This is a genomic window from Tropicimonas sp. S265A (assembly GCF_049800835.1).
Taxonomy (GTDB): Bacteria; Pseudomonadota; Alphaproteobacteria; order Rhodobacterales; family Rhodobacteraceae; genus Dinoroseobacter.
The window spans coordinates 1-83,022 of record NZ_JBNAFU010000010.1 but is presented as its reverse complement, the minus strand read 5'-3'; the positions used below and the strand labels follow the sequence as shown (position 1 = coordinate 83,022).

The 83,022-nt window shown below is 58.0% G+C and carries 89 protein-coding genes and 1 pseudogene; 41 read left to right on the top strand and 49 right to left on the bottom strand.

Features of this window, described 5'->3' with window-relative positions:
* From ACP15N_RS18420 to ACP15N_RS18390, 7 genes are all read right to left on the bottom strand, one after another.
* A partial coding sequence (locus tag ACP15N_RS18420; RefSeq protein WP_425093781.1) for a multicopper oxidase family protein occupies window positions 1-1,090 on the bottom strand: 1,090 nt, incomplete at its 3' end.
* A 26-nt stretch (window positions 1,091-1,116) separates the two neighbouring features.
* Window positions 1,117-1,983 carry a copper resistance D family protein gene (locus ACP15N_RS18415; protein ID WP_424968453.1) on the bottom strand — a complete coding sequence of 289 codons (867 nt, stop codon included), beginning with the start codon at window positions 1,981-1,983 and terminating at the stop codon, window positions 1,117-1,119.
* 3 nt (window positions 1,984-1,986) lie between these two features.
* Window positions 1,987-2,328 carry a copper resistance CopC family protein gene (locus ACP15N_RS18410; RefSeq protein WP_424968451.1) on the bottom strand — a complete coding sequence of 114 codons (342 nt, stop codon included), beginning with the start codon at window positions 2,326-2,328 and terminating at the stop codon, window positions 1,987-1,989.
* 29 nt (window positions 2,329-2,357) lie between these two features.
* A complete protein-coding gene (locus tag ACP15N_RS18405; RefSeq protein ID WP_424968465.1) occupies window positions 2,358-2,672 on the bottom strand; it encodes a c-type cytochrome in 315 nt (104 codons plus the stop codon).
* A 125-nt stretch (window positions 2,673-2,797) separates the two neighbouring features.
* Window positions 2,798-3,367 carry a L,D-transpeptidase gene (locus tag ACP15N_RS18400; RefSeq protein WP_424968450.1) on the bottom strand — a complete coding sequence of 190 codons (570 nt, stop codon included), beginning with the start codon at window positions 3,365-3,367 and terminating at the stop codon, window positions 2,798-2,800.
* Between the two features lie 121 nt (window positions 3,368-3,488).
* On the bottom strand, window positions 3,489-4,940 hold the full coding sequence (locus ACP15N_RS18395; protein ID WP_425093739.1) for an ATP-binding protein: 1,452 nt from the start codon (window positions 4,938-4,940) through the stop codon (window positions 3,489-3,491).
* Window positions 4,940-5,668, bottom strand: coding sequence for a response regulator (locus ACP15N_RS18390; protein WP_424968447.1), 729 nt, complete (start codon window positions 5,666-5,668; stop codon window positions 4,940-4,942). The genes ACP15N_RS18395 and ACP15N_RS18390 overlap by 1 nt, the downstream gene beginning before the upstream one ends.
* A 245-nt stretch (window positions 5,669-5,913) precedes the next feature.
* Between ACP15N_RS18390 and ACP15N_RS18385 the strand changes: the two genes are divergently transcribed.
* The 4 genes from ACP15N_RS18385 to ACP15N_RS18370 are packed head-to-tail and all read left to right on the top strand — an operon-like array spanning window position 5,914 to window position 8,424.
* Window positions 5,914-6,300 carry a DUF6010 family protein gene (locus tag ACP15N_RS18385; protein ID WP_425093738.1) on the top strand — a complete coding sequence of 129 codons (387 nt, stop codon included), beginning with the start codon at window positions 5,914-5,916 and terminating at the stop codon, window positions 6,298-6,300.
* Window positions 6,301-6,303: 3 nt separating this feature from the next.
* Window positions 6,304-6,963, top strand: coding sequence for a TVP38/TMEM64 family protein (locus tag ACP15N_RS18380; RefSeq protein ID WP_425093780.1), 660 nt, complete (start codon window positions 6,304-6,306; stop codon window positions 6,961-6,963).
* A 1-nt stretch (window position 6,964) separates the two neighbouring features.
* Window positions 6,965-7,960, top strand: coding sequence for a cation diffusion facilitator family transporter (locus ACP15N_RS18375; RefSeq protein ID WP_424968444.1), 996 nt, complete (start codon window positions 6,965-6,967; stop codon window positions 7,958-7,960).
* Window positions 7,961-7,974: 14 nt separating this feature from the next.
* Window positions 7,975-8,424, top strand: a complete 450-nt coding sequence (locus tag ACP15N_RS18370; protein WP_424968443.1) for a DUF411 domain-containing protein — start codon at window positions 7,975-7,977, stop codon at window positions 8,422-8,424.
* Here ACP15N_RS18370 and ACP15N_RS18365 read toward each other — a convergent pair.
* On the bottom strand, window positions 8,421-8,984 hold the full coding sequence (locus ACP15N_RS18365; RefSeq protein ID WP_424968442.1) for a Crp/Fnr family transcriptional regulator: 564 nt from the start codon (window positions 8,982-8,984) through the stop codon (window positions 8,421-8,423). The genes ACP15N_RS18370 and ACP15N_RS18365 overlap by 4 nt on opposite strands.
* 76 nt (window positions 8,985-9,060) lie before the next feature.
* Here ACP15N_RS18365 and ACP15N_RS18360 point away from each other — a divergent pair, with 76 nt between their 5' ends.
* Together ACP15N_RS18360 and petA are read left to right on the top strand one after the other, a co-directional pair.
* Window positions 9,061-9,585 (top strand): hypothetical protein, encoded by a 525-nt coding sequence (locus ACP15N_RS18360; protein WP_424968441.1) that lies wholly within the window; start codon window positions 9,061-9,063, stop codon window positions 9,583-9,585.
* A gap of 108 nt (window positions 9,586-9,693) precedes the next feature.
* Window positions 9,694-10,251, top strand: coding sequence for a ubiquinol-cytochrome c reductase iron-sulfur subunit (petA, locus tag ACP15N_RS18355; RefSeq protein WP_425093778.1), 558 nt, complete (start codon window positions 9,694-9,696; stop codon window positions 10,249-10,251).
* A 17-nt stretch (window positions 10,252-10,268) separates the two neighbouring features.
* On the opposite strand, the gene ACP15N_RS18350 is transcribed toward petA, so the two are convergent.
* Entirely contained in the window at window positions 10,269-10,445 is a 177-nt protein-coding gene (locus ACP15N_RS18350; RefSeq protein WP_424968439.1) for a hypothetical protein, read from the bottom strand.
* 430 nt (window positions 10,446-10,875) lie between these two features.
* On the opposite strand from ACP15N_RS18350, the gene ACP15N_RS18345 reads away from it, so the two are divergent.
* The 8 genes from ACP15N_RS18345 to ACP15N_RS18310 all read left to right on the top strand — a co-directional run bounded on the left by ACP15N_RS18345 (window position 10,876) and on the right by ACP15N_RS18310 (window position 18,125).
* Complete coding sequence (locus tag ACP15N_RS18345) at window positions 10,876-11,637, top strand: hypothetical protein (RefSeq protein WP_424968438.1); 762 nt, start codon at window positions 10,876-10,878, stop codon at window positions 11,635-11,637.
* 142 nt (window positions 11,638-11,779) lie between these two features.
* Window positions 11,780-12,826, top strand: a complete 1,047-nt coding sequence (locus ACP15N_RS18340) for a replication initiator protein A (protein WP_424968437.1) — start codon at window positions 11,780-11,782, stop codon at window positions 12,824-12,826.
* A gap of 688 nt (window positions 12,827-13,514) precedes the next feature.
* Window positions 13,515-13,892 (top strand): DUF3768 domain-containing protein, encoded by a 378-nt coding sequence (locus ACP15N_RS18335; protein ID WP_424968436.1) that lies wholly within the window; start codon window positions 13,515-13,517, stop codon window positions 13,890-13,892.
* Window positions 13,893-14,030: 138 nt separating this feature from the next.
* Window positions 14,031-15,881, top strand: a complete 1,851-nt coding sequence (locus ACP15N_RS18330) for a ParB/RepB/Spo0J family partition protein (RefSeq protein ID WP_425093777.1) — start codon at window positions 14,031-14,033, stop codon at window positions 15,879-15,881.
* Window positions 15,882-15,998: 117 nt separating this feature from the next.
* Window positions 15,999-16,514 (top strand): hypothetical protein, encoded by a 516-nt coding sequence (locus tag ACP15N_RS18325; protein WP_424968432.1) that lies wholly within the window; start codon window positions 15,999-16,001, stop codon window positions 16,512-16,514.
* Window positions 16,515-17,088: 574 nt separating this feature from the next.
* Entirely contained in the window at window positions 17,089-17,304 is a 216-nt protein-coding gene (locus ACP15N_RS18320; RefSeq protein ID WP_050532604.1) for a hypothetical protein, read from the top strand.
* A gap of 165 nt (window positions 17,305-17,469) precedes the next feature.
* Entirely contained in the window at window positions 17,470-17,727 is a 258-nt protein-coding gene (locus tag ACP15N_RS18315; protein ID WP_424968430.1) for an AbrB/MazE/SpoVT family DNA-binding domain-containing protein, read from the top strand.
* Complete coding sequence (locus tag ACP15N_RS18310; protein WP_424968429.1) at window positions 17,724-18,125, top strand: type II toxin-antitoxin system VapC family toxin; 402 nt, start codon at window positions 17,724-17,726, stop codon at window positions 18,123-18,125. Before ACP15N_RS18315 ends, ACP15N_RS18310 begins: the two co-directional genes overlap by 4 nt.
* 43 nt (window positions 18,126-18,168) lie before the next feature.
* Here the strand turns inward: ACP15N_RS18310 and ACP15N_RS18305 are convergent, their stop codons facing one another.
* The 3 genes from ACP15N_RS18305 to ACP15N_RS18295 are packed head-to-tail and all read right to left on the bottom strand — an operon-like array spanning window position 18,169 to window position 20,122.
* The gene (locus ACP15N_RS18305; RefSeq protein ID WP_425093776.1) at window positions 18,169-18,717 is read right to left on the bottom strand and encodes a methyltransferase family protein; all 549 of its coding nucleotides are present in this window, start codon (window positions 18,715-18,717) and stop codon (window positions 18,169-18,171) included.
* Entirely contained in the window at window positions 18,717-19,352 is a 636-nt protein-coding gene (locus ACP15N_RS18300; RefSeq protein WP_424968427.1) for a cation transporter, read from the bottom strand. Before ACP15N_RS18300 ends, ACP15N_RS18305 begins: the two co-directional genes overlap by 1 nt.
* A complete protein-coding gene (locus ACP15N_RS18295; RefSeq protein WP_425093775.1) occupies window positions 19,352-20,122 on the bottom strand; it encodes a transglutaminase-like domain-containing protein in 771 nt (256 codons plus the stop codon). The genes ACP15N_RS18300 and ACP15N_RS18295 overlap by 1 nt, the downstream gene beginning before the upstream one ends.
* A 70-nt stretch (window positions 20,123-20,192) precedes the next feature.
* Here ACP15N_RS18295 and ACP15N_RS18290 point away from each other — a divergent pair, with 70 nt between their 5' ends.
* The 4 genes from ACP15N_RS18290 to ACP15N_RS18275 all read left to right on the top strand — a co-directional run bounded on the left by ACP15N_RS18290 (window position 20,193) and on the right by ACP15N_RS18275 (window position 22,741).
* Complete coding sequence (locus tag ACP15N_RS18290; protein WP_424968425.1) at window positions 20,193-20,609, top strand: MerR family transcriptional regulator; 417 nt, start codon at window positions 20,193-20,195, stop codon at window positions 20,607-20,609.
* 184 nt (window positions 20,610-20,793) lie between these two features.
* Entirely contained in the window at window positions 20,794-21,141 is a 348-nt protein-coding gene (locus tag ACP15N_RS18285; protein WP_424968424.1) for a single-stranded DNA-binding protein, read from the top strand.
* A 76-nt stretch (window positions 21,142-21,217) separates the two neighbouring features.
* A complete protein-coding gene (locus tag ACP15N_RS18280) occupies window positions 21,218-21,400 on the top strand; it encodes a hypothetical protein (RefSeq protein ID WP_425093774.1) in 183 nt (60 codons plus the stop codon).
* Between the two features lie 465 nt (window positions 21,401-21,865).
* Window positions 21,866-22,741 carry an ArdC family protein gene (locus ACP15N_RS18275; protein ID WP_424968422.1) on the top strand — a complete coding sequence of 292 codons (876 nt, stop codon included), beginning with the start codon at window positions 21,866-21,868 and terminating at the stop codon, window positions 22,739-22,741.
* 107 nt (window positions 22,742-22,848) lie between these two features.
* On the opposite strand, the gene ACP15N_RS18270 is transcribed toward ACP15N_RS18275, so the two are convergent.
* The 3 genes from ACP15N_RS18270 to ACP15N_RS18260 form a co-directional block, all read right to left on the bottom strand.
* Window positions 22,849-23,031, bottom strand: coding sequence for a hypothetical protein (locus tag ACP15N_RS18270; protein ID WP_425093773.1), 183 nt, complete (start codon window positions 23,029-23,031; stop codon window positions 22,849-22,851).
* Window positions 23,032-23,282: 251 nt separating this feature from the next.
* Window positions 23,283-23,909 (bottom strand): hypothetical protein, encoded by a 627-nt coding sequence (locus tag ACP15N_RS18265; RefSeq protein ID WP_424968419.1) that lies wholly within the window; start codon window positions 23,907-23,909, stop codon window positions 23,283-23,285.
* The gene (locus ACP15N_RS18260) at window positions 23,909-24,643 is read right to left on the bottom strand and encodes a ParA family protein (protein WP_425093772.1); all 735 of its coding nucleotides are present in this window, start codon (window positions 24,641-24,643) and stop codon (window positions 23,909-23,911) included. The genes ACP15N_RS18265 and ACP15N_RS18260 overlap by 1 nt, the downstream gene beginning before the upstream one ends.
* 767 nt (window positions 24,644-25,410) lie before the next feature.
* Between ACP15N_RS18260 and ACP15N_RS18255 the strand changes: the two genes are divergently transcribed.
* The 3 genes from ACP15N_RS18255 to ACP15N_RS18245 are packed head-to-tail and all read left to right on the top strand — an operon-like array spanning window position 25,411 to window position 30,470.
* Entirely contained in the window at window positions 25,411-25,986 is a 576-nt protein-coding gene (locus ACP15N_RS18255) for a ribbon-helix-helix domain-containing protein (RefSeq protein WP_425093771.1), read from the top strand.
* Window positions 25,973-28,237, top strand: a complete 2,265-nt coding sequence (locus tag ACP15N_RS18250) for a relaxase/mobilization nuclease domain-containing protein (RefSeq protein WP_425093770.1) — start codon at window positions 25,973-25,975, stop codon at window positions 28,235-28,237. The genes ACP15N_RS18255 and ACP15N_RS18250 overlap by 14 nt, the downstream gene beginning before the upstream one ends.
* A complete protein-coding gene (locus ACP15N_RS18245; protein WP_425093769.1) occupies window positions 28,230-30,470 on the top strand; it encodes a type IV secretory system conjugative DNA transfer family protein in 2,241 nt (746 codons plus the stop codon). Before ACP15N_RS18250 ends, ACP15N_RS18245 begins: the two co-directional genes overlap by 8 nt.
* Window positions 30,471-30,478: 8 nt before the next feature.
* Here the strand turns inward: ACP15N_RS18245 and ACP15N_RS18240 are convergent, their stop codons facing one another.
* From ACP15N_RS18240 to ACP15N_RS18175, 14 genes are all read right to left on the bottom strand, one after another.
* The gene (locus ACP15N_RS18240; RefSeq protein ID WP_424968413.1) at window positions 30,479-31,576 is read right to left on the bottom strand and encodes a type IV secretion system protein; all 1,098 of its coding nucleotides are present in this window, start codon (window positions 31,574-31,576) and stop codon (window positions 30,479-30,481) included.
* A gap of 9 nt (window positions 31,577-31,585) precedes the next feature.
* On the bottom strand, window positions 31,586-31,990 hold the full coding sequence (locus tag ACP15N_RS18235; RefSeq protein ID WP_424968412.1) for a hypothetical protein: 405 nt from the start codon (window positions 31,988-31,990) through the stop codon (window positions 31,586-31,588).
* Complete coding sequence (locus ACP15N_RS18230; RefSeq protein WP_425093768.1) at window positions 31,987-32,193, bottom strand: hypothetical protein; 207 nt, start codon at window positions 32,191-32,193, stop codon at window positions 31,987-31,989. The genes ACP15N_RS18235 and ACP15N_RS18230 overlap by 4 nt, the downstream gene beginning before the upstream one ends.
* A complete protein-coding gene (locus ACP15N_RS18225; protein ID WP_425093767.1) occupies window positions 32,190-33,173 on the bottom strand; it encodes an ATPase, T2SS/T4P/T4SS family in 984 nt (327 codons plus the stop codon). Before ACP15N_RS18225 ends, ACP15N_RS18230 begins: the two co-directional genes overlap by 4 nt.
* Window positions 33,173-34,534 carry a TrbI/VirB10 family protein gene (locus ACP15N_RS18220; protein ID WP_425093766.1) on the bottom strand — a complete coding sequence of 454 codons (1,362 nt, stop codon included), beginning with the start codon at window positions 34,532-34,534 and terminating at the stop codon, window positions 33,173-33,175. The genes ACP15N_RS18225 and ACP15N_RS18220 overlap by 1 nt, the downstream gene beginning before the upstream one ends.
* Window positions 34,531-35,229 (bottom strand): TrbG/VirB9 family P-type conjugative transfer protein, encoded by a 699-nt coding sequence (locus ACP15N_RS18215; RefSeq protein ID WP_425093765.1) that lies wholly within the window; start codon window positions 35,227-35,229, stop codon window positions 34,531-34,533. Before ACP15N_RS18215 ends, ACP15N_RS18220 begins: the two co-directional genes overlap by 4 nt.
* Before the next feature lie 2 nt (window positions 35,230-35,231).
* Window positions 35,232-35,888 (bottom strand): virB8 family protein, encoded by a 657-nt coding sequence (locus ACP15N_RS18210; protein WP_425093764.1) that lies wholly within the window; start codon window positions 35,886-35,888, stop codon window positions 35,232-35,234.
* Between the two features lie 13 nt (window positions 35,889-35,901).
* Window positions 35,902-36,735, bottom strand: a complete 834-nt coding sequence (locus ACP15N_RS18205; protein WP_424968406.1) for a type IV secretion system protein — start codon at window positions 36,733-36,735, stop codon at window positions 35,902-35,904.
* Complete coding sequence (locus ACP15N_RS18200; RefSeq protein ID WP_424968405.1) at window positions 36,732-37,811, bottom strand: lytic transglycosylase domain-containing protein; 1,080 nt, start codon at window positions 37,809-37,811, stop codon at window positions 36,732-36,734. The genes ACP15N_RS18205 and ACP15N_RS18200 overlap by 4 nt, the downstream gene beginning before the upstream one ends.
* A gap of 65 nt (window positions 37,812-37,876) precedes the next feature.
* Window positions 37,877-38,047: a hypothetical protein gene (locus tag ACP15N_RS18195; protein ID WP_424968404.1), complete on the bottom strand. Its 171-nt coding sequence runs from the start codon at window positions 38,045-38,047 to the stop codon at window positions 37,877-37,879.
* Window positions 38,044-40,407 (bottom strand): type IV secretion system protein B4, encoded by a 2,364-nt coding sequence (locus tag ACP15N_RS18190; protein WP_424968403.1) that lies wholly within the window; start codon window positions 40,405-40,407, stop codon window positions 38,044-38,046. The genes ACP15N_RS18195 and ACP15N_RS18190 overlap by 4 nt, the downstream gene beginning before the upstream one ends.
* Window positions 40,397-40,678, bottom strand: coding sequence for a type IV secretion system protein VirB3 (locus ACP15N_RS18185; protein WP_299882694.1), 282 nt, complete (start codon window positions 40,676-40,678; stop codon window positions 40,397-40,399). Before ACP15N_RS18185 ends, ACP15N_RS18190 begins: the two co-directional genes overlap by 11 nt.
* Before the next feature lie 11 nt (window positions 40,679-40,689).
* Window positions 40,690-40,980 carry a TrbC/VirB2 family protein gene (locus ACP15N_RS18180; protein WP_424968402.1) on the bottom strand — a complete coding sequence of 97 codons (291 nt, stop codon included), beginning with the start codon at window positions 40,978-40,980 and terminating at the stop codon, window positions 40,690-40,692.
* Window positions 40,977-41,594, bottom strand: coding sequence for a lytic transglycosylase domain-containing protein (locus tag ACP15N_RS18175; RefSeq protein WP_425093763.1), 618 nt, complete (start codon window positions 41,592-41,594; stop codon window positions 40,977-40,979). The genes ACP15N_RS18180 and ACP15N_RS18175 overlap by 4 nt, the downstream gene beginning before the upstream one ends.
* 577 nt (window positions 41,595-42,171) lie before the next feature.
* Between ACP15N_RS18175 and ACP15N_RS18170 the strand changes: the two genes are divergently transcribed.
* On the top strand, window positions 42,172-42,468 hold the full coding sequence (locus tag ACP15N_RS18170; protein ID WP_425093762.1) for a hypothetical protein: 297 nt from the start codon (window positions 42,172-42,174) through the stop codon (window positions 42,466-42,468).
* Between the two features lie 6 nt (window positions 42,469-42,474).
* Here the strand turns inward: ACP15N_RS18170 and ACP15N_RS18165 are convergent, their stop codons facing one another.
* A complete protein-coding gene (locus ACP15N_RS18165) occupies window positions 42,475-42,828 on the bottom strand; it encodes a hypothetical protein (protein ID WP_425093761.1) in 354 nt (117 codons plus the stop codon).
* Window positions 42,829-43,221: 393 nt separating this feature from the next.
* Between ACP15N_RS18165 and ACP15N_RS18160 the strand changes: the two genes are divergently transcribed.
* Window positions 43,222-43,638: an antitoxin Xre-like helix-turn-helix domain-containing protein gene (locus ACP15N_RS18160; RefSeq protein ID WP_425093760.1), complete on the top strand. Its 417-nt coding sequence runs from the start codon at window positions 43,222-43,224 to the stop codon at window positions 43,636-43,638.
* Window positions 43,635-44,339: an RES family NAD+ phosphorylase gene (locus ACP15N_RS18155; protein WP_425093759.1), complete on the top strand. Its 705-nt coding sequence runs from the start codon at window positions 43,635-43,637 to the stop codon at window positions 44,337-44,339. The genes ACP15N_RS18160 and ACP15N_RS18155 overlap by 4 nt, the downstream gene beginning before the upstream one ends.
* Before the next feature lie 532 nt (window positions 44,340-44,871).
* Here the strand turns inward: ACP15N_RS18155 and ACP15N_RS18150 are convergent.
* Both ACP15N_RS18150 and ACP15N_RS18145 read right to left on the bottom strand, forming a co-directional pair.
* Entirely contained in the window at window positions 44,872-47,952 is a 3,081-nt protein-coding gene (locus tag ACP15N_RS18150; RefSeq protein ID WP_425093758.1) for an AAA family ATPase, read from the bottom strand.
* The gene (locus tag ACP15N_RS18145) at window positions 47,949-49,085 is read right to left on the bottom strand and encodes an exonuclease SbcCD subunit D (RefSeq protein WP_425093756.1); all 1,137 of its coding nucleotides are present in this window, start codon (window positions 49,083-49,085) and stop codon (window positions 47,949-47,951) included. The genes ACP15N_RS18150 and ACP15N_RS18145 overlap by 4 nt, the downstream gene beginning before the upstream one ends.
* Before the next feature lie 71 nt (window positions 49,086-49,156).
* Between ACP15N_RS18145 and ACP15N_RS18140 the strand changes: the two genes are divergently transcribed.
* The 9 genes from ACP15N_RS18140 to ACP15N_RS18100 all read left to right on the top strand — a co-directional run bounded on the left by ACP15N_RS18140 (window position 49,157) and on the right by ACP15N_RS18100 (window position 59,619).
* The gene (locus ACP15N_RS18140) at window positions 49,157-49,975 is read left to right on the top strand and encodes a WYL domain-containing protein (RefSeq protein ID WP_425093755.1); all 819 of its coding nucleotides are present in this window, start codon (window positions 49,157-49,159) and stop codon (window positions 49,973-49,975) included.
* A complete protein-coding gene (locus tag ACP15N_RS18135) occupies window positions 49,965-50,219 on the top strand; it encodes a WGR domain-containing protein (RefSeq protein WP_425093754.1) in 255 nt (84 codons plus the stop codon). Before ACP15N_RS18140 ends, ACP15N_RS18135 begins: the two co-directional genes overlap by 11 nt.
* A gap of 1 nt (window position 50,220) precedes the next feature.
* Window positions 50,221-50,700 carry a hypothetical protein gene (locus tag ACP15N_RS18130; protein ID WP_425093753.1) on the top strand — a complete coding sequence of 160 codons (480 nt, stop codon included), beginning with the start codon at window positions 50,221-50,223 and terminating at the stop codon, window positions 50,698-50,700.
* Window positions 50,701-51,036: 336 nt separating this feature from the next.
* Entirely contained in the window at window positions 51,037-52,776 is a 1,740-nt protein-coding gene (locus ACP15N_RS18125; RefSeq protein ID WP_425093752.1) for an ATP-dependent nuclease, read from the top strand.
* Window positions 52,773-54,497, top strand: a complete 1,725-nt coding sequence (locus ACP15N_RS18120; protein WP_425093751.1) for a UvrD-helicase domain-containing protein — start codon at window positions 52,773-52,775, stop codon at window positions 54,495-54,497. The genes ACP15N_RS18125 and ACP15N_RS18120 overlap by 4 nt, the downstream gene beginning before the upstream one ends.
* 164 nt (window positions 54,498-54,661) lie before the next feature.
* Window positions 54,662-55,939: a phosphoribosyltransferase-like protein gene (locus tag ACP15N_RS18115; RefSeq protein WP_425093750.1), complete on the top strand. Its 1,278-nt coding sequence runs from the start codon at window positions 54,662-54,664 to the stop codon at window positions 55,937-55,939.
* Between the two features lie 160 nt (window positions 55,940-56,099).
* On the top strand, window positions 56,100-57,236 hold the full coding sequence (locus ACP15N_RS18110; RefSeq protein ID WP_425093749.1) for a reverse transcriptase family protein: 1,137 nt from the start codon (window positions 56,100-56,102) through the stop codon (window positions 57,234-57,236).
* A gap of 252 nt (window positions 57,237-57,488) precedes the next feature.
* Complete coding sequence (locus ACP15N_RS18105; RefSeq protein ID WP_425093748.1) at window positions 57,489-58,610, top strand: hypothetical protein; 1,122 nt, start codon at window positions 57,489-57,491, stop codon at window positions 58,608-58,610.
* A 400-nt stretch (window positions 58,611-59,010) separates the two neighbouring features.
* Window positions 59,011-59,619: a hypothetical protein gene (locus ACP15N_RS18100; protein ID WP_424968381.1), complete on the top strand. Its 609-nt coding sequence runs from the start codon at window positions 59,011-59,013 to the stop codon at window positions 59,617-59,619.
* On the opposite strand, the gene ACP15N_RS18095 is transcribed toward ACP15N_RS18100, so the two are convergent.
* The 5 genes from ACP15N_RS18095 to ACP15N_RS18075 all read right to left on the bottom strand — a co-directional run bounded on the left by ACP15N_RS18095 (window position 59,616) and on the right by ACP15N_RS18075 (window position 66,646).
* A complete protein-coding gene (locus ACP15N_RS18095; RefSeq protein WP_424968464.1) occupies window positions 59,616-60,107 on the bottom strand; it encodes a disulfide bond formation protein B in 492 nt (163 codons plus the stop codon). The genes ACP15N_RS18100 and ACP15N_RS18095 overlap by 4 nt on opposite strands.
* Window positions 60,108-60,207: 100 nt before the next feature.
* Window positions 60,208-60,549, bottom strand: a complete 342-nt coding sequence (locus ACP15N_RS18090; protein ID WP_424968380.1) for a copper-binding protein — start codon at window positions 60,547-60,549, stop codon at window positions 60,208-60,210.
* 33 nt (window positions 60,550-60,582) lie between these two features.
* The gene (locus tag ACP15N_RS18085) at window positions 60,583-63,762 is read right to left on the bottom strand and encodes an efflux RND transporter permease subunit (protein ID WP_425093747.1); all 3,180 of its coding nucleotides are present in this window, start codon (window positions 63,760-63,762) and stop codon (window positions 60,583-60,585) included.
* The gene (locus tag ACP15N_RS18080; RefSeq protein WP_425093746.1) at window positions 63,759-66,191 is read right to left on the bottom strand and encodes an efflux RND transporter periplasmic adaptor subunit; all 2,433 of its coding nucleotides are present in this window, start codon (window positions 66,189-66,191) and stop codon (window positions 63,759-63,761) included. The genes ACP15N_RS18085 and ACP15N_RS18080 overlap by 4 nt, the downstream gene beginning before the upstream one ends.
* Before the next feature lie 77 nt (window positions 66,192-66,268).
* Window positions 66,269-66,646 (bottom strand): hypothetical protein, encoded by a 378-nt coding sequence (locus ACP15N_RS18075; RefSeq protein WP_425093745.1) that lies wholly within the window; start codon window positions 66,644-66,646, stop codon window positions 66,269-66,271.
* Between the two features lie 162 nt (window positions 66,647-66,808).
* On the opposite strand from ACP15N_RS18075, the gene ACP15N_RS18070 reads away from it, so the two are divergent.
* The 3 genes from ACP15N_RS18070 to ACP15N_RS18060 are packed head-to-tail and all read left to right on the top strand — an operon-like array spanning window position 66,809 to window position 70,210.
* Window positions 66,809-67,564: a DsbA family protein gene (locus tag ACP15N_RS18070; RefSeq protein ID WP_425093744.1), complete on the top strand. Its 756-nt coding sequence runs from the start codon at window positions 66,809-66,811 to the stop codon at window positions 67,562-67,564.
* A 59-nt stretch (window positions 67,565-67,623) separates the two neighbouring features.
* Window positions 67,624-68,079 (top strand): rhodanese-like domain-containing protein, encoded by a 456-nt coding sequence (locus tag ACP15N_RS18065; RefSeq protein WP_425093742.1) that lies wholly within the window; start codon window positions 67,624-67,626, stop codon window positions 68,077-68,079.
* Window positions 68,080-68,083: 4 nt separating this feature from the next.
* Window positions 68,084-70,210, top strand: a complete 2,127-nt coding sequence (locus tag ACP15N_RS18060; protein WP_424968463.1) for a protein-disulfide reductase DsbD family protein — start codon at window positions 68,084-68,086, stop codon at window positions 70,208-70,210.
* 82 nt (window positions 70,211-70,292) lie between these two features.
* Here the strand turns inward: ACP15N_RS18060 and cueR are convergent, their stop codons facing one another.
* Together cueR and ACP15N_RS18050 are read right to left on the bottom strand one after the other, a co-directional pair.
* Window positions 70,293-70,694, bottom strand: coding sequence for a Cu(I)-responsive transcriptional regulator (gene cueR / locus ACP15N_RS18055; protein WP_424968462.1), 402 nt, complete (start codon window positions 70,692-70,694; stop codon window positions 70,293-70,295).
* Window positions 70,695-70,706: 12 nt separating this feature from the next.
* On the bottom strand, window positions 70,707-73,217 hold the full coding sequence (locus ACP15N_RS18050; protein ID WP_425093741.1) for a heavy metal translocating P-type ATPase: 2,511 nt from the start codon (window positions 73,215-73,217) through the stop codon (window positions 70,707-70,709).
* Window positions 73,218-73,423: 206 nt separating this feature from the next.
* Here ACP15N_RS18050 and ACP15N_RS18045 point away from each other — a divergent pair, with 206 nt between their 5' ends.
* Genes ACP15N_RS18045 through ACP15N_RS18035 form a run of 3 tightly spaced genes read left to right on the top strand, consistent with a single transcriptional unit; the run spans window position 73,424 to window position 74,259 of the window.
* Window positions 73,424-73,717 carry a DUF2933 domain-containing protein gene (locus tag ACP15N_RS18045; RefSeq protein ID WP_424968460.1) on the top strand — a complete coding sequence of 98 codons (294 nt, stop codon included), beginning with the start codon at window positions 73,424-73,426 and terminating at the stop codon, window positions 73,715-73,717.
* A 51-nt stretch (window positions 73,718-73,768) separates the two neighbouring features.
* Window positions 73,769-73,981, top strand: a complete 213-nt coding sequence (locus tag ACP15N_RS18040; protein ID WP_424968459.1) for a heavy-metal-associated domain-containing protein — start codon at window positions 73,769-73,771, stop codon at window positions 73,979-73,981.
* A gap of 8 nt (window positions 73,982-73,989) precedes the next feature.
* The gene (locus ACP15N_RS18035; protein WP_424968458.1) at window positions 73,990-74,259 is read left to right on the top strand and encodes a hypothetical protein; all 270 of its coding nucleotides are present in this window, start codon (window positions 73,990-73,992) and stop codon (window positions 74,257-74,259) included.
* Between the two features lie 34 nt (window positions 74,260-74,293).
* Here the strand turns inward: ACP15N_RS18035 and ACP15N_RS18030 are convergent, their stop codons facing one another.
* The 10 genes from ACP15N_RS18030 to ACP15N_RS17985 all read right to left on the bottom strand — a co-directional run bounded on the left by ACP15N_RS18030 (window position 74,294) and on the right by ACP15N_RS17985 (window position 82,162).
* A complete protein-coding gene (locus ACP15N_RS18030; RefSeq protein ID WP_425093740.1) occupies window positions 74,294-74,962 on the bottom strand; it encodes a L,D-transpeptidase in 669 nt (222 codons plus the stop codon).
* A 54-nt stretch (window positions 74,963-75,016) separates the two neighbouring features.
* The gene (locus ACP15N_RS18025; protein ID WP_424968456.1) at window positions 75,017-75,745 is read right to left on the bottom strand and encodes a DsbA family protein; all 729 of its coding nucleotides are present in this window, start codon (window positions 75,743-75,745) and stop codon (window positions 75,017-75,019) included.
* 10 nt (window positions 75,746-75,755) lie between these two features.
* A complete protein-coding gene (locus ACP15N_RS18020) occupies window positions 75,756-76,232 on the bottom strand; it encodes a c-type cytochrome (RefSeq protein WP_424968455.1) in 477 nt (158 codons plus the stop codon).
* Window positions 76,229-77,614: a multicopper oxidase family protein gene (locus ACP15N_RS18015; protein WP_424968454.1), complete on the bottom strand. Its 1,386-nt coding sequence runs from the start codon at window positions 77,612-77,614 to the stop codon at window positions 76,229-76,231. Before ACP15N_RS18015 ends, ACP15N_RS18020 begins: the two co-directional genes overlap by 4 nt.
* Complete coding sequence (locus ACP15N_RS18010; RefSeq protein ID WP_424968453.1) at window positions 77,611-78,477, bottom strand: copper resistance D family protein; 867 nt, start codon at window positions 78,475-78,477, stop codon at window positions 77,611-77,613. The genes ACP15N_RS18015 and ACP15N_RS18010 overlap by 4 nt, the downstream gene beginning before the upstream one ends.
* A gap of 3 nt (window positions 78,478-78,480) precedes the next feature.
* Window positions 78,481-78,822 (bottom strand): copper resistance CopC family protein, encoded by a 342-nt coding sequence (locus ACP15N_RS18005; protein WP_424968451.1) that lies wholly within the window; start codon window positions 78,820-78,822, stop codon window positions 78,481-78,483.
* Between the two features lie 29 nt (window positions 78,823-78,851).
* The gene (locus ACP15N_RS18000) at window positions 78,852-79,166 is read right to left on the bottom strand and encodes a c-type cytochrome (protein ID WP_424968465.1); all 315 of its coding nucleotides are present in this window, start codon (window positions 79,164-79,166) and stop codon (window positions 78,852-78,854) included.
* A 125-nt stretch (window positions 79,167-79,291) separates the two neighbouring features.
* The gene (locus ACP15N_RS17995; protein ID WP_424968450.1) at window positions 79,292-79,861 is read right to left on the bottom strand and encodes a L,D-transpeptidase; all 570 of its coding nucleotides are present in this window, start codon (window positions 79,859-79,861) and stop codon (window positions 79,292-79,294) included.
* A 121-nt stretch (window positions 79,862-79,982) separates the two neighbouring features.
* Window positions 79,983-81,434 carry an ATP-binding protein gene (locus ACP15N_RS17990; RefSeq protein WP_425093739.1) on the bottom strand — a complete coding sequence of 484 codons (1,452 nt, stop codon included), beginning with the start codon at window positions 81,432-81,434 and terminating at the stop codon, window positions 79,983-79,985.
* Window positions 81,434-82,162: a response regulator gene (locus ACP15N_RS17985; RefSeq protein WP_424968447.1), complete on the bottom strand. Its 729-nt coding sequence runs from the start codon at window positions 82,160-82,162 to the stop codon at window positions 81,434-81,436. Before ACP15N_RS17985 ends, ACP15N_RS17990 begins: the two co-directional genes overlap by 1 nt.
* Window positions 82,163-82,407: 245 nt before the next feature.
* Here ACP15N_RS17985 and ACP15N_RS17980 point away from each other — a divergent pair, with 245 nt between their 5' ends.
* Entirely contained in the window at window positions 82,408-82,794 is a 387-nt protein-coding gene (locus ACP15N_RS17980) for a DUF6010 family protein (protein WP_425093738.1), read from the top strand.
* Between the two features lie 3 nt (window positions 82,795-82,797).
* Window positions 82,798-83,022 (top strand): annotated as a pseudogene (locus ACP15N_RS17975) (TVP38/TMEM64 family protein); the annotation flags it as partial.

Sequence of the window (83,022 nt, the reverse complement as noted above, 5' to 3'; positions counted from 1 at the left end):
GTGCTGGAACATCCATGCCACCCACCGCGCCATTGAAGGCCCAGAAGTTTCCTGTCTCCATCATGTCGCGCATCGAAGACATCCGACCACCCATCATGGCACCGCGCATGCCGCCCATGGCCCCCCCTTCCATCAGCAATGCGATGTCCCTTGCCGATCCCAAATCGGGCATGGCATGGGCATTCGGCGGCAGGGGTTGAGGCGTTCCGCGCCGCGCGCTTGTACCGTCGCCTGTCACCTCGAAGGCCACTTGAGAAAAGCTTTCATCACGGCTCAATTGCACGATATGGCCCGCGCTACCTACCTCTGCGGTCACGTCGACGATCAGGTCCACCCGTTGTGCCGACGAGAGCAGGAATGGGCCTTCCACAGGTTGCGGTGTGGCCAGCGGCATCCCGTCCATGGCCACAATCCAGCCTTCGAGCCCCTCCAGCGCGAGTTGGAAAATCCGGGCGTTCGATGCATTGATCAGCCGCAGGCGCAGTCGCTCATGCCGTTTCACATGCTTCGCGAGATTGTAGACGCCGTTCGTTGTTATGTAGTTTCCAAGGCGCCCGGCATGGCTAAGGTCATGCATCGCACCAAAAGTATCCGCGATCTGGGCAGTCTCTGGATCGATGCGCCAATCGTCGAGGATCAGGACCTCTTCATGGTCGATATCGATCGGCTCCGGCTCTTCGACGATCAGCGCACCCTGAAGACCACGTGCGACCTGCTCGAACGAGCGGTTGTGCGCGTGATACCAATAAGTGCCCGCGTCGGGGACAACGAAATCATAGTCAAAGCTGTCCCCGGGGCGAATGGCGTCCTGCGTCAGACCCGCCACCCCATCCATCGCATTGTCGATGCGGATCCCGTGCCAATGGGTCGATGTCGGATCGGGTAACTCATTGACAATACGTCTCTGTACCCGCGCGCCTTGCGTAACCCGGATTTCAGGGCCCGGCGCGATACCATCGAACCCCCAGATCTGTGTTTTTCCGTAGTCATCAGGCAAAAGCTGTATATCTGCGATCCGGGCTGTCACCGCGCGCATGTCTGTCTGCGCGAGCAGTGAATTCGGCATGCACACCAAACCGGCAGCACTCATGCGAAGGAAGTCGCGTTTTGAAAGTTTCATGATGGCACCGTTAGGATTGAGGTGAAAACAGCCGTGGCAAGCAAGATGACACCGATACAAACCCATTCGAGAGAAATCGATCTTGCAAGGTGCGGCCCAGCTTTGGGATCACCGCTCTGCAAAGCGGGCACAAGCCGTGTTTTGTTGATGGCGGCAAGGGCCAGAAGCAGCGTCACGACGGCAATCTTTGCCAGAAGTGTCAAACCATAGCCAGTGCCGAGGAGCGCGGAAAACGATCCCACCAGTCGCCACGTCATCACCACGCCAGCAAGCAGCAGCAGCGGGACCGCAACAGATGCGACCTGGCCAAAGCGATGTCCAAGCACGGCAGCAACTCGCAATGTGTCCGCAGACCCCGAAAGCTTTTGGAGCGGAAGAAGGACGCCGATCCAGAAGGCGGCAACGATCAGATGACCGAACAAGACGGTCTGAAACCACAGACGATCTTCGCTGGCGACATGACCGATCTCGCAAAAACTCCAGATTGCCAAGAAACTGCCCAAGAGCGCCACCCAGAGCCACCGCCCCCCGATTACCACGCCGGTCAGGAGAGCCCCCAAGCCCAGAAGCCGCAACAGCAAAGCGTCTCCGGGCGGGGTTTCCCAGAGCAACGCAAGGATCGTCAGATCCGTCATGCCCGAAGCCTCATCCATGAGCACTGCGCCCCGCACGGCAAAACCGAGCAATGACATCGCAGCCGCCAGAAGAGCAAAGAAGACGGCCCAGGCACGCAAGAAACGGTCGAGCCCAGCCAACTGCTCGTGAAAGACTTGGCGACTCAGTATCAGCCCGGCACTCGTGAGGATGCCGAGATAGAGCAAAAACTTTGTGGCAATCGCAGCCTGACCCCAGATATCCGGCACCACTCACTTCACTTCAAATGAGAAGACACCGTTCATGGGGTGTCCATCAACACCAAGTCCGCGCCATTCGATTTGATACATGCCCGACCCCATTGGCGTCAGAGGAAGTGTGAACTCTTTGACAAAGCCGGATTGATTGCCGAGGTCGAGAGCCTCGGTGTGCGCCTCTGCATGGGTCATTTCGACTTTCGTCAGTCGCATCCCATCGTTGAAGCGCAATCCAATCGTCTCGGGTACGGCGTCAAGAATGGCCCCGTTTGCAGGCGTCATGCTTTCCTTTTCCGAGTGGGCGAGTGCTTGCGCGCTGGTCAGCGCCAAAAAAATTGTCAGTACGACTCTGTACATCACGGATCGTCCTTCGTCGGTTATTCGGGTTAGTTTATACCATTTGCACGTTGCAACTCACGCACATAGGCCACGATCATCTTCACATCACCATCCGTGACACCTTCGACCGGCGGCATGTTTCCAAAGCGCCAATGATGCGCACGAACACCATTCTTGGCCGCCAGAAGGAAGGCGGCATCCCCATGGTGGCTGGGTTCGTAGATCTTGTGCACCAGAGGAGGCGCCACACCGTCCTGCCCGGCGGCATTTGTGCCGTGGCAGGCCGCACATTTCGCCTCGTAGGCCAATTTGCCGATCTCCGCATTCGCGGACAGCGTTTGCGGTAGAATGACGTCGACCATGGGACTGTAGGTGCGAGACGCGTCATCCTCGCTCGTTGCCACGTCATTATCGGTTGGTCCTGTCCACCAGAAGCCAATGGCAAGAACCACCGCAAGGGCGATGGAAATGATCACGTAACGCCCCATCAGATCAACTTGACCTGCGTTCCGACCGGTGTCCGATTGTAAACCTCAATGATATGTTCGTTGTAGAGGCCGATGCAGCCGCTGGAGGAACGACGACCAATTTTGCGCGTATCGTGTGTTCCGTGAATGCGATAGTATTGCCATGTCAGGTGCAGCGACCGCACCCCGAGCGGATTGTCCGGACCCGGCGGCATGTAGGCTGGCAAGGATGGATCGCGTTCGCGCATAGATGGCGTGGGCGTCCAATCCGGCTCGGGATCTTTGAAGACGATCTCAGTATAGCCTCGCCGCGTCAGCTCATCCGTCATTGGAACAGATGTCGGATAGAGAAACATTTCACCATCAGCGGTCCACTGCTGAAGCGCCCGGGAATTGGTATCCGCAATAATGATGCCTTTGCCCAGACGATCGAAGTGGTCTTGCCAATCGTGGGTTCTGAAGCTTGAAGCGTTACGCCGTACCGGTGCGCGTGTTTCGGCGCGCAGCACCGAAGGCGCGAACAGGAGCGTCGCACCGATGCCGCCGATCAGCTGACGACGTGACCGAAAGGGTCGATTTCTTGCCTGCATGGCTCTGCCTCGTCTCCATGTCGAACGCCTTGTTTTCTATCGAAGATCAGCAAGCGGCGAAACGCAGGGAGAGCCAGAATTTTGTAAGGTTATGTATCAACCCACCGGTTGGACGGCGAGCCTAGGCCTTTTTGATCGGGGCCGAAAATCCGGTTTCGGCCCGCGTCTCGGGATGCTCGTACGAGGATGTCAACGCGGCTTGATCCGCAGTCACGGGCAATACAATCTTTGCACAGAGCCCACCCTCCGCGCGGTTCGACAGAGTGATCGTGCCGCCGTGTTGCAGAACGATGCTGCGAGCGATTGAAAGGCCCAGCCCATGGCCACCGGTTTCTAGGGAGCGCGATCCCTCAAGGCGCAGGAAGGGCTGAAACACATCGCCTAAGCGGTCGTCAGGGATCCCGGGTCCATCGTCTTCGACCAAAATCTCGACGCTGCCGTCAGAAATGCGCCAGGATAGCGTCGGGTTGCACCCGTATCGCCCCGCATTGTCGATGAGATTGCGCAAGGCACGGCGCAGCGCCTTGGGCTTGATCTGCACCATTGCCTCGGGTCCTCGGCGTACGTCCAACGCAGTGTGGGTCGCGTCCCGAATGTCGATCAGAAACGTGCCAATCTCAATTGGCTGCAGGGCTTCGTCCTGACCCACACCGCGTGCATAGGCCAGTGTGGCCTCAACCATATCCTGCATCTCGTCGAGAGAGGCCGTGATGCCGGTCTTGGTCTCCGCATCCTCCACCATCTCGGCATGAACCCTGAGCGCGGTGAGTGGCGATCTCAAGTCGTGGGCCAGGGCGGCCAGCATCTGCGTCCTGTCCGTTACAAAGCGGGCCAAGCGCGTTTGCATGTCATTGAAAGCCGTTGTCAGGTTCCGCACTTCATTTGGGCCAACCGGCGTGAGGGGGCCCTGCCCGCCACCACGCCCGAATTCCTCGGCGGCAGCGGCGAGATCATTCAGGGGCCGCGTCAGGCGCGTGAGCAGAAACCAGAAGATCGCCAGCAGCAACACGGCAGCCGTCAGCACAAAAGACAGCGTGGAAGCCCAGGACCATTGTATCGGCGGCCGCTCGAACCGGGTGGCGACGTTCAACCATTGGCCCCCGGCTATGGCGATTGAGACCTCCATCTCGAGCGCCGCCAGAGTTCCCTGCATCATCTCGGCATGCATTTCCGCCATTTCCGGCGAAAGGTTCGGCAACGGCAACAGCCCCTGTTCAATCTCGTGCACTTCGACCCGGATATCGCGGGTGTAGCCATCGTTCAAAAGCGCTCGAATGCGCGCTTCGATCGCTCCGTTCTCATCATGATGGGAGTGCGTCACAGCAGGGGTGTCGCCGAGATCGAAGCGTACAAGGGGCGAGTTTGCCGCCGCTACGATATCCTCATGCAACGTCGGCGGTGCCTCCTCGATCAGACGGGCGACGTTTGCCGCGCGTCCGGCTGCCTCGCTGCCGATGGCCGCTTGCACGGCAAGCGACCGTTCATCGACGAAAAGCCAGAGCCCCACGACCTGCGCAACGAAGAGGACCACCACCACCAAAAAGGCGATCTGTGAGCGGAACCCCATCTGCATCAGGCCTCGATCTCCACATCACAGCTCAGACAATACCCGCCATTGCGGACCGTCGATATGATCCGAGGGCGAAGCACATCGGGTTCGATTTTCCGGCGCAGGCGCGAAACCTGATTGTCGATGGTACGATCAAATGGTCCGGCGACACGGCCGGCGCTCAACTCCAGAAGTTCATCCCGACCGATCACCGCCCGAGGACGCTCCAGCAAGACCGTCAGCAGCTTGGCTTCCGCTGTGGTCAGTGCATTGACCGTGCCATCGGGGCAAATGACATGACTGGCGTCGTGATCAAAAGTGATCCCGGCAAACACGGCTCGCTTGCCTGCAAATGTTCCGCCATGGGGCGCGTATCCGTCTCCCGCGCGACGCAGGATCGCATTGATCCGGGCCAGAAGCTCGCGCGGATTGAAGGGCTTGGCCAGATAGTCATCTGCGCCGGTGTCGAGCCCTTTGATCCGAGCGTCATCGTCGCCGAGCGCCGTCAGCATGAGGATCGGGGTATGCTGCTGCTCTCGGCGCAACCGTGCGCAGGCCGCGAGCCCGTCTTCTCCCGGCATCATGATATCGAGTACGATCAGATCGAATTTGCCCTCGCCCAATCGTTCATCCATCTCACCCGCGCTTTTGGCTCCCGTCGCGCGCAGCCCATTTTTCTCCAGGTAGCGCGTCACCGAGTGCCGGATCTCTGCATGATCATCGACGACCAGGATATGCGCCGATGACGCCATCAGCGATCAGTCTCCGCAAATCGGCCCGTCTGGCCGTTCGGCCGTCTGTTCCATAGATCAATCTCCATAACACGCAGAATAGATTGTTCTTTCGGGAAAGACCCGCACTTCGTTTGTCGCAATATGTATCAATAGACCTGACATGTCTTGACCCTCCAGCTGCTGGAAGCCCCATCTGACGCGTCATGACCGGCGTAAGACCAGACATATCGGGGCAACATCCCTCCCACTCAGCGCATCGGACCATGGCGGCACCCGCTTGGATCGGATTTGCGCTTTTTGTGGTCACAATGCCCGCCCACCTCCTCCTGGAACAGGCAGACTCGCTTGCCTTGGCAGCGGTCACACTGGCCCTGATCGGCGGGGCCTATATCGGGTTCGGTGCCGCCGATGGCCGTCGCTCCGTGTTCTGGTCTGAGCTGGCGGTTGCTCTCGTCTTTGGGGCGGCGGCCGTAGCGGGTCTCCTTTGGCATTGGGCAGCCTTGCCTCTGGGTCTCGCGCTCCATGCGCTGTGGGATCTTGCCCATCACAATGCGGTCCGCCTTGCCCGGGTCCCACGCTGGTACATCCCGTTTTGCGTCGTCTTTGATCTAATGGCGGCAGCCTTTCTTGTGCTGCTTTATACAAGGTAGGCCATGGTGCGTGTCGTTGTTCTCGTCCTTCTGGGGCTGGTGCTCCTCGTTTTGGCGCGTCCGAACCTGGTGGGCCTCGACATCGATCTGCCGGAGCGCGATGACCTGCGGCGCTGGATCGATGCTGCTGGTTTTCTTGGCCCGGTTCTGGTCGTGGCGCTTATGACGTTGGCAATCGTGGCCAGCCCCCTGCCCTCGGCGCCGATCGCGCTCGCGGCTGGGGCCGCCTACGGTCACACCTTCGGGACCCTGCTCGTCGTGCTCGGCGCAGAAATTGGCGCGCTTGCCGCTTTTTTGCTCGCGCGCGGGCTGGGGCGCCCTTTTGTGGAACGCCATATCGGCGAGACGATCGGACGTGGACTTCTGGGATCACAGAATACTCTGACACTTCTGGTGTTCGGTAGCCGGCTGCTGCCATTCCTGTCTTTCGACATGGTCAGCTACGCCGCAGGGTTGAGCGTCCTGCATCTCTGGCGGTTTGCCCTAGCGACGCTCGCAGGGGTCGTTCCGGCAAGCTTCTTGCTCGCTCATCTCGGCAGCGAGGCCATGAATGGCGACGTGCAAACCGCCACCTGGACGGCCCTTGCGCTCGGCGGGTTCACTGCGCTGTCCGCCCTATTTGCGGTCTGGCGCGGCACCCACACTGCAAAAAAGGAAATCTGATATGGCCGCTCATGGACACGCAGGACATATGCCGTCTTCTGGCAAGGCTCTGGTTATATCTGCCTGGTTGACCGGCATATACTTCCTGATCGAACTTGCAGTTGGGCTCTGGATTGGATCAATCGCGGTTCTGTCGGATGCGTTTCACACGTTGTCGGCCGTAGGCGGTGTGCTTGTCGCCATCATCGCGCAACGGATCGCGCGCCGCCCGGCGGATATGGCGCGCAGTTACGGGTGGTATCGCGCCGAGATCATTGGCGCGCTCGTGAACGGCGGCTTTCTTCTCGGCATGGCGCTTCTGGTAATCTGGATGGGGGCGATGCGGCTCGGAAGTCCGATCCATCTGCCGACGGGACCGATGCTTTGGGTGGCCTTCGGCGGCTTGGTCACCGAGGTGATCTCGCTCGGTCTCATGTGGAAATCCAGCCAGGATGATCTGAACGCCCGCGGGGCCCTCTGGCACATCATCCAGACCTTCGTCGGCAGCCTGTTGATCATCGTGACCGCGCTTGTCATCGAGTTCACCGCCTTTCTGGCGATCGATCCGATCCTTGGTATGGCCTTTGGGGTCGTGCTCCTCTGGGCCTCGGTTGGAGTAATCCGCGAGGCGGTGCATATTCTGTTGGAAGGAACACCTGAGGACACTGATCTCGAGGCCGTGACCGCCGATCTTCGCGCGCAGGACGGCGTTCTTGATGTTCACCATGTCCACGCTTGGACCCTGACCAGTGGCAAGCATGCCTTCTCGGCCCATCTGCGTCACGCAGTCCCTGCCGATGCCGCGCGCATCCTTGAGACCGCATATACGCACCTGACCGAGCATCACCGGTTTCACATGGTGACCCTTCAGCTTGAAACGGATTGCCTCGACGAGCGCCATGCACAGGACCTGGACGTCACGTCGTCGACGGGGCGGGAGGCGCCGCTACATACACCACCAGCGCATCGCGATCACCTCGACAGTGCCGCTCCAGATGCTGGTCACGACCATAATTAAGAAGGAAACGATACATGAAACGACGTAGCTTTTTGTTGACCGGTGCTGCCGCGACCCTCGCGCTTCCGGCGATGGCCGATGCCGGACCCATCGTAAAGGTTGTCAAAACCCCGACCTGCGGATGCTGCACCGCCTGGGTCGATCATGTGAGGCAGGCCGGGTTTCAAATCGAGGCCCAGGATGTCGACCAAGACACCCTTTACGCGCTGAAAGACAGGCTCCAGATCGCCCCGGAGCTGGCCGGGTGCCACACCGCAGTGGTGGGCGATTTTTTCATTGAGGGCCATGTGCCGGCTGAAGACATCGCCCGGCTTCTCTCGGAGCAACCGACGGCGCGTGGGCTGACTGTGCCCGGTATGCCGATGAGTTCCCCTGGCATGGGCGGTCCCGGCGCCGGGGACACCTTCGATACGCTGCTTGTCGGGCTCGATGGCGCGACATCGGTCTTTGCCAGTCACAGCTAGGCCAATCGGTAGGTGCCGCGGGAGGGGTTGTTGACCCGACCCGCATCGACAAGCGCCCGCAGCGCACGGTAGGTCGCCTCATGCGTCAGCTGGAGGCGTGCGGCAAAGTCGACGACGGTGCCATCCAGAAGACCCGCAACGATCCCCGCCATCACCCGATCCTCGGCGCGTCGGATGCCGACAATTTCCATGATCTGCCGGTGCGCCTGAACCTGTTGGGCCGCCTGGCGCCCATAGGCCCGCGCGAAGTCCGGGTTTCCAAAAGCGGCGAGAACCGCGGATTTATCGATCCGGACCAACTCACCTGCATCCATCACGATGGCATCGCAATGATAGCGCTCCGAAAAGACCGAGGCTTCGGCAAAGCTGGTCCCGGATGCCGCCCGGTGAATGATGAGGCGCTCGCCATTCGGACCAACCCGCTCGAGATGCACACGCCCGGTTATTAGCACATAGAGGCCCAGGGTCCTTGCACCCTGTCGAAAGAGCACGTCGCCAGCCGCAATTGTTTGCGACTGACGCGCAGTTGTTGGGAGAAGGTCGTAGGGCTCTGGCAGCATATGATTGAAATCATATTCCAGAGCAGGCCTGCGTGCTACGAAAAACGGGTATCGTGCCGTTCAAAAGGATCCCCCCATGCGCCTTGTTGCTCTCCTGCTTGCCCTGTCATTGTCTGGACCCGTCGCGGCCCAGCACAGCCATTCCGCGACCGGGCATGCGATGCCGGGTCCGCAGGAAACCGGGCAATCTGCCTTTGCCGCCATGGCCGAGATCGTAGCGCTCCTGCGCGCCGATCCCGACACCGATTGGGCAAATGTCGATATCGCGGCTCTCAGGCGACATCTCGTGGACATGGAGCTTTTGACGATGGAGGCCGAGGTTACCCGCAGTGTGCGGCCCGCCGGTCTCCGGTTCGAAATCCGGGGGGCACCGCGCGTCCTCGAAGCCATTCGCACCATGGTGCCTGCCCATGCGCCGTTCCTGGCTGCCGAGACGGGTTGGGAGGTCACGACAGAGGAACTCGGGGATGGTGTTGCCCTCGTCGTCGATGGCGATATCGACCAGATACAAGGTCTTGGATTCTTCGGACTGATGACCATCGGCGCGCATCACCAAGAGCATCATCTGATGATGGCAAAAGGTGCACCGCCCCATCACTGAATCGATGATCGGCCACAGTTTTTCTGCGACAGCCCCTGGTTGGCAGACAAAACGTTACAAAACCCGCGTTGACCTTCCGGCGCAGGAAGGTTGCACAGTCGATATGATATGGATGCGTCTGATGACACTCAACGCAGGGATTTGCTGTATTTTGCCACTGCTGGCGCGGGCCTGGTCGCCTCCGGTGCGGCGCTCTGGCCGCTGATCAATCAGATGAACCCTTCGGCGGATGTGCGCGCCCTGGCGACGATTTCGGTGGATATTTCCGGGCTCGCGGAAGGCACGCAACTGACCGTCAATTGGCGCGGGAAGCCCGTCTTCATCCGCCACCGAACGCAAGCTGAGATGGCCCAGGCGCGTGAAGAGGCGGTCTCTGCCTTGCCAGACACCGATGCGCGCAATCCCAATCTTCCCGGCGAGGCCACAGCCCTGGATGAGAACCGCGCCATTCCGGGCCATGACGCCTATCTCGTGATGATCGGTGTCTGCACGCATTTGGGATGTGTCCCGCTAGGCGATGGTGCAGGTGATTTCGGGGGATGGTTCTGTCCGTGCCACGGGTCGCATTACGATACCGCGGGGCGTATCCGCAAAGGGCCCGCGCCGGAGAACTTGCATATCCCGCCGTTGTCTCTTTCGGAAGACTTGGTCCTGACCCTTGGATAGAAGTCGCCAACAATATTTCATTTGGCAATTTGTTCCGCCAAAACGACGAAGACTACGTCGAGCTTCTGACCATCGAACCATAATGGCTGCTTAACTCCATCACGCCACTCATAAACTAGGCCAACTATTTCTCCCGATTGAGCGTCAACGATACGGTCGGTCGCACGAGCTTCATCCCCATCATCTTCAAGCATGCCATTTCCCAAATCAAAAGACTGGCCTCGGAAACCTCGCCAATGGTTATGCGATGCAGCACGGCCGGTCGTTGTTGTATTTTGATGGTCTTGTGGGTCGTCTGAACAGGCGAGTTATGGCCATTCAAACGCGTGTGGCATCTCACTATGGAGGTGGTCACAAGCGTAAAATCTCATGTCAGTGCCTCCAGTTTTCGCGCTGTGCGCCACGGAATAGTCACGCATGCGTATCGCTGTCGTTCGAAAACTCATAATTACAATCTCGACGTATACGTGACCATACATCTTTGCCCAAGACCCTCCAGTCTCGGGAATCTGAGCGAGATCATGCTCAAGCAGATTTGGCATTTCCGTTAGCGGTAAGTTTTGCTTGCCATTCCAGCCGATGCTGTATCAATATTATAATATTGTATCACACTGTGGATAAGCCATGCCGAATATGATCGCAAGCGCACGCATTGCCACGCTGGCAGGATTATTGACCCTCGGGCCTGGGCTCCAGCCGGTGGCTGCACAAAGCTACCAAATCGATTGTGCGATCCTCCTGTGTCTTTCGGGCGGTTGGCCGGCCTCGACACCTTGCGCGCGTGCCCGTGCCGAGTTCATCCGGCGCATCACGCCCTGGCCCATTGAGCCGCCCCTTCAGATTTGGCGGTGTCCGATGGGTGCAAGCCTTCAGTCTTTTGGCGCGAAAGAGCCCCTGCCCTTTCTCCTCGAGGCACTCGCACCTGACCTACCCCAGAGACAACAATCTGTCCCACAGAGCTCGGTTTCATTGACGTGGCCTTTGGAACTACCCGCCATTCACCGGCGAGGTGGTACTTCTGTTGAGCCGCTCCCCGATGATTTTGCTCTCACGCTGGCTCATTCGGCTCAAAGCGCTGACATCGACATCAGCGGTCCTGAGTTCAACTTCGTGCGTTCCATTCGTGTGTACAACGTCACTTACGCAAGCCAACGCGAAAGCGGACGTGATGGGGATTGCAATCGCTTCTTCTCGATGCGGATTGGCACCTACGGCACCCAAGGCGACTTCAACTGGTCTCGCGGCTCCAGTCCAAGCCAGTTGCCGGAGGCCCACGTGGGACTCGAGCGGTATGGGGACCATTGTCCGGGTATATTCCACCGGTCGGTCTTCGTGGACTGGCGTGATTACGAAGGAAACTATGGCTTTGAGCAGGTGAACTACTGACGCCTCTTGTGGCCAACCGCATAGCGTACCGCAATATCTTGAAAAATTCGGTACATCAGGAACACAAAACTCGGTATAACGGGAACAAGAGAGATTCGGTACTTCAGGAACAATCGTGTCAGAAAAACAGGTAGACCTCTTCTTGGACCAGCTCGCTGACGCCCCGGTCAAAGACGAGCGTGCCCTGATGGAGTTCCCGTTTTTCTCCCTTCAGAAGCGCCCGCGGATGACCCCCTTCGTCTTTGACGACGGCACGGTGAAGATCGAGATTCAGCCAGGGCACAAGGGAATCGCCACGATCTGGGACAAGGATATCCTGATCTATCTCACATCACTTGTGAACGAGAGGATCGAACACGGGCAGTTCGACGCGGATGCCCCGGTCAGCGTGCAGGATCGTACGATCAAGTTCTCCGCCTACGACTTCCTGAAGGTGACGGGCCGCAGTTCCGGTAAGCGCGCCTATGAGCTCTTTCTCGACGCGCTGGATCGGCTGCGCTCCACCAACATCCTGACGAACATCACCGCCGGCGACGAACGCGAGCGGCGCGGTTTCGGCTGGATCGAGGACTGGCGCGTGATCGAACGCACCAATCGCAACGGTCAGCGCGTCATGGGGGCTGTTGAGGTCACGATGAACCGCTGGATGTTCAACGCCATCGTCAAGGATCGCCGGGTCCTGACAATCAATCGGGATTACTTCCGCCTTTCAAAAGGTCTTGAGCGGCGCCTTTACGAGCTGGCCCGCAAGCATGTCGGCCGTCAGCCGGAATGGTATATCGGGATCAAGCGCCTGGCCGAGAAATGCGGGTCGATCGATACCGAGCGCAAGTTCAAGTTCCGGATCAACGAAATCTGCGAAGCCGGCACCATTCCCGATTACCATGTCGAGATCGTGGATCCTGCCGAAGTGTCAACCCCGTTCAAAACGAAGGGAAAACAGGCACTTGTGCGATTTCAGCCGAAATTTGACGACCTCGCTGTTCCCGATGTACCGAATCTGTCGGACCTGACCGTCTCGCACTCCGTTCTGACCGAGATCAAGCATGCGAACCCGGAATACGACATCCAGTATATACTCGATGCCTGGCGGGAATGGGCTGCACGAAAGGACGATCCCGTGAAAAGCGCCAACGCCGCCTTCCGCGCCTTCGCCAAGAAGTACATCGAAGCAAACCCGATCTGGTGACTCGGTACATTGGGAACATACTTTCGGTACATCAGGAACATCCGACTCGGTACAACAGGAACACATCCTCGGTATATCGGGAACGTATGTTCGGTACATCAGGAACGCCAAACGACACCAGAAGACTGATTTCCTTGAGTCTTTTCAGTGCCCTAACCACATAACAAACCTAACCAAATTTCTAACAGAAATAACCAGAGCGGGAGAGACCTCTGACGACAGCTGCTTAGGACTCCCCTCGCAAATGCTAAGAAGCAGGTGCCTGACGCGACCGTTGGTGCCCAAACACCCATACTTTGATGCAAGTTGGCTTGTTTGCCCGTCTTTAGACCATTGGCGGGACCCAAGCCCGTCATGTTCCAGACCACACAACATGTTCCCGATATACCGAATCGCCTTGTTTCCAAGGCTGACACACAGAATGCGTGAACTTTTCCTGGTCCCCTTGGGGTTCGCGCGAGCGCGATACGCCGCTGCGGGGACGTTGCTTTAGAACCCGCTGGGTTCTCGCGCAGGCAACCCAAATAGACAGGACCCGTGTCCTCGCGCCCCAGGCGCTGCGGGCCGCGCCACGTCCCATCGATTGGGGTGTGCCTTTGCTCACTCCGGCACTTCGCCAGTGGGTCAGGTTTTAGAGACGACGCCCCTCAGGGGCTGCTCTCAAAACCAGATACCAAGGAGCAAGCCGATGTGTGCCACACCTGAGACCCCCACACCCGAAGCCATCAAGATCGCAGAGCAGAACGACCGCTTCCGGACAACATGGGGCGCGGACTTCACCGTGCCCGGTCAGATCGTGATGACGCGCGGTGTGGCCGACCTCTCGCCCGAAACCAAGGCGATCATCATGCAGCGGGTGCAAGGCTTCGACAGTTTCACCGAGGACAACGATCCTTACGGCGACCATAGTTTCGGGGCCTTCGATATCGAGATGGCGGGCGACAGCCATCGCATCTTCTGGAAGATCGATCTCTACGACACCGACTACGCCATGGGCAGCGATGATCCGGCCAACCTCACTGTGACCCGCCGCGTCCTGACGATCCTTCACGCCTCCGAATACTGAGCCGCCTGACCCGTCCTCGGAGCAGGCCCCAACATCCCCAGGAAAGGAGGTGATCCACCTCGTTTGACACGGCGGGCGGCGGGCACATGCCCCCTGCCGCGCCACACCCAACATCAATCGAAATCAAAGGATAAAGATATGACCAACCAATTAACCATCCCGTACGACGCGGCGATCATCTATGCATCGCTTGACCAGCTCTACCTGCACGATCTCAATCCCCGCCAAGAGGTAGCGCAGGAAGACGTGGAGACGCTGGCAGACAGCATCAGGACCTGCGGACTGCTGCAAAACCTCGGCGGCATTCAGGACGATGACGGCAAGATCGGCATCGTGTCCGGCGGTCGCCGTCTCAGGGCCTTGGCCTATCTCGCGGAAACAGAGCCCGACTTCGCGGGCGCAACTTCGATCCCCGTCCTTCTGGCACGTGATCTGGAGCAGGCGGAATTCTGGGCCAATGCGGAAAACACGGCCCGTGAAGCGCTCGATCCGGCAGACGAAATCCGGGCTTATGGGCGGATGGCTGCAACCAATGCAGATGCCGAAGCGATTGCCAGCGCCTTCGGTGTGACCGTTGCCCATGTCAAAGGCCGCTTGAAACTCGCCAATCTGCCCGATGCAGCCCTTGATGCGTTGAAAGCCAAGACCATCAATCTCTCGGCGGCGCAGAAGATGACGACCGCTCAAGACGAGAAACTGGTGCACGAGGCGCTGCAGGCCATTGCCGAGGGCCGTCTCTCGAATGTGAGCCAGTTGGACCACTTCCTGCACCCGAAAGCGGCCAAAGCCACGGACCGCCGCGCGGTGTTTGTCGGTGTGGAGGCCTACGAGGCCGGTGGCGGCAAGATCACGCGCGATCTTTTCTCCGAGGATATCTTCTTCGAGGATCAGGACATTCTGGATGAAGCCTTTGCCGCGCAATTGGCCGAAGCCGCAGAACAGGTGCGCGTCACCGATGGCTGGGCATGGGTGGAGACGCACAGCGAGGCCTATCTCGGCTGGAGCTTCATCGAAGACAGTAAGTTCGCCCGCGTCTATCCCGTCGAAGGTGTTCTCTCCGATGATCAGATGGAGCGCTATGAGAACCTCTGCGAGATGGCCGACAATGACGTTCTCAATGCGGAAGGAGAAGAAGAACTGGTGGGCCTCCATGTCATTTTGGAGGGTGCCTTTACCGACGCTCAGAAAGCCCATGCGGGATGCGTGGTCTATGTCGATCAGAGCGGGGGCTTGAAAGTCGAGGCCGGGCTGATCCGGCCCGAAGACAAGAAACCTGCCATTGCGGCGGGCGTGTTGCAGGCGTCTGTGCATGGGAGCGGTGCCGACAAGGCACCGAAATACCCCTATTCGCAAAAGCTGCGGGATGATCTGGACGCGATCAAGCTGGCCGCGTTGCAAAACGCCATGCTGGATCAACCCGATCTCCTGCTTGATCTGCTGACCTTCCAGTTGAGCGGGGCAACCGGGTTTCGTGACGTGTTCGATATCAGCCTCGGGACACCTAGCAACACACCCTCGGTCGAGGCCGGGTTCGAGATCGATAAGCGGCTGAGCAAGCCGGGTGTCAGTCCGTCAGACGCTTGGGGCGTCGATCTCAAGAAAGCCTTCGCCAGCTTCAAGAAGAAAGGGCCGAAGCATCGCGCTGCGGAACTGACCCGACACTTAGCGAAACTGCTGACAGGCGGGGATGACATCTTCCACGGAGTTCTCTCTGAGAAAGCAGGGGCCGATATCCGCAAGGTCTGGACGCCCACGGCGGAGAACCTCTTCAAGCGCGTGTCAGGACCGATGCTGAAGACCATCTATTGCGACCTCCTCGACCTTGCGCCAACGAGTGCGGAGGCCAAAGCCTTCGCCAAGTTGAAGAAGGCTGAGAAAGCAAAGACGCTGGAAGACCTGTTCTCGGACGAGACCAAGCAGAAACTGCTCGGAGTCACACCGGCACAGAAGGCCCGGATTGAGGCTTGGGTGCCGGACTATTACGATTGAAGGTGGACATCCGCGAGGGCCGCCTCCCTGCCCTCGCTTCCCCAAGTCCCTCGGTTTGCGCGGCTCCCGGCTTATTAGAGCCAAGAGCCGCGGATTCGACCCGCTCAGGAGACCACCATGTCAAAGATTGCATCGCAAGCCGCCCGCGTCTGGAAATCGGCGCAGCTGTACATCGGGTTTCACCGGGACCGGGAGGGCCGTCAGCGCAGCGCGCCAAAGGTCTGGCCCCCAAAGGATGCGCGGGCCAGCATCCACGCCGATCCGGACATTCAGGAAACATTCCTGATGCTCAAAAGTGCCGATGGCGATGCCGATCAGGATATGCAGATCAAGTTGCGCCCTGACATGGTGGTGCTGCGCCGGGATTTTGACGGTGCCTGGGAGGGCATTATCGCGGATGCGCATTCCGTTGCCGTCAAGGTCGGCGGTGTGTCGATCCGCATCAATCATGACGGCTCGATCACCCGCGAGGACGGCGACAGCACCACTTGGGTCGAGGCGGATGGCGGTGTTCTGAAGAAGACTGAATTTGTCGAGGCAGCGGTGTCGTCCGATGGCATGGAGATGACGCGGCGGACACCGGACAATCTGACAGCCATTACCCCGCGTGGCCTGTTGTCCAAGGATCGATAGGTCTCTTCCAGTTTCGGTGAAGAATTGGCCCTTCGGCAGAGCCGACCGGGCTCTATGCTGCGCACGAAGCCAGCCAGGCTGTCTTCGCCCATGCGGGTGACGATCCCTAGGGCAGGCCGTTTCCATCGCCTCGGCTGCATGTCGTCGATCGCGTTTGGGCATGCCCTCTGCCCCCCTCATTTAGCCATATTTCGTCTGAGCACGCATCTCCACTCGCCTTGGAGGGCCGATACGCCCATCACGAGCAATGACTCGGGTGTGGCGCAAATGGTGGTGCGTGTCGCGCATCGCGCGGGCCGCTGTCGAAAACCGCGTTTGATATCGGCTGCGGGGTTGGTTCCCCGTCTCTCATGTCTCCGGGATGAGGGCGGTCTGACACCGTTGGGGCGTGTCGATCTGCCTTGTTTCTTTCCGATCTACGGGTTGCGGATCTTGGCCGCTCGCGTGCCCGTCGCTTCGCTCCGGCAAGCAGAAATGCGGTTTCCACCTTTGGGCGGAGCCTCCGAATTTCCACTTGCGCGATCTGCCCTCGTCGATCCGCCGGGTCACCCGCATCGAAACAAGGAGATCGACAATGTCCAACAAGATGTTCACCCTCACCGTTCCCGTCACCTTCAAGAAAGACGGCAAGGACCAAACCAGCTTCCGCCGCGTCGGCGCGGTCTTCGAGAACACCCGCGAGAATGGCGAGACCGTGCTCTCCATCAAGCTCGACTTTCCGGTTGCGGTCACCGAGCTGGTCGCCTTCCCGCCCAAGGCGGATGGCGATGATGGCCAGGTCACGGAATAAGTCCATATCGAGCAGAGGGGCGGCAGAGATGCCGCCCTCACGTTGGTTCGTGACACCAGAGCGAGGCTTCCCGGTTGCGCGCTGCGTACAGTCAGCAAGGGCACGCTGTTGTCCAGCACCGGCATCAGAGCTTGCAAAACGGCCTGCAAAGTAATACCTGGTGGAATGAAGGTATTACTGGAGGCGCAGGTGCCAACGACGCTCACATCCAAAGGTCAGGTCACGATCCCGAAAGCCGTTCGCGACTTTCTGGGGCTCAAGGCAGGCAGCAAGGTGACCTTCAATCGTACGAAGGATGGCCGGGTCGAGATTGTTCCGGAAGACATGACTGCGCCGGTCTCGCGCTTTGGTGCCCTTCGCGGCCATGCGAGAACAGAGCTCAGCACCGATGAGATCATGGCGCTGACGCGGGGCGACGGGTGATCTTCGTCGACACGAATGTCCTTCTTGATGTTGTGACGGATGACGAGACCTTCGCTGAATGGTCCATTGCGCAATTGGAAGCCGCCGCGCTGCGAGGCGATCTTCTCATCAATGACAGTGTCTATGCCGAGCTCTCTGTTGGCTATCGTGAAAAGGAACGGCTCGATGCGTTCATCGAGGCCGCCGGGCTCCGCCACGAAATGATGCCAAGAGATGCCCTGTTCCTGGCTGGAAAAGCCTTCTGCGCCTATCGGCGGTCCAAGGGGACGAAGCAGAACGTCCTGCCTGATTTTTTCATCGGTGCGCATGCGACGGTGCTGTCTTTGCCGCTGCTCACGCGGTATGCGCGGCGGTACCGGATCTATTTTCCGTCCCTGGAGCTGATCTGCCCAGAATAAGGCCGCTGGCTAGGCTGCAAAGAGGTTTCGATGGTCCGGATTTTCAGAGAAACCGTCTCACCTGCGCAACATATTGATCGAAGTCGGAACCATACTGCGAGCGCAGCCACGGTTCTTCGGAAAATGGCGCAGCCGCTAGAACGATGATCGCAGAAGTACCAACTAACATCGCCAAGGGCGCGGCTGTAAGGACCATCCATCCCAGTACCATGGCGATGTCCGCTACATACTGAGGGTTGCGCGAGAAACGATAGAGGCCGCCAGTCTGTAATGTGCCTACGGCACCACCTGTCTTGTGAACGCCAAAACCAGCGACCGCGCTCCAAACCACAATGTTTCCGATCAAGATCAGGGGAATGCCAGCTCCAAAGCGGAACCACCCTGACAAGGCCAAATCGCCCCATCCCAAAACACCGAGCGCGACCAAGGTTCCAAAGAGTACGAAGGTAGGTATCCAGACGAGAAGCGGCGTAAGAGGCGTATACCTGATGGGCGGCCATAACCGTTGCGAGGGTCGTGCTATGGACCACAGGATCGCAGCGAGCGTGGACAACGCGATCCCTAGTCCCACGATTGTGATTCCCGTTTCCATCATGCGTCGGCGTGGTTATGCGTCGTGGCTTCGCGACGTTCAGCCAATGCTTGTCGAACGATCTGGAAGGAAGACGATAGGAACAGAGTCGCCATGACGGATGCGACGATCAGGTCGGGCCAGCCGGTCGCCGTACCCCAGACGCCCAGGGCTGCGAACATCACGGCCACATTTCCGATTGCGTCATTGCGGGAGCAGAGCCAGACCGAGCGGACATTGGCGTCACCGTCCTTGTAACGCACCAGCAAAAGGACACTTGCAAGATTGGTCAGCAGAGCGAAGAAGCCGACGATGCCCATGATCTCCGCTTCGGGCACGCCGACATAGAAAACACGGTAAACGGTCGATCCAAACACCCACAGACCCATCAGGAGCAGGCTCACCCCCTTTGCCAGGGCTGCATTGGTACGCGCCCGGATCGAAGCCCCGATCACCGCAAGCGAAATGCCGTAAGTCAGCGCGTCCCCCAGAAAATCCAAAGCATCGGCCTGAAGCGCTTGCGACTTCGCGTAGTGACCGGCGGTCATCTCAACGACGAACATCGTCGCGTTCAGCGCTATGACGATCCAAAGCCGCCTTTTGTAGTCATCTGATACGCCGTCGAACTTGGCGTCGTGTCCACAACATCCTGACATCACACGGCCTCCTTCAGAATGATCGATGCCTGTTTTGGAAGGAGGTTGTCCCCGCCACCAGGGATGGTTGGCACATGGCCTTGCCTGATCCGCGCCACGCGCCGGTTCATCCAGTGCCGTATGACAGAGCGATAGAATAGCCCGCGCAACCCGGAAAGCTGCCGGTGCTCCGTGTAGAAATCATCCGGAGTGTCAAAGACACCGAAGTCATGGTTGATACCTGTCTTCTGGATGTATGTGCTTTGGCCAGACCACTCGACTGACGGGTCCTGAAGGCAATCCGTCCCCGCGCCATAGGCACAGAGCGACGAACGTTCCGGGAAGGTCTCCTGAAGCGCTCCAAGAACGCCTTGATCGAGGATAAACCCTTCGAGATTTACCCACTTGCCGTCAATCAGAACTTCCACCCACGAATGAATGATGCTTCGGGGGGCAAGCGGGTAGACCACCTCCGGTACGACGCCACGCTGCAAGCCCTTGTCGATGGTAAAGCCATGAAACCGGCACGGAATTTCCAACGCCCTGAGCAGGGCCATCAGAAGTGTCCCCTTGGTGTTGCACTGCCCGTACCCATCCGCCAGAACACTGGAGGCCGGGATCGCATCGTCACTGTTGTACCCAAACAAGATATCGTTTCGGACAAAATCATAGGCGGCACCGATGCGCGCGGCGGGTTCAAGAGAGACCCACCCGCGCTCGGCAATTATTGCTTGGATAGCGCCGGATCGAAAATCGAGGATTGGGGTTTCGGCGAAGTATCTCTGGGACATGGTGTTCTCTAGCTTCTGCGTCCTAACTCATATACGATCTCTAGTGACTAGAGGTTCAAGAGGTATTTTCATGTTTTCCATTGGCGAATTATCGCGGCGCACCAACGTCAAGGTTCCGACGATCCGCTACTACGAAGAGTCCGGGCTTTTGGACGCCCCGGAACGGACGGAAGGCAATCAGCGCCGGTATGATGCGGCAGGACTGGAACGCCTGAGCTTCATCAAACATGCCCGTGATCTCGGCTTCTCGATTGAGGCGATTGCTGCCCTGATCGAATTACAGGGGCACCCGGATCGGTCATGTGCGGAAGCTACCGATATCGCGTCGGCACAGCTTTCGGATGTCCGAGCGAAGATCAAACGCCTCCGTGCACTTGAGAAAGAGTTGGCGCGAATCTCCAAGGGCTGTGATGGCGACAGACTGTCCGAAGACTGCTATGTACTTGCGTCTCTGGCTGACCACGACCTTTGCGAACGTGAGCACTGAGACCCCAGGGTGGATCGCTGTTATATGGCGTCAGGTCGCAGGTTTGTCCTGCATAACTGATACTGTTCTTTCATTGGCGAAGTTCCGCCTTAGCGGAGCCAAAAGATTGCGAGGCTCGCAATATTATAATATTGTGAGATCGATGGCCTTGGTCTGGCCATGACATAGAATAGCGGAGACAGTCATGCGCACATTCGCAGAGTTCCAGATTCTCGGTCGCGTCGGCAAGGTCAAGGAAGTTGGCAAGACCGTGCGGATCACGATTGCTGCCGAGTACGGGCGCAAGGATGATCGGGGCGATTTCCAGGCGAATCCCTACTGGAACGAAGTGACGATCTTCAATCCGAACGTGATGAAATGGGCGCTCGAGAATGTCGCTCCCGGCGATCTGGTGAATGCCCGTGGGACACTTCGCCAGTCGCAATGGGAAAACCAGGATGGCGGGACTGAATACGGTGTGACCATGGCCGCCGAGGACTTCGACAATCTCACGCTCGCTGTGAAGAAGTCGATGGACCGCGCCGCTGCGTAGTCGCCAAGCTCAAGCCTCCAACCCTATCGCAACCTGCGATCTGGATTTTGCAAAGTTCCAAAGCTAGGTTTGAGTCATGCCGGGTGACACAGATAAAGACCGCTTGAGAACGAATGCGGATAGCGAAGACCAGGCCGCGGCTTTCGAAAGCCTGTCCCGGTTCCTCGCTCCGCGCATCCAGCAGGCGCGCGATGGAATACTCTCGACCAAATCCATAACAGATATCAAGAAAGACGCGCGTCGACTGTCCGGGTTGTGAGGGTCTTCTCGCAGTCAGTCGCCTGCCGCTTCGTGTTCCGGGTGACATGACGAGAGCCAGCACCTGATTGAGATTTCTTGGGTTTCGAGGTGCATTTTCGCCAGTAAGCGGATGGTCTAACCGTCTGTTCATTGGCGGGCTCCGGCCCGCCTTTGGATTCTAAGAGACTCAGTTTGCCAGGTTTGACCTGTAGGTCTCCCAGGGCTGCCGAAGGTTTGGCCCCTTCTTACAAATTGACCGATCCAAATAGTTTCAGGGGGAGGCGCGGCCTCCCCCTCGGACCAGACGCAAAAATAGGGTCTCCCCAACATCGGTCCCGGCTCTGCCGCGCTGCGATGCCGGGCGATCCCCCTCCCCATTTTCGATCTGGTCTCGCCCCCTCCGCACTCGCCGTGAGCAGATTTGCAGGACAGCCGCGACGGGCGCGGTGCCTGAAAGCCGCATTCAGGATGAGGAGCGATAGACATGGCCAAGATCGACATCAAGCAGCATGTGACAGACACGATCATCTCCGAAATGGAGAAGGGTACGCCGCCGTGGCGGAAACCGTGGACGGGCGACGCAACTGGAGCCGCCCTGCCTTTGCGACATGATGGCACCGCCTATCGGGGGGTGAATGTCCTGATGCTTTGGGCCACGTCTCACATCAGAGGCTATGCGTCGGCCCGCTGGATGACCTATCGGCAAGCCCTCGCGCTCGGGGCGTGTGTGCGCAAAGGCGAGAAGGCCACGCGATCGGTTTTCTATGGAACCTTCGAGAAAGAGATCGACGGCGAGAATGAGCCGCAAACCGGCCGCTACGCCAAGTGCAACAATGTCTTCAATGCCGATCAGATCGAGGGTTTGCCGGAAGACTACTACGTCCGCCCTGCCCCGCCCCTTGATCTTGGCACCGAACCAGTACCTGAGCTGGAGGCATTCTTTGCCGCAACGGGCGCGACAGTTGTCACCAGCGAGACGCCGAAGGCCTACTACGCACCGGGTCCGGACCATATTCACATGCCCCCGATTGGCACCTTCTTCGATGCGAGCGGGTATTACGGCACTTTGGGACATGAGACCGTTCACTGGACCGGGAGTGCATCGCGGCTCGACCGGATCAAGCGTTTCGAGGACCGCGCCGGATACGCGTTCGAGGAGCTGGTCGCAGAGATCGGCGCGTGTTTTCTGGCTGTTCAGCTGGGGGTCGCGCCCGCCTTCGATCAAAGCGCCGCTTACATCGAAGGATGGTTGCAAGCGCTGAAATCGGACAAAGGGCTGATCTTCAAGGCCGCGGCCGAAGCGCAGAAAGCGGTGGATTTCATCAATGCGCAAGTTGAGAGGTACGGGCAGGCAGCTTAGGCGGCCCCTCGTTTATACGTTTCCCATTGGAGGTGACGCGGCAGCAGGCAGCGCTGCCGCCCCCTGGCCCGCCTGTCGCTTCGCGCCGAGCCCTTTGGGCGATGATCCTACCCATGTGGCATCTCTTCCGGCGGTATGTCCTCGTATCGCACATCGGTTTTGGGACCGTTGCACCACATCGGCTCGAGGTCGCCGGTGTTCCATTCATAGAGCCAGCCGACATGCGCGCCGGTTTCCTGATCGATGATCTTCTTGATGGCCTGCGCTTCAGATCTTCTGCTGTCCGGCATCGCTGTCTCTCAAGGTTCATTGCACAGGTAGTGTTTTCTTTCCCCGCATCACAAATCGTGACAGGGTAAGCTGCTGCTTACCCGCGAGTATGCGCGGAGCTTGAGAGGATGGGGGTGAAACCAAATCGACAAGAGTGGTGCGGGCGGAGGCGCAGCCGACAACACGGTCTTGTCTATTTTGTTTCAGGGGGAAGGAAGCCGAAACTCCTTCCCCCTCTAGACAAAAATCGCGGCGCGGCGATGCCGCGCCTTCAAGAATACTGCTTGCGCAGTTCCTTGATGAGGCTTGTGAGTTCCGACCAGAACACAGGTTCCAACTGGCCCTGGATAACAGCTGCGTCCGAGCGCAGGCGGAGCGGATCGGCCTGATCCCGCAGCTTGTCGAGGACCTGGGCGTCGAGTGTCTTCATGGTCCGAAAGCTCATATTGCTCGGAAGACGCTCGGCGTCATCCGGAGCGACGTATTTCGGTTTGAGTTCGAACTTGTCGATGGCGCGCTTGCCGGCAAGGCGCACAACATCCGAGGCCGGCAGGCCGGCGGCTTCCAGAGCGTCCAATCCTGGGCCATGGTCCTTTTTCGGGGCGGCGCGAACATGTACGGCGCGGGTCTCGGGCTTCTTCGGCGCCTTTGGTTTCGGTGCAGGCTTCGTCTTGGACTTGGTCTTGTTTGCAACGCTTGCTGGTTTGGCTGGCGGCTCCGGGCTTGGGGCCTGTTTCTCGGCAGCTGGTTTTGGGTCTGCGGTTGGAGCAGCTGCAGGCTTCGCCTCCTGAGCTGGTTCTGGTTTGGGAGTGGGTTCGGTGGGTTTCGGCTTGTCTCCGAACTGTTTGCTATACACCGGGTCGTCGCCGAGGAGTGAGGTGATTTTCTTGCGCGCCATTATTCAGCCTCCAGTACCAGTGAGAGGATTTCACGCGCCTCATCGAGAGCCTCGTCGTAGAGGCGGGCATGGGTGCGCATCAGCGGGTTGGGGTCTTCGGTTCGCCATTTCGAAATCTGGTGGAAGAGGCCCTCGCGATCGACATCGGCATGTTGCTTGCGATCCATGAAGAGCTCCTCGATGACCGGGAACTTTGCATTGGCTTCACGCGCCATGGCGCGCATGGCGTTTGATGGGTTCTTGTCGACGCGGGAGAGCACGACCGTGAGTTTCGGGAGGACTGAGGGGTCTTCGGCGCGTTCAAAGAGGCCCTGGTACCAATTGTAGGTGTCGGTGGCGATCCGCATATCGGTGTCCGACAGCATCATCGGCAAGACGATGTGATCGCTGTGGACGGCCAACTCGTCGGCCCATTGGCCCCCTGCCCCCATCGTGTCGATGATTACGAAGTCGGCCGTGTCGTTTTCATAGGCATCGTCGATGATCGCCTCGAGGTCGGAGGGACTTTCGATGCCCATGACCCGAAGGCCTGGGGCGGTCGATGCGACATCCGGGTTCTCGGTGGTGACGCTCTCCCACCAGCGGAAGAGCGCTTGCTGTGGGTCGGCATCGATGGCGATGCACCGTTTTCCGTCAGCGATGATGGCACTCATCAAGGCGCGTGCGAGCGCTGTCTTTCCCGCACCGCCTTTTCGCGTCATGATCGCGATGACCTTCAACTGCTCGTTGGGCATTATCCTGCATCCTCAAGGGTCTTCTTTATGATTTTGGATACGGTATATGCCAGAGAGGATGTTGCATCAAGGATAACTGATGCAGCATGTGCCATTTGCCATAAATGATAGAGGATGTGGCATAATGGATGTTTGAGACATGATGCTTGATAGTGGATTTATGATCTTGAATGGCTGTCTTGGCGTTTCTGAGTGCGCATATCCGATGTTGCAGGGCTGATACTGCATGTATGATTTGCCATGAACCGGAAAAGTGCCGGTTTTGGCGCCACCTGGAGCATCGCGGATGTTCCGGCAGACCGTCATAGATCCACTTCGCACATTTCGGCGAGATATCGCCGCAGCCATTCGCGATATATGATTTGCCATAAATGATAAAGCATATGCGATACCACAGGTTACATGTGCCATTATTTCTGCCTGAATCGTGGCTCAAATGGCCCGGTCCATCTTGTCAGTTCGGTTCAAGCGGCGCGTAGCGGGCACCAGAGAGGGGCTACAGGCTGATGAAGGCTCTCTGGTGGGGTAGGGGTGCCAAATGGCATTTGAGGCGCTCAGCGGACGATTTTGCAAATCTTGTGTTCCGGGAAAGTGAATCCATTGCGACGAAATGGAAGAGCCTCACGCGGGCGCGCTCGGCTTGAAACGGAATACAGGCCATCCTGCCATGTTTCGCTAAAGAGCGTGTATTGACTGCAATACTATAATATCAGACATTCCTGATGGCCTGTATGAGACTGGCAGGAAATAGGGAGTGTATTTGCAGTATGACGTCACGGCGCAGATTGACCCCCGAAGAGCGTCGGGAGATCGTTCGGGAACGCCTGAAGGGTGTGACGCATGCGGCTCTGGCCGCGCAGTTCGGGGTCAGCGAGCGCACCGTCTACTACACGCTTCGGACTGAAACAGACCGACGTCGGGACACGCGCGTTCGCACAAAGCAGGTCAGTGTCACGCTCACACCAGAGGAGTTGCAAGGCTTCGACGAGGTGCTCGCGCGGCACGGTGTGTCCAGTCGGTCGGCAGGTGTTCGCCTTCTCATCCAGTCGGCAAACGGCGTCTTCCAACCGGACCCACACCTCGCCGAAGAGCTCAAGTCGTTTCGCGCGGCGCTCAATCGCGTGGGCAACAACGTCACCCAGATTGCCAAGCGGTTGAACGAAGCGCGCGCCAAAGGCATCGCACCGGTCTTTGGCGACCGCAGCCTCACGCAGCTGCGGCTCCTGTCCGGTTTCGTTCTCGATTTCGCGGACCAGGTCGATGCGCTCGCCCGACGGCGGGTGAGCCATGTGACGCTTGAAGCCCACAGGGCGCTGAAGGACTTCTCAGATGTCCCAGAGTGATGCCGTCACGCTCGTCACCGGCGAAATCTTCCGCGAGGGCTGGAGCCGCATCAGGGGGTCGATGCAAGGTCTGGGGACACGGCGGGCGCAGATGGTGCGTGCGGCCTACGGGCACCGCGCCGCGGTCTTCAAACCGATCCGCACGGGCGGCACACACACCAAGGCCCAACTTCAGAACCAGCTGGCTTATCTGACAACGAAGTCTTCCCACATTGTCGACAGTCGCGGCGTCCATGATGGCAAGACGCGGCTCACGGGTGAGGAGATCACCTCCATGGTCGAGCGGTTCACCTCCCGGTGGGATGAGGGGTTTTATCCCAAGCTCGGACACACCAGCCATCTTTTGATGTCGTTTCCGCGCGGCACCAAGGCGACCCATGTCCGCGACATTGCCAGCGATGTCTGCGAGCGCTTATTCCAGAACGCGGACCGCAATTTCGACTACCTGATCGCGGTTCACCAAGACCGTGACCATCCACATGCCCATGTGGTTCTCAATCGCCGGTCGCAGGAAGGCGAGTTCTTCTATCTCGGACGAGATCATCACTTCAACTACGACGCCTTCCGTCTTGCGATGGTCGAGGAGGCGGAGAAGTACGGGATTCGTCTTGAGGCGACCCGGCGCGTCGACCGCGGTGAAACCCATTATCCGCCCCGCACCCGCGAGGTCTATGCCGCCAAAGAAGAGGGGCGTGCCGTTCGCCAGCGGGAACGGGTCGGAGAGGATCTTGACCGCGCCCTCGGCGAGATCGCGGGCAATGCCCAAGTGTATCGATCTCTCGCTGCCGAGGCGACGCCTGAAAATCGCGAAGACATCGAAGACGCCTTGCTGAAGGCCAGTGCGCTTCTCGCGCGGCAGGGCAAACTCCCGCAAACCGGAGACATCTATATGAGCCAGCACCAGAGTTTCGACGATCTGAACAGTCGCTTCGCCGATGAGATGAACCGTGTTGCAGCTCTGATCCGGGAGGCACCAGAGGCTGACCGCCCGGCGCTGCAAAAGCAGATGGTGGCAGCCCTCAGACCCGTTGCACATATGCAGCCGCTCGGATTGCGCTCAGGCACGCTGACAGAGCGACCGACCGAGACTGGCATCTATTCTGAGGCCAACATCAACGCGGGCCTGTTGGAGAAGCTGCGGGAAGGGCGCACTAGGGCGCAGATTGACACTGCCTTACGCGGGACCGGGATTTCCTCGGAAACGGTTGTGGCGCGTATCGAGCAGGGGGCCGATACGGCGGCTCTGGAACGGGAATGGTATGCTGACGATCTTGAGAAAATCGCGGAGGCGCAGGACCTCAATCTGGAGCGCAGCGAGGACCTGAAGGTCGCCGTCGGCAAGCTCGACAAGGTGCATGTCGCCCTCGGGACAGCCCTGGAGCGTGCGGAAGTGCTGCGCCGTGATGGTGTCATCGAAGACGACCGTACCCCAGACATGCATTACGATGCAGAAAGCGTGGATGATGCTGCGCGCGCGATGCGGCAAGACATGCGCGGGCAGGGGCTTTCCGAAAAAGACATTGCCGAGCGCGCGGATGAAATCACTATCCGTGTTGAGGTCCGCCTCGAGATGGAGCAGCGAGCCTTTCTGCGGCGACATCCTGATCTGCCGGCACGGCCAAGCGATGTGATCGATGCGCGTAATCCGTTCAACGTTCGCATCATTGACGAGGAGCGGGCGGACCGGATCGATTCCGAGATTGATCGCGTCCTGTCGCGGTCCGATGGGCCCTTGCAGATCGACGAGGCCTTGGCGGCCGATATGCGGGAACGGTATCCAGACATGCCGGAACATTTGGCGCGCGGTCTCGGAGCAACTTATGCGGCCACATTTGCCGTCAGGCGCGGAGAGGTCACAACGGACGATCAAGACGCGGTTGCAGACGCCACCCACAGATTGCCGGACAATTCCGTCCTTGCGGGCGTGTTGGCGCACGAACGCGCAGATAAGATCAATCCGCCCTTTGCCGATGAAGAGGGCAGGGCGGCCTATCGCGCAGAAGTGGCACGTCTTCTTGACGATGACAGGATCGCCGCATTGCGCGATGGCGACGCCGATGCGCTCGACGAGGTGATCGACAACCGGCTGGACCGGCTCTACGCCGCGAAAGCCTACCTGCAATCGGATGAGGCGACCGCAAACAGCGATGCCGTGCGCGAGGTCGTCTCGGAGATTGCCGAAGAGGAATATGACGCGCAGCGACTGAAGAGCCTGCAAAGCCACACCGAGAAAGGGCAGACCCATGGATAGGGGTCGGATCGCGCTCGGCATTATTCTCCTGACCTTGCTGAGCGCAGGGTTTGGATATGTCTTCGCGAGTGCGTTCCTGACGTTTCGCGACCTAGGATTGCGCGCGGAGATCGATTTTCTCTGGCTCGCCAGGAATTACCTGAGCCTCCGTCAGGTCCGTCCTGATGATTTTCAGCTGGCCAATCTGATCATTGGCGGTACGGCCTTTGCGGGCATGCTCCTGAGCGCGGTCCTATCCGGTACCGCATTGACGAAGTTCGGCAAGACCCATTGGCAGCGGGCTGGGGAGTTGAAGCGCAACGGCTTTTTCACGGCGCCGGGGAGCGGGTTCATCCTCGGCAAAATGACCTCGCCCAGGCGGCGAGGCCGGTATCTGTCTTCGCGCGTTTATCCTCATGTGCTTTGCGTGGCCCCGACTGGGCGCGGGAAGACGACCGGCTTCGTGATCCCGAACCTGCTGACATTCCGCGGCAGCGCTGTTGTTCTCGACGTGAAGGGCGAGAATTTCGAGGCGACGGCCCGACACCGGGCGGCAGAGGGGGATGATGTCTATCGTTTCGCCCCCACGGACTGGAACGACCGCCGGTCGCATCGCTACAACCCGCTCCTGCGGATCGCCGGCCTCCGCGATCCCAACCAGCAGCAGATGGAGCTGCAGCTCCTCGCAACGCTCTTTCTGCAGACGGACAACGACCGAACGTCCGGCCTGCTCAAAGGCGGGATCGATCTCTTTGTTGCGGCGGGCCTGCTCGCATTCGAGCGTAAGCGCCCCACACTCGGCGAAATCTACCGCATCACGGCGTCCGGTGGGGACAAGCGCAAGGAGTTCATGAAGCGGCGTGACGAGGTGCAGAACACGGCGGCCAAGCTGATCTTTGAGCGGATGGCCTCAACGAACAATGACACGCTGACCTCCTATATCTCGCTCCTGATGACCTCCGGCCTCGATCAGTGGAGCAACCCGGCCATCGATGCCGCGACCTCCACGTCGGATTTCGACTTCCGGACCATTCGCAAGAAGCCGTTCTCGGTCTACCTGGTCGTGGCCCCGAACATGGTGCGCCCGATGGCGGCGCTGATCCGTTTGTTCTTCTCCGATCTGATTGCGTCTTTGCAGGATCGGGAGCCGGGTCCAGACGAGCCTTGGCCGGTGATGATCATGCTCGATGAGTTTAATCGGCTCGGGAAAATGCCGATCGTTGTCGAAAGCATCGAGACATTGCGGTCCTATCGCGGTCACCTGGCGATCGTGACCCAGACCATCCCGGCGCTCGATGAAATCTACGGGGAGAACACCCGCCGCGCGTTGCAGGGGAATGCCGGGATCAAGCTCTATCTCACACCGTCCGATGAAAAGACCGTCGAGGAACTTAGTGGCGCGGTCGGCATGACCACCAAACGGGTAGTTACCCGCTCACGCTCCATCGGCCGCAATCCGTTCGAGGGTCGCAGCATGTCCGAGCGCACGGAAGAGACATCGCTCTTGCCCAAGGACGAAGCCCGGCGCATGTCGCTCGATGACATCGTGATGGTCGTGGATGCCCAGATGCCGGTACGGGCGAAGCGCATTCGGTACTTCGACGACCCGTTCTTCAAGGCCATCCATAAGGCGCAGTCGGGCGAGCTGCCGTTCCCGGAAGAGACTCCTGCAGAAGAACTTCGAGACGATGCAATCGAGGCTGGGCAGATGGAAATGGACGCGACCCTCGCGGAAGACGTTGAGGCCATACCGGAAGTCGTAAAAGCGCGGTCTGCCCGCAAAGCACCGTCAAAGCTGGTTGAGACAACCATCGCGGCCGCACAATCCACGGCGTCCACAGGCACGACGCTTGCCACCAGTAGGCGGAAGAAGAGTGCGAAGGCGCTTCGGGAGGTTGGTTTGATCGCAGATCAGGCTGAGCTTGATCTTACCGAACAGCAAAGTTTCAAGCTGACGGACATGATCGCCGGTGACGAAGCAGACGCCAAAGCTGCCGTACAATCGACGATCTCTGCACTTGCGGAAATTGGTGCGGAGGACCCGGCAGGGCAGGGTGGGGGCGCAGCGTCGGGCAAAGAAATTGTGGCTGAGGCCTATGCAAAGACCGATTCAGACGGTGATGAAGATTCCTCTCCCCTGAGCGAGGGCATGGAGGATGGCGTCGACATCGACGAAATCACGGAGCATCGTGTACGGGATGGTGAGGATATCGAGACCGAATTCAGAGAACGGGCGCTCACACACAAGGTGTGAAGCCCGTTCTAACACTTCTTTGCATCCGCCAAACGCTGAGCACGGGCTTTCTGAGCTTCCATCCGAGCCGCTGTCCCTGTCGATGGTGGGTTGGGGTTTGTGGGGACAGAATTGTTGGCTGGGACCATGGAGCCGCGCGCTGGCAAATTCTGGAAGCCTAGGAACTGCCGAGAGCGCATTGCGGCATATTCTGGAGCAGTGGCTGTACCCACCAAGAACCGATTGTATGCTTGCTGGCTACCCATTGCGGCACGGCTAAACGCGTAGGTCCCACCTAGCCCTGATGTCAAAGCTGGCATCACGATGTTGCCGGATATCGCTCTGACAATGAAGGGTGTCGCAATGATAAATCCCTTTGCCATCAGCACCATCATGAAGAATGGAATTAGGGCGCCGATGTTGGTTGCGCCTTCGGGATCTCCCAGCTCAACAAGCAGCGCGCGCGATACACCTGTAATCGTAGCAAACACTCCGGCCACGACGATTGGGTATAGCGAAAACGATACCAAGGCCGACAGCCATCGAGCGAAGTAGTCTTTTGTAACGTCGAAAAGCGTGAGGAAGATCATGATCGGAGCGATTCCGATCAACAGAGCGATCATTAACCGTGACGCAACGATAATGAAGGCAGCAAGTCCGCCAAGCAGCGAAAGAAGAACAACTCCTATAGTGTCCATCAACGCGCCTGCCATCCAATTCAGTTCTGCTCCTGCGGAGTTGAGATAGTCACCTAAGCTGGCAATCAATCGGTCAAATTCTTCGGCAAAGGTCCCCGAGGGTCCCGGTGTACCGCCTCCCACCGAGGCGACCAATGAACCTGCTATGCTGTCGATCCCGCTCAGAACAGCGGAGGAAAGCGAATTGAATTGAGCCCAGTTGGTCGCAAACACGCCTACAAGGACGATTTTGATGGCTAACCAGAAGGCGCTTCGACCGTCTACTGATCGGTACTGAAACGCGGCGTTCAACAGAACAAAAATTACGACGATAGTCGCAGCTACCTGGATAATTGTGCCGGTAGTGGCGGCGACGGCGCCAAACTGCGTTTCGGCAGCAGTTTCCAAGAAACTCTCAGCTGTTTCAACGAAGTATGTAACGACCGACATACTGCGACCTCAGTTCCAATGCCCTTGAGCGACGCAAAGTTCTCTGGCGAGCGTCCGGTTGGTCCTGATCGCGGCTTCGTATTGCTCGGTCGCTTCGTATACATCATGGCGATCTTCAAGCCGGGCAAACCGCTCCCGGTATTCAACAAGCACAGCTTCCCAGCCAGGAAACCTGTTGTCGCATGAACAGTCATTTCTTGACGCGATCAATTCGAAGGAATGAGCGCGATACATTCGCTGGAGCAAGTATGCCCGATGCGCGTCTTTGGGGCCCATGTCGGAGATTATCGGTGGTTCTTCCGGGCGATCCTGGCAAAAAGGGAAGGTTTCGCTTTCGTTTGCCAACGCTTGTTGAGAGATCGCGTCCAGTACCGTGGCAGCTAAACCAAGAATGACTGGGACAACCCACCTCATGCCGCTTGTCCAGGCTTGTCGCTCTCATCGTCTTTTGAGCGTTTGAGGAACACTGTAACGACACTTCGGTAGTTGTCCGAGTTGACTACAGATACGACTTCAAAGCCGGCATGCCCCCATTCTGCAAGTTCAGTCTTCATTTGAGCTGTCATACCTTGCTCCGAAAGATCGTAAGTCAGGACTTCGTGTTCATAGGTCTTCATGTTGCGTTTCCTCCCGTCTGTCCGGGCAAATAGAATTCCGTGATCCCGCGGTCGCCTGCATGGCGCGCGGCATGGATGATCACGTCAATTGAGCTTTCGATGTATTGTACCATGTCGGTATGGGTCATCGGCACTTCAGTCTTGAGAGCAGCGATCGCTAGGCGTTGAATTGCCAACTGGGGAGTTTCGGCGTGCAACGTGGTCATGGATCCGCCGTGGCCGGTGTTGATCGCTTCAAGGAAGGTCATTGCTTCGGAGCCTCTGACCTCGCCCAGAACGATGCGATCCGGGCGCATGCGCAAAGTCGATGTCAGCAACATGTCAGCGCTGCGTGTTCTCTCTTCCCTGCTGGCCAGCAGGGTCACGACATTTGGTTGCGCAGGGATCAGTTCAGCGGCTTCCTCGATTGTGATGATGCGTTCTTCTGGTGCGACGAAAGACAGGATCTTACGCGCCGCTACCGTCTTGCCGGTCGATGTTCCGCCTGAGACGATCATGTTCAGCTTGTGTGCCACGCAGAAGCGGATCGCGGCGTAGATATCGCCGCCTTTGACGACATCTCTAAGTTCCCGGTTTCTGTTCAACCTGTCTGTCTCGAGGCTGCGCTCGGCACCAAAAAGGAATTTCAGCTCCACGTCGTGCAGGGGCAGGGAGGTGAAAAACCGCAGCGAGATCGACATGCCTTCGCTGACTGCCGGTGGCATGATGACTTGCGCGCGCACCGGGCGGTCGCGGTACTTGATGCTCACGGATACGATGGGCTTGTCTTTGCTGATCGTCGAGTTTGAGGCCGATGCAATCTGGGTTCCGATGTCCTTGATCTCGGTCGGCGTCAGGCTGCTTTCCAATGGCGACATGAACCTGTCGCCCTGGAATTCGCCCCAGACAGAACCGTCGGGATTGATGCAAATCTCGATGACGTCCTCGCGAGAAGCATCGGGGAGCTTGTCGAGCGAGGCCTGGAGGTAGGCGCCCGACATCAGAAGATCTCCAGATCACGGTCCACCATCACAGTGATCCTTGCACCCTGTTCGACGTAGATTACCGGACCTATGGAGAGGTAGTCGTCTATGACACTGTCGGCGCTGTCCGCGAAGTCGTCACCCACATCTTCGAGGATTTCGGCAGACGTTTCATCCTGGACCTGCGCCGCGGCGGCGCCGGGTAAAGCCGTGATCAACGAAATGAGGGCCGCCGAGCCGAAACGCTCCTTGAAGCGTGTGTCGACAAACCCTGTAGCGCCAGCGCGCCCGAGTTCATCGCCTCCAAACGAGCTGATGGTGACTGTTTGGTTGGTGGGCAGGATGATCCGATCCCAGGCGATCGTGATGCGGCTTTGTGCGATGTCGGCACCCGAACGATATCGGCCGATCAGCTTCGATCCTCTCGCAATCAAGATGCGGGATCCATCATAGGAGTGCACGTCCTCGGTGATGACCGCGCGGACCTGCCCAGGGAGTTCGCTCGAGATCGCCGTCTCCATTGCGGCCTGGATCATCGTGCCTTGCACAATCGTATTGGCGGGGTTTGCGATGACCTCGGCTTGGGTGACGGTTGAGGGTAGGGCGCCATTCAATACGAAGTCGGTCACGTCTTCGAAGGTCCGTTCTGCGAGTTCGCCTTCACCGGTGCTGTTTCCGCCAAACGCGATGGTCGGTGACCTGATCCGCGCTTCCTGAAACGCCGCTTCCTCGTCCCTTCGACGTTGCAGCTCGGCCAAGCGTCTTGCCTCTTCCTCTCGTTGTAACCGCAGGCGTTCGGCTTCCAAGAGATCTGCTTCTGACGGTCCGGGCGCGGGGGCGGGGGTCTGCAGTTTTGCGAGGTCGAGGTCCATCCGCAGTTGTTGAAGCTCCCGATCTCGCGCGGCCAGTTCTTCTGCAAATTGGTCCTGCGCTCGTTGTGAGGCTTCCTCCAGGGCGGCAATCTGTGCGGTCAGTGCGTTGATGGCGTCCGCGGCCGCAGTGTCTTCTTCAACAACCGGTTCCGGTGCGTTCTGCAGCGCTTCGATCTCCGCACGAAGGGCTGCAAGTTGGTCGAGCAGCTCCGCATTCGGCTCTGGGTCCGGCTCGACAACCACGACTTCGGGTTCTGGCGGGGCGGGGGGCACGAAGGGCTCGATTTCGCCAAACCCATCCCCAGTCATCTGAAACTCTTCTGGTTGCGCGGTCGGGAGCGGGTTTTCTGGTGTTTCCTGCAGAGCTGAGTAAACGAGCATGCCCAGAACCGCGATCGCGCTCGTACCAAGAAGTGCCACCAGAAGAGAGGGCCTCGACCGCGGTTTGGACGGTTGCGCGCCTTCGAGTGCGGCGAGGCGTTTGCTGAGATCATCGATATCACTCATGACGATGCCCCCGCATTGGTCGATTGAATGCAGACGATCTCGTCCCCCAGCCTGAGGACCCATTCGTGGCCAACACCGGAGACCCGCAGAACGCCGTCCTCGACTTGCGTGCTGTTGACGGTTCGCTCGCGGCCATTGTTGTGCTGGAAGATCGCGGGAACGGGCGCATTGCGGGGAAATCGGAAGAAGGTGAAAGTGCCGTCATCCCACACCGAAGACGGTGTGAAATTCGTCCGATCGCTGGCGGCGTAGTTGTAGTTCGGAGCGCGCTGCGCAACTGCGTTTGTGGGTCGCCGGTTTTCGTCGGGATACCGAAACTGGACCACGTAGAATGTGGGTGACGAGCTCTCGGTCACATTGAAGTAGTAGCTGCGTCGATTGGTATAGACGGTGATGTTGGTGTGAACACCTCGGGCATTGGGTTTCACTGCAAAAGCCCGTCCGCCGGGTACTCCATCGAGTTGAAAACCTTCGGTGTCGCCAGCGATAATTGAGCGGATGGTTTCGCCCTGTCCGAACTCAACCGTCGTCACATGTGTCAGGCTGACTTTGAGCCGATAGACCTGCCCATCCTGGTACGTTGCCACACGGACGCGGCTGTCATTCGGCCCTGATCTTGGAATGGCCTCGGCAAAAGCGGTGTTTGCCGCAACCGATACCGAAACAGACAGAAGAGCCGGGAGGATCAAGCGCATGGTCAATTCTCCAACCTGTCGGAGCGAATGGCATACTCCGTGACGGTGAAGCCGAAGGGGTTGGTCCAGACATCGTCGATGGACCGGCGTTCCTCGGGACGGAACTCGTAGAGCAAGGTGGCCGTAAAGAGACCGGCCTGGATCCCCTGAGGTGAGGTCAGACGCTTCCGCAAGCGAACCGTCGCGCGATTGCTTCCGATCCGGTTGATGCTGAGAACCTCGACATCGAGGCGGGCATTGGTTCCATAGACCTTGGGCGGATAGGCGTCGGTGTTTGCACTGTTCCAGATGTTGCGCATTGAGGTCTCGGCTGCCCCATCGGAACGCTCGAGAATGCTGCGCACGCGGACATCGTTGTCGAGTTGATTGTATGTTTCGCGGTCGGTCACGTATCGAAACACTGCACTCTCGATGATGGCCTGGTTTTCTGTGACTGAGACTGCGCCCACTGAGGCATTGGGAAGCGCCAGACCGGTCTCGGGGTCATAGGGTACGACAACGGGAGCCGGATCGACGTCGAGGATTGAGACAGCTGCGGTCGACAGACAGCCCAAAACACCGAAGATCAGACCAGCGAATGCAAGTCGCTGCCATAGCTGCTCGCGGCGGCGTGCCCCGTAGATCAGTTCTTCTTCGACAATTTCGGCTTCGCGCGTCACCGGCCAGCGTCTCCTATCTGGCTTCAAGCTCGGGCAGAGTGAAATCCATGTAACGTTGTTCCTCGGCGATGGTGGCTGCGTCGATGACGCCGGTTTGTCCGGTCCCGATCGTTTGCACAGCTTCGAGTTGCCACATCGCGACCAGCGCGATTGCCAGTTCCGCCGTGACGCGCGTGTTGAGATCAACACTGTCTTTCAGCTCTTCCATGTCGCCGATCATGCCAACGAGGCGATCCACCCGTTGCAGAGACTGGCCCGCCTCCTCATAGGAGGTCTGGGCCGCGGCGGACATGACAGCGCCGGTTGTGGCGCGCGTCGCGGTGCGACTTGCCCCGTCATTGCCGCCTGTCGCCATCTCGCGCAGCGTGTCTTCGTCAAACCCGGCCTCGGCCAGGACACGGGTAATTTGCGTTTCGATCCGGCTTGCGCTGTTGCCCGCGAGCCGGGAAAAGTCGCCTTCGCGAATAGCATCAATTGTCGCCAGGATGTCGCCGAACTCCTGATCAAGAAGCCCGTTCAGTTCGTCCTCCATCTCGGTGCGGATGACAGTGGGAAGCTCCATCAGCCCCGTCAGCGCAGCATAGGTGTCTTGAAGCTGGGCGAGTTGCTCCTGAAGCGTGGCGAATTGCTCACGCAGCTGGACGAGTTGTTCGTTCTGCAGGACCTCGTCTTCGATCATCTGCCGGAGTTGCTGGATCTCCTGCGCGATGTTTTGAGTATCGACCGTCGGCACGCCTTGGGCGACCGCCGGTGCAATGAGGAAAGGGGCAGGGGCCGTTGCCATCACCAGACCCAAGGCGGTCAGGCAAAGACGGCGTCGCGCCCAACTGAAAGTGCGATGTGTCATTCCAAGTCCTCCAGTGTGAAATCCATGAACTGCTGTTCCTCAAGCTGCGCTGAGGCCATGGCGATCTCGGCCGCGCTCAAGGGTCGTGTTCGGGTCGCCTGCAGGCGTGTGCGTGCGGCGATGAGCCGAACAAGTTCAGCGCGCGCGTAGGCGTTCAACGCCATCGACTCTTGCAGGTCCGACGTTTCACTGATGCGCTCGACGATGCTGGCAATCCGCATGGCGGCGGCTTGAATGGAGGCCATCGAGTGATTGCCGTAGGTCGCAGCACCTGCGCTCGTCAGGGATAGGTTCGAATTTGCGAGCAAAGCCGGATCGATGGTGCCAAGGGCTTCAGCGCCGCCCATGCGGGCAAGATAGGCGTTGTATTTTTGCGGGATGACGGTGACGTAGTGCCGGGTTTCCGTGAATGGCGGCACACCGCTGTATTCGATGACCCGCCCCGGACCCGCATTGTAGGCGGCAAGCGCATAGATGATGTTGCCGTCAAAACGCGCCAATTGTGCCGCGAGATACCGCGCGCCGCCATGCACCTGCAGGTAGGGGTTGTCATAGTATTCCGGATAGATGCCGAGATCGCCGGCGGTGCCGGGCATGATTTGTGTCAGACCGAATGCACCGACCGGTGAACGTGCGCCGATGGTGAACCGGCTTTCCTGCCAGATCAGAGCCTGCAGCAGGGCACGCCATTGGCGGACGCTCAGTCCCGCGCGGCCGACGCCCCCAAGACCGTGGGTCTCCTGTGCGACGCGAATTATGAGCTGCTCAATATTGAGTGCAGCATCGCCAAACATCTGATCAGCACCTGGATTGGGATCATCTGCGCCGTATAGAAAATCTGCAGATTGCTCTGGCGTTCCGCCGACCTCGAGCGCGTCGATGGTGCCCGGAATGCCCTGGCCGTCAAAGCTCGTTTGCGCGTCGAGGATCTGCTGGAGCACCCTTAGCTGCTCGCGTTCGATCTCAGCGATCTGCTCTTTAACGGTGAGCTTTTCGCGTTGAACGGCGAGATCACGTTCGCGATGCGCATTTGCCGCCTGGTTGCGCACCGCCAAGCCGGCATCCACGGTTGGCACACCTTGAGCTTGCACTGTTCCCCAGCAGATGCAGATAGTGCAAAGATATGCCGCGCATCTGGAGATCACTCGCGCCACCCCGTGCTGCGATCGGCATCGCCCAAGGGCTCAAAGTTGCAGTTCTTCTCGGCGGGCCCTCGCGCCACGAAGCTGAAGCAGTTGGCCTCGGACGGTCTGTACTGCTCGCATCCCGCGAGGGCTGAGATCAGGATCAAGAAGGGAACGTGAAATCTCATGGCAGCCTCCAGAAGTCGGGACGTGTTCGGTAGTCCGTGCCAACCAGTTGTTCGCCCTTTTCCATCCCACCGAGGATTGTAAGCAGGGGACCCAGAGCGCTGAGATCGGTGTCGACGACAACGGAGCCCTGATCATCCCGCACCAACCCAAGACGTGAGTTGCTCCCGGTGTTCAGCAGGACATCGAGCTGTTTGTCGTTGAGATTGAGCATCGCGTAGTCGGACGCATTGGCCCGAATATTGGGCAGCAGGATTTGTGTCGGAACGGCTTCGATGATGGTTTTGCCGGTCCGCGTCTGTTCCAGCTGGCTGGCATATTGGGTCATCATCACGACAACCGCGTTCTGTTTTCGAGCGGTGACCAGCCAGTTGGACAATCGCTCGGCAAAATAAGGATTGTCCAGCGCCTTCCAGGCTTCGTCGATGACGATGATTGTGGGTTTGCGATCCTCGATTTTCCGTTCGACCCGCCGAAAAAGGTAGGACAGAACGGCCATGCGCTCCTTCTCGCTTTCGCTGTCGAGGATACCGGTGAGATCGAAGCCGACGATTTCACCCTCGAGCGAAAACGTATCCTTCTGGGTCTGTCCGAAGATCCAGCCGTATCGCCCGGTTTCTGTCCATTCCAGAAACCGCTCATGCAGGTCGCCATTGTCATCCGTCGATCCAAAGAGCGATGCGAGATCAGACCAGTTCCGGAGGTCGTCATGGGCCGCGGTTGCGTTCTGGCGGACCACTTCCTGAATCCGGTTTGCCTGGGCTGGTGACAGAGGCTTGTCTTCGCGATGGATCAAGGCCGCCAGCCAATCGGACAACCAGGCCTGACCGCGCTCATCAATCTCGGTGCGAAGAGGATTGAGGCCTGTCGGCTCGCCCGCCTTCACAGCCGAAAAGCGGCCACCGTTTGCCCGGACAGCCATCTCCATGCCCTGGCGATAATCGAAAACAAAGACACGCACCCCGATGCGGCGCGCCTGCGTGAGCAGGAAGGCAGACAGGACTGACTTGCCTGATCCGGGACGACCGAGGATCAGTGTGTGCCCGCCAGTTGGCTCTGCGGTCGGGGCGCCTTGTTCATGATAGCTGAAGCGATAGGCGGATTGCTCCGGTGTGGGGAACATCGTGATTGTTTGGCCCCAGGGGACCTGATCGTTGGTCTTTCCGAGTTGGGTGCGATGAAAGGCAGCGAGGTCGGCAAAGTTCCGGTTGGTGATTGCCGCCTTGCGGCTCCGGGCAGCAGTGTTTCCGGGGTGTTGCGCGAAGAAATGGGTCTTTGCCGCGAATGCTTCGGTGATCAGATTGACACCTTCGGACGCCCCGATGTTGCGCACTTCCCCGGCAATGGCGCTGAGCTCTTCCGGTGTGTCACCGAAGACAGTGACAGTCATGTGGTGATCGCCAAAGCTGAGGCGTTTGGATTCCAGATCGTCGAGTGCGTCGGCGAGTTGGGCTTCCAATGAGATTGCGCCGTCATCGGCGGCGCGCATCAGCCGACGTTGGCGCTTGATCCGCGATCCCATGATGTTCGAATTGATGGGCGTGAACGAATGGGTGACGACCATATCCACCGGCAGGTTCAGGTCATCGAACATCGTGCAGGCGGTCTTCGGAGGATAGGTCTTGATGGCGAATGTGGTCCCGTAACGCGTCCCCACCGCGCCATCGGAAACGACAAAGCTTGCGCCCTTGAAGGTGACCCGGCAGTTGGCAACGTCATGCGCCACAAAGCCAAATTTGGAGGACAGGAAGAGGGGCAGTTCCTGGCCCGTGTTCAGGCCTCCAAGAAAGCCCAGAAGCTCACCCGTGCTTGCCTTGAGGAGGCGCGGGGACATATCCGCGAAGGTTGATTTCAGGAAGCCGACAACTTCGCCCAGGCGGCGCAAGCGTTTCTCCGTCTGGGTCGCCAGGAGCGAGACGGATTTGCGCGTCGAAAAGGGCAGACGTGACACGAGGGCAGGGCGATGCACCACGGTCAACGTCAGCGTTTTGTCCCGAAGGCCACGTTGATCCAGAAATCTGCGCCACTCGGTATCTACAGCCGCAGCGAAATCATCGCCTTCAATTGGCCGCAGGTGGTGTTCAATCCCCTTCGAGACCTTGTGCACATAGAACCCGAAATCCGGACCGATCTGGGCGATGATCTGCGCAAAAAGCGCCCGTGTTTTGTCGAGGTACACATCATCTGTCGTATTGCTGTTGACGCCCTTCAGTCGAAGGCACTGGAAGAGTTCATTGCCGCGCGTTCGAACTGTCTGGCCGTCGACCAGGCTCACATAGGGCAGCATATGGGCCAGTTGTCTTTCCCTGCCGGTCCATGCCGGAAGAAGCGTGTCCTGCGCTTGGACGTCGTCACGGGGCATAGCTGTCGCCCCCGTGTATTCGACGGTTCGCGGTCGGTGGGGTTTCCTGCAGAGTGGTGGCCACCACGTCTAGGAAATTGGGGTCCCAATCCGCCGCTTTCCAAAGGGCCGGATAGGCCGCCGCTGCCGCAATGGCAACGGCCCAATGCTGGATCCACAGGAACAGCAAAACGGACCCGAACAGCCAGACCATGGCGTACATGATCGGCAATCCGATCAATTTGGGGGGACGCACGAGCCCTGTGAAGAGGGGGGACTGTTCCGCTGCCATCTTGGTGATCCTCAGGTTGTCCAGATTGCAGCGACGATGGTCGGCGCAGCGGCGATGCCCGCGATGGCAACAAGGACCCACAGTGCCTGGCGGAAATCGAGAATGCCGAAGAGCCAGGAGAGGAAGACACCAATCAGGGCAAGGGTGCCAATCACGATGCCAAGTGGGCCAGTGATGGCGTCGACAATCCCTTGGAGAAGGGTCTGGATAGGTGACAGGTCGATGCTCTGCGCCAGGGCAGGGGAGGCCATGGCAAACAGGAGCGTTGCCATGGCCAGGGTGGCGTTCGGGTTTGGTTTCACGAGGTCTCTCCTTCAAGCCTGTTGAACACGGCCAGCACACGACTGACGTGGTTTTGCGTTTCTCGGTAGGGTGGGATGCCCTCGTGGCGGGCCACGGCTTCGGGCCCGGCGTTGTAGGCGGCGAGGGCGAGGCGAACATCGCCGAACTCGGCCATCATCTGCGCCAGATACCGGGCGGAGCCGTCGAGGTTCTCGCGCCAGTCATGGGGATCGACGCCAAGCGCGCGCGCTGTGTCCGGCATTAGTTGACCGAGACCAACGGCTCCGACACGGCTACGGGCGGCCGGGTTGTAGGCGCTTTCGATCTCGATATTGGAACGGAAGACCAGCCGCCACTCAGTGACGGTGATGCCTGCGCGCCTCAGGCCGGGGTGGGCGGCATAGCGGAGCGCGGTGTCGTCGATCGCTGAAAGGATTTCCGGGGTCGGGGCAAGAGCCCTCCGGCTGACACCGCCGGTTCTGAAGCCATCGGCGGATGCCTCCTCTTCGTCTCCAAGGATCGCCAGCTCCTGGCTTGCCGATCCTTGGCCGATCCCGTCGTTGTAGTTTCGTGCGAAGTTGCTTTGCGACGTTGAGGCCCGAAGCGAGCCGTCGCCCTGCATGACGAGAACCATCCCTTCCCCTTGCACGGCTGCAGGTATCACGCAGATTGCGAAGACACTAACGATACGACGGGTCAGACGCGGTGTCAGATGGAAGCGTGTGCGATGCGCGCCCGCCTTCGTAAAGCGGGATTGTAATATGCGTGAAGCCAAGGCTCCCAAGAAAGGAGATGAGGCCGTTGGCGGTCTTGAAGGTTCTTGGAACGATCTCAGGACCGTGGGCCGTTTGGTGTCGCGCAGGGACAAGGAGTTTTTCGAAGTTTCGCGCCGGATCAACGACACGAATGATCCAGGCGCCATACCAGACCGACGACTTTTTCTCGGCTGTTTGGACGCAGACGACCTCTGCGCTGCATGCACTCTCAATGAGGGTCTTGAACAGAGTTTCTGTAACCACATTCGGAGCACCTTCACTTGACTGAGACCCCATGTCTGCGGACGTACCTCTTGGTTTGCAGGCCGGGCCCTGGTGACGGATGTGCTTACGATATGAGATTATAATATTGACAGCAATATAATATTGAAATTAGGCTGATTTGGCGTCGGATGACGGTCTAATCCATTGTTTCTAAGCGCGAAAGAGAGATCGATGGCTGCGGTCAATCCATCAGCGGTTCTTTTCATCGTTATAGTATCAGCGGTTTTCTGCGGATATCAGGCGCATGCGATGACCTGCCTTGCGCCACCACGGCCGTTTGTTCCGAGCGATCCGGCACAAGCCCGCGAATTCGCGGATATCATCCAGAAGGATTTCGAAACCTACATCGCTGAAATCCAGCGATACTTCCTGTGCCTTGATCAAGAAAGAACTCGCGCCTTTACCGAAGCCCAAGAGGTCAGCCAGGAATACGGCCGCTTTCTCGAGAGCGTATCCAAGGACCATTGAGCGGCGTCAATCTGCGTCGCCAGGCTGCAGGGTATGTGTTGACCGTCCGCCTTCCTTGAGAGGGATGTTGGCGTGACTGCATCCAAGATCAGAGAGGAATGAGATCAAACCGTTGGCGGTCTTGAATTCGCGGATTTGGACCTCGTCCTTGTCAGCCGAGGCTCTTGAGAGAACGAGCAAGCGTTCCGACGAGCCGTCCTGGCTCACGCCGCGAATGACCCACTTCCCGTACCAGACTGCGGCTTTTCGGGTGGCGGACGCTGTGCAGATGACTTCTGCATTGAACCCCTCCGCCATCAGGCTTCGCAAACGACCTTCGGTGACCACATTTGGTGCGGTCTTCCCCAGATCAAACGTCATTCCTTCCCCCTTGCCAGCCTCTACCCCTTCGTCTTGAAAAGGTCAGCCGCCCCAAGTCACGTCTCAGCCGAGCAGCGACGATGTTATGATATCGGCGCGATTCCGCTGATAGCATTAAGCATCATGTTGCTGGGAATCCAATACATATGGGCATTCGGGACGTGTTGATGCGCGTCAATCGAGGTGTCGATCTTGTAGTCTTGCATCAAGTGATGACAGCGATCGTCACCTCGAGAGGGGAGTAAGAGTGCGCTATACTCAGTTGGTGCAGACGTCTGTCTCTTGTCGGATATCGCTGGCCAGAGTTTGAAACGCTAACGAACTCACCTCCAACCATTCCTTGACTATTGTACCTCATATGACTACTTATATCGCATCATATGGAGAAGTCCCATGTTGGAACCAGTTCAGTTCGCTCCCGAAGATGGCACAGTGCAACCTGTTGCCGAGGCTGAAAAGATTGCGGCAATCGTCAAGGCTGTCGTCCGCGCAGCCGACGCATGGGGTTTGTCGAATGCCGAAGCGGCGGCACTCTTTGATGTCCCGAGTGCGACGTGGAGCAGGATGAAGGCCGGCACCTACAAAGGTGTGCTGGATCAGGACAAAGTCACACGGGCGAGCCTTCTGATCGGTCTCTTCAAAGGGCTCCGGCTCTTGTTCAATGGTCCGTTGACTTATGGCTGGCCAAAAACCGCGAACACCGGCCCCGGGTTTAATGGGAGGACGCCAGTTCAGGTCATGTGCGATGGCGGCATTCCGGCGATGGTGAAGGTCAGGCAGCATATCGATGCGCTCCGGGGCGGCGTGTGATCCGAGCCGAAGACCTTGATCGAGTCGACTTCACCGACCCGACGACAATCCGCCTGATCTCCACGGCCTATATCGACGAACCGGCCATGGCGCCGCTAGCCGACGATGAGGAGGATCTTGCGATCCTTGAAGAGATCGAAGGGCTGACGTCAGCGCGTCGGACGGTCACGCTTCCCGTCCCGGGCGGGCTTGACCCAGCCGAGTTGTTGACCGCGGCGGCCGGGTATGGATGGACCTACATCAATGCCGCGTTTTGCTACACACGGGCGACAGGCAGCCGGTTCAACGGCCCGGAACGCGGGGCCTGGTATGCAAGCTATGGCGAGGATGCGACCCTCACAGCGCAAGCCGAAGTGTCCTGGCATCTGACGCGAGAGTTGGAAGCAACGGGTGTCTTCGAGAACACTACGGCCTATCGCGAGCTGCTGGCTGGTTTCACCACGCGGTTGCACGATCTGACGGACAGGGCAGGGGAGGAGGTCCTCAGCCTAGAACCTCGGATCGCCTATCCGATCGGCCAATCGCTTGCGCAGGACGTGCTGGGTTCAGGCGGCAATGGGTTACTCTATCCTTCGACGCGCCGTGACGTAGGACGCTGCCTCGTCGCGTTCCGCCCACATCTGGTTCAGAACGTCCGCCAAGGCGACACCTGGACCTTCACTTGGAGAGGAGAGGCCACTCCCGAAATCACACGCGCATAGTGGCCTCGTCTTTGGCGGGCCGGGCGGAAAGCGGTCATTCGCTGCATGTGCAGATAACGTCAGTCATTTTCGCAAAAGCAGTCATTCAACATTGGGGTCGCGCAGACCCTGGGAATTAGCAGACGAGTTCTGATATGTTCTGCTGTTACTCATTTGCATGGTTTGTGAAGCTGAATCACAGGGACAGATTCATTCGGAAAGCAGGTCGGGTTTCTAAAATCCTCACGACCCGATCATGGCAAGCCGAAAAGATCAGGCGTATTTTCATCACGCCGCCCGCTCAAACCTTCGCCGAGATGTAGACATGGATGTTTAACCCGGGTGAGGCCTTTGCCTCCCTCGAAGTGGACCCACCCACCTCTTGGCATACCGATGCTCAGGATCGGAGCACCGCAGATTGGACAAGCTCGCTTGAATGATGTGCCCTTGCTACGTCCTTGGCTGCCTCGTAGCACCCAACCGCCACGGACAGAGATCATACGCCCCGTCGATAGTCGCCGAATATGAGCCTTTCGAAAGTACCACCTTTCCGTCATCCTAGTCCCCTTCTTTCCTCGACCCGGCTGCCGCTTGGGGTCGAGCGCACGTAGAAGCCTTGCGGAATAGCCTCCTGCACCAGCCCAACGTGTGAGATCAGGCCCACGGCCCGGCTGCCCTCTGTCAGCGCAGCAAGTACTTGGATCACTTGATCCAGCGTGCCCGCCCCATTCTCGGTGTCGAGGCTACCGAAGCCTTCGTCGATAAAGATTGTGTCCATCCGGACCTTGCCCGAAAGGCTCTCGACCACATCGGCTAGTCCAAGCGCAAGGGCCAGTGCCGCGATAAAGGTCTCGCCACCTGACAGCGTGGCTGTCGCGCGCGCCTTGCCGGTGTTGATGTCGAAGACTTCGATTTCGAGCCCACGCTTGCCGCGACCGCCAGATGCCTCGAGCCCACGCGTCAGCCGGTAGCGACCACGCGTCATAGGGCCGAGCCTCATATTTGCCGCCTCGAGAACCTGGTCGAACATTGCACCGATCGCGAAGGTCTCGAGTGTCATGTTGAAATCGTTCTTGCCGTTGGCCAGGTCAGCCAGCCCCCGGAGCGGACCGGTCTCGGTTTCAAGCCGCTCGGTTTCGGCCATGGCCGCGGCAAGCGATTTCTTGAATTCGGTCAGTGACGATACATCCGTTCTCGCCGTGGCCAGTGCAGCGTTGGCCGCGTTCAAGTTCTGAGTGGCTTCTGCCAACGCCAGCTGAAGCGGGGAAAGGTCCGGGCGTTCACGATCTGCGCAAGCGGCTGTGGCGTTCTGCAATGTCGTGCGAGCAGCGATCAAGCTATCGCGGTGATCGGTTACCTTCTTGCGGTCGGCGTCGAGAGTCAGGAAATGTGCCTTGCAAGCATCATATCCTGCTTTGTCCAGCCCGACCTCGGAAAGCCGAGCGGCAAAATCACCCTGCGCCTTTTTTGCGCGCTGCATCTGCGCGCCGTGCGCCCGCTTCGCTGCGTCAAGTTGCTCTTGCGCACGGGTTAGCGCTTCACTGGCGGCTCGGTCCTGCTGCATCGCCATTTCCAGCGCCTCGGACAGTTGCTTTTGCTCTCTCTGCAATGCCTCCCGTCGAGCGACAACCGCCCCGGGCGTGCGCAGACCTTCCGGCAGGGCCTCGATCACTGCATCCAGCTTGGCGCGCGCGCCGGCAAGAGCGGTCCCGGCCTGGCCCGCAGCGGTGCGCGCTGTAGCCTCAGCAGTTTCTGCCTCGGTCACTTTCCGCTTCAGTTCGGCCAACTGCTCCGCCATCAAGTCTAGATCGACTGCTTCTCCAAGCGCGACGATATCGCCTTCAAGCCGTACGATTTCAGCTTCGAGTTCCGCCATCGTGCGCTCGGGTCGTTCCTGTTCGTCCAGCGTCTGCTTTTTTTCATCCAGCCACGTTCGGCAATTGCCAAGTTCGGTTTCCGCCCGCACCCGGGCTTCGGCTGCAGTTCTCGCTTCAGACTGTGCTTTGCGAAACGCTTCGGTCAAACCAGATTGCTCGGGCGTGCCATGAGCCGGCGCAGGATGATCGTGGGAACCGCAGACAGGGCATGGCGCTCCTTCAGTCAACTTTTCGGCTAGAATGATCGCCTGCGTGCGCGAAAGCCGTACCTCGGCATCGCTCAAGGTTTCCTCGGCGGCCTTTGCCGCATGGGCTCTCTTGTTCAGTTCGCTCGTTGCCGCTTCGACCTTTCGTGCGGCATCGGCAACTGCTCCCTGCGCCTTTGCATACGCCGCTGCCTTCACCCGTTCCCGGTTGACCTCGGCGATCTCACCGTTCAGCTTGCCTCGCAACGCTCCGGTCTTTCGCGCCTGTTCAAGCACCATATCGGTCGCATCACGCTGAGACTGGAGCCTTTCGCGGGCCTCTATGGCCTCAGTCAACGCCTTCTTTGCTGAGGCTTCGTCCGTCACAGCCTTATCAAATGTATTCTGTAACTCTGAAGCCTGCTCGACCTGTTTCTCAATGGCCTCCAACTTCGTCAGGTCGGCCTGAACCTGCTTCCGTCGCTCCCCGTCAGACTGCGCCTCGACCATTTTTTGCGCGGCATCTTCCTTCGCCCCATTGGCGGTACTGAGCTCCGCTTCAGCGTTGGAAACGGCATCCACCGCAAGTCGTGCGTCTTGCTCCGCATTGTGCCAAGCCGTCTCAAGATCACGGGCTTTCAAGGCATTGCTGACAGCCTCTACGCGCCTAGCCAGGGCATCAACCTCATCATTATTCGCTTCAAGGTCGTCAAGCGCCTGCTGCGCAGTGTCGACGGCAGCAAAAGCCTTCTCGATCTGTTCGCCTTCGGTCAGCGTCTTGCGCGCGGCTTCGTTAACTGCCTCTGTGTTCTGCTGATCTCGCTGTATTTCCTCGACCTTGGCTTCCGCTGCAGAAATTCCTAGCTCCAGTGCCTCAGCGCTCTCGAAGCCGCGTTCCTCAAGCCGCGCTACATAGAGTGCACGTTGGTCGCGTAACGCTCGCTCTGCCTCCGAGGCTTCTTCCTTCAGCCGAGCCGCGAGATTGCGATAGATCTTCACGTCGAAGAGATCTCGTAATATGTCGACCCGCGCATCGGTTTTTGCGGTAAGGAACGTTTCGAACTTGCCTTGAGGTAGGAGTACGATCTGCCGAAACTGATCCGCTCCGTAGCCAAGCAGAGCCTCGACCTCTCTCCCAACTACCGAGACCTTCTTTTCTTCAATTACGCTACCGGATTGGCTCGGGCCAATCGTATCCACCGGGATCCCCGTTACGTCGAATAGGGAGGCTTCCGCTGCGTCATCTGTTGTCCCTTCGCCTCGCGCTTTCGGGCGCTCTTGCGCCGGACGACGACGGATCAGGTAGGTCTTGGCACCCAACTCAAAAACAAATTCGACTTCAGTGGGTAGATCGGGCGCAGAGTGATCCGAACGCAGCGAACGTGGCTCCTGATCGGTCTTGGTTGGCGCCCCGAAAAGCGCGAAAGACATCGCCGAGAACAACGTCGACTTCCCAGCCCCTGTCTGGCCGTAGATTCCAAACAGCCCTGTCTCCAGCGCGGAGCGGAAATCTACCACCTCGGTTGTCGCGAACGGCCCAAAGGCCTGAAGCGATAGGCGAATGGGTCTCATGTCTGTTCCTCCCCGGAGACTGAGGCGTGGAGCTTGTTCGCGACAATCTCGACTTCGGCAGCACTTGGTTCCCGGCCGCGTACAATCTTCATGAAGTCGCCGACCATCTCGATCGGCGTCACCGCGAACCGCTCACCGCTAAGCATTTTGGTCTCTGGGGCGCGACCCTGTCGGTCGTAGGCCAGATGACAGGCATTGGGGTAGGTCGCACGCAACCGCTTCATCGGATCTATCAGAGGGTTCTCGTCTGTAAGAATCGCCTGGATAAAGTCTTCAGACGGCGTTCCTGCCAGAAGATCCGAGAATGCCCCGGTCAGCGAACGTACTTGCCGGATTGGACGGAAAGCTACGGTACTGATCTCGACTCCTTCAGCTTTGAGATCGACGACAGTCATGGATTTTTCACTTCCCGCTTCATCGAAACCGAAGGCGAGCGGTGCGCCGGAATACCGAATATGGCTCGCGCTTACTTCCTGCGGCTTGTGCAAATGCCCCAGTGCCACATAATCCGCCCCGTCGAAGACATCAGAGGGCACAGTTTCGATCCCGCCGACCCGTGTCAGGGCGCGCTCGGTTTCACCGACCGCGCCGCCTGCAACGAAGGCATGAGCCACTACGACCCAACGCGCTCCTTCAGGCACCTGAGCCCTCGCTGCGGAGATTTGGGCTGCGATGACATCTGCTGGCGTGCTGATACCCTCATCCCCGAACACTTCCCGCGCGGCATATTCATAGGAAAAGGGCAGCGCGGAAAAGGCGATCTCGCCATGCTCGTCACTCAGCACAAGCGGAGTCTCCACCGCGTCGGCGATTCCGCGCACCAGCACTCTCGACGCGGTGGAGAAGACAGACATTGCCTCGATCCGGTCACCGGAATCGTGGTTTCCCGAAATCATCACTACGGCGGCTTCGGTCTCGTCTGCCACGCGCTTGAGGAAGTGGTTGAACTGCCGGATGGATGAGTTGGGCGGTGAGCCACGATCAAAAACGTCCCCAGCGATCACAAGAACATCGACCCGTTCGACCAAGAGCGTCTCGAGAATCTGGCCTAGGACGACTTCATGATCCTCCTCAAGGCTCAGCCCCATGAACTGACGCCCCAGGTGCAGATCTGCAGTATGAAGTATTCTCATGTCGCACCGTCAATTATTACACATGTAAAAACTATATGGACAGTGGTGAAGAGTCAAGGTATCCTTGTCGCATGCCCTTTGAAGACCTCAAACATGCCCAGCGTGCGCGCCTAGAATACCTCGACAGACTGTTTTTCTGGGACGGTGCAGCAACTCGTGCTTCCTTGATCAAGCGTTTTGGTATTTCTAATGCACAGGCCGCTCTCGATTTTCGGACTTACCTCGCCGAAGCGCCGGAAGACGCACTGCACTATGATGCCTCGTCGCGCCAATACCTTGCCGATCACAGCTTTGAACGGCTCACTGGTAAGTCGTCTTCGATGGAGCTGGAGCAACTCTTAGTCGGCACTCCATCTCCAGCATTCGATAGACTGCCAGATTTGCAACGCACTCAGGACCTGCGCGTCTTACGGCCGCTCTACCGTGCCTTCAGGGCGAAAGAGGCAACAAGGATCGTTTATCAATCGATGCGAGATCCAGAACCGATGACGCGCTGGATTGCACCTGTTCGCTTCGCTTCTGATGGCGTTAGGCTTCACGTACGAGCCTGGTGTTTTGAACGTAATGGTTTTCGTGACTTCCATCCTGCTCGCATTGACCCTGATCAGTCGTTCGCAAAAACCAAGCCGGCTGGTGCGGTACCCCGAGATGACGATTGGTTCACCTGGGCCATCCTGAAACTCAAACCGCATTCAAAATTGACTGAGGCGCAGCAACGCGTGGTCCGCATTGAATTTGGGTTCACTTCAGACGTGCTTGAGTCAAGAACCCGGAAAGCACTTGAGTTCTACACGAAACGCCGATGGGGTCTTGAGCAAAAAGAGCCTCGTCTAGAACGGGTCTCTATCGACTATATTCCAATGACCGAGGAGGAGATTGATGCAAATTGATATGCGCCGCATAGACCCCTCCCTCAACATGAACCGGTTCTATTCCGTGGGGCTGACCAAAGACCTGTTTGGCCAACACGGCGTCCACCGACAGTGGGGCCGCTTTGGTACTTGGGGGCGGCATTGCCACGATTGGTACCGGACACAAACCGAGGCTGAGACTGCCCTTTCTGACTTAGTCAAACAGAAGCTGGCGCGCGGCTACCTGATCAAACTGCCTGCGTCAGAGAGCCAGGGGGGCTGAAATGCCATCGTTTGGGAAATGGTCGCAACAAGGTGTTCCTAAGAAAGGCTGGACATGCATCGGATTTGAGGATCGTGGTGAACCTTCTACCCAATGTGAAATGTGCGAAAACCAGGACATCCGGTATGTTCACCAGATGCAGCATCCTGACTATCCGCACATTCTAGAGTGCGGCTGTGTTTGTGCCGGCAAGATGGAGGAGGACTACGCGGCCGCTTCAAAACGGGAATCTGAAAGCAAGAACCTGGCCCAGCGTCGCGCGCGCTGGCTGACACGAAAATGGAAGGTTTCGCTGAGCGGGAATGACTACCTAAAAACCGACGGTTTCCACATCGTGGTCTTTCCGAAGGACAGCGGATGGAGCGGAAAGATCACCCGACTTAGCACTGGGGTCGCAACCCAAGCCCGCCGCCTCTACGACACCCAAGACAAGGCGAAGCTTGGTGCTTTTGACGGGATGATCTGGCTAAAAGGCCACTAAACGGGGCTGTCGGTTCGCCAATGGTTCCCTCCATGTTTAATCCATGGAAGTGGGCGATTGTCTGTTCCTCAGCATCGGTAGTTTTGGCTCCCCAATCCCGCCATCGGTTGCGGCACTGGCCGGAGGCCAAAGCAGACATGTCTTGCCTTCGCTCCACCGTGGTAACCGCTCTCACAGCACATACTCGGCGAAAACAGATCTGCGGAAAGTTCGCGAAGGTTCACAACTAGGAGCTGAATGTGCCATCACTAATGTGAAGCGCTTCTTTGGCAAAGGATGAGCAAACGCAAACTGGTTTGCCAAAAGTGATATACGCAAAGGCGCATAAGGAACAAAATGTATCTGGCATCACTTTCGATTAACAATTTTCGCCGCATAAAATCCGCAACAATTGAGTTTGAGCCTGGGTTAAACATTATCGTTGGCCCCAATAATATCGGTAAGACAGCTGTTGTCGACGCTCTGAGAGCGCTTCTCGCTGGAACCGATGATCCCTACCCTCGCTTTAGCGAGGATGACGTTCACCTCCCGACAGGAGGCGCGGCAACAGGTGACATTGTCTTCGATTATGTCTTTAAGGAACTGTCTCTCGACGACGAAGCCGACTTCCTGCACGGGTTAAAAGTCAATAGTGAGGGGAAGGCTGAAGCAGTTCTAAGAGTGACTTATGGGGATGCGGATAAATCTGGGCGGTTAAGGTCGCGGAAGGTTTGCGGTGTTCATCATGACATCGCAATGACGGCAACCATGCTGGAAAACTTACGCAGCGTTTATCTACAGCCACTGCGTGATGCAGAGTTTGGCCTTCGTCCGAGCCGTTCAAGCCAGTTGTCGCGCTTGCTGCATCTCCTGTCGGATGACGCTGGAAAAGAGGAAATCTCCAAAAAGCTCGCAGACCTCGACAAAGAAATTAAGGCGCTCAAAGCGATCGTTGAAACACAAGAGGCCATCACTGGACGCCACAACAGCATGCTGGGCGATCAGTTGTCCCAGATTCTGGCGGTCGAGCTGAGCGGTTCTGACTTCACGAAATTTGCTTCGCGCCTATCGCTATTGGTCGACAGCTTCGAAATCGAACGTAACGGTCTTGGCTACAACAACTTGATCTTCATGGCGGTGGTCTTAAGCGAACTCGCAAAAAACGCGGACTCGGCCTACCGAAGCTTGATCGTAGAAGAGCCCGAAGCGCATCTGCACCCTCAACTACAAGCTGTTCTCTTGCAGTATCTGTCAGACATCAAAGTCGAGGCGGGCGAGCGACCCGTGCAAGTTTTTGTGACAAGTCACTCTCCAAACTTCGCCAGCATTGCCGAGTTGAACGCCATCGAATGCTTAGTCGAAACAGGCGCAGATGTTGAGGTCTTTCATCCCAGGTCGGTCAGTTTTGGGAAGGGCAAAAAAGAGAAGCTGAAGCGCTATCTTGACGTGACACGTGCTGAGCTCTTCTTCGCACGCCGCGTCATCTTCGTCGAAGGTGCCGCCGAGCTATTGATGGTCAATCTGTTGGCGAAAAGGATGGGCTGTGATCTGCGCAACCATGGGGTCAGCTTGATCAGCGTCGAAGGATTGAACTTCGACTCCTTCATGCCCTTGTTCGGCGAAACTGCGATCAAGATACCTGTTGCCGTCGTCACAGACGCAGATCCCGTCATCGTAGATGCCAAAGGCGACAAGCAGCCTCACTACCCATCCGCAACCGAGAACATCACGGTCTCAAACAATACGGCATTGATGAAGGGGCGAGAGGACGAGTTCGTCAAAGTCTTTCACGGCCAGAAGACCTTTGAGTATGATTTTGCGCTTCACGAAAAGAACAGAATGGCCATGCTGTCGGCCCTAAAGGATCTGCATCCTCAAATCGGTGCCGATCTTGAATCCGAGGTCAAATCGAAGGCAGATGATCGAGACAAAGCGATGACATTGTTCACGGGCATGTTCGAACGACCCAAAGGTAAATCGAATGTTCAAAAGGGCGCATTCGCACAAGCTCTCGCGGCGCAAATTGAAGACAACAATCTGGAAATCGAAGTTCCAAGATATATCAGCAAAGCCGTAAAGCATGCCTGCAAGCCATGATCGAACTGTCTCAGCAGCAGCGGGAGATCATTGAGGCGCCGCTCAACCCTATGGCCGTCACTGCCTGCGCGGGTAGCGGCAAGACCTCGACCGCAGTACGGCGACTCGCTGCTATGCGAAAGCAGCTCAACGATAGGCACGGCCACGTTGCGCTTTTGTCGTTCTCCAACGTAGCCGTTGACACGTTCAACAGAGATTTCGACGCGTTGCTACAGGCAGAACCCGGAAGCAACCGCGCAGGCGGCGTCGAAATATCCACGGTCGACGCATTCGTCACCTCAAACATTATCCGACCGCACGGACATCTCGTCATGCGATGTTCTAGGACTCCCTTCCTCGTGCATGGCACTGAGCCCTTCCTAACGAATTTCAGCGTCTGGGACGGAAAGAGGCCGCAACCAACAACAGCGCTTCAGCCTGTTGTCGTGAAGGGCGAGGGTCTTCAATTTGAAGTCGGGCGGGCAAAAACTGTCGTTGATCGGAAAACAGCTACCGAGGCGATCAAGAAGTTGGCAGGGGTCGGTGCCTATTCGCATGCTTTGGGAAACATCTGGGCGCTGAAAGTCCTTATGAACCAACCACTGATCCGACGCGCTTTGGCACGCCGCTATCCACACATTCTTGTTGATGAGGCCCAAGACATCGGAAAGCTGCATCAATTGATCCTGATGTCCCTACAAGGTGCCGGAGCACAGGTCTCCCTTATCGGGGATGTGAATCAGGGTATCTACGAATTTTCCGGCGCGACCGGCGCGTTTCTCAAGCAATATGCGGATCGTGATGACGTCGACGTCCGAACGCTCGAGACAAATTTTCGATCGGTACCGAGCATCGTCAAGATCGCGAACAAACTCTCTGGGCGCGACGACAAACCCGAGCGCTCGGACCCAGAAATTTCGTCGGGTGCGTATTATTTTACATACAAGAAGGAGGAGAAAAACAGTGCGCTCAAATCCTTTGCAGCGCTGTTAGGCGATGCAGGTATTCCAGCTGACGACGCGGCTGTACTTTGCCGATCGGCGAAATGGGCGGACGATTGGGCCGGCGGTGAGGATGATCAGGGACAGGGCGTTCTGCGACACTTCGTGGACTCCGCGATCCAGCGGGACAAGTTTGGTCGCTTTGACGAGGCCTTCAAGCTTTGCTGCGCTGGCGTCATTGGCCTGCTGGATGATAATCATGGCGATTTGCTCTCCGATCTAGTAAGCCGCAGCCGCGACGAGCGGAGTTCTCAGATGTTGCGAAGGACGCTGTGGACATTCGTGAAAGATGCGACTGCCGGATTGCCATCCGCGTCACTTATAGCAGACACCGCTTGGCAGCCCGCTCTTTTGTTGCGGGTTGAAGCCATGCTCGCCATGCTTTCAGCGGAGTATGGTTTGAAGGCTCGGGGCAATTGGAAAGCAAAGCTGGCGAGACGTAAAATATTCAACCGACCACTTATCCAACCCGCAGATCTAGTGGGGGAGAACGTGCCAAAATTTCGCGTCTCAACCGTTCACAAAGTGAAAGGCGAAAGTATCAGGGGCGTTTTGTATATCTGCAACCGTTCGCATCTCAATGAACTTCTGGGTGGAACAACGACTGAGGTCGGCAAGATCGGATATGTCGCACTCACCCGAGCGCGTGACCTGTTTGTATTGGGTGTTCCTGCCGCCAACAAGGAAGAGTTCGCTCCCAAACTGGATGCGCTTGGGTTCAAAAAAGCAGGTGGTGGATAGACTTTCGGTCTGAGAACTGGTGTTTTGACCCTATATGCGTCTTGAGAGTAGGACTGAACGACAACTCGGTGTCGAATGTGAACTCTTATTCTGAAAATGCTCCCTTGCTCTATGTGGTCATTCAGGATGGAACACTTAGCAATGAATAGTGCGTACTGAATGTGATGGACGCAATTTCCAAATCTGAAACCGGAAAGGCATGGCTGAGAAATTTCGAAGCCAATGACAGAGCTGCCGCAAGAACACTGCTGGATAGTCTTCGTCTAATCAACCTCGACGAGGTCTCTGAGGCCATCTATGAGCTTCTTGAACAACTCGTAGCTGAGCGCTCTGGAAGGAGAAGAGCGGTCGCGGTGTATGCAGAAAGAGAATTCCAAGAGAAGAGAATTTTCCAAACTCAGCTGTTAAGGGGAGCGAAAAATTCCGATATAGAGCGCGCCTTTGGCAAAAAAGGACTGCCACCGGTGAAACCGATAAGAGGCGGTGTTCGGGTAGGAAGCGAAGGTATTGTCAGCGCATTGATTGCACAATCCGTCAAGAAGCATTCTGGAATACTCATCAATACCCCAGGACCGGACAGGTTTCGCAGCAAGCGAAGCCCGATTTCAACTATCGCAATTGTAACCGATTTCATTGGATCAGGAAGTCGCCTGACCAAAATGTTAGACAAGTTTTGGAACGTCCGAACTGTGAGGTCATGGCACAGTACCGGGTTGATTGACTTTGTGGTGATTGCAGCTACGGCGACACAGGATGGCGCGGCTGCAGTTAGCTCCCACGTTTCCCGTCCAGACGTCAGATCCTCACATACAATTCCAACAATGAGTTCTTCGAAGTTTGAAGAGCACCATTTTGGTTGGGACAGCTTGCTAGATAAGTTCGCTGAACAAGACCCAGGCGATGATTATGTTTGGGGGTTTCTCAATTCAGCAGCGTTGGTCTTGTTTAGCTATGGTATTCCAAACAACGCGCCTTCAATTCTTTGGAAGGATACAAAACAGCTCAAGCCTCTATATGTTGGCAATGCCCCTTCAGAACTTAGAACTTTGTTTTGGTCGGGTACAAAGAGCGAGCAAGTTGATAGGGCAGCCAGCGAACGTGGGCATAAACTTGACGCAATCGCAGATGTCAAAGAACGGATAATACTGCTAGTTCTTCAAGAATTGCGAGGCCGCTTTTCAAAGAAAAAAGTACAGGAATTGTCGGAGCGCCTTGCTCTGCCTAGGGCAGACATCATGGAGGCACTTAACGTGGCTTTCCTGCGAGATTTAATTGATGGAAACGGGCGTCTTACGGACAAAGGGTACAGTGAGTTAAAGGCGCAAAACATCAACCGCCAAAGAAAGATCGTCGTTCCAACGAATGATGATCCATACTATCCTATGACTCTGAGAGTTTCCAAGGGTTCGTCTAGTACCCACCGCTCGAAAGGGCGGTCATGACGGTTACTTACACTGATCGTCAGGGGCACTGGGGTTTCCCAGCGCCATCGATGGAGCGCACGATTGCACGTCTCTGGGCAAAGAAAGCAGTCCCGGAGGGACACAGTCGTATGCCTTCATTGCTTCCTTTGCCCACAGCACCCGTTCCGGGTGAAAGTAGATGAAGCATCCTTGGGACTCTCAGGACTTTCTACGTGGCGCTAAGGCAGCGGGCAGAGATTCCGATACCCTTTCCGCAGCCGCTTCAATCGCCAAAGCAATCAAGCAGGTTTCTCCGAACCTGCCCGTCATTTTCTCGCTTTCACACCTAGCTCATTTGGTCGATGTGTCGCCGAAAAGCCTGCGCCCGATAGTTGATAGGATGAGCGACCCATATCGCCATTTTCGGCTTCGAAAGAAGAGCGGGGGCAAAGGTAGCAAAGCTCCCAAACGGCGATTTCGTGATATCTATGCACCCCAGCCCCACGTTCTCCGAACTCAACGGTGGATCGCACAGAACATCTTGAATTCAATTCAGCCACACCCGTCGAGTTTTGGCTTTGCGCCCGGAAGTGACATGCTCGACGCAGCAACATTGCACTGTGGCTGCGCTTGGCTGTTGAAAATGGATGTAAGCAACTTCTTTGAATCTATCTCCGAGCGCCAAGCCTATTGGGTATTCAGGAAATGTGGATACACGGCGCTGCTATCATTCCAGCTCGCTCGCCTCTGCACTCGCTCTGTTGACCTGAACCACTATTTTCACTTGAAAGAGACCAAGTACCCGCACCCGATTGCTACCGAGGGATTTCTTCCGCAAGGCGCTCCAACAAGCCCAATGCTTGCTAATCTAGCTGTGTATTCACTAGATGAAAAACTGAAGCGAATTGCAGACGATTTTGGGTGGAAATACTCCCGCTACGCTGACGACATGGCTTTCTCAACTGATCAGAGTGTATCACGAACTGACGCGCTTAGACTCAGGGGGATGGTAGAAGGTGTACTTAAAAACATCGGTCTATCTGAAAACTACAGCAAGACGCGGATCTCACCACCCGGCGCGCGAAAGGTCTTGCTTGGAGTGCTAATCGACAGGGACCGCCCACGCCTAACAAGGCGGTACAAAGACAACATCGAAACGCACCTTTATGCACTCAACCACGACAAAATTGGGGTATTGGCGCATCAATCCAAACGTGGTTTTAGCTCAGTGACGGGCATGCGCCATCATGTCAGAGGGCTAATTTCGTTCGCTTATCATGTGGATAAGAAATACGGCGAAAAGCTGTATACCGAATACAATAGAATAAGGTGGTAGATGTCGATGTTAGACTGGTACGTTCCAGCCAGCTTGCTCGAAGTAGCTAGGCACTTCATATGACACATACGGCGGCATTGGGCCGCTTGACGAAATCGGATGAAAATCATAGTTATCACTTGGCCCTCTCGCAGGCCGGTGTGCCCGCCACGCAAAGCAACGCAGCGTTTTTAGCCATGAATATTCACTCTGCGCACTTCGCGTAGGGCGGCTAGCAGCGGGCACCTAGTCATATCCAAATGGAGATGACACATGAATAACCATCAGATGAAAAGACTAAAGACGCTTGGCAAACGGTATGCGCGTGCGACGGCCATGGCACACACTGAAGCATTGAACGTTTTGGCCGCCGAGATGGGGTTCGCACACTGGAAGGCACTCACCGATGCAACTAAGGAGGGCTGGCTTCCGGGTGACGAGGATTTGACAACGGCGAGCGAATTTGTGCGCCAAGTAGGAGCCAAAACCGAGGCAACCGCATCCACCAGGGACTTCCAGCACAACGACGAGCCAACATCAGAAGAAGGTGAGCTTTGCGGCCATCAATTCCAGATTGGGGACTATCTTGGGGACGTTATCGTCTCAGGGGTGGGTTGGGAATTACGCATTCCGGAAGCCCCGTTTAAAGCACCTATTGTCGAATTTGATGAACGCTATGCAGATACTAGCCCGGTCAGGGAACCCGAATTTCTGAGCAAACTACTCGATATCGCCAAAGAGCGCAGTACACGAATTCGGGCGCAAATGGCAGTGGATTGGCCTCGACGATCAACAAAAGCCGATCTTGATGGCGTAGCACGCCACCCAATTGGAGGCGGGGAAGCGTCTGTCTGGTACTGCCATAGCTGCGATGTGCAGATTACAGGAACACAATTGGCGAAGAACTATTGGCACTGTCCAAACTGTGGCACACATCCTCTCAATATTCACATGGAGCCATTTGACAGTAAGTCTCCTGGGAAGCCGGCGGAGACGCCAAATGCTGCGCAAAGAGAAACCCCAGAAGTGCGCATTGTGGAGCCTAGGCTCACACTTCACTTGAATGAGGAGACTGTCTCAGCGCTCATACGGTGTGCGCTCCTTGAGGATGCAACGTCAGTCAACGAACGCTTAGGCGCAATGCGCGCGGAAATCAGTCTCATAGATGGAGAAGAAGTCTGGATCACATTTGATGAGTTGCTGTGGCCGGAAGACAAAGAACCGACGTCAGCGCTGGCAGTCGCGGCAAAGCTTGGACTGGAAGTTGAGCAAGAGCTTTCCTTGTTCACAGAGCCATTTGCTTGGCCGGACTTGGGCAGCGTGACTTCAAAAACCGAAGAGTTCACCGCAACACTGCTGAAGGCCTATGAGGAACACGGTGTCATCAAAAGGTAATCGTCTTGATGTTGCACGGGCTGGGTAGTTGGAGATGCAAAACTGCCCAGCTCTAGCGGACGTCTGCTTTCGGAAAAGCTGCTGCGCAGCATACTGGGGTACCGGCAACGTCCGGAATGGGCCGAACCTGAGTGAGGGTGGGGCAGAGTGTGACACTTCTACTTTGCAGATGTGGGACACTTTAACTTTGCGCGTACACTGACATAACGCATAAGCATTCTTATGTTAAGTAATATGCAATTTCCTGACCCGGGATATTGCAATCAACAGGAAGACGGAAACACTGAGCGATTTGGATGACTGTCTGTAGAAAAGCATCTTCTTTTAAAGCTAGACTGAAGACAACGCTTAAGCTTGGTCTACTCAATTGGAACGGCACTTCACCACCCGGATGCCAGGAATGGTATTTCTCAGAAACGTCCTGCTATTCAGTCTCGCAGGATTGCTGCCGGGCTTGATACTCTACATCGCGCTTTCGCCTGGTTTTACAGCCGCTTTGGCAGGCGGAGGTCCCGCTCTAGGGCGATTTTTGCGGCAGGTTTTGACGAACGGTTTGCCAGTAGTTGTCATCGTCAACTACGTTGGTTTCTTTCTCTTCGCGCTGTCTCACGAAAGTTCCAGAAGCGGTCACGATCCAGGGACCTACATCGTCGTCGACATCTTCTTCAGACTTGGTCTTTTCGTTGGCCTTCACGCGTTAATTTACGTTGCTTCAGCCGACTGGTACGGATCGTTTGGTGGAAGCCGTGCGACGGCTTTGCGGGTCGTCGCACCGACACTTGCGCGCTCTGCACTCTTCGACAACATCTCCGGGGTCTATCTCTATGCAACTTTGGTAAGCGCCATACCTTTGTACGCATCAGCGGTCCGGCGCTCGACACGCCTCGCGCCGGTGCTCCGCTTCTTTCCCGCACCTATCGGACCGACTGCCTTCGCGCTTCTGATATTTTTCGCCGGAGCAGGCTGCCTGACAGCTCTGGCAACCGTTTTCGTTCGTCTGCAGCTCTAGGTCGACATTGCAGACTGCCCGTGGGCCAATACTCGCACAATCGCCAGAACCCAAATCCCGACAAGCACGGCACTCCAAAAAGCATTCCAACTTGCCATTGACAGAGTAAGGAACTCCCAGGCGACCTCGTCGCACATGACCAGGTTGGAAGGACCCGACGATGCTGATGGGAGAAGATCTGCGCCGGTCATATTCGAGAAATCCAGTCCGGACCCGGTGCAAGATGTGGGCCCTTGCCACCAGTCGCGTTCGACACCCGTGTGGTACACCCCGATAGCAGCGGTCGTCGCTGCGGACGCGGCACCAACAGCTAGGAAAAGCAATGGAGCAAGTCCAATGGCCACGAACACGCCTGCCCCAATCGCCACGGCGTGTGGATACCTCTGCCAGATGCACATCGCGCACGGTGCATAACCAAGTGCCTGAAAGCTGAATGCACCGAGTAGGAGACCCGCCGATCCAAGGGCGGCGATACCGCCAATCTGCATAGGGGATAATGATCTCATGCTTAACCCTCTTAACCTGATACCAGTGTCGATATGCTCAGAGTTTGCGGTCGACAATGCTTTGACGACCGCAAACAACTGTTTAGTTCGGCATCATTGCGCCGATTGCGTACATGCCATCCTCGCCTTGCACGAGCATGAGCGTCACCTCGTCACCGGCGGCCACCTCGCCCATCATCTGTGCGTTGTCGAGCACCGTCAGATCCATCGTCATTGCCGGCCAACCGATTTCAGGGATGGGGTCATGGCTTACATTTGCGACTCCGTCACCCATCGAATTGATCACGGCTTTGGCATGGACAGCTCCCTCCATTTGTTCATCCGACATCGGCATGTTGGAGTGATCCATGTTGTGGTTCATCTGGGCGAAACCTGCCGTCACGGTGATGCTGAGCAGAGCAAGTGTTGCTGTCAGTGTTTTCATTGGTGTCTCCATTTGTTTGGGTTGATAGTTGAATTATTCAGCGGGCAGCGCATCGGTCGGTCGCAGAACAAGGGGACCGATCTCGCGGTTCACGCGGCGCAGTGCGAGCCGCTTCCAGATCACGAAGATCGAAGGAATGACGAACAGAGTCAGTAGCGTTGCGGTGACCATTCCGCCGATCATGGGGGCCGCAATCCGCTGCATGATTTCAGAGCCGGTCCCGGTGCCATACATGATCGGGATGAGGGCCGCGAAGATCGTGGCCACCGTCATGACTTTCGGTCTGACCCGCAAAACGGCACCTTCGAACACCGCGTCTTCGATATCGTCACGGGTCAGCTTGCGTGTTTCGGACTGGGCCAGTTTTCGCCGCTTTTCCCAAGCAAGGTTGAGGTAAAGCAGCATGACGATAGCCGTCTCGACAGCTACACCCGCAAGGGCAATGAAGCCAACCAGCACGGCAATCGAGATATCGAAACTGAGATACCACAGGAACCAGACGCCCCCCGCGAGTGCCACCGGAAGGGCAGCAAGGATGATGCCGACCTCGATTACCCGATTGAAGGCGAGAAACAGCATCAGCGTGATGATCAACAAGGTCGCGGGTGCCACGATGGCAAGCCTGTCCTGCATCCGCTCGATATACTCGTACTGACCGGACCAAGTCAGAGAGTAGCCGGGTGGCAAGTCTACAGTCTCAGCAACGACCTTCTGGGCTTCAGCCACGTATCCGCCCAAGTCTCGCCCGGCGATGTCGATGAAGACGAAACCTGTCCGCCTTGCATTCTCTGAACGGATCATGCCAGGCCCATCAACGATGCGGATATCCGCGAGGGCCGTTAGAGGTACATGTGCGCCGGAAGGTGTGACGACCGGCAGGTTTTCGAGCCGCTCGGGGCTGTCGCGCCACGCCTGCGGATAGCGCAGGTTGATAGGGAAACGCTCGAGACCTTCAACCGACTCTGAGACCTGCATCCCGCCGATCGCAGTCTGCACAACATCCTGCACATCCCGGACACTCATCATGTACCGCGCGGCAGCGTCCCGCTTCACGTCAATTTCGATGAATCGACCGCCGACTGGTCGTTCTGCATAGGCGGACGCCGTGCCTTCGATCTCCGCGACAGCGCGTTCAACCTCTATCCCGATCTGCGTAATCACATCGAGATCGGCCCCCGAGACCTTCACACCAACTGGTGTGCGGATCCCGGTTGCCAGCATATCGATGCGGTTTTTGATGGGCTGGATCCAAACATTTGTGACACCCGGCACCTGGACCGTCCGATCAAGCTCGTCGCGGATTTTCTCCATCGTCATGCCGGGACGCCATTCTTCTTCCGGCTTCAGCTGGATCGTTGTCTCGACCATCGTCAGGGGCGCGGGATCGGTTGCCGTCTCAGCCCGTCCCACCTTGCCGTGAACAGTTTCGACCTCCGGAATGGTTGCGATCAGTCGATTGGTCTGTTGGAGAACTTCGCGCGCTTTTCCTGTCGATATGCCCGGGTAGAAGCTGGGCATGTAAAGGAAGTCGCCCTCATTCAGCTCCGGCATGAACTCTGAACCAAGGCGCTGATAGGGATACCACATCGAGGCGACCAGCGCACCGGCCAGCAAAGTGGTGGCCCAAGGCCATGCGATCGCCGCATCAAGGAACGGGCGATAGATGAAGACAACCAGCCTGTTCAGCGGGTTCTTCCGTTCAGGCAGAATCCGCCCTCGAACGAAGTACCCCATCAAGACTGGCACGAGCGTGATCGACAAGATCGCCGCGGCGGCCATCGCGTAGGTTTTGGTATAGGCGAGTGGAGAGAATAGCCGCCCCTCCTGGTTTTCCAGCACGAAGACAGGGAGGAAGCTTACCGTGATGATCGCGAGGGAATAGAAGAGTGCCGGGCCGACCTCGGCCGCACATTCCTGCACGATCCGCCATCTGTTCTCTGCGGTCAGTTTTTCCTTTTCCAGTCTTCGGTGCATAGCCTCGATCATGACAATAGACGCATCCACCATTGCCCCGATCGCGATGGCTATGCCGCCAAGGGACATGATATTGGCGTTCACGCCCTGTGCTTTCATCAGGATGAACGCGGCGAAAATTCCCAATGGCAGCGACAGCAGGATCACCAGCGAGGATCGCAGGTGCAGCAGGAAGGCGGCACAGACCAGAACCACCACAATGAATTCCTGCGTTAGCTTCTTCTGCAGGTTTTCGATGGCCCGCTCGATGACGCCTGACCGGTCGTAGGTCGTTATGATCTCAACGCCGTCCGGCAGGTTGGGCCTCAACTCCTCAATGCGCTCTTCGACCGCTTTGATTGTCGCAAGAGCGTTGCCACCCCAACGCAGGACCACGACGCCTCCGACGGCGTCCCCTTCCCCATCAAGTTCTCCGACGCCGCGCCGCATCTCCGGTCCCAACCGAATGTCCGCAACGTCCCCAAGGGTGAGTGCCGCGCCGCGGTCGTTGACCATAAGAGGCGCGCTTGCCAGATCCGACAGCTCATCGATGTAACCGGACGAGCGGATCATGAACTCCGCTTCGCCCATCTCGATGACGCTCCCGCCGGTTTCACGATTGGCTGCTTGGATCGCGTTCCTGAGCTGGGCCAGCGTGATGTCATAGGCTCGGAGTTTGTTGGGATCGACCACAACCTGGTATTGTTTGACCATGCCGCCGATGGTGGCGACCTCGGACACACCATCCACGGCCTGCAATTCGTATTTCAGGAACCAGTCTTGGAGCGTTCTAAGTTGGGCCAGATCATGATTTCCGGTTCGGTCAATCAGCGCGTATTGGTAGATCCATCCCACGCCCGTGGCATCCGGTCCTAGCTGCGGTGAGACCCCCTCCGGCAAGCTGCCTGAAATCTGTCCAAGATATTCCAGCACGCGCGATCTGGCCCAGTAAAGATCCGTGCCGTCTTCAAAAACGACATAGACAAAGCTGTCGCCGAAGAAAGAAAATCCACGGACGTCCTCGGCACCGGGCACTGCAAGCAGGGCCGTCGCGAGCGGGTATGTTATCTGGTTTTCTACGACCTGGGGTGCCTGTCCCGGATAGGGTGTGCGGACAATGACCTGTACATCGGACAAGTCCGGAATGGCATCTACCGGTGTTTCGCGGATGGCCCAAATGCCTGCCGCACCCATCATGAACGCCAGAGCAACAATGACGAACCTGTTGGCGAGCGAGATGCGTATTATCGCCGGGATCATTGCGTCACGCTCCCGTCAACGGTCACATCCAAGAGCGTCATCGAGAAGTCAGGGTTTCGCCTGAGGATGAGTGTCACGTCGGTCCCGATGGGTAGTCGAGATGCCTCAACCTCCTCTGACAATGGAAAATCCATCGTCATGCCCGGCATCCCAATTTCGACCATGGGGCCATGGGTGATGTTTGCCGTCCGTGCGGCACCGTCGATGGAGTTGATCTGACCTGTGACCTGCATGGGTGGAGGGACCACTTCAGCCGCGGCCAGAACCATATTCATTCCATCCGGACGCGCAAAGGTCAGCGTCATTTCGGCGTCTGTCGGCAAGGATGCTGGATCAATTGAGGGATCAATCGGGAAGTCCATGGTCATCCCGGGCATCCCGATTTCTTTCATCGGCCCATGGCTGATCGTCGCTTTGAGCGCCGCGGCGTCCACAGCGTTGATGGTGCCGGTCGTGACAATCGGGGCGGCGGCAGGGGTCACCGGTTCGGCCGCAGCCAAAACCATGTTCATCCCGTCCGGGCGCGCGAAGGTCAGCGTCATTTCCGCGCCGGTCGTCAATGCAGTCGCATCCAGGGCTGGATCGATGGGAAACTCCATCGTCATCCCGGGCATGCCGATTTCAGCCATCGGACCATGCGTGATCGTCGCTGTCCCATTCTCGGCGTTCAACGCATCAATGGTCCCAGAGACGACGATTGGTGCAGCCCCTTCCGCGGGCTCCTCTTCTGGCTCCATCGCGGCGACGGACTCTGCGCCTTCCGCACGGACTGCTATGACAGAGAACATTCCGCCGTCGTCCGCTGCCAAATCAAACTCAATAGGTGCATCAAGCGGCACTGCGTCGAGATCGACACCAACCACCGGTAGATCCATGGTCATGGCGGGCCAGCCAAGCTCAGGGATTGGACCGTGCTCAAGGGTCAATTTGCCGTCTGGCGTGACGGCCAGAGCCATCCCGGTTCCCGTGCCAGCGATGCCATCATCAGGCGCAAGCTCCATCAAACTGAGAAGCCCGTCGGCACCTCTTGCAGCAAGAAAGGCAACCTCGTCACCCGCATTCAGCCGGTCAAGCGAAACATCAGCCCTTACGGGAAACTCGGACGTCATCGCCGGCCAGTCCAGGCTCTCGAGCGCGTCATGGCGAACGCGCGCGACCCGGGTTTCGTGGTCGAGATCGACGAGAGTACCTTTGCCGCGGGCAGGCTCCGCTTCCGTCGGTGCCATACGCATGAAGCCGGCACTCAGAGCGCTTTCGCTGTCGATCAGGAATTGTGCGGAGGCAACCACCTCCTCGCCGGGCCCAATCCCTTGCAAAATCTCGGTCCGTCCACCTTCGCCGAAACTGTCGCGCAATCCTGTGGTCACCAGTCTGGGCTTGAAGGTCCCCTCACCCGTTTTCAGAATGACCCGTTCCGCTGATCCGGTGCGGATCACGGCCTCTGACGGTACGGTCAATACAGTCCGTGTTTCTGTCGGTATCAAGCTGACGCTCCCGAACATGCCGGGACGAAGGACACCATCGGAGTTGTCGAACCTTAGCCTTACAGGCAGGGTCCGGGTCTGAGGGTCCAGCTCGGGATAAATATAGTCGATCTCACCTTCGAAACTGCGTCCCGGAAGATGTTCGAACTGAGCGACCGCTCGCATATCGTCCGAGAGTCTGGCGATGTCACGTTCGAAGACGTCGACGATGAGCCAGACTTGAGACAGATCCGCGACTGAAAACGCAAGCGTACCGGGTTGCAAGTACATCCCATCGGCAGCGTTCAAGGCGATCACGACGCCGTTCTGAGGAGCTTCAATCTGGATGTTGCGGACAAGCTCTCCACCAGCTTCAATTTCTTCGATCTGACGGGCAGACATCCCATGGCTAAGCAACTTGCTGCGCGCCCCGTCGAGAATTCGCGGGTCACCTGCCTCAACAGCGCGAACCAAATCGCCCGTTGCGGCCGCAACAACCGGTGAGAACAGCTCAAACAGGACCTGCTGCCCTTCGACGCGGTCGCCCACGGCCCGCACTTTGAGCTTCTCGATCCACCCTTCGACGCGGGTATGCACGTGGCTGGTCAAGTGCTCATCATATCCGACGAACCCAACAGTCTCGATTCGAGGCTCGACCTCCGTCATCCGCGACAGCGCTGTGCGCACCCCAATTGCGTTGATTTCAGCGGCATCCAGCGTGACTTCCGAAGGATCCCCCGAAGGCTCTTCGCCCTCGTACACAGGAACCAGGTCCATCCCCATGGGTGATTTACCCGGACCGGGTTGCCGGAAGTTCGGGTCCATCGGGGCAACCCAATAAAGGATTTCAGGCCCGGTGGATCCGGCCTGTGCCACCGGGTTCAAGTAAAGCCGTTCAAGGAATATTCCGCCGCCAACGCCGGCAGCGAGAGCAAGGACTGAAAGTGCCGCGTATCTTCCACGCATAGAAATCGTCTCCTGACGGCTGCACCGGATGCAGCGATCGCATGATCAAAAAGTCCGCGTAGGCGGACAGCGAAATGTCAGGAGTGTTGGGGTGGTCGGTCGGGGACGAGCGGCTCTCGGGTTGAGTGTGCCTCAAAAAGCCTCATCTCAGCCGGTGGAGCTGCGGCGCTTTCGTCACTCAGATCGGCAATGGTATCTTGGTAATCCATGACGCAGCACAGACAGGTGAGGCATCCGTCGCTGTGCCCAGCGTGAGCATCTTTTTTGTCGTCCGACATGTCATGTGAATGATGCGCATGGATGTTCCCGAGCGATCCGTCGACGATATGAAAACTATGCTCCGCGCCGCTGAACTCTTCTCCGAACGGCATGGCTTGGGTTCCGACGACGGTGATCGTCAGACACACAAGGGCAAGACATGCCGATCGCAGGAAAAAGAACGCGTTCGAAACCATGAGCTTGAGATAGCGCTCTCCAGAAGTTGCGGCAATCGGAGCGGGACAGAAAGATTGTATCAGTTTGTAAAGTTGACCTTTTCCAAGACTTCACACTACGACGTTTAGGGGGGACACGGTGAGATCAGACTTCCGATGGATTCAAAAAAACGGTCAACACTTTTGACGATCGGGGCGGTCATCGCAGGGTACGCGGCCCTGCGCACAGTTCCGTCGCTGCTTCCGGAAAAACTGGAGCTGCAGGCGCTCGATAGTCCAGCTGGATTTCGAAAGTATGTTGCGGGTGAGACGTCAGGCGGCTTCGATCCGTTTGTAGGCCTTGGCACGGCGGACAGCACCGAGGTGGCAGCGCAGAAAGCAGCAGCTTTGCAGCGTGTTTCCGAGAATATTTGTTCGGCCCTGTACGGTGGTCTGAGTCCTACGCCTACCCAGGTCCCGATGGCGTCGTTCTCGGATTACTATTGCCCCTTTTGCCGGGTGCAGACCAAACGGTTGGCCGACATGACGAGCGAGATGCCGGACAGAATTACAGTGGCCTGGCACGAGTTGCCGCTCCTCGGCGATACGTCGAATCTCGCGGCTAAAGCGGCTTTGGCAGCGAAACGGCAAAATGCCTATGTCGCCTTTCATGAACGGCTGATGAAATCCCCTTTCCAGGCAACGCCAGAATATCTCTCGCGCCTCGCCACTGATCTTGGCGTCGATAGCGAGAAATTGGTTGCCGACATGCAGAGTGCTGCGATCGCGCGCGAATTGGAGGACAGCGCGGCTCTTGCACGCGTGTTCGCCTTTGTCGGCACGCCGGCCCTCGTGATCGGCCGGACCGTCGTCCAAGGTCAGATCAGCGACAATATGGTTCGGGAAATCATCGCGCTGGAGCGCGAAGAGGGTTGGCGAGATGTCTGCACGGCTGCATAGGCTGGAAGGCTCGCCCCAAGATGTCTTGGCGTTTGTCGTCCATCGACTGTGGAGACAATATGGATAGGCGGTGTTTCTTCCTGCTTGGCTCGTCGTGGGTCGTGGCCCCGCAGTTCGTCGCGGCCGCGACCCGCACGATCTGGTCGGCTGCCGAGACTGCCGACGCATTGGCGCAGAACAGGGTTTCCCTGATCGATGTGCGATCGCGGCCTGAGTGGATAGAAACGGGCGTCGCAAAAGATGCATGGCCGATCAGCATGCATGAACCGGGATTCGAGCACCGCTTGTTCGCCGCACGCGATTTCTCAGGCGAGAAACCCATTGCTCTGATCTGCGCCACCGGAGGGCGCAGTGGCCACCTTTTGAGCGCCTTGAAGCAAGCTGGATACACGGGCTTCATCGATGTCTCAGAAGGGATGCTGGGATCACCGAAGGGGCCAGGCTGGATCGCACGCGGATTGCCCGTGATGGATATGGAGGCGGCGTTGGCAAGCCTGCCTGACACTTTGCGTTGATCGCATGCTCATCAAAATGACGGTCCGCGTCTTTCGCTTCGGAGTTTGGCCTCTGCTCCTCCTTCTTGGTTGCGTCGGCCTTTTCCTATCCGATGCCGCCAAGGCTGCCGAATCCGAGGGCTTTTCAAACCCCGCCGTAACCGCGCGTCTGATCTCGGCCGAAGACGGGATTGCGCCAGATGCCGCCTCGGTTTCACTTGGATTGGCTTTGGAGTACGGCGAGGGTTGGAAAGGATACTGGCGCACGCCCGGTGAGGTTGGCCTAGCGCCGGAGATCGACTGGACTGGTTCGACCAATCTGAAATCTGCGGAGCTGCTCTGGCCCGCGCCGGAACGTTTCGAGGCCTTCGGAATCGAGAACTTTGGCTATTCGGGTCAGGTTGTCTTGCCGATCCGCGCGAGACTTGAAGACGCCGGGCACCCTCTGAAACTGCGTGCCCGTGTGTCCTTGCTGACATGTTCGACTGTCTGTGTGCCCCATGACTTCGATCTTTCACTCGCCCTGCCTCAAGGTACCGGAATCGACACAAACTCGGCAGGCCAGATTGCCACCTATGCCGAACGTGTTCCCGCGGCACTCGAGAACAGCGACATCAGGATATCGGCCACGGCGCTCGATGCCCGCGCCTCTGCTCTTGTCGTTGTGGCAACGAGCGATACGCCGTTCGGTAAAGTCGACGTGTTCCCGGAATTCGGGCCCCTTGTGACCTTTGGCAAACCAGATATCCGATTGGATCGCGATAGGACGGAACTCTGGGCACAAATACCGATCAACGCCTGGACCGAAAAGCACACAGAGCCTTCGGTGACGATCACAGACACCGCACGTGCAATCACGGCGCCGATCACGCTTACCTCAAATCCCCCTGCCCCACCGTTTTCAAGCGCGAACCCTCGAACGAGTCTGCTGAAGGTCGTGGCGGTCGCCGCCATCGCCTTTCTCGGGGGTCTGATCCTGAATGTCATGCCCTGCGTGTTACCCGTTCTATCGATCAAGCTCACATCTGTTTTGAAGGCAACCGGTCAAACCCGGCAGATGACGCGCAACGGGTTCCTGTTTTCAGCTTTGGGGGTACTGACATTTGTCTGGGCGCTTGCGGTTACCTTACTATTTCTTCAATGGATCGGAGTGTCCGTCGGCTGGGGTATACAGTTCCAGAATCCGGTCTTCGTGACGCTGATGTTCATGGTCATCGCCGTCTTTGCCGCCAATCTCTTCGGTGCATTCGAGATAACCCTGCCCGCGGCCCTTCAAGACCGCCTGGGTGCCAGCGGTGCCCGATCCGGGTATGTCTCAGACTTTGGCACCGGACTGCTTGCGGCCATCCTCGCTACACCGTGTTCCGCCCCGTTCCTCGGCACCGCGATCACCTTTGCGCTCGCGGGCACACCAATGGACGTGATAGTGGTTTTCACGGCGCTCGGTCTTGGACTGGCCCTCCCCTACCTCGTCATTGCCGCACGTCCCGAGTTGGTCACACGACTGCCCCGGCCCGGGCGATGGATGCTTCTGGTCAGGATCCTTCTTGGCGGTCTGTTGCTGGCAACAGCCGCATGGCTCTTGTTCGTTCTTGTCGGCGTGGCAGGTGGACGGGCAGCTGCCTTTGTCTCGGTACTCACAGCGGTGTTCATCGTCGCTGCATCAATCCCACGCGCAAACCAGTGGGTACGGCGTGCGGTTCTTAGTGGTTGTGTTCTTCTGGCAGTTTTCGGGTCGGGTCTCATCTCGTCGCCTGTCCGCATGACTGTGTCGGTCGATGCAATGTCCCATTGGCAGGATTTCGATCCCCTCGGCATCGCTCGGCACGTCTCCGAAGGGCAGACCGTCTTCGTCGATGTGACTGCAGATTGGTGCCTGACCTGTAAAGCCAACAAGTCTCTCGTGCTCAACAGGGATCCAGTGCGTGCGCGGTTGCGCGGCGGTTCCGTGATTGCAATGCAAGCGGATTGGACCCGCCCGGATGACAGCATCGCGCGGTTTCTCGAGCGGTATGACCGCTACGGCATTCCGTTCAATATCGTCTTCGGGCCAGGGGCGCCTTCCGGCATTGCTCTCCCGGAGATACTGACGCCACAGCTGGTGCTCAATGCACTCGACACTGCTTCTGTGCGCAGTCTCGCGTCTGAATAACACCATTTCTTACGCTGGAATTCCTTTGGTTATCTCAAAATCACAAGTCCAACGCTGAAGGTTTTCTAAATCAGATGCGTTTTCAGGGGAGGTTCTTCAACTCACCAGAGAGATCCTTCAAGATCGGGCAATCCGGTCGGTGGTCTCCGTGACAGGCCTCGACGAGATGGGACAGGGTCTCGCGCATTTCCTGAAGCTGCGCGATCTTGTCGTCGATTGCGCCCAGGTGCTCTTCAGCGATGGTCTTCACCTGGGCGCTTTCCCGCGTTTCATCCTCGTAGAGGCTCAAGAGATTGCGGCAATCCTCAATCGAGAAACCGAGCGCGCGCGCGCGACCCAGGAATGCAAGCTTGTGCAGATCGGTCTCGCGGAACGCGCGGTATCCGTTGCCGCTGCGCTGCGGCCTGACCAGGCCGATATCCTCATAATAGCGGATGGTTTTGGGCGGGATGCCGGACCGCTCTGCAACTTCTCCAATGTTCATAGTGCGATCCTCCTATTCTGCCGGTTGGGTCAGTGCAGTGATCCGTGGTGCGGCGGTGTCTCTGTCTTCACGCAAGGCCGGTGCGATGCGGCGTAGACGCAGCGCGTTTGTCAGAACCGATACTGATGACAGGGCCATCGCACCCGCCGCAAAGACCGGGGAAAGAAGCAAACCAAAGGCCGGATAGAGAACGCCGGCGGCGACCGGGATGAGCGCGACATTGTAGCCAAAGGCCCAGACGAGGTTCTGGCGAATGTTTGACATGGTGCGCCTGGAAACCTCGACCGCATTCACCACGCCGCGCAGATCGCCTGACATCAAGACCACATCGGCGGATTCGATAGCGACATCGGTTCCGGTGCCGATGGCGATGCCGACATCCGCATGGGCCAGAGCCGGCGCATCATTGATGCCGTCGCCCACGAAAGCGATCTTTCGGTCTCCTGCACGCAGATCGTCGAGGGCTGCGACCTTGCCATCTGGCAGGACTCCCGCGATGACATGGTCGATTCCGGTCTCGCGAGCGATGGCCTCCGCGGTCTCGCGTTTGTCTCCGGTGATCATCGCAACCTTGAAACCGCGCGTGTGCAGAGCTGCGATGGCCTCCTGGCTGGCGGGTTTTACGGGATCCGCCACGGCGATCACTGCGGCCAGTTTGCCGTCGATAGCCGCATAAAGCGCTGTCCGGCCCCGCCCTGCCAGCTCGGCTTCCGTTTCGACCAAGGCGGCGATTTCAATCCCTTCGCGGGACATATAACGGTCCGCGCCTACCATCACCTCCTGACCTTCGACGGTCGCGGCGACACCGTAACCGGTGATCGAGCGGAAGCCCGTGGCATTCGGAGCGGCGATCCCTTCGGCCCGCGCGCCGCGGACAATGGCTTCGGCGATGGGATGCTCAGACTGGGCCTCAACAGCGGCGATCAGGCTCAGCACTTTGTCTCGGTCAAAACCGTCGGCGGTGACCAGATCGGTCAGCGACGGCTGGCCTTCGGTGACAGTCCCCGTCTTGTCGAGTGCGATGACATCGACTTCGGACAAGGCCTGGAGCGCATCCCCCTTGCGAAACAAGACTCCCATCTCTGCGGCGCGCCCGGTGCCCACCATGATCGACGTGGGTGTGGCCAAGCCCATGGCGCAGGGACAGGCGATGATCAGAACCGAGACGCCGGCGACCAACGCGAAGGTCAAAGCCGGGTCCGGCCCGACAAGCAACCAGATCACGACCGTGAGTGCCGCGAGCACCATGACGGCAGGCACGAACCACAGGGTCACGCGGTCCACTAGTCCCTGGATAGGCAGCTTGGCACCTTGAGCCTCTTCGACCATGCGGATGATCTGCGCGAGTGTGGTATCCGAACCGACCCGAGCGGCCTTGAATGTCAGGCTCCCGGTGCCGTTGACGGTCCCGCCTGTGACAGCGGCACCAGCGGTTTTCTGCACCGGCACGGGCTCTCCGGTAATCATGCTCTCATCGACATTACTCGACCCCTCGGTCACCTCGCCATCCACGGGGATCCGCTCACCCGGTCGGACAAGGATCACATCGCCGACGGCGAGTGCGTCGACATCGACCTCCGCCGTTTCACCGCCCCGAATGACGCGCGCGGTGCGGACCTGCAGGCCCAGCAAAGCCTGAATCGCTGCGCCGGTGCGGCCCTTGGCGCGTGCTTCGAGCCATCGGCCAATCAGAATAAGGACGACGATGACCGCAGCGGCCTCGAAATAGACCGCGCGCACACCCTCAGGCAAAAGTCCGGGAAGAAAGGTTGCGACCACCGAATATCCCCAGGCCGCGCCGGTACCGACGGCGACGAGGCTGTTCATGTCAGGCGCGCCTTTGAAAAGCGCGGGATACCCCTTTGCGTAGAAATGGCGTCCCGGTCCAAAGAGGACGAGTGTTGCGAGGACAAACTGGATGATCCAAGACGTTTGAAAACCAATCGTCGTCATCACCAAGTGATGAAATGCCGGAATAAGGTGGGAGCCCATTTCTAGGATGAAGACCGGGAGCGTTAGAATTGCCGCCAAAAGAACGCTGCGACGCAGTCCGTCGGCTTCTTCTGCCTTGCGTGCGACGCGAGACTGGCTCGCCTGCGCCTCTGCAATGTCGGCGGGATAACCAATCGCCGCCGATGCGGCCTTCAAGTCGCCCAAGGACACCGCGCCCTCGAGATACTCGACCGTCGCCGTTTCTGCCGCTAGGTTCACGCTGACGGAAAGCACTCCGGGCACGTCCGCCAGTGCCTTGTCCACCCGTCCGACGCAGGATGCGCAGGACATGGACGCAATGTTCAAGGTGACCTTGGATGTCCGCGCGGGATACCCCAAGGAGGCAAGCGTCTGCGTGGCGTCGGTAAGCCGAGACGGATCATCCAGCGAAAGGCGCGCCGTTTCGGATGCGAGGTTTACGGCAACATCAGAAACCCCGTCGAGCCCCGCCAGAGCCTTTTCAACACGCCCCACGCAGGATGCACAAGTCATGCCTTCGATGCTGAGCGTTGTTTGACTGATGTCGGTCATGGCTTGTTACCTCGATTGCGTACTCGAGGCAGATATAGGGCTTCCAGTCACTGGAAGCTCAAGGGGTTTATCGGAGATTTCTTTTTCAACCGGCACAGCATCAACCTACAGTCTCGCTAACCCCCTGTTTCCGATTGAAATGTATCGATTTGTAAGCTTGTCGCACGAGCGATTGGTGCGCTACCCCCGAGGTAGGAGTACGTTCGATGAATATGTCAGATCAAGAAAAGCAGCCGCAGAATTCAAAGATGATGCACGTCGGCATGTTGGTGTGCTGCGCGGTGATGCTGCTTCCGCTGCTTGTTTTCTTTGCCCGAGGCGGCTCGTTTTCTGGCTTGCAGGATAGTTTGGGCGTTTTGGCCCCAATCGCCCTTTGCCTCGGCGCACATGGCGTGATGTTCTTCTTCATGGGGAAGTCCTGTCATGGAGGCAGCAAGTCATCGGATAGCAACGCACCCGTGCCCTCAAAAGCCCCTGTTCCAACATCGACGGATGCTTGACCTTCCACCCACTGGAACCCTTAGTTCCTACGAGTGAGAAGAGGATACACCATGAAATTTCACGTCCCAGAAATGAGCTGTGGCCATTGCGTTGCTGCTATCGAAAAAGCGGTCAAAGCCGCAGACCCGTCAGCAACCATCCAGACGGATTTGGCTGCACACACGACAGAGATCGACTCGACAGTCTCCTCGGCTGCCCTGCTTAATGTTCTTGCGGAAGCCGGCTATCCTGCGACCTCTCTGGGAGAAGGTCCGGAGGATTGAAGAGCCGGATGAACACGATCTTGAAGGCATCGGGCCTGATCTTCTGGGCGTTTCTGTTGACCGGATGTTCCACAACACCCGTGGTCGATGCGGACGGTGCCTTCATCGAATTACCTGAACCACTCGTGGGTCTCGCTGCGCCATATCAAAACCTCAACAAGGTTCGGCTTGATCCGAATGACAATTGTTTTTGGTATCTTCACAACGGCCCAGTTGAAGCGACCTGGTTGCCGCTCAGAACGCCACAAGGCAATCCAATCTGCCAAGCGGTGAACTAGGTCAAGACGCTTTGAGCAACATCAAGATGCTCCATTAGCCCCCGATCGCATCTTCAGGCGGATACAGGTGAGCGGTTTTGCCCGTTTCCACGTTGGGATAGAGATCGTTGATATGTGCCATGATCATGCGCACGCAACCCGAACTCGCCCGACCTCCGATCGAACGCGGCTCAGGCGATCCATGAATACGCAGATAAGTGTCCCGGTTGCCCACATAGAGATAAAGCGCACGGGATCCCAATGGGTTGGTTGGCCCCGCGTCCATCCCCTCCGCATGCTGTGCATAAAGATCCGGGTCGCGTTCGATCATGTCGTCCGTTGGACGCCAAGTGGGCCACTTGGCTTTTCGCCGGATCGTGTAGACACCCGGCTCGTACAATGTCCCGCTTGCGATGGCCACGCCATAACGCATCGCCGTGCTTCCGTTCGGCTCGATATGGTACAAGTAGCGCGCAACGGCATCGACATGAATGTCACCCGGCACGAGGCCCGCGTTTGCCTCCACCCGAACAGGAAGGAACCGCGGATGAATCCCCCACGGATTGGAAGTCGAGGGGTCATAACTCGGAGGCGTGACTTGCGCATCCCAGACATCCCACATTGCGCGCGGCGACGTGGGCGCTGCCGATATCGGCGTGGCGAGCGGTGCCGAAAAGAGCATTGCAGACCCTGCCACAAAATGCCGACGCGTCAGTTTGACCATATAAGTACCTCGTCCACTCGTTTTGACTGTGTCCGTTCGCCAAATTTCGGGAAACTATTGACCTGCGGCGCGCGCTTCCTGCGCAAGACGGATCATCTGATCGGCCTCGATGACCCCCGGAACCAGTGCGTCTCCGATCACAAAGGATGGTGTGCCATTGAAGCCGAGCGCGCGGCTCATCTCCATTGACGCCGCGATATGGGCATCGATCTCAGGCGCCTGCATGTCCCGTCGCAGCTGCGCGACATCCAAACCAATTTCCTGCGCAACCTGGATGACGGACGCTTCCTCGGCTCGGCCCTGCATGCCCATCAGTGCCCAGTGAAACTCTTCGTATTTGCCCTGCTCTCGCGCGGCCAATGCGGCGCGCGCGGCAAAAACGGAGCCGTCTCCGAGGATCGGCCACTCACGATAGACCAGCTTGACGTTGGGGTCTTCGTCCAACAGCGCTTCGATATGCGGCTTCACCCGGCGACAATAGGGACAGTTGTAGTCGAAGAACTCCACAACTGTGACGTCGCCCTCGGGATTTCCGAGAACCGGTGCGTTTGGGTCGCTCTCGAGAAGATCGCGATTTTCGGAGAGGACGCTCGCTGCTGCGGCCGCCTGCCGCTCCTGTTCACGCCGTTCAATGATCTGAACCGCCTCGAGGACAATCTCTGGGTTTTCCCGGATGGCCTCCAGAACCAATTCCTTAACCCGGTCTTCGCTGAGCGCGTCGGCATGAGACGTCAGTGGTGCAAGCAGAAGGGCGACCAGTGGCATTGCCATTGCGATCTTCATGAGAGTTCTCCTAGTTCACCGGCACACCATGGGTGCGCGCGTACTGCATATCCTGTATTTCCTCGGGCCAGGTCGACTTGATGTACCCGAGGACATTCCAGATTTCCTGGTCGGAAAGTTGGTCGCCGAAACCGGGCATGCCGCTGTCGAACTCCATGCCCTGAGCGGCCATCACCTCTCGACCGCCAAGCTTTGTGTAGTCGAACAGAACCTGGTCGCTGTGATGCCAGGTGTGACCCGTTTCATCATGCGGTGGTGCGGGTAGCCGGCCGTCCTCGCCCGGACTCCGCCAGTTCTCCTGACCTTCCAGATTGACCCCATGGCACGCGGCACATGTCTCAGCATAGAGCGCCTTGCCGGCGACAAGATCGACGCTCTCCGGCATCACGCCGCTTTGGACATCATCGGCAGACCCGGTCCAGACATAGGCCGCCGCTCCAAGTGCTGCCAGGACACCAATGCCGAGGATGGCCGCCAGACCCTTCATGCCACATTGACCCATGTCATCATACCGGATGCCGCGTGCGACAGCATATGGCAATGCAGCAGCCATTTGCCGGGGTTATCTGCCACAAAGGCGATGTCGCGCATTTCGCCCCGGTCGAGCAGCGTTGTGTCGCGCAGCGCGCCGAGGCTGCCATCGGGTGCGATCTCGTGAAAATGCATGCCATGAAGATGCATGGCATGCGGAAACGATGTGTCATTGGTGATCTTCAGCCGAACGGTTTCGCCACGCGACAACTCCGCCAGTGCTGGAACATCCATGCCACCCACCGCGCCATTGAAGGCCCAGAAGTTTCCTGTCTCCATCATGTCGCGCATCGAAGACATCCGACCACCCATCATGGCACCGCGCATGCCGCCCATGGCCCCCCCTTCCATCAGCAATGCGATGTCCCTTGCCGATCCCAAATCGGGCATGGCATGGGCATTCGGCGGCAGGGGTTGAGGCGTTCCGCGCCGCGCGCTTGTACCGTCGCCTGTCACCTCGAAGGCCACTTGAGAAAAGCTTTCATCACGGCTCAATTGCACGATATGGCCCGCGCTACCTACCTCTGCGGTCACGTCGACGATCAGGTCCACCCGTTGTGCCGACGAGAGCAGGAATGGGCCTTCCACAGGTTGCGGTGTGGCCAGCGGCATCCCGTCCATGGCCACAATCCAGCCTTCGAGCCCCTCCAGCGCGAGTTGGAAAATCCGGGCGTTCGATGCATTGATCAGCCGCAGGCGCAGTCGCTCATGCCGTTTCACATGCTTCGCGAGATTGTAGACGCCGTTCGTTGTTATGTAGTTTCCAAGGCGCCCGGCATGGCTAAGGTCATGCATCGCACCAAAAGTATCCGCGATCTGGGCAGTCTCTGGATCGATGCGCCAATCGTCGAGGATCAGGACCTCTTCATGGTCGATATCGATCGGCTCCGGCTCTTCGACGATCAGCGCACCCTGAAGACCACGTGCGACCTGCTCGAACGAGCGGTTGTGCGCGTGATACCAATAAGTGCCCGCGTCGGGGACAACGAAATCATAGTCAAAGCTGTCCCCGGGGCGAATGGCGTCCTGCGTCAGACCCGCCACCCCATCCATCGCATTGTCGATGCGGATCCCGTGCCAATGGGTCGATGTCGGATCGGGTAACTCATTGACAATACGTCTCTGTACCCGCGCGCCTTGCGTAACCCGGATTTCAGGGCCCGGCGCGATACCATCGAACCCCCAGATCTGTGTTTTTCCGTAGTCATCAGGCAAAAGCTGTATATCTGCGATCCGGGCTGTCACCGCGCGCATGTCTGTCTGCGCGAGCAGTGAATTCGGCATGCACACCAAACCGGCAGCACTCATGCGAAGGAAGTCGCGTTTTGAAAGTTTCATGATGGCACCGTTAGGATTGAGGTGAAAACAGCCGTGGCAAGCAAGATGACACCGATACAAACCCATTCGAGAGAAATCGATCTTGCAAGGTGCGGCCCAGCTTTGGGATCACCGCTCTGCAAAGCGGGCACAAGCCGTGTTTTGTTGATGGCGGCAAGGGCCAGAAGCAGCGTCACGACGGCAATCTTTGCCAGAAGTGTCAAACCATAGCCAGTGCCGAGGAGCGCGGAAAACGATCCCACCAGTCGCCACGTCATCACCACGCCAGCAAGCAGCAGCAGCGGGACCGCAACAGATGCGACCTGGCCAAAGCGATGTCCAAGCACGGCAGCAACTCGCAATGTGTCCGCAGACCCCGAAAGCTTTTGGAGCGGAAGAAGGACGCCGATCCAGAAGGCGGCAACGATCAGATGACCGAACAAGACGGTCTGAAACCACAGACGATCTTCGCTGGCGACATGACCGATCTCGCAAAAACTCCAGATTGCCAAGAAACTGCCCAAGAGCGCCACCCAGAGCCACCGCCCCCCGATTACCACGCCGGTCAGGAGAGCCCCCAAGCCCAGAAGCCGCAACAGCAAAGCGTCTCCGGGCGGGGTTTCCCAGAGCAACGCAAGGATCGTCAGATCCGTCATGCCCGAAGCCTCATCCATGAGCACTGCGCCCCGCACGGCAAAACCGAGCAATGACATCGCAGCCGCCAGAAGAGCAAAGAAGACGGCCCAGGCACGCAAGAAACGGTCGAGCCCAGCCAACTGCTCGTGAAAGACTTGGCGACTCAGTATCAGCCCGGCACTCGTGAGGATGCCGAGATAGAGCAAAAACTTTGTGGCAATCGCAGCCTGACCCCAGATATCCGGCACCACTCACTTCACTTCAAATGAGAAGACACCGTTCATGGGGTGTCCATCAACACCAAGTCCGCGCCATTCGATTTGATACATGCCCGACCCCATTGGCGTCAGAGGAAGTGTGAACTCTTTGACAAAGCCGGATTGATTGCCGAGGTCGAGAGCCTCGGTGTGCGCCTCTGCATGGGTCATTTCGACTTTCGTCAGTCGCATCCCATCGTTGAAGCGCAATCCAATCGTCTCGGGTACGGCGTCAAGAATGGCCCCGTTTGCAGGCGTCATGCTTTCCTTTTCCGAGTGGGCGAGTGCTTGCGCGCTGGTCAGCGCCAAAAAAATTGTCAGTACGACTCTGTACATCACGGATCGTCCTTCGTCGGTTATTCGGGTTAGTTTATACCATTTGCACGTTGCAACTCACGCACATAGGCCACGATCATCTTCACATCACCATCCGTGACACCTTCGACCGGCGGCATGTTTCCAAAGCGCCAATGATGCGCACGAACACCATTCTTGGCCGCCAGAAGGAAGGCGGCATCCCCATGGTGGCTGGGTTCGTAGATCTTGTGCACCAGAGGAGGCGCCACACCGTCCTGCCCGGCGGCATTTGTGCCGTGGCAGGCCGCACATTTCGCCTCGTAGGCCAATTTGCCGATCTCCGCATTCGCGGACAGCGTTTGCGGTAGAATGACGTCGACCATGGGACTGTAGGTGCGAGACGCGTCATCCTCGCTCGTTGCCACGTCATTATCGGTTGGTCCTGTCCACCAGAAGCCAATGGCAAGAACCACCGCAAGGGCGATGGAAATGATCACGTAACGCCCCATCAGATCAACTTGACCTGCGTTCCGACCGGTGTCCGATTGTAAACCTCAATGATATGTTCGTTGTAGAGGCCGATGCAGCCGCTGGAGGAACGACGACCAATTTTGCGCGTATCGTGTGTTCCGTGAATGCGATAGTATTGCCATGTCAGGTGCAGCGACCGCACCCCGAGCGGATTGTCCGGACCCGGCGGCATGTAGGCTGGCAAGGATGGATCGCGTTCGCGCATAGATGGCGTGGGCGTCCAATCCGGCTCGGGATCTTTGAAGACGATCTCAGTATAGCCTCGCCGCGTCAGCTCATCCGTCATTGGAACAGATGTCGGATAGAGAAACATTTCACCATCAGCGGTCCACTGCTGAAGCGCCCGGGAATTGGTATCCGCAATAATGATGCCTTTGCCCAGACGATCGAAGTGGTCTTGCCAATCGTGGGTTCTGAAGCTTGAAGCGTTACGCCGTACCGGTGCGCGTGTTTCGGCGCGCAGCACCGAAGGCGCGAACAGGAGCGTCGCACCGATGCCGCCGATCAGCTGACGACGTGACCGAAAGGGTCGATTTCTTGCCTGCATGGCTCTGCCTCGTCTCCATGTCGAACGCCTTGTTTTCTATCGAAGATCAGCAAGCGGCGAAACGCAGGGAGAGCCAGAATTTTGTAAGGTTATGTATCAACCCACCGGTTGGACGGCGAGCCTAGGCCTTTTTGATCGGGGCCGAAAATCCGGTTTCGGCCCGCGTCTCGGGATGCTCGTACGAGGATGTCAACGCGGCTTGATCCGCAGTCACGGGCAATACAATCTTTGCACAGAGCCCACCCTCCGCGCGGTTCGACAGAGTGATCGTGCCGCCGTGTTGCAGAACGATGCTGCGAGCGATTGAAAGGCCCAGCCCATGGCCACCGGTTTCTAGGGAGCGCGATCCCTCAAGGCGCAGGAAGGGCTGAAACACATCGCCTAAGCGGTCGTCAGGGATCCCGGGTCCATCGTCTTCGACCAAAATCTCGACGCTGCCGTCAGAAATGCGCCAGGATAGCGTCGGGTTGCACCCGTATCGCCCCGCATTGTCGATGAGATTGCGCAAGGCACGGCGCAGCGCCTTGGGCTTGATCTGCACCATTGCCTCGGGTCCTCGGCGTACGTCCAACGCAGTGTGGGTCGCGTCCCGAATGTCGATCAGAAACGTGCCAATCTCAATTGGCTGCAGGGCTTCGTCCTGACCCACACCGCGTGCATAGGCCAGTGTGGCCTCAACCATATCCTGCATCTCGTCGAGAGAGGCCGTGATGCCGGTCTTGGTCTCCGCATCCTCCACCATCTCGGCATGAACCCTGAGCGCGGTGAGTGGCGATCTCAAGTCGTGGGCCAGGGCGGCCAGCATCTGCGTCCTGTCCGTTACAAAGCGGGCCAAGCGCGTTTGCATGTCATTGAAAGCCGTTGTCAGGTTCCGCACTTCATTTGGGCCAACCGGCGTGAGGGGGCCCTGCCCGCCACCACGCCCGAATTCCTCGGCGGCAGCGGCGAGATCATTCAGGGGCCGCGTCAGGCGCGTGAGCAGAAACCAGAAGATCGCCAGCAGCAACACGGCAGCCGTCAGCACAAAAGACAGCGTGGAAGCCCAGGACCATTGTATCGGCGGCCGCTCGAACCGGGTGGCGACGTTCAACCATTGGCCCCCGGCTATGGCGATTGAGACCTCCATCTCGAGCGCCGCCAGAGTTCCCTGCATCATCTCGGCATGCATTTCCGCCATTTCCGGCGAAAGGTTCGGCAACGGCAACAGCCCCTGTTCAATCTCGTGCACTTCGACCCGGATATCGCGGGTGTAGCCATCGTTCAAAAGCGCTCGAATGCGCGCTTCGATCGCTCCGTTCTCATCATGATGGGAGTGCGTCACAGCAGGGGTGTCGCCGAGATCGAAGCGTACAAGGGGCGAGTTTGCCGCCGCTACGATATCCTCATGCAACGTCGGCGGTGCCTCCTCGATCAGACGGGCGACGTTTGCCGCGCGTCCGGCTGCCTCGCTGCCGATGGCCGCTTGCACGGCAAGCGACCGTTCATCGACGAAAAGCCAGAGCCCCACGACCTGCGCAACGAAGAGGACCACCACCACCAAAAAGGCGATCTGTGAGCGGAACCCCATCTGCATCAGGCCTCGATCTCCACATCACAGCTCAGACAATACCCGCCATTGCGGACCGTCGATATGATCCGAGGGCGAAGCACATCGGGTTCGATTTTCCGGCGCAGGCGCGAAACCTGATTGTCGATGGTACGATCAAATGGTCCGGCGACACGGCCGGCGCTCAACTCCAGAAGTTCATCCCGACCGATCACCGCCCGAGGACGCTCCAGCAAGACCGTCAGCAGCTTGGCTTCCGCTGTGGTCAGTGCATTGACCGTGCCATCGGGGCAAATGACATGACTGGCGTCGTGATCAAAAGTGATCCCGGCAAACACGGCTCGCTTGCCTGCAAATGTTCCGCCATGGGGCGCGTATCCGTCTCCCGCGCGACGCAGGATCGCATTGATCCGGGCCAGAAGCTCGCGCGGATTGAAGGGCTTGGCCAGATAGTCATCTGCGCCGGTGTCGAGCCCTTTGATCCGAGCGTCATCGTCGCCGAGCGCCGTCAGCATGAGGATCGGGGTATGCTGCTGCTCTCGGCGCAACCGTGCGCAGGCCGCGAGCCCGTCTTCTCCCGGCATCATGATATCGAGTACGATCAGATCGAATTTGCCCTCGCCCAATCGTTCATCCATCTCACCCGCGCTTTTGGCTCCCGTCGCGCGCAGCCCATTTTTCTCCAGGTAGCGCGTCACCGAGTGCCGGATCTCTGCATGATCATCGACGACCAGGATATGCGCCGATGACGCCATCAGCGATCAGTCTCCGCAAATCGGCCCGTCTGGCCGTTCGGCCGTCTGTTCCATAGATCAATCTCCATAACACGCAGAATAGATTGTTCTTTCGGGAAAGACCCGCACTTCGTTTGTCGCAATATGTATCAATAGACCTGACATGTCTTGACCCTCCAGCTGCTGGAAGCCCCATCTGACGCGTCATGACCGGCGTAAGACCAGACATATCGGGGCAACATCCCTCCCACTCAGCGCATCGGACCATGGCGGCACCCGCTTGGATCGGATTTGCGCTTTTTGTGGTCACAATGCCCGCCCACCTCCTCCTGGAACAGGCAGACTCGCTTGCCTTGGCAGCGGTCACACTGGCCCTGATCGGCGGGGCCTATATCGGGTTCGGTGCCGCCGATGGCCGTCGCTCCGTGTTCTGGTCTGAGCTGGCGGTTGCTCTCGTCTTTGGGGCGGCGGCCGTAGCGGGTCTCCTTTGGCATTGGGCAGCCTTGCCTCTGGGTCTCGCGCTCCATGCGCTGTGGGATCTTGCCCATCACAATGCGGTCCGCCTTGCCCGGGTCCCACGCTGGTACATCCCGTTTTGCGTCGTCTTTGATCTAATGGCGGCAGCCTTTCTTGTGCTGCTTTATACAAGGTAGGCCATGGTGCGTGTCGTTGTTCTCGTCCTTCTGGGGCTGGTGCTCCTCGTTTTGGCGCGTCCGAACCTGGTGGGCCTCGACATCGATCTGCCGGAGCGCGATGACCTGCGGCGCTGGATCGATGCTGCTGGTTTTCTTGGCCCGGTTCTGGTCGTGGCGCTTATGACGTTGGCAATCGTGGCCAGCCCCCTGCCCTCGGCGCCGATCGCGCTCGCGGCTGGGGCCGCC

What these genes read in the sequence shown, in the direction of transcription:
- ACP15N_RS18410 (WP_424968451.1), bottom strand. Translation starts at nt 2,328, where the DNA reads ATGTACAGAGTCGTACTGACAATTTTTTTGGCGCTGACCAGCGCGCAA.
- ACP15N_RS18405 (WP_424968465.1), bottom strand. Translation starts at nt 2,672, where the DNA reads ATGGTCGACGTCATTCTACCGCAAACGCTGTCCGCGAATGCGGAGATC.
- ACP15N_RS18400 (WP_424968450.1), bottom strand. Translation starts at nt 3,367, where the DNA reads ATGCAGGCAAGAAATCGACCCTTTCGGTCACGTCGTCAGCTGATCGGC.
- ACP15N_RS18395 (WP_425093739.1), bottom strand. Translation starts at nt 4,940, where the DNA reads ATGCAGATGGGGTTCCGCTCACAGATCGCCTTTTTGGTGGTGGTGGTC.
- ACP15N_RS18390 (WP_424968447.1), bottom strand. Translation starts at nt 5,668, where the DNA reads ATGGCGTCATCGGCGCATATCCTGGTCGTCGATGATCATGCAGAGATC.
- ACP15N_RS18385 (WP_425093738.1), top strand. Translation starts at nt 5,914, where the DNA reads ATGGCGGCACCCGCTTGGATCGGATTTGCGCTTTTTGTGGTCACAATG.
- ACP15N_RS18380 (WP_425093780.1), top strand. Translation starts at nt 6,304, where the DNA reads ATGGTGCGTGTCGTTGTTCTCGTCCTTCTGGGGCTGGTGCTCCTCGTT.
- ACP15N_RS18375 (WP_424968444.1), top strand. Translation starts at nt 6,965, where the DNA reads ATGGCCGCTCATGGACACGCAGGACATATGCCGTCTTCTGGCAAGGCT.
- ACP15N_RS18370 (WP_424968443.1), top strand. Translation starts at nt 7,975, where the DNA reads ATGAAACGACGTAGCTTTTTGTTGACCGGTGCTGCCGCGACCCTCGCG.
- ACP15N_RS18365 (WP_424968442.1), bottom strand. Translation starts at nt 8,984, where the DNA reads ATGCTGCCAGAGCCCTACGACCTTCTCCCAACAACTGCGCGTCAGTCG.
- ACP15N_RS18360 (WP_424968441.1), top strand. Translation starts at nt 9,061, where the DNA reads ATGCGCCTTGTTGCTCTCCTGCTTGCCCTGTCATTGTCTGGACCCGTC.
- petA (WP_425093778.1), top strand. Translation starts at nt 9,694, where the DNA reads ATGGATGCGTCTGATGACACTCAACGCAGGGATTTGCTGTATTTTGCC.
- ACP15N_RS18350 (WP_424968439.1), bottom strand. Translation starts at nt 10,445, where the DNA reads ATGCTTGAAGATGATGGGGATGAAGCTCGTGCGACCGACCGTATCGTT.
- ACP15N_RS18345 (WP_424968438.1), top strand. Translation starts at nt 10,876, where the DNA reads ATGCCGAATATGATCGCAAGCGCACGCATTGCCACGCTGGCAGGATTA.
- ACP15N_RS18335 (WP_424968436.1), top strand. Translation starts at nt 13,515, where the DNA reads ATGTGTGCCACACCTGAGACCCCCACACCCGAAGCCATCAAGATCGCA.
- ACP15N_RS18330 (WP_425093777.1), top strand. Translation starts at nt 14,031, where the DNA reads ATGACCAACCAATTAACCATCCCGTACGACGCGGCGATCATCTATGCA.
- ACP15N_RS18325 (WP_424968432.1), top strand. Translation starts at nt 15,999, where the DNA reads ATGTCAAAGATTGCATCGCAAGCCGCCCGCGTCTGGAAATCGGCGCAG.
- ACP15N_RS18320 (WP_050532604.1), top strand. Translation starts at nt 17,089, where the DNA reads ATGTCCAACAAGATGTTCACCCTCACCGTTCCCGTCACCTTCAAGAAA.
- ACP15N_RS18315 (WP_424968430.1), top strand. Translation starts at nt 17,470, where the DNA reads ATGAAGGTATTACTGGAGGCGCAGGTGCCAACGACGCTCACATCCAAA.
- ACP15N_RS18305 (WP_425093776.1), bottom strand. Translation starts at nt 18,717, where the DNA reads ATGGAAACGGGAATCACAATCGTGGGACTAGGGATCGCGTTGTCCACG.
- ACP15N_RS18300 (WP_424968427.1), bottom strand. Translation starts at nt 19,352, where the DNA reads ATGTCAGGATGTTGTGGACACGACGCCAAGTTCGACGGCGTATCAGAT.
- ACP15N_RS18295 (WP_425093775.1), bottom strand. Translation starts at nt 20,122, where the DNA reads ATGTCCCAGAGATACTTCGCCGAAACCCCAATCCTCGATTTTCGATCC.
- ACP15N_RS18290 (WP_424968425.1), top strand. Translation starts at nt 20,193, where the DNA reads ATGTTTTCCATTGGCGAATTATCGCGGCGCACCAACGTCAAGGTTCCG.
- ACP15N_RS18285 (WP_424968424.1), top strand. Translation starts at nt 20,794, where the DNA reads ATGCGCACATTCGCAGAGTTCCAGATTCTCGGTCGCGTCGGCAAGGTC.
- ACP15N_RS18280 (WP_425093774.1), top strand. Translation starts at nt 21,218, where the DNA reads ATGCCGGGTGACACAGATAAAGACCGCTTGAGAACGAATGCGGATAGC.
- ACP15N_RS18275 (WP_424968422.1), top strand. Translation starts at nt 21,866, where the DNA reads ATGGCCAAGATCGACATCAAGCAGCATGTGACAGACACGATCATCTCC.
- ACP15N_RS18270 (WP_425093773.1), bottom strand. Translation starts at nt 23,031, where the DNA reads ATGCCGGACAGCAGAAGATCTGAAGCGCAGGCCATCAAGAAGATCATC.
- ACP15N_RS18265 (WP_424968419.1), bottom strand. Translation starts at nt 23,909, where the DNA reads ATGGCGCGCAAGAAAATCACCTCACTCCTCGGCGACGACCCGGTGTAT.
- ACP15N_RS18260 (WP_425093772.1), bottom strand. Translation starts at nt 24,643, where the DNA reads ATGCCCAACGAGCAGTTGAAGGTCATCGCGATCATGACGCGAAAAGGC.
- ACP15N_RS18255 (WP_425093771.1), top strand. Translation starts at nt 25,411, where the DNA reads ATGACGTCACGGCGCAGATTGACCCCCGAAGAGCGTCGGGAGATCGTT.
- ACP15N_RS18250 (WP_425093770.1), top strand. Translation starts at nt 25,973, where the DNA reads ATGTCCCAGAGTGATGCCGTCACGCTCGTCACCGGCGAAATCTTCCGC.
- ACP15N_RS18245 (WP_425093769.1), top strand. Translation starts at nt 28,230, where the DNA reads ATGGATAGGGGTCGGATCGCGCTCGGCATTATTCTCCTGACCTTGCTG.
- ACP15N_RS18240 (WP_424968413.1), bottom strand. Translation starts at nt 31,576, where the DNA reads ATGTCGGTCGTTACATACTTCGTTGAAACAGCTGAGAGTTTCTTGGAA.
- ACP15N_RS18235 (WP_424968412.1), bottom strand. Translation starts at nt 31,990, where the DNA reads ATGAGGTGGGTTGTCCCAGTCATTCTTGGTTTAGCTGCCACGGTACTG.
- ACP15N_RS18230 (WP_425093768.1), bottom strand. Translation starts at nt 32,193, where the DNA reads ATGAAGACCTATGAACACGAAGTCCTGACTTACGATCTTTCGGAGCAA.
- ACP15N_RS18225 (WP_425093767.1), bottom strand. Translation starts at nt 33,173, where the DNA reads ATGTCGGGCGCCTACCTCCAGGCCTCGCTCGACAAGCTCCCCGATGCT.
- ACP15N_RS18220 (WP_425093766.1), bottom strand. Translation starts at nt 34,534, where the DNA reads ATGAGTGATATCGATGATCTCAGCAAACGCCTCGCCGCACTCGAAGGC.
- ACP15N_RS18215 (WP_425093765.1), bottom strand. Translation starts at nt 35,229, where the DNA reads ATGCGCTTGATCCTCCCGGCTCTTCTGTCTGTTTCGGTATCGGTTGCG.
- ACP15N_RS18205 (WP_424968406.1), bottom strand. Translation starts at nt 36,735, where the DNA reads ATGACACATCGCACTTTCAGTTGGGCGCGACGCCGTCTTTGCCTGACC.
- ACP15N_RS18195 (WP_424968404.1), bottom strand. Translation starts at nt 38,047, where the DNA reads ATGAGATTTCACGTTCCCTTCTTGATCCTGATCTCAGCCCTCGCGGGA.
- ACP15N_RS18190 (WP_424968403.1), bottom strand. Translation starts at nt 40,407, where the DNA reads ATGCCCCGTGACGACGTCCAAGCGCAGGACACGCTTCTTCCGGCATGG.
- ACP15N_RS18185 (WP_299882694.1), bottom strand. Translation starts at nt 40,678, where the DNA reads ATGGCAGCGGAACAGTCCCCCCTCTTCACAGGGCTCGTGCGTCCCCCC.
- ACP15N_RS18175 (WP_425093763.1), bottom strand. Translation starts at nt 41,594, where the DNA reads ATGGTTCTCGTCATGCAGGGCGACGGCTCGCTTCGGGCCTCAACGTCG.
- ACP15N_RS18170 (WP_425093762.1), top strand. Translation starts at nt 42,172, where the DNA reads ATGGCTGCGGTCAATCCATCAGCGGTTCTTTTCATCGTTATAGTATCA.
- ACP15N_RS18165 (WP_425093761.1), bottom strand. Translation starts at nt 42,828, where the DNA reads ATGACGTTTGATCTGGGGAAGACCGCACCAAATGTGGTCACCGAAGGT.
- ACP15N_RS18160 (WP_425093760.1), top strand. Translation starts at nt 43,222, where the DNA reads ATGTTGGAACCAGTTCAGTTCGCTCCCGAAGATGGCACAGTGCAACCT.
- ACP15N_RS18150 (WP_425093758.1), bottom strand. Translation starts at nt 47,952, where the DNA reads ATGAGACCCATTCGCCTATCGCTTCAGGCCTTTGGGCCGTTCGCGACA.
- ACP15N_RS18145 (WP_425093756.1), bottom strand. Translation starts at nt 49,085, where the DNA reads ATGAGAATACTTCATACTGCAGATCTGCACCTGGGGCGTCAGTTCATG.
- ACP15N_RS18140 (WP_425093755.1), top strand. Translation starts at nt 49,157, where the DNA reads ATGCCCTTTGAAGACCTCAAACATGCCCAGCGTGCGCGCCTAGAATAC.
- ACP15N_RS18135 (WP_425093754.1), top strand. Translation starts at nt 49,965, where the DNA reads ATGCAAATTGATATGCGCCGCATAGACCCCTCCCTCAACATGAACCGG.
- ACP15N_RS18130 (WP_425093753.1), top strand. Translation starts at nt 50,221, where the DNA reads ATGCCATCGTTTGGGAAATGGTCGCAACAAGGTGTTCCTAAGAAAGGC.
- ACP15N_RS18125 (WP_425093752.1), top strand. Translation starts at nt 51,037, where the DNA reads ATGTATCTGGCATCACTTTCGATTAACAATTTTCGCCGCATAAAATCC.
- ACP15N_RS18120 (WP_425093751.1), top strand. Translation starts at nt 52,773, where the DNA reads ATGATCGAACTGTCTCAGCAGCAGCGGGAGATCATTGAGGCGCCGCTC.
- ACP15N_RS18115 (WP_425093750.1), top strand. Translation starts at nt 54,662, where the DNA reads ATGGACGCAATTTCCAAATCTGAAACCGGAAAGGCATGGCTGAGAAAT.
- ACP15N_RS18110 (WP_425093749.1), top strand. Translation starts at nt 56,100, where the DNA reads ATGAAGCATCCTTGGGACTCTCAGGACTTTCTACGTGGCGCTAAGGCA.
- ACP15N_RS18105 (WP_425093748.1), top strand. Translation starts at nt 57,489, where the DNA reads ATGAATAACCATCAGATGAAAAGACTAAAGACGCTTGGCAAACGGTAT.
- ACP15N_RS18100 (WP_424968381.1), top strand. Translation starts at nt 59,011, where the DNA reads ATGGTATTTCTCAGAAACGTCCTGCTATTCAGTCTCGCAGGATTGCTG.
- ACP15N_RS18095 (WP_424968464.1), bottom strand. Translation starts at nt 60,107, where the DNA reads ATGCAGATTGGCGGTATCGCCGCCCTTGGATCGGCGGGTCTCCTACTC.
- ACP15N_RS18090 (WP_424968380.1), bottom strand. Translation starts at nt 60,549, where the DNA reads ATGAAAACACTGACAGCAACACTTGCTCTGCTCAGCATCACCGTGACG.
- ACP15N_RS18085 (WP_425093747.1), bottom strand. Translation starts at nt 63,762, where the DNA reads ATGATCCCGGCGATAATACGCATCTCGCTCGCCAACAGGTTCGTCATT.
- ACP15N_RS18080 (WP_425093746.1), bottom strand. Translation starts at nt 66,191, where the DNA reads ATGCGTGGAAGATACGCGGCACTTTCAGTCCTTGCTCTCGCTGCCGGC.
- ACP15N_RS18075 (WP_425093745.1), bottom strand. Translation starts at nt 66,646, where the DNA reads ATGGTTTCGAACGCGTTCTTTTTCCTGCGATCGGCATGTCTTGCCCTT.
- ACP15N_RS18065 (WP_425093742.1), top strand. Translation starts at nt 67,624, where the DNA reads ATGGATAGGCGGTGTTTCTTCCTGCTTGGCTCGTCGTGGGTCGTGGCC.
- ACP15N_RS18060 (WP_424968463.1), top strand. Translation starts at nt 68,084, where the DNA reads ATGCTCATCAAAATGACGGTCCGCGTCTTTCGCTTCGGAGTTTGGCCT.
- cueR (WP_424968462.1), bottom strand. Translation starts at nt 70,694, where the DNA reads ATGAACATTGGAGAAGTTGCAGAGCGGTCCGGCATCCCGCCCAAAACC.
- ACP15N_RS18050 (WP_425093741.1), bottom strand. Translation starts at nt 73,217, where the DNA reads ATGACCGACATCAGTCAAACAACGCTCAGCATCGAAGGCATGACTTGT.
- ACP15N_RS18045 (WP_424968460.1), top strand. Translation starts at nt 73,424, where the DNA reads ATGAATATGTCAGATCAAGAAAAGCAGCCGCAGAATTCAAAGATGATG.
- ACP15N_RS18040 (WP_424968459.1), top strand. Translation starts at nt 73,769, where the DNA reads ATGAAATTTCACGTCCCAGAAATGAGCTGTGGCCATTGCGTTGCTGCT.
- ACP15N_RS18035 (WP_424968458.1), top strand. Translation starts at nt 73,990, where the DNA reads ATGAACACGATCTTGAAGGCATCGGGCCTGATCTTCTGGGCGTTTCTG.
- ACP15N_RS18030 (WP_425093740.1), bottom strand. Translation starts at nt 74,962, where the DNA reads ATGGTCAAACTGACGCGTCGGCATTTTGTGGCAGGGTCTGCAATGCTC.
- ACP15N_RS18025 (WP_424968456.1), bottom strand. Translation starts at nt 75,745, where the DNA reads ATGAAGATCGCAATGGCAATGCCACTGGTCGCCCTTCTGCTTGCACCA.
- ACP15N_RS18020 (WP_424968455.1), bottom strand. Translation starts at nt 76,232, where the DNA reads ATGAAGGGTCTGGCGGCCATCCTCGGCATTGGTGTCCTGGCAGCACTT.
- ACP15N_RS18015 (WP_424968454.1), bottom strand. Translation starts at nt 77,614, where the DNA reads ATGAAACTTTCAAAACGCGACTTCCTTCGCATGAGTGCTGCCGGTTTG.
- ACP15N_RS18005 (WP_424968451.1), bottom strand. Translation starts at nt 78,822, where the DNA reads ATGTACAGAGTCGTACTGACAATTTTTTTGGCGCTGACCAGCGCGCAA.
- ACP15N_RS18000 (WP_424968465.1), bottom strand. Translation starts at nt 79,166, where the DNA reads ATGGTCGACGTCATTCTACCGCAAACGCTGTCCGCGAATGCGGAGATC.
- ACP15N_RS17995 (WP_424968450.1), bottom strand. Translation starts at nt 79,861, where the DNA reads ATGCAGGCAAGAAATCGACCCTTTCGGTCACGTCGTCAGCTGATCGGC.
- ACP15N_RS17990 (WP_425093739.1), bottom strand. Translation starts at nt 81,434, where the DNA reads ATGCAGATGGGGTTCCGCTCACAGATCGCCTTTTTGGTGGTGGTGGTC.
- ACP15N_RS17985 (WP_424968447.1), bottom strand. Translation starts at nt 82,162, where the DNA reads ATGGCGTCATCGGCGCATATCCTGGTCGTCGATGATCATGCAGAGATC.
- ACP15N_RS17980 (WP_425093738.1), top strand. Translation starts at nt 82,408, where the DNA reads ATGGCGGCACCCGCTTGGATCGGATTTGCGCTTTTTGTGGTCACAATG.